Consider the following 92,477-nt stretch of genomic DNA (forward strand, 5'->3'; position numbering starts at 1 on the left):
AGGCAAAGACCTTCACCGCGGTCCTGGACAAGGCGCCCGCCGGCAGCGTGACCGTCACGCTTTCGGGCCTGGACGCGACCGAAGGCAGCCTGAGCGCGAGCACGCTGACGTTCACGACGGCGAACTGGAACACCGCGCAGACCGTCACGGTGACGGGCGCCGATGACAGCCTGATCGACGGCGACATCACGTACACGCTGACGGCCACGACGGGTGGTGACGCGACGTACGCGGGCACGAACGCGAAGAGCGCCACGATCAACGTCAAGAACGTCGACGACGATGTTTCGGGCATCACGCTCACGGGCGGGCCGACGCTGACGACGACGGAAGCGACGGGCACGGCGCAGACGAAGACGTTCACTGCCGTTCTGGACAAAGCGCCAGCGGGCAGCGTGACCGTCACACTTTCGGGCCTGGACGCGACCGAAGGCAGCCTGAACACGAGCACGCTGACGTTCACGACGGCGAACTGGAACACGGCGCAGACGGTCACGGTGACGGGTGTCGACGACAGCCTGATCGACGGCGACATCACGTACACGCTGACGGCCACGACGGGTGGCGACGCGACGTACGCAGGCGCGAACGCGAAGAGCGCGACGATCAATGTTCGCAACGTCGACGATGACGTCTCGGGCATCACGCTGAACGGCGGGCCGACGCTGACGACGACGGAAGCGACGGGTACGGGGCAGGCAAAGACCTTCACGGCCGTTCTGGACAAAGCGCCAGCGGGCAGCGTGACCGTCACGCTTTCGGGCCTGGACGCGACAGAAGGCAGCCTGAACACGAGCACGCTGACGTTCACGACGGCAAACTGGAACACCGCGCAGACGGTCACGGTGACGGGCGCCGACGACAGCCTGATCGACGGCGACATCACGTACACGCTGACGGCCACGACGGGTGGCGACGCGACGTACGCAGGCGCGAACGCGAAGAGCGCGACGATCAATGTTTGCAACGTCGACGATGACGTCTCGGGCATCACGCTGAACGGCGGGCCGACGCTGACGACGACGGAAGCGACGGGTACGGGGCAGGCAAAGACCTTCACGGCCGTTCTGGACAAAGCCCCCGCCGGAACCGTCACGGTCACGCTCACAGGACTTGATGCCACCGAAGGCACCCTGAGCGCGAGCACGCTGACGTTCACGACGGCAAACTGGAACACCGCGCAGACGGTCACGGTGACGGGCGCCGACGACAGCCTGATCGACGGCGACATCACGTACACGCTGACGGCCACGACGGGCGGCGATGCGACGTACGCAGGTGCGAACGCGAAGAGCGCGACGATCAACGTCAAGAACCTGGATGACGAAGTTGGCACCTTGACGGTCACGGGCAAGCCGGACGTCTCCGAAGGCACCGACTCGATCTACACCGTCACGCTGAGCAACGCGTCGGCGACGGCGACGACCGTCACGCTCACGCTGCGCGCGGGGGGCGACACGACGAGCGCGGGCGACCATAGCGCGACGATGACGGCGTACTACTACGTCGGGGCGACGCAGACGGCGCTGCCCATCACGGGCGGCACGATCAGCCTGCCGGCGGGCGAGACCGTCTTCTACGTGGCGGTACCCACCACGCAGGACAGCGTCTACGAAGGCGGCGAAACGCTCACGCTGGCGGCGGCCATCACGGGCTCGAACGCGAGCGGCACCGCCACCATCGTGGACGACGGCACGGGCAAGCGCTACGACCCCAAGGGCGACCCCGACCCGGGACCGGGAGGCGGCGCGGGCGACGACGACCGCCCGACCATCGCGGTATCGAGCCCGACCGTGACCGAAGGCGCGCAGGCCGAATTCACCGTCAGCCTCGACACGACATCCAGCACGGCGGTCAGCTTCACGCCCACGCTTGCCAGCGGCAGCGCCACCGTCGGCACCGACACATCGGCAGCGACCGCCCTGCAAGTCTCCACCGACGGCGGCACGGTGTGGGCAACGGTCACGGGCGCCGTATCGATCGCGGCCGGGCAAAGCTCGATCAAGCTGCGCGTGGCCACCACCGAAGACGCGGTCGTCGAATCCAGCGAGACCTTCACGCTATCGACGGGCGCCATCACGGGCACGGTGAAGAACCCGACGGGCGCGACAGGCACGGCCACCATCACGGACAACGACAGCGCGGGCCTCACCGTCACGGGCAAGCCGGACGTCTCCGAAGGCACCGACTCGATCTACACCGTCACGCTGAGCAACGCGTCGGCCACGGCGACGACCGTCACGCTCACGCTGCGTGCGGCGGGCGACACGACGAGCGCGGGCGACCATAGCGCGACGATGACGGCGTACTACTACGTCGGGGCGACGCAGACGGCGCTGCCCATCACGGGAGGCACGATCAGCCTGCCGGCGGGCGAGACGGTGTTCTACGTGGCGGTACCCACCACGCAGGACAGCGTCTACGAAGGCGGCGAGACGCTCACGCTGGCAGCGGCCATCACGGGCTCGAACGCGAGCGGCACGGCCACCGTCGTGGACGACGGCACGGGCAAGCGCTACGACCCCAAGGGCGAGCCCGACCCGGGACCTGGCGGCGGCGCGGGCGACGACGACCGCCCGACCCTCAGCGTCTCGAACACCACCATCGCGGAAGGCGCGACTGCGGAGTTCACCGTCAGCCTGGATCGCGCCTCGATCACGAATCTGAGCTTCACGCCCACGCTCGTGTCCGGCACGGCGAGCATCGGGACCGACACCGCGGCGTCCGGCGCGCTCGAAGCCTCCACCGACGGAGGTGGTACGTGGACCACCGTGGCGGGGGCGGTCACGCTGGCGGCGGGCCAGACCTCGCTGAAACTGCGCATCGCCACCATCGACGACTCGCAGGTGGAGAGCAGCGAGACGTTCCAGCTGGCCACGGGCGCCGTGACGGGCAGCCTGAAGAACGCGGGCGGCGCGAGCGGCACCGCGACCCTCGCGGACAACGAAACGGCCGGCATCGCGCTGGGCAAGACGAGCCTCGTCACCAGCGAGAACGTCACCGCCGACAGCTTCACGGTGAGGCTGAACACGCAGCCGGTGGATGCGGTGGTCGTCACCCTCACGGGGCTGGACGGCACCGAGGGCGAACTCTCGGCGAGCGCGCTCACGTTCACGGCAGCCGACTGGAACGTCACGCAGACCGTCACGGTCACGGGCGTGGACGACCTGCTGGTCGACGGCGACATCGGCTACACGCTGGTGGCCACCACGAGCGGAGACGGCGCGTACGCCGGGGCGAACACGCAAAGCGGCACGGTGTCGGTGGTCAACCAGGACAACGACAGCGCGGGCCTGCGCTTCACGGGCAGCAACCTCGTGACGGGCGAGAGCGGCAGCACGGCCAGCTTCAAGGTGCGGCTGGACGCGCAACCCACGGCAGACGTCTTCGTCACGCTCGGCGGGCTCGACACCACCGAGGGCAGCCTGTCGGCCGAGCGGCTGACCTTCACGGCGGCGAACTGGTCGAGCGACCAAACGGTGACGGTCAGCGGCGTGGACGACACGCTGGTGGACGGCGACATCGTCTACACGCTCACGGGCACCACCAGCGGGGACGGCAGCTTCGACGGGGCGAACGCGAAGACGGCGACGGTGCAGATCACCAACCAGGACGACGACACCGCCGGCCTGACCTTCGACACGCGCGACATCACCACGGGCGAGGACGGCAAGTCGGCCGCGTTCACGCTGCGGCTGAACACGAAGCCGGTGGCCGACGTGATCGTCACGCTCACGGGGCTGGACGACACGGAAGGCAGCCTGGAGCGCGACACGCTGACCTTCACCCCGGACAACTGGGACCAGGCGCAGTCCATCACGGTGAGCGGACTGGACGACACGCTGATCGACGGCAACATCGTCTACGGCATCACGGCCACGACGAGCGGCGACGCCTCGTACGACGGGGCCAACAGCAAGAGCGGCACGGTCACCGTGACCAACCAGGACGACGACAGCGTCGGGCTGGTCGTCACGGGCAAGTCGGACGTATCCGAGGGCAGCAACGCGCTCTACACGGTGACGCTGAACCAGCCGTCGACCTCGGCGGTGGTCGTGGGAATCTCGCTGTGGGCGCCGGGCGACACGGTCGACGCCAACGACTACGACATCAACTTCGCGGCGTACTACTACGCGGGCGGGATCAAGACGGCGCTGCCGGTGACGGCCAGCAGCGTCTCGATACCGGCGGGCATCACGAGCTTCTTCGTCTCGGTGCCGACGACGAACGACGATCCGAAGGTGCTGGAAGGCCGGGAGAAGCTCACGCTGACGGCGACGTACTCGTCCACGGTCACGGCGCGGGGAGCCTCGACGATCGTGGACAACGGCATCGGCCGGGTGTACGACGACCGCGGGCTGATCACGCCGGCCATCCCCGACGACGACACGCCGCCGCCGGCGCCGCCGCCGCCGCCGCCTCCGCCGCCGCCTCCTCCGCCGCCGCCGCCCATCAGCGCCGACCTCGACCCGGTCAGCGACGACGGCGCGCTGCCCGACGACAAGGTCACCAGCATCCTCGATCCGAAGTTCGAGGTGAGGGCTGCCGGCGTCATCGCGACCGGCGACACGGCGCGCCTGGTGAACGACCAGGGTCAGCAGATCGGCACGACCGGGGTGACGCCCGAGGACGTGAAGAAAGGCACGGTGAACATCCCGACCGTCGCGATCGACGACGGCGTGTACGTGTTCATGGCGGAGATCATCGCGCCCGACGGCAGCGTGAAGGGAAGAGCGCCGGTGAACGTGACGGTCATCACCGACCGCGACGGCGTCATGCCCTCCACGGAGAACGCGGCCAACGGAGGCGACTTCAACAAGGACGGCAAGCCCGACTGGGACCAGAACAACGTGGCGCAGCTGCCGGTCACGACACTGGAGGAGTTCAACAAGGCCAAGGACGCCTCGACCGAGTCGTTCGGCGCGATCCTTTCGGGAACGTTGACATCGCGCGACCCCGGCGGCCCCGTGTTGCTCGACGAAGGCGCGCAACTTCTCGACATCGTGCTCAAGGCATTGCCCGCGCCGCTGCCCCAGAACATCGTCGCGGCCACGCCCGTGTTCGATTTTTCCGTGACGTCGTGGCAAGGCGACACCACGTTCGCCCAGGCCGGGGTCGACGGGCTCGCCGACATGGACACGTCGCGCCCCGGCCTGCAGACGCGCATCGTGCTGGAGCTGCCGATGGGCGTGAACGCGGACAGCTACATGAAGTGGAATGCGTTGACCGAGAGCTGGTTCGACTACCTGGACGACCAGAATCTCGACACGCTCGACGACGGCGCGACCCTGCTCGACACCAACGGCGACGGCAAGGTCGACCGCGTGGTGATCACGTTCACCGACGGCGGCCCGGGCGACGACGATGGCATCGCGAACGGGACCATCGTGGATCCGGGCGTGCTGACGCTGCGCGAAGGCACGCCGGTGTGGAGCATCCGCCTCGCGAGCGGCGATCGCTACTACACGACGAACGCGACCGAGGCGGCTTCGGTCGCGCGCGGCACCGGCAACCTGTTCGAGGGCGTGCGCTTCGACTCGCTCGCGGCCGGCGACGGCGGCCAGCGCGTCTTCGCGAAGAACCAACCCTTCACCTCCGACTGGTTCTTCGGCGCCGAGGGCGTGCCCGACCCGTATGCGTGCTACGTGCTCATGCCGGATGCGGCCGGCTTCATGGCGGCACTGCCGGGGCAGGGCGTGGGCGACACGTTCCACCTGTACCTGAACACGGCCGGCATCACGCAGCTCATGACCGAGGCGGAAGCCGAGGTGTGGGGTCTGGAGGCGCAGGGCTACGCGAAGCTCGGCGCGCAGTTCCAGACGACGCGCACGACGGCCTTCGTCTTCGACGCGGAGGCGTACCTGATCGCCAACCAGGGCAACGCCGAAATCCAGGCGCTGGTGCGGCAGCTCGCGGGCACGTATGCCAGCAGCGTGGACGCCGGCTTCGTCGAGGCGGCGGAACAGGACTACCTCGCGCGCGTGGCGCTCACCGGCATCGCCCATGGCACCCAGGCCACGGCCGCCGAGCTCAATGCCGTGTTCGGCACCGCGTTCGTATGATTTTTCGTGTAATGATTTGAGCCACGACAACGACAAGGCAGACTTCCCGATGAAAAGCAAACTTCTCCTCGTCTCGCTGGCGCTCTGCGCTGCCCTACCGCTCGCGTCCCATGCGCAGCAGCGCCGCGCGGCGCCGGTGCCGCACTGGTATGCCGGCATCCACGGCGGCGTGAACGACGTCAAGGACTGGTCGGCGGACGTGAACTTCGGCGGACCCACGACGGCCGGCGAATTGCGCCTCGACCGCGGCCTGCACTTCGGCCTCATGGCCGGCCGCCGCACCGAGAATGCGCGCTTCGAGGTCGAGTACCAGCACGGTCGGATGGACATCGACCGCATGACGCTCGGCGGCTTCTCGCAGGCGGCCTCGGGCAAGGGCTCCTACGACGCGCTGACCGTCAACGCTTACCGCACGTTCGAGGTCGCGAACCGCACCACGGCCTACATCGGCGCGGGCATCGGCTGGGGCCGCGTGAAGCTGCCGACGCTGCCCACCATCTCGGGCTGCAACTGCTTTCGCGGCGTGAGCGACGACGGCCTCGTCTACCAGCTGCGCCTGGGCGCGGAATACGAGATCCAGAACAACCAGCACCTCCTCGCGCAGTACACCTTGCTGCACGTTCCGGGGCTGGGCTCCGGCGGCGCGCCGAGCGTCGAGTATTCGTCGAAGAACATCAACATCTTCAGCATCGGCTATCGCGCCGGTTTCTGACCTCTCCGGTCAGCCAAAGGATTAGCGCTGGTTTTCCGCAACGCGCGCGACAGCGCGTCGTTGCATTCCCTTGCATTCGGCGCGACCATGGCCCGGCGCGATCCTGCGCAACGAAGAGGGTTAGAGAAGTGAACAAGTTCCTGATGCTGCCGATGCTCGCGGCCGCCATGATTTCGAGCCATGCATTCGCCGGCGACGCCGACTTCACGCTGGTCAACCGCACCGGCTACGACATCCGCGAGGTCTACATCTCGCCGTCGAAGCGCAACAACTGGGGCAACGATCGCATGGGCGACGGCATCCTGGAGAAGGGCAAGAGCAAGCTCTTCCGCTTCTCCGACAAGGCCGCCTGCAAGCAGGACCTGATGGTCGTGTTCGACGACGACGGCTCCAAGGTGACCTGGGAAGAGTTCGACCTCTGCGACCTGAACAAGATCACGCTGAAGTACAACCGCTCCACGCGCGAAGTCTCGGCGGACACCGAGTAATCGACCCACCCCCGAAGCGCCTTGCGGCGCTCTCCCCCTCGAGGGGGCGCACCCAGCGGCCCGGCAGAGCCGGTTCCGCGGGTGCCTGCGAAGAGGGCCGCTTCAGGTGATCGAGATTTTGCGGGCGACGTCGAGCATGCGTGTGGACAGCACCGCGCCCAGCGCCATCGCCACGGTCAGCGCCGCCTGCGGATGCTTCTTGGAGATGTCTTCGAATCGGCTCGGCGTCAACTCCCACAGCACGCATGGCTTCACGGCCTGAACGGTCGCGCTGCGCTCGATGGTCGAGAAGAACGAGCCCTCGCCGACGATCGCGCCCGGACCCAGGATGGCCAGCTGCAGCTGGCCTTTTTCATGGCCGCGGTGAACCCGCAGCTGCCCGCTCTCCACGAAATAGATGCTGCGGTCGAGGGCGCCCTGCGCGATGAGGATGTGGCCGCGGTCGGCCTGGAGCGGGGTGAGATATTCGGCCAGGACGTCCCAGGTGGCGGCGTCGATGGCGCGGCCGAGCGTGTCGTCCATCGGATTGGATTCGACCGCTGCCTGCAAACGCGACAGATCGGCCTTCTTCGACTTCAAGAATCCAAGACTCATCGAACAACTCCTGCGAAGTGGGTCCGATCATACCTGCCGAGCTACGCGCTGCGACACAATGCCGGAGTATGAAAACACTGCTTCGCACGGGTTCCGGACGCACGCCGCTCGTGCTCGACTCGCCGCACAGCGGCGTGGACTATCCCGACGACTTCGGCCATGCCTGCGACCTCGCCGAGCTGCGGCGCGCGGAGGACACGCACGTCGAGAAGCTGTACGACTTCGCCGCCGGACTCGGCGTGGCCTGGGTCGAGGCGCTGTTTCCGCGCAGCTGGCTCGACGTCAACCGCGACACGAGCGAAATCGACGTCGACATGATCGAGGGTCCCTGGGACGGGCCGGTGCCGAGCGACGACGCGCTGCTTGCGAAGGTCCGCCTGGGCAAGGGCCTCGTCTGGCGCCTCACCGATGACGGCGTGCCCATCTACGACCGCAAGCTCGGGGCCGACGAAATCCGGCGGCGCATCGCGAGCGGCTGGACGCCCTATCACGACGCGGTGGCGAAGGCCGTCGACGAGGCGCATGCGCGCCATGGTTACAGCATTCACGTCAACTGCCACTCGATGCCTTCGTTCGCGGGCACCCATGCGACGGGCAATCCCGGCGTGGCGCATCCCGATTTCGTGATCGGCGACCGCGACGGGACGACAGCCGACCCGCGCCTGTCGCACCTGATCGGCGAGCATCTGCGCGCGCTAGGCTACGACGTCGCCTACAACGACCCGTACAAGGGCGTCGAGCTCGTGCGGCGCCACAGCGACCCGGCACGCGATCGGCACAGCATCCAGGTCGAGGTGAACCGCAAGCTGTACATGGACGAGAACTCGTTCGCGCTCCACGCGGGCGCGGACAAGCTCAAGCGCGATCTGCGCTCGCTCGTCGAATTGCTGTTGCGCACCGACCCGCGGCGCCTCGCCTGATGGTGCGCGGCGGTGCGCTGTCCTTCGTGCTCGTGGCCGGGCTTGCCACCGGCGCGTTCGCGCAGTCCGCCCTGCCGCCGGTGACGGTGAGCGCAACGCGCTCCGAGGCCGCGCCTTTCGACGTACCCGCTTCGGTGGACGTTGTCGACGGCGAGCGCCTTCGCGCGGGCGGGCGTGCGGAGGTGCAGCTGTCCGAATCGCTGGCGGTCGTGCCCGGCGTCGCCGCGCGCGACCGCCAGAACCTCGCGCAGGACCTGCAACTGTCCATCCGCGGCTTCGGCGCGCGCTCGACCTTCGGCGTGCGCGGCGTGCGGCTGTACGTCGACGGCATTCCCGCGACCCTGCCCGACGGGCAGGGTCAGCTCTCCCATTTCGACCTGTCGTCGGCAGGCCGCGTCGAAGTCCTGCGTGGCCCGTTCTCGGCGCTGTACGGCAACTCGTCGGGCGGCGTCGTGCAGGTGTTCACGGAAGAGGGCGCCGGCGCACCGCAGGCGACGACCAGCGTGGTCGCGGGCAGCGACGGGCTGCTCAGGCCCGCGGTGCGCGTGAGCGGCTCGAGCGGCGCCCTGGGCTACACCGTGAGTGCGAGCCGTTTCTCCACCGACGGCTGGCGCGAGCAGAGCGGCGCTTCGCGGGCGGTGGGCAATGCGCGTTTCGACTGGAAGCCGCGCGTGGACAGCGACTGGACGCTGGTTGCGAACGCAATGGACCTGCGGGCGGACGATCCGCTCGGTCTCTCTCGCGCGCAGTTCGACGTGCGGCCGCGCAGCGCGGATGCCGCGGCGCTTGCCTTCGACACGCGCAAGACGGTGCGCCAGGCCCAGCTCGGTCTCGTTCACGAATACCGCGTGTCGGCGCAGGACCGCTTCCGCGCGATGGTCTATGGCGGCGACCGCACGACCTGGCAATACCAGGCGATCCCGGCGACGGCGCAGGCGAGTCCGCTGCATGCCGGCGGAGTCATCGATCTGGGGCGGCACTATGCCGGATTCGATCTTCGCTGGACCTCGCGCGTGGAAGCCCCGGATCGTCATTCCCGCGAAGGCGGGAATCCAGGGCATGCCCGGGGTTCCTCGCTCGAGTGGGTCATCGGCCTGGCCCACGACCGCCTGTGGGAAACCCGGCGCGGATGGCAGAACTTCATCGGCCCGACGCTCGGCGTGCAGGGGGCGCTGCGCCGCGACGAGGACAACGAGGTCGCCAACCTCGATCCGTACGCGCAGCTCACGTGGAAGCCCGCGCCCGCGTGGACGCTGAACGTGGGCGTGCGCCGCAGCAGCGTTCGCTTTCGTTCGAGCGACCGGTACATTGCCGGGGCGAACGGCGACGACAGCGGCAGCGCGCGGTACGCGGCCACGCTCCCGGTGGTGGGCGCGATGTGGGCAATCTCGCCCCTGCTGCATGCCTACGCCTCGGCGGGCCGCGGATTCGAGACGCCGACGTTCAATGAGCTTTCCTACCGCCCCGACGGCCGGCCCGGACTCAATTTCTCCCTGGAACCCTCAAGCAGCCGCAACCTCGAAGCGGGCTTCAAGGGCCGCTCGCCGCGCGGCGCTCCGATGCGCGTCGAGTGGTCCGCGGCCGTCTTCGAGACGCGCACGAAAGACGAGCTCGTGACGCAGACCAACAGCGGCGGACGCAGCACTTTCCAGAACGCGGGCGAGACGCGGCGGCGCGGCATCGAGCTCGGCGCGGGCGTGAACCTCGCGTCGCACTGGCAGTTGCAGTTCGCTCAGACCTGGCTCGATGCGCGCTACCGCGAGGCCTTCCGCACGTGCGCGGCGACGCCGTGTACGACACCCACGGCGGTCATCCCCGCCGGAAATCGCATGCCCGGCATCGCGCGCTCGTTCACCGCCCTCGAAGCGAACTGGCTGCCGCCGCGAGGCTGGCGGGCGGGCGTCGAGCTGCGCGCATCGGGCAAGGTCTACGTGAACGATGCGAACAGCGACGCCGCGCCGTCTTACGTCACGCTCGCGGCGCACGCCGGCTACCGGTGGGACACACCGACGTGGAAGATCGAGGCGGCCCTGCGCGCGGACAACCTTGCGAACCGTCGCTACGCCGGCTCGATCATCGTGAACGAAGGCAATGCGCGGTTTTTCGAGCCGGCGCCGGGCCGGCAATACGGCGTCAAGGTTGTCGTTTCGCGGGCGCTTTGAAGGGAGCCGTCTTCACCCGCGCGAAAGCCGGCGCGCTCAGGGCCTGCCCAGCCGCTTGAGTGCCCGCGCCGCCTGGTCCACCAGCTGCGGGCCGCGGTAGATGAGGCCAGTGTAGATCTGCACGACGTCGGCGCCGGCCTGGATCTTGTCCACGGCGTCCTGCGCGCTCATCACGCCCCCCACGCCAATGATGGGAAAGCCCTTGCCGAGCGCCGCGCGCAGCTTCGCGATCACGCGGTTGCTCGCCTCCCGCACGGGCGCGCCGCTCAGGCCGCCCGCTTCCTCGGCATGCGGCAGCCCTTTGACGGCGTCGCGCGCGATCGTGGTGTTGGTGGCGATCACGCCGTCCATGCGGTAGCGGTGCAGCGCATTCGCGATGGCGTCGACCTGCGGTTCGTCGAGGTCCGGCGCGATCTTCACAAACAGGGGCACGCGCCGCCCGTGCCGCTGCGCCAGCGCCTCGCGCTGCGAGGCGAGCGTGGCCAGCAGGCCTCCGAGCGCTTCGTCGCTCTGCAGGCTGCGCAGGTTCTGCGTATTGGGGCTGGAGATGTTCACCGTCACGTAGTCGGCGTGCGGGTACACGGCTTCGAGGCCGATGCCGTAGTCGGTCACCGCCTGATCGATGGGCGTGGAGGCGTTCTTGCCGATGTTGAGCCCGAGCAATCGTCCGCGCGAGCGGAACGACGAGCGCTGCACGTTGGCGACGAAGGCGTCGAGCCCGTCATTGTTGAAGCCGAGGCGGTTGATGAGCGCATCGGCCTGCGGCAGGCGGAACATGCGCGGCTTGGGGTTGCCCGGTTGCGGCTTCGGCGTGACGGTGCCGACCTCGACGAAGCCGAAGCCCATGCCGCCCAGCGCATCGATGCAGCGCGCGTTCTTGTCGAGGCCCGCCGCGAGTCCGACGCGGTTGGGAAACCGCAGGCCCGCGAGCGTCACAGGGTCTTCGACGAACGCGTTGCAATACGCGAGTTGCAGGGGTGTGCCCTGCAGCCGCGCGAGCGAGGCCAGCGTGAGTTCGTGCGCGGTCTCGGGGTCGAGGCCGAACAGGAAGGGCCGCGCGAGGGAGTAGGGGAACAGGGACATCGGCTAGGATTGTCGCAAATGACACAGGACGAATTGAAGGCGCTCGTCGGCCGGGCCGCGCTGGCGTACGTGGTGCCCGGCGAGATCGTCGGCGTGGGCACGGGCTCCACCGTCAACAAGTTCATCGAGGCCCTCGCCTCGGTGAAGGACACCATCCCCGGCGCGGTGTCGAGCTCCACTGCGTCCACCGAGCGCCTGCAGGCGCTGGGCATCCGCGTGTTCGACTGCAACGAGGTCGGCGAACTCGCCGTCTACATCGACGGCGCCGACGAGATCGACCCCCGCGGCTGCATGATCAAGGGCGGGGGCGCGGCGCTCACGCGCGAGAAGATCGTGGCCGCGCAGTCGCGCCGCTTCGTCTGTATCGCCGACGAGTCCAAGCGCGTCGAGGTGCTGGGGGGCTTTCCGCTGCCGGTGGAGGTGATCCCGATGGCGACGCAGGCGATCGTGCGCAGGTTCGCCGCGCAGGGCGGCGAGGCGAAGGTCCGCCTGCGCGATGGCGCGCCGCTCGTCACCGACAACGGCCAGCACATCCTCGACGTCACGGGCCTTCGCATCGCCGATGCGGCGGGCTTCGAAGCCGAGGTGAATCAGTGGGCCGGCGTCGTCACGGTCGGCGTGTTCGCTCGTCAGAAAGCCGCGGTGTGCCTGCTTGGCACGTCGCGCGGCGTGGTCACTCTCGACTTCTAGCTAGAACCGTATCCCCGTCGGGTTGTCCGGGCCCGGTCCGGCGGGCGCCTGCACGGGCGCGGGCGGAGCGGCGACCTCGCTGGATGGCGGGGGCGCCACCGGGGGCTGCTGCACGGCGACGAGCGGCGCGGGCGGCGGGTTGCGATAGGAGGCCGGCAGGCGCGAGGTCTTCGGGTAGCCCGCGGCGTCCAGGAACTGCGTCCACTCGACTTCGGAAAAGCCCCGCAGTTGCTGGCTCCCGATCGTGAGGAAGGGCAGCGTCGGCGCGCCCGAGATGCGCTTGAGCGCTTCCAGGTCCTCGACCGAGACGATCGTGCGCTCGGCGTACGGAATGCCGCGGCCGGTCAGGAAGCCGCGGGCCGTGCTGCAGGGGGGGCAGGTGGCCGATGAGTACAGAACGACCGGATAGCGGGCCGCGACGGTGCGCACCTCGAACGGCAGCGCCGCGGTGGCGTCTTGGGCACCTGTTGCGGTGACGGGCGCGGTGACCGGCGCGGCCGTCGACTTCGCGTTCGAAGTCGAAGGTGGCGGGCGGTCCGAGAAAGTCACCTTGCCGTCGGGACCGACGATACGGAAGACCTGCTGGGCATCCGCGACGGTGCTCCACGCGGCGGCAATGCCGATCACGAGGGCCGCTGCGGGACGGGCGAATGTCATGATGGGATTCTCCGGCTGGTTCGCTTCGCGACGATTCATTGTCTAGGCCATGCCCTGGTGGCGCAACAGGGCGTCGAGCGAGGGCTCGCGTCCGCGGAAGGCCTTGAAGGACTCCAGCGCGGGACGGCTGCCCCCGGTCTCGAGGATGGCTTCGCGGTATTTTCGCCCCGTTTCCACACTGGGCGTGCCGTCTTCGCCCGACGTCTCCTCGAATGCCGCATAGGCATCGGCGGACAGGACCTCGGCCCATTTGTAGCTGTAGTAACCGGCTGCGTATCCGCCCGCGAAGATGTGACTGAACGTGTGCGCCATGCGGTTGAAGGCGGGCGGATGCAACACCGATACCTCGTCGCGCACGCTCGCGAGCAGCGGCATGATGTCGGCCTTCGGGTCGTGGTCGGTGTGGACCAGCATGTCGAAGAGCGCGAATTCGATCTGCCGCAGCGTGCCGAGCCCGCTCTGGAAATTCTTCGCGGCCAGCATCTTGTCGAACAGCTCGCGCGGCAGCGGCTCGCCGGTGTCGACGTGCGAGGTCATGTGCTTCAGCACGCCCCATTCCCAGCAGAAGTTCTCCATGAACTGGCTGGGCAGCTCCACGGCGTCCCACTCCACGCCGCTGATGCCCGAGACGTCGCGCTCGTCCACCTGCGTCAGCATATGGTGCAGGCCGTGGCCCGATTCGTGGAACAGGGTGATGACGTCGTCGTGCGTGAGCAGGGCGGGCTTGCCGTCGACGCCGTCCGCGAAGTTGCACACGAGATGCGCCACGGGCGTCTGCAGCCCGCCGCCGTCGGGGCGCGTCCAGCGTGCGCGCACGTCGTCCATCCACGCGCCGCCCCGCTTGCCCGTGCGGGAAGGCTGATCGAGGTAGAACTGCCCCACGAGCTGGCTGCCGCGTTCGATGCGGTAGAACTCCACGCCGGGGTTCCACACCGGCGCGTAGTCACGGCGGATCGACACTTCGAACAGCGTCTCGATGATCTTGAACAGGCCCGCGAGCACCTTCGGCGCGGTGAAGTACTGCTTGACCTCCAGTTCGCTGAAGGAATAGCGGTCCTCCTTGAGCTTCTCGGCCACGTAGGGCCAGTCCCAGGCCTGCGGATCGGCCATGCCCAGCTTCTGTTTCGCGAAGTCGCGCATGTCGGCGACGTCGCGTTCGGCGTATGGCCGCGCGCGCTTCGCGAGATCGCGCAGGAAGGTGACGACCTGCTGGGGCGACTGCGCCATCTTGGGCACGAGCGAGACTTCGGCGAAGTTCTTGTATCCGAGCAATTGCGACTCCTCGCGGCGCAGCGAGAGGATCTCGCCGATCAGCGCGGAGTTGTCGAATTTCGGGTCGCCCTGGTCGCTCGCGCGGGTGACGTAGGCGCGGTACAGGCGCTGCCGCAGCGCGCCGTTGCGGCCGAACTGCATGACGGGCAGGTAGCACGGCATCTTGAGCGTGAGCTTGTAGCCGTCCTTGCCCTCGGCCTCCGCAGCCGCGCGCGCCGTGTGCAGCACGTCGGCCGGCACGCCGTCGAGTTCGTCCTCGCGCGCGTAGTACGCATAGCTGTCGGTCGCGTCGAGCGCGTTTTCGCTGAACTTCTGGCTGAGTTCGGCCTGCCGCTCCTGGATCGCCGCGAAGCGCGCCTTGGCCGCGCCCGTGAGCTCCGCGCCCGACAGCACGAAGTTGCGGATGGCATTCTTGTGCGCCTGCTTCTGTGCGTCGGAAAGGGTCGCGGGGTCGATGGCCTTGTACTTCGCATAAAGGCGCTCGTCGGCGCCCAGGCGCGTCCAGAACTCGGTGACGCGGGGCAGCGCTTCGTTGTAGGCGGCGCGCAGTTCCGGGGTGTCCGCCACGGCGTTCAGGTGTCCCACCACGCCCCAGGCGCGGCCGAGCCGCTCGGTGGCGACGTCGAGCACGCGCGCGATGTCCTCCCAGCGCGCCGGGAAGTGCGGCTGCACGACGGTGTCGAGCGCCTGCTGCGCCTGTGCGAGCAGTTCGTCCATGGCGGGGCCGACGTGCTCGGGCGTGACCTTGTCGAAGAGGGGAAGGTCCTGGAAGTCGAGGAGGGGATTGCTCATCCCCGGCATTTTGCGGCAGGCGCCGCGGTTTCAACGTCCGCGGCGATTGACGATGCCCATCGCGGCGATCAGCGCGTCGCGCGCTCCGCCGCTTCCAGCGTATTGACGAGCAGCATCGCGCGCGTCATGGGCCCCACGCCGCCGGGCACGGGCGTGATCCAGCCCGCCACCTGCTTCACGCCGTCGAAATCGACGTCGCCGCAGAGCTTGCCTTCGTCGTTGCGGTTCATCCCGACGTCGATCACGACGGCGCCCGGCTTCACCATGTCGGCGGTGAGCACGTTGCGCTTGCCGACGGCGGCGACCACGACATCGGCCTGCAGCGTCAAGGCCTTCAGGTCGGCCGTGCGGCTGTGGCAGATGGTGACGGTGGCGTCGCGTCCGAGCAGCATCATGGCCATCGGCTTGCCGACGATGTTGCTGCGGCCGATGACCACCGCATGCTTGCCGCGCAGGTCGTAGCCGATGCTGTCGAGCATCTTCAGGCAGCCGTGCGGGGTGCAGGGCCAGAAACCGGGGCGACCCACCATGAGCGCGCCGGCACTCGACACGTGAAAGCCGTCGACGTCCTTCGCCGGCGAGATCGCCTCGATCACCTTCTGGCTGTCCATGTGACTGGGCAACGGCAACTGGACGAGGATGCCGTGGATGCCGTTGTCGACGTTGAGGGCGTGGATGCGCAGCAGGAGCTCGGCCTCGCTCATGTCGGCCGGGTAACGCTCGAGCGTCGCCCGCAGGCCGGTCTGCTCGCTGTCGGCCACCTTGTGCTTCACGTAGACCTGGCTGGCCGGATCTTCGCCGACGAGGACGATGGCGAGGTGGGGCTGGACGCCCTGCGCCCTCAGCTTCTCGCCGCGCGCGATCGCGCCTTCGCGCATGGACTTCGCGAGTGCGTTGCCGTCGATGAGTTGTGCGGTCATTCTCTTGCGGGTCTCAGCCTTTGGGCGCGTTCTGCCCCAGGGCGATCTTCAGCAAGTCGGCGACCGTGTTCGCGTTGAGCTTTTCCATGATGTTGGCGCGGTGCGCCTCCACCGTCTTGATGCTGATGCCCAGGTCGTCGGCGATCTGCTTGTTCAGGCGGCCGGCGACGATGCGCTCCAGGACCTGAGCTTCGCGCGAAGTGAGTTTCGAAAGCAGCGCGTCGCGGCTGGCCTGGCTCTGGTAGTCGGCGAAGGTGTCCTTCGCGCGCTCCAGCATGCGCTCGACAAGCGACACGAGCTCGTCTTCCTTGAAGGGCTTCTGGATGAAATCCATCGCGCCCTTCTTCATCGTGTTCACCGCCATGGGCACGTCGCCGTGGCCGGTGATGAAGACGATGGGCAGCGGCGACTTGCGCTCGACAAGGCGGTCCTGCAGTTCGAGCCCCGTCATGCCGCCCATGCGGATGTCCACGATCAGGCAGGCGACTTCGCGCGGGTCGTAGCGGGCAAGAAAGGACTCGGCGGAATCGAAGCAGCGGACGCGATAGTCCTTGCCCTCGAGCAGCCACTGCAGGGAGTCACGCACCGCCTCGTCGTCGTCGACGACGTAGACCGTGCCCTTCTTGGGAATCAAACTCATTCGATCACCTCCGCGCTGCGCGCTCCGGATTTCGCCTTGGGAGCGGCCCGGCGGTTCAAGCAACCACCCCAGCGTCCTTGCCCACTATGGAAGTGATAGCGCCGGAGACAGGTATCCAGAAGGAAAACCGGCAGCCCACCACTTCGCCCGCATTGTAGATGTTCTCCGCCTGCATCCTGCCGTGGTGCGACTCGACGATGGTGCGGCAGAGGTTGAGGCCGATGCCCATGCCCTCGACCTTCGTCGAGAAGAAGGCTTCGTACAGGCGGTCCATCACTTCCGGCGCGAGTCCCGAGCCCGAGTCGAGCACGGAGAACTCGACCACCGACTGCTCGTCGAGCTGCCGCGGGATCACCCGCAGCTCGACGCTGCGGCGGCTCACCGGCCGCTTCGCGTGTTCGATCGATTCGGCCGCGTTCTTCAGCAGGTTCACCAGCACCTGCTCGATCAGGATCGGATCGACCATCAGCTTGGGCAGCCGCGCCGCGACGTAATGCGACAGGCGCACGTTGCGGCGGCGCAGCTCGATCTCCGCGAGCTCCAGCGCCTCGTTGACCATCACGTTCACGTCCGACAGCGTGCGGTTGGGCTCGCTGCGCTTCACGAAGGACCGGATGCGCTGGATGATCTGCCCCGCGCGCTGCGCCTGCCGCGCCGTCTTGTCGAGCGCGGCCAGCACGTCGTCGTCGCTGATCTGGCGCGCCTTGATGCGCGAGACGAGGCCGTTGCAGTAGTTGGTGATCGCCGTCAGCGGCTGGTTCAGTTCGTGCGCGACGCTCGAGGCCATCTCGCCCATGGTCACCAGGCGGCTCGCCGACTGCGCGCGCTCGGCCTGCGCCGCCGACTGCTCCTCGGCATGGCGGCGCGGCGTGATGTCGGTGGCGATCACCATCTGCGCGAGGCGGCCGTCGACCCAGTTGAGGTAGCGCGACCGCACTTCGAGCCACTTGCCGAGCTCGGGGACGAAGATCTCGGCGTTCTCCGAAATCGCCGAGGTGAGCGGGCCGGTCGGCAGGCCCGCGAGCGCATCGACGTCGTCCAGCGCCGGCTCGCGCCGCTGCTCCGGCACGCCGGCCTGCGCCACCATCTGCAGATGCCCTTGCGCCTGCCCGCCGAACCAGAGGCGATACAGCTTGTTGGCGAACAGCAGTTCCTCGCTGCCCAGGGGCGCGACGGAGACCGAGGCGTCCAGCGCCTCCAGCACCGTGGTGAACCGCTCGTGCGACGCCTGCAACTGCTCGCGGATGCGGTTGGGCTCGGTGATGTCGGTCATCGACGTCATCCAGCCGCTCTGCTGGCCCTTGGCATCGATCAGCGGCGACACGTACAGGCGCGCATCGAACACCCCGCCCGCCTTGCGCTTCACGCGCACCTGGATGCCGCCGGGCGAGGCGCGACCGTGGATCTCGTCGTCCAGGCGCGCCGCCAGCAGTTCGCGGTCTTCCTCCGGCCAGTAGGGGAAGGGCGGCAGGCGGCCCACGAGTTCGCCTTCGCTCCAGCCCGTCATCTGGCAGAACGCGGCATTGACGTAGGTGATGCGGCCCTGCATGTCGAGCGCGCGCATGCCGGTCAGCATGGAATTTTCCATCGCGCGGCGAAACGTGGTCTCGGCCATCAGCTGCTGCTGCGCCTGCACGCGGCGGCGCGTGTGGCGCCAGTTGGCGATGAGCATCCAAGCCGTCATCGCCGACAGCGTGCCGACCAGCCAGAACAGGCCGCTGCCGATCACGCCCAGCCCGGTGCGATACGCCTGAGCGCGCAGGATGAGGCCGTTGCCCACGGGCGAGACGGGCACCTCGTATTCGTTCGGCTGCGACGCCCAGGGCAGCAGTTGCGTCGCGGGGTTGCGCGGCGGCACCGACGTGCCCGCGATGATGCGGTTCTTGCCGTCGAGCAGCGCCACCGCGTACTTCGCCGATACCTCCGAGGGCACGCCGTAGCGCATGAGGCCGTCGATGGAGAACTCGCCGAGGATCACGCCGCCGAAGCGGCCCTGCTCGGACAGCGGCACGTGCAGTTGCAGCAGCCCGGTGCCTTCCGCGCCCGCGGCCGGCTGCGAGTACACCGGCTGCTGCAGGTCGCGCGCGAGGCTGTACATGGCTTCGGTCTCGCCGGGACGCAAGGTCTCGCCCGCTACTCGCACCTGCTGGAGCGCGACGCTCGGGGCGGAATGGGTCGCCTTGAGCTTGCGGCGCTCGTCGATCCAGGTGAGCATCTGGAGCTCCGGATACTGCACGACCATCGACTCGGCGCGGCCGATGAACTCCTCGGGGTCGACCTCCTTGTTGGAGATATCGCGTGCGAGCCGCATCAGCTGCTCCTGCCGCTCCAGCACGCGCAGCCGCAGGCGCTGCTGCGCGTATTCGACGTCGCGCCGCACGGCCTCCTGTTCGCGGTCCATTTCCTCGAGCCGCAGGTACCAGAAGGCCGAGACGATGGCGGCGAGGAACAGGAGCACGGCCGCGAGCGGCGCGAGCATGGCGAATCGGTCCTGACGCGTCGGCGTCTGCCGGCGCCACCAGTGGCGCCAGAAACCCGGCGGAGGCGGGATCTCCAGCGGCGCCTGCTCCGAAGGGGAAACGGAATCTTGCATCTGCCCCGAGTGTAGGTGTGCCGTCATTCCCGCCTTCCCGGGAATGACATCCATTTGTCGCATTATGAAACGTCTACGCGCTATTTGAAATGTAAGCGAAACCGTGCGACACTTCGCCCGCTCACGGCCATCCCGTACTAAATTCACGACGCCCACCCAAGAGGAGACAAGCACATGTCAGCACAGCCCGACAACCTGTTCGGCTCGCCCGCGAACGATGCCGATTCGCAGGAAACCCGCGAATGGATCGACGCGCTCTCCGCCGTCATCGCCTCCGGTGGACGCGAGCGCGGCCACTTCCTGCTGGAGCAACTGCTCGAACAGGCGCGGCAGGAGGGCATCGACATGCCGTTCTCCGCGACGACGGGCTACGTGAACACGATCGAGCCGCAGGACGAGGAGCGGTGCCCCGGCAACCTCGAGATCGAGGAGCGCCTGCGCGCCTACATGCGCTGGAACGCGATGGCGATGGTGGTGAAGGCCAACCGCCTGCATCCCGAGGACGGCGGCGACCTCGGCGGCCACATCAGCTCGTTCGCCTCGGTGGCGAACATGTTCGGCGCGGGCTTCAACCACTTCTGGCATGCCGAGAGCGAGAACCACGGCGGCGACTGCCTCTACATCCAGGGCCACAGCTCGCCGGGCATCTACGCGCGCGCGTTCCTCGAAGGCCGCATCAGCGAAGAGCAGCTGCTCAATTTCCGCCAGGAAGTGGATGGCAAGGGCCTGTCGTCGTACCCGCACCCGAAGCTGATGCCCGAGTTCTGGCAGTTCCCCACGGTGTCGATGGGGCTCGGGCCGCTGATGGCGATCTATCAGGCGCGCTTCCTCAAGTACCTGCATGCGCGCGGCATCGCCAACACGGAAAACCGCAAGGTGTGGGTGTTCTGCGGCGACGGCGAGATGGACGAAGTGGAATCGCTCGGCGCCATCGGCGTGGCCGCGCGCGAGAAGCTCGACAACCTGATCTTCGTCGTCAACTGCAACCTGCAGCGCCTCGACGGACCGGTGCGCGGCAACGGCAAGATCATCCAGGAGCTCGAAGGCGAGTTCCGCGGCGCGGGCTGGAACGTCATCAAGCTGGTCTGGGGCTCGTACTGGGACCCGCTGCTCGCGCGCGACAAGGAGGGCATCCTGCGCAAGATCATGCTGGAGACGCTCGACGGCGACTACCAGGCCATGAAGGCGAACGACGGCGCCTTCGTGCGCAAGAACTTCTTCGGCCGCCATCCCAAGGCGCTCGAGATGGTGGCGAAGATGAGCGACGAGGACATCTGGCGCCTCAACCGCGGCGGCCACGACCCGCAGAAGGTGTACGCCGCGTATCACCGCGCCGTGAACCACAAGGGCCAGCCGACCGTGCTGCTGATCAAGACGGTCAAGGGCTTCGGCATGGGCAAGGCCGGCGAGGGCCGGAACATCGCGCACCAGGCCAAGAAGCTGGGCGACGACGACATCCGCACCTTCCGCGACCGCTTCAACATCCCGATCCCGGACGACAAGCTGGCCGAAGTGCCGTTCTACAAGCCCGAGGAGCACACGCCCGAGATGGAGTACCTGCACGCGCGCCGCAAGGCGCTCGGCGGCTACCTGCCCAAGCGCCGCGTGAAGGCCGACGAGCAGTTGAAGGTGCCCGGCCTCGAGGCGTTCAAGGCCGTGACCGACCCGACGGCCGAAGGGCGCGAGATCAGCACGACGCAGGCGTACGTGCGCTTCCTCACCGCGCTCTTGCGCGACAAGGAGCTTGGCCCGCGCACCGTGCCGATCCTCGTCGACGAGGCGCGCACTTTCGGCATGGAAGGGCTCTTCCGCCAGATCGGCATCTACAACCCCGAGGGGCAGAAGTACACCCCGCAGGACCGCGACCAGGTGTCCTATTACAAGGAAGACGTGGGCGGCCAGATCCTGCAGGAGGGCATCAACGAAGCGGGCGGCATGGCCAGCTGGATCGCGGCGGCGACGTCGTACTCGACGAGCAACCGCATCATGGTGCCGTTCTACATCTACTACTCGATGTTCGGCCTGCAGCGCGTGGGCGACCTCGTGTGGGCGGCGGGCGACATGCAGGCGCGCGGCTTCCTGCTCGGCGGCACCTCGGGCCGCACGACGCTCAACGGCGAAGGCCTGCAGCACGAGGACGGGCACAGCCACGTGCTCGCGGCCACGGTGCCCAACTGCGTGAGCTACGACCCGACCTACGCGCACGAGGTCGCGGTGATCATGCAGGACGGGCTGCGCCGCATGGTGGAGAAGCAGGAGAACGTCTTCTACTACATCACGCTGCTCAACGAGAACTACGCGATGCCGGGCCTGAAGCCGGGCACCGAGGCGGAGATCATCAAGGGCATGTACCTGCTGCAGGAGGGCGCGAAGCTCACCCCGCGCGTGCAGCTGCTGGGCTCGGGCACGATCCTGCGCGAATCCATCGCCGCGCAGGCGCTGCTCGAGAAGGACTGGGGCGTCGCCGCCAACGTGTGGAGCTGCCCGAGCTTCAACGAGCTCGCGCGCGACGGCCAGGACTGCGACCGCTGGAACCTGCTGCATCCGACCGAGACGCCGCGCGTGCCCTTCGTCGCGCAGCAGCTCGGCAAGCATGCCGGGCCGGTGATCGCGTCGACCGACTACATCAAGGCCTACACCGAGCAGATCCGACAATTCATGCCGAAGGGCCGCACGTACCGCGTGCTGGGCACGGACGGCTTCGGTCGCAGCGACTTCCGCAGCAAGCTGCGCGAGCACTTCGAGGTCAACCGCCACTACATCGTCGTGGCCGCGCTCAAGGCGCTGTCGGAAGAGGGCACCGTGCCGGCGTCGAAGGTGGCCGAGGCCATTGCGAAGTACGGCATCAAGGCCGACAAGATCAATCCGCTGTACGCATAACGACAACGCCGGAGCACAAGAAACATGGCACAGGTTGAAGTGAAGGTCCCCGACATCGGCGACTTCGAGAGCGTGGCCGTCATCGAGGTCCTGGTGAAGGTGGGCGACACGATCAAGCCCGAGCAGTCGCTGCTGACGGTGGAGAGCGACAAGGCGTCGATGGAGATCCCGTCGTCGATCGGCGGGGTGGTGAAGGAACTGAAGGTCAAGCTCGGCGACAAGGTGTCCGAGGGGACGGTGATCGCGGTGGTGGAGGCGGCGGAGGCGGCTGCAGCGGCTTCGCCGGCGCCTGCGTCCGCGCCTGCCGCATCGGCGCCACCGCCCGCAGCCGCGGCGCCTGCGCCGGCCGCATCCACGCCAGCCGCGTCCGGCGGCCCGGTCGAAGTCCGCGTCCCCGACATCGGCGACTTCAAGGACGTCGCGGTGATCGAACTCCTCGTGAAGCCGGGCGACACGGTCAAGGTGGAGCAGTCGCTCATCACCGTCGAGTCGGACAAGGCGTCGATGGAGATTCCGTCGTCGGCTGCGGGTACGCTGAAGGAGCTGAAGGTCAAGGTCGGCGACAAGGTGAATATCGGCGACCTGATCGCGATGGTCGAGGGCACGCAACAAAACCCGCCCCCGCTGGGGGAGGGCAGGGTGGGGGCGCAGAGCGCCACGTCGTCGGGCGCTTCGCCAACCGTGCCCCCACCCCAACCCTCCCCCAGCGGGGGAGGGGGCAATACCGAGCGCGTGCCACCCACGGCGGCACTCCCGCCGCACGAGCCCGCCATGCCTTCGGGGACGCTGCCCCACGCCTCCCCCTCCGTGCGCAAGTTCGCGCGCGAACTTGGCGTGCCGCTCGCGGAGCTCAAGGGTACCGGTCCCAAGGGCCGCATCACGCAGGAAGACGTGCAGGCCTTCACCAAGTCGGTGATGTCGGGCGACAAGCAGACCCAAGCCGCAGCGGCGAAAGCGCCCGCGGGTGGCGGTGGCGGCGACCTCGGCCTGCTGCCCTGGCCCAATGTCGATTTCAACAAGTTCGGCCCGACCGAGCGCAAGCCGCTGTCGCGCATCAAGAAGATCAGCGCGGCGAACCTCCACCGCAACTGGGTGATGATTCCGCACGTCACCAATCACGACGATTGCGACATCACCGAACTCGAAGCCTTCCGCGTGCTGCTCAACAAGGAAAACGAGAAGGCGGGCGTGAAGCTCACCATGCTCGGCTTCCTCATCAAGGCCAGCGTGGCGGCGCTGAAGAAGTTTCCCGAGTTCAACAGCTCGCTCGACGGCGACGAGCTCGTGCTCAAGAACTACTGGCACATCGGCTTCGCGGCCGACACGCCCAATGGGCTGGTGGTGCCGGTCATCCGCGACGCCGACAAGAAGGGCGTGCTGCAGATCAGCCAGGAAATGGCCGAGCTGGCGAAGAAGGCGCGCGACGGAAAACTCGGTCCGGCCGACATGACGGGTGCAACTTTCACAATTTCTTCACTCGGCGGAATAGGTGGAAGGTACTTCACCCCCATCATCAACGCGCCGGAAGTCGCTATCCTCGGTGTATGCAAAAGCCAGACCGAGCCGGTCTGGGACGGCAAGCAGTTCCAGCCCCGGCTGATGCTGCCGCTGTCGCTGTCGTGGGATCATCGCGTGATCGATGGGGCCTCGGCGGCCCGATTCAACGCGTACCTGGGACAGATCCTCACGGATTTCCGGCGGGTGCTTCTTTAAGAACTAGAAGTTTATGACGACAGTCGTGGTGGTGAAGAAGGCGGGGCAGATCGCGATTGCCGCCGATACCCTGGTGACATTCGGCGATACGCGCCTTGCCCACCGCTTCGAGAACAACGGCAAGATATTCAAGGTCGAGACCGAAGAGGGGCCGAGCTTCATCGGCATGGCGGGCACCGTCGCGCACTTCCCGGTGCTGCGCAAGGCCATGGGTTCCATGCCGCGCGAGATCCTCAAGCTCGGCAGCAAGGATGACGTGTTCGACACGTTCACCAAGCTGCACCCCTACCTCAAGGACAACTTCTTCCTGCAGACGAAGGAAGAGGACAGCGACCCGTACGAGTCGAGCCAGTTCAGCGTGGTCATCGCCAACGCGAGCGGCATCTACGGCCTGTACAGCTATCGCGAGGTTTTCGAGTTCAAGGAGTTCTGGGGGATCGGTTCCGGGCGTAGCTTTGCGCTCGGGGCGATGCATTCGACCTACGCCAAAGCGAAGACCGCCCGGGACGTGGCGGAAGCAGGGATCGCCGCAGGGTGCGAATTCGACCGCAATTCCGCGCTGCCGTTCGATATCCACACGATCAAAGCGAAAGAAAAACAATGAGTGCAACGACGGAAGTGAAAGTCCCCGACATCGGGGACTTCAAGGACGTGGCCGTGATCGAGGTGCTGGTGAAGGCCGGCGACACGATTCGGCCCGAGCAGTCGCTGGTGACGGTGGAGAGCGACAAGGCGTCGATGGAGATTCCTTCTTCCTCCGGCGGCGTGGTCAAGGAGGTCAGGGTCAAGGTCGGCGACAAGGTGAATGAAGGTTCGGTGTTGCTGGTGGTCGAGGGCGGCGCGACGAGCGCCGCTGCGCCTAAGGCCGCGCCCGCGCCCGCGCCCGCGCCGGCCGTGGCTTCGTCCTCGGCCCCTTCCGGCGACTACGACTGCGACATGCTCGTCCTTGGCGCCGGCCCCGGCGGCTACTCCGCCGCGTTCCGCGCCGCCGACCTCGGCATGAAGGTCATCCTCGTCGAGCGCTACGCCACGCTCGGCGGCGTCTGCCTCAACGTCGGCTGCATTCCGTCGAAGGCGCTGCTGCACGTCGCGGCCGTGATGGACGAAGTGAGCCACTTCGATGCGCTCGGCATTTCCTACGGCAAGCCCACCGTCGACGTCGACAAGCTCCGCGCGCACAAGAACAAGGTGGTCGGCAAGCTCACCGGCGGCCTGGCTGCAATGGCGAAGATGCGCAAGGTCACCATCGTGCGCGGGGTCGGCACCTTCGCCGATCCGCACACCGTCGAAGTCGAGGAGACGTCCGGCGCCGGGCAGGAGAAGACCGGCAAGAAGCAGTCGATCCGCTTTCGCAAGTGCATCATCGCCGCCGGTTCGCAGGCCGTGCGCCTGCCCTTCATGCCGGACGATCCGCGCGTCGTCGACTCCACCGGCGCGCTGGAACTGCAGGGCTCGCCGAAGCGCATGCTGATCCTCGGCGGCGGCATCATCGGGCTCGAGATGGGCACGGTCTATTCGACGCTCGGCGCGCGGCTCGACGTCGTCGAAATGCTCGACGGCCTCATGCAGGGCGCGGACCGCGACCTCGTCCGCGTGTGGCAGAAGATGAACGCGCCGCGCTTCGACAACATCATGCTGAAGACGAAGACCGTGGGCGCGGAAGCGACGAAGGACGGCGTTCTCGTGAGGTTCGAAGGCGAGCAGGCGCCGAAGGAGCCGCAGGTCTACGACCTCGTGCTGCAGGCCGTCGGCCGCAGCCCCAACGGCAGGAAGATCGGTGCCGAGAAGGCGGGTGTGACCGTGAGCGAACGCGGCTTCATCCCCGTCGACATCCAGATGCGCACGAACGTCCCGCACATCTTCGCCATCGGCGACATCGTGGGCCAGCCCATGCTCGCGCACAAGGCGGTGCACGAGGCGCACGTCGCGGCCGAGGCGGCCTTCGGCGAGAAGTCGACCTTCAATGCGCGCGTGATCCCGAGCGTGGCCTACACGGACCCGGAGGTCGCGTGGGTCGGGCTCACCGAGGACCAGGCGAAGGCCGAGGGCATCGCGGTCAAGAAGGGGCACTTCCCGTGGACCGCATCGGGCCGCGCCATCGCGAACACGCGCGACGAGGGCTTCACCAAGCTGCTGTTCGACGCGCAGACGCATCGCATTCTGGGCGGCGGCATCGTCGGCACGCATGCGGGCGACATGATCGGCGAGGTGGCGCTCGCCATCGAGATGGGCGCCGACGAGATCGACATCGGCAAGACGATCCACCCGCACCCGACGCTCGGCGAGAGCATCGGCATGGCCGCGGAGATCGCGCACGGCACCTGCACGGACGTGCCGCCGCCGCGGAAGTAGCGGCTTCATCCGACCGGACTGCGGTCGAAACCGAGTCGCTCGGCGATGCGGTTCGCGGTCCAGCCCGCACCTTGCAGCAACAGCCGCGTGCCGAGTCGGTCGATTTCTTCCGCGGTGAATGCCTCGATCGGGCCGAGCTGGCGATGGTCCAGCTGTACGGCCAGCACGGCACCGCCCCGACCGAGGGACTTCCACAATCGATGGGCCGCTTCGGACTGTCGTGGACCGCTGATCAGGCACAGGCCGCAGCGCAAGGCCCAGGAATACACCGCGGTGGCGAGCCCCTGTCGCTGGTAGGCCGTGCCATAGCGTGAGTGCGGGCTGCGCAGGAACCGGTGCCGCCGCACGCCCGGCTCGGAGGGCCGGTTGAACACCGTGCAGCCAGCGAGCGCTCGCCGCGTTGCGTCGAACGCATACACGGTCGTCTCGCCATCGTGGTCCCGCCGATAGAGCTGGATGCCCGGGCCGGCGGGCGGCGCGCCATCGATCGGGACGAGTGCGATTCGTCCCGATTCGTTCGCGCGGAGGCGCTCGTGCAGCGCGGCCAGCTCCGCATCCACGTCGCGGTGGGCGACCGACACGTCAATGCGCATGATGCACCCCTTTGCGCATCGGGTGGACACCCGGATCTGTTGCTTCGGCCCCTGCGAGGGGGATCACGAGGACGTCGCTGGTGGACCAGTTCAGCACGCGAGCCGCGACGCTGCCGCGCATGAAGTCCTCGAATGGGGACGCGGGACGCTTGCCGACAATGACCAGGTCCGCGCCCAGCTGCAGTTGATGCTCGGCAATCTGCTGGCCAGGATCGCCGCGACCGATCGACACCATCGGCCGGCCGGCGTGCCGGAACGACTCCACGAACTCGCCAAGGCGCCGCTCCGCCTGGCGGGTGCGGCGCTCGCGGAACTGCTGCACGGCCCACTCGGGCGCTTCTGCCGAGCGCAGCTTCGCTTCGTCGCGCGTGCCGAGCGCGTGAAAGAGAACAAGGGACGCGCTCGGCTCCACCCACGCCGCGATGTCCAGCGCGCGACCGGACGGCGGCTCGAGCTCGGTGGCGACCAGGATCCTGCTGTAGCGCTCCACAGGCCCGGCACGGACGACGAGTACCGGCGTGCGACAGGCGCGCAGCACGCGCAGCGTCGGCTGTCCATGCAGGAGTGCGGCGAGCGAGCGGATGCGGGTGTGCGCGACCACCACGAGGTCCGCGCCGCGCGCCTGCGCCGCAAGAGTCTCGTCGAAGGTGCGCGGTTTCGGCACGACCATGTTCACCGGGCGTTCGAGCGCTTCTTCGAGATGACGGGCTGCCAAGCGTGCACGCGCGAGCGTGGCCGGCAAAGGCGCGACCGCGTCGTCGCGCGGATGGTGCATGACGTGCAGCGCCGCCCGATGCATGCGCGCCAGCAACAGCGCGCGCGCGAGCGCCGTGTCGTCGGGCTGGGAGAAGTCGGCAAGGACGAGGAGGTTGGACAGGCGCGCCGCCACGGGCGCGGCGGGACCGTCCCGCTGTGCGAAATCGCGGTCGACGAGCTCTTGCCCGCCGATTCTGTTCGAGGCGTACATTGAAGCACTCCATTCGGTCGGGCCCGCTCGATGCGTGGCCCGCGACGCGCCGGATGGCCCGGCGGTGAATGGATGGCGCTGAAGGGGAAAAGGGGGCCGCCGGGCCTAGTGCTGCGCGGAGCTGCGCTGCGGTGTGGACCGTGCGAGGAGACGAACGCCGGCCGCCGCGCCCGAGCGCAAGGCGCGGGCAGCGAAGTTGTTGGCGTGGAGGTGACGGGCGGCCATGCGCGGAATTGTAGGCCGGACCTTGTCCTCGCCGCCCCTTCGCGTGCCATTCCGGCAAGGAACCTGGGGTCTTGCGTATGGACCACCGCCGCACGGCGGGCGCTATCTGCAGCGCGGCGGCAGCAGTTCGCGGGGCACGTCCGTCCGGTTGGTGCCCTGCGCCGTCATCTTCTCCGGCGGCGGCGCCATGCCGCACAGCCAAGTGACCGGAACGATTCGCGCGTCCTCGACCACGGCCGGGCGCAGCGTGAGCGTCTTGCCCTTGAGCGCGTTGTGAGCGCGATTGCCGAAGGCGATGTGGATCGCGCCGTTGTCGAGCGTCACCGAACTCACCACCTGGTTCACGATCTTGTCGGCGACCGGAAGGCCTGCAGCCGAGTTGTCCGCCGGCAGCGGCTGCCCCATGCGCCAGGCCAGCTCGACCGCTGGCTTCGCGAGTTCGGCCAGCGGCAGCGCCTCGTTGACCTGCTGGCGCACGACGCGGTCCCAGTAGGTCGGCAGCGCAATCAGCATGAGGATCGCCACCACGCCGATGGCCACCATCAGTTCGAGCAGCGTGAAGCCGCCCGCGGAGGAGTCTCGCATGCGGGCGATCTTAGTAGGTCATACCCAAGCGATCGAACGAGACATCCATCGGGTGTCCGGAGTGATCCTTTATCATCATTGGGCCTCCTGACGATCGAGCCCACCATGCGACCATCCATTGCCCTCGACCTGAGACGCGACGCCGTACGCGAAGCGGCGGCGCGGCACCGCGCCGCAAATCCGCGTGTGTTCGGTTCGGTGCTGCATGGAACCGACGAGGAGGGCAGCGATCTCGATTTGCTCGTGGACGTCCTTCCTGGCGCCACTTTGTTCGATCTGGGCGGACTGCAAGATGAACTCGAATCACTGCTCGGCGTCCACGTCGATGTGTTGACGCCCGCAGACTTGCCTACCCGGTTCAGGGAGAGGGTGGTGGCGGAGGCGAGGAGAGTGTGAGCGCCAACCGGTTGGTCGACTATCTCGATCATATGGAAAGGGCAGCGTCGGAGGCATGCTCTTTTGTTGCCGGGATGAGCAAGGATGAGTTTCTGCGGGACAGGCGCACGCAGCAGGCCGCGATCATGAACATGATCATCGTGGGCGAGGCTGCAACGAAAATTCTTGAACTTCACGCAGACTTCGCACAGGCGCATGCCGGCGTGCCGTGGCGGAGCATGCGCGGCATGCGCAACCGCATCGCGCATGGGTATTTCGACCTCAACCTCGATCTTGTTTGGGACACGTTGCAGGTGTCGCTTCCCCAGCTCTTGCAACAACTGATCGAAGTGCGGAATGACTCGGAGAGTCGATAGATGCGCGGTCGACGCTGGGCGTCCGTGGATCAGGGCCTGACTGCAGGCGCCTCGTACGCCATGCCCGCCGCACGCGACATCAGGTGGAGTTCGAGTTCCACCATTTCGACGCTTCCATGCGCGAGCGGCTCAGCCCGCACGCCTGTCATGCAGCCGCGCAGGCGGCGGCTGAGCGAGCCGAGCGCTTGCCACTCCAGCCTGTAGATCGGGTAGCCGGTCGCGTGCCCTTGAGGAATCACGCTGCCGGCGAGACGCAGGCCCGCGCGCTCGTCGTGGCATTGGGCACATGAGAGGTTCAACTGGCCGATACGCTGCGAGAAGAGGGCGGCGCCGCGTTCGCGATACGGCACGAGCCGGCGGTCGCGCGAGGGCGTGATCGGCAGGCCGCGCGACTGCATGGCGATGGCGGCTTCGAGCGACAGCAGTTCGTTGCTCTCCGCGGCCCACGGGCGCTGCTGCTGATGGCGCTCGCGGCAGAGGTTGACGCGGGTCGCGAGGTTCACGGGGCGGTGCGAGTGCGCGTCGTAGGCCGGATAACGACCCGCGACGCCGCGCATCGACTTCAGCTCGCCATGACACGACGAACACGCGCGTGCGTCCGGCGAAGAACGTGCCCATAGCTGCTCGCCTTCACGAACCCAGAGCATCGCAGGGTTGCCGGAGTCGTCCCGCTGCATCGCTTGCGTGCTCGCGCCCATGTCCTCGAATCCGGATCGTCGCGCGGCATTCGATGGATTCACGTCGGTCGAGGGCGCCGCGCAGCCGAGCGCGAGGGTGACGGACACGAGGGCAGTCACCCGCAAGGGTCTGGCGAAACGCGTGAGGCGCATGAGCTGCACGCGATCCCCGATGCGCAATGGCAATCGCCTCACGCCACGCTCAGCGTCACGCGCTCCACCTGCGCGAAGCCGTTGTCGCCCTGCCATTCGAATTCGAGCACGCCGCTGTCGACGGCCAGCGTCCAGAACGAGAGATAGGGGTTCGCCGACACCGCGGGGAACATCTCCGCCGCGAACACCAGCTCGCCGTTGTAGCGGCAGGTGAAGCGCCGCAGGATGTCGCGCGGCAGCACCCGGCCGTCCGCGCCGGGCCGGTAGCCGGTCTCCATCGGATGCTGGATCAGCGCGCGGATCTCCATCGGCTCGCCTCTTCGGGGCGAGGGCGGCACCGTGACGAGGGCGCGCGCCATCAGCTCTCGCCCTCGATGCATGCGGCGAGCACGACCACGACGTCGACCGTGTCGGACCAGAACGTGCCGTCGTTCATGCGTGCGATGGCCGCGAGCTTCTGGCTCGTGGCGAGCCGGATGCGCGTCGCCACCGCCGCCTTGCCGGCGCGCGGGCCGAGCGTGAAGCGGGCCACGTCGCGCTGCGGATTCTTCTCGTTGAACACTGCGATCGACACGACGTGATTGGCGGCCGTCATCGGGCTGTCGACCGCCACCGCGAGCGGCACGGTGTTGCCGTTGTCGACAAGGGGCGCGACGTCGAGCTTCAGGCGGCCGCGCTGCACGGGCTGGCCCTGCGTGAATTCGGCAATGGCTTCGGCCAGCTGGTTGCCTTGCGCCCACGTGGCGCCGACGCACAGCGCGGCAGGCAGGGCGATGACTTCGCGACGCTTCATTTCAGGGTGGACAAATAGGCGGCGACATCGTCGACCTGCTGGGGCGTGAGGATCGGCCGGCCGCGCCATTGTGCGCCGACGCGCTCGAAGCCATCGCTGCGGAGGTACGCCGGCATGATGCTGTCGCGCGGCGACTGCGCGATGCGCTGCCGCAGCATGTCGGTCGTGTAGCGGCTTCCCACGCCCGCGAGGTCCGGGCCGAGGTCACCCTGGAATCGCTCCTCGGGAATCGGCGCGCGATGGCACAGCAGGCACAGGCCCACCTGCCGGTTCGCGACGATGGCACGGCCGCGCACCGGGTCGCCTTCGGCCGCGGCCGGGACCGCGGCGAAAAGCGCCAGTACGAACCCCCACGCCCGAAGGTCACGCACGCTTCAGGCTGTGCTTGGACAAAGGCAGGTCGCGGATTCGCTTGCCCGTCGCCGCGAAGATCGCGTTCAGCACCGCCGGCGCCGCGACCGCGATGGTCGGCTCGCCCACGCCGCCCCAGAAGCCGCCGCTCGGCACGATCACCGTCTCGACCTTCGGCATGTGGCGCATGTGGACGACCGGGTAGGTGCTGAAGTTGTCCTGCTCCATGCGGCCGTCCTTCAGCGTGCATTCGCCGAAGAGCGCCGCGGACAGTCCGTAGGCGAACGAGCCCTCGACCTGCGCCTCGATCTGCTGCGGATTCACCGCGTGGCCGCAGTCCGTGGCGGCGACGATGCGATGCACCTTCAGTTCGCCCTCCGCATTCACCGACACCTCGGCGCAGGCCGCGACGTAGCTGCCGAAGCCCATCGTCTGCGCCAGGCCGCGAAACACCTTCTGCCCGTTCACGTCGGGCGCGGGGCGGTCCCAGCCCACCTTCTGCGCGACCGCGTTCAGCACCGCGAGGTGCTTCGGATGCTGCGCCATCAGCTTGCGCCGCAAGGCCAGCGGATCCTGCCGCGTCGCCGCCGCGATCTCGTCGATGAAGGACTCGAGGTAGATCGCGTTCTGGTTCAGGTTCACGCCGCGCCAGAAGCCCGGCGGCACCGGCGGATTGCGCATCGCATGGTCGATCAGCAGGTTCGGGAAGCTGTACCCGATGGACGCCTCCGGCCCCGGCGGATTGAGCCCCTGGAACACGACAGGGTCGAGCCCGTTGCGGATGTTTTGCGGAAACACGCCCGCGAGGATCGACTGCCCCGAGATCCGCATGTGCAGCGCGGTGACGTTGCCCTGCGCGTCGAGCCCCGCGCGCAGCTTGCACTGCGTGACGGGATGGAAGCGGCCGTGCAGCATGTCTTCCTCGCGGCTCCACAGCAGCTTGACCGGCACGCCCGGCATCTGCCTGGCGATGCTCACCGCCTGCGTCACCCAGTCATGCACCGCGCCGCGCCGGCCGAAGCCGCCGCCCAGGTGGATCTTGTAGACCTCGCATTGCGCGGGCGGCAGCCCGGCCGCTTCGGACGCGGCGGCGAGTGCCGCTTCGCCGTTCTGCGTCGGCGTCCACACCTCGCACCGCTGCGGCGTCCAGCGGGCCGTGGCGTTCATCGGCTCCATCGTCGCGTGGTTCTGGTGCGGATAGCCGTACACCGCCTCGATCACGCGCGCGGCGGAGGCCAGCGCGGCCTTCGCATCGCCGTTGCTGTTGCCGACGGCCGCTTCGGGCGCATCCAGCCCGGCACGGAGCACGGCCGCGACGGTCGCGCTCGACTCCTTCGCATTCGGTCCGTTGTCCCATTCGATGGGGAGCGCCTCGAGCGCGGTCTTCGCGCGCCACCATGTGTCCGCAACAACCGCCACCGCGCTGTCGCCGACTTGCACGACCTTCTTCACGCCGGGCCGGTTCTGGATCGCGGCCGCATTGAAGCTCTTCACCTTGCCGCCGAACACGGGGCAGTCCTTGATCGCGGCATTCAGCATGCCGGGCATCGTGAGGTCCGCGCCGAAGATCTGCCGGCCCGTCACCTTGTCGACGGTGTCGAGGCGCGCGACGCGCTTGCCCACGAGCTTCCAGTCCTTCGGATCCTTCAGCGCGACCTCGGCGGGCGGCGGCAGCTTCGCCGCGAGCGGCGCGAGCTTGCCGTACGACAGCGTGCGGTTCGTCGGCACGTGGGTGACGATGCCGTTGGCCGCGCGGCATTCGGCGGCGGGCACCTTCCATTCGTTGGCGGCCGCCTGCACGAGCATCGTCCGCGCGGTCGCGCCGCCCTTGCGAACGTAGTCGTGCGACTCGCGCACGCCGCGGCTGCCGCCGGTGGAGAAGTTGCCCCACACGCGCCGGCGCGCGAGGTTCTGCCCCGGCGTGGGGTACTCGGTCGTCACGCGCGACCAGTTGCATTCGAGTTCTTCCGCGACCAGCTGGGCAAGGCCGGTCAGCGTGCCCTGGCCCATCTCGGAGCGCGCGATGCGGATCACCACGGTCTCGTCGGGCTTGACGACGACCCAGGCGTTGAGCTCGGGCGCGGCCTCCTGTGCAAACGCCTCGCGCGAAAAGGGAATGTGGAAGCCGAGGACGAAACCCGCGGCGGCGGCGCCCTTCAGGACCTGCCGGCGATCGAGGGGAAGGACCGGGTTCATGTCACGCTCCCGTCCGTGTGCTGGATCGCCAGCCCCGCGCTTCGCAGTTCGCCGCGGGCCACGGCATGGATCGCCGCGCGGATGCGGTTGTAGGTCCCGCAGCGGCAGATGTTGCTCATGACGTCGTCGATGTCGGCGTCGGTGGGCCGCGGCTTGTCCTTGAGCAGGGCGACGGCCGCCATGATCTGGCCCGTCTGGCAATAGCCGCACTGCGGCACGTCGAGCGCGACCCAGGCGCGCTGCACGGGGTGCGAGCCGTCGCGCGACAGGCCTTCGATGGTGACGATCTTCTCGGTCTCGGCGACGGTGGAGACGGGGCGCACGCAGCTGCGCGTGGGCGTGCCGTCGACATGCACCGTGCAGGCGCCGCAGGCGGCGATGCCGCAGCCGTACTTCGCGCCGGTCAGGCCGAGCTGCTCGCGCAGCACCCACAGCAGCGGCGTGTCGGGTTCGGCTTCGAACTCGCGCACCGTGCCATTCACGTTCAGTTTCGCCATGGCGTGAACACCTCTCTTCGTTTCGCAAGCGCCCCGGCTCGCGGACGCGCGGATGTTAAGCCGCGGGTGGGCGGCTCGGCTCAGGGTAATCGAGGAGGTGGAGCCGCGCGGCGTCGCGCGCGGGACGCCCGCGTCAGTTCGACGTGCGGGCCGCCGTGTCGGCGCCCGCCGGCACCACGCGGCGCGCGCCGTCGAACCGGCGCGTCCAGTAGTCCACGCCCATGTCTTCGACGCGCACCTGCGCGCCGGGCTTGGGCGAATGGATGAACTTGCCTTCGCCGACGTAGATGCCGACGTGGCTGAAAGCGCGGCGCATCGTGTTGAAGAACACGAGGTCGCCGGGCTGGAGTTCGCGCTGGTCGATCTTCTGCGTGGCGGCGGCCTGTTCGTCGGCACGGCGCGGCAGAATGAGGCCGAGCGTCTGCTCGTACATCGCCTTCACGAAGCCGCTGCAGTCGAAGCCCGTGTCCGCCGTGTTCCCGCCGCGACGATAGGGCACGCCCAGGAATCCCATGGCGTTGAAGACGAGTTCGGAGGTGCGTTCGGCCACCGTGGCGCGCACCTGCTCGAGACGGTTGAGCAGGCCCTTGTCGGCGATGAAGCGGCCGATGTCGTCCTCGGCCGTGGCCGGCGGCGCGGCATGCGCGGCACTCATGAGGAAAACGAGGAGAACGCCAGTGTTGAGCCAACGCAGGGACATGGGGCCGGAGCTTAACGGGGCGCGACTGGAGAAGTCAAGCGAGGAAGCCGCCGTAAACTGTTGATTCGTAAAAGGGGGTCGAATGAAGCGTCACCAGCTCGTCAGTATTGCGGCCGGTTTTTCGATGATGGCCGCCGTGTCCTCGGCTTGCGCGGTCGAGGCCGAAACGGTCGTGTCCGGGCTCGAGAATCCCTGGGCCGTGGCCTTTCTCGGACCCGACCGTTTCCTCGTCACGGAGCGGCCGGGCCGCCTGCGCCTGGTCGCGGGCGGCAGGCTGGGTGCGCCGATCGCGGGCGTCCCCGAAGTCGCGGCACGAGGGCAAGGCGGCCTGCTCGACGTCGTGCTCGACAGCGGCTTCGCCTCGAATCGCACGCTCTATTTCTGCTTCTCCGAGCCGGGCGATGGGGGCAACAGCACTGCGATGGCGCGCGCGAAACTTTCGGCCGACGACACGCGCCTCGAAGACGTCCGCGTCATCTTTCGTCAGCGCCCGAAGGTCAACAGCACCTTTCACTTCGGCTGCCGCATCGTCGAGGCGCGCGACGGCAGGCTCTTCCTCACCCTCGGCGAGCGCAACTCGCGCAAGGACGACTCGCAGACCCTCGACAACCACCACGGCAAGGTCGTGCGGATCGAGAAGGACGGCTCGGTCCCGAAGGACAACCCCTTCGTGGGCCGCGCCGGCGCACTCCCCGAGACGTGGAGCTACGGTCACCGCAACATGCAGGGCGCGACGCTCTCGCCCGACGGCGTCGTGTGGACGCACGAACACGGCCCGCAGGGCGGCGACGAGATCAACCTGCCGCAGGCGGGCCGCAACTATGGCTGGCCTGTGGTCACCTTCGGCGAGAACTACGGCGGCGGCAGGATCGGCGAGGGGATCACGCAGCGCGCGGGCATGGAGCCGCCGCTGCACTACTGGGTTCCGTCCATCGCGCCCTCGGGCATGGCCTTCCTCACGAGCGACCGCTACGGCGCGGGGACGAAGGGCAATCTCTTCGTGGGCTCGCTCAAGTTCTCATACCTGGCGCGGCTGGAGCTCGCGAACGGCAAGGTCGTGCGCGAGCACAGATGGCTGGAAGGCGTGGGGCGCGTGCGCGACGTGCGGCAGGGGCCGGACGGCCTGCTGTATCTCGTGACCGACAGCAGGCAGGGTCGGCTGGTGCGCGTGAAGCCCTGAGAAGTCGCGAGGCGGGCATTCGGGGATTGACCGGCGCGCGCCGAGCGCTTAACTTTTGCGCGGGGAGCCCAAGCCGTATCGCTCTTGGATCGACCGGCTGAGGATACGACTGCGCAAAATTGGCGCAAAGGGGCAGTGGCGATGCGGTCCTTGTTTCGGCTCGCGGCGGCGCTCATGCTGGTTGCGATGGCTCAGATCGCGCAGGCGCAATATCCCTCGAAAGCGATTCGCATCGTCGTGCCGTTTCCGCCCGGCGGGTCGGCCGACGCGGCGGCGCGCGCACTGGCGCAGCAGATGTCGCTCGGGCTCGGCCAGCAGGTCCTGGTGGACAACCGGCCGGGCGCGGACGGCGTGATCGCGAGCGACCATGTGGCGAAGTCGGCCCCGGACGGCTACACCTTCCTGTTCGCCACATCGTCGGGCCTGAGTTTCGCGCCCTTCGCGCGCAAGTCGCTGCCCTACGACGTCCTGAACGACTTCACACCGGTGGGACGTATCGGAACCTTCGGCCTCTTCGTGTTCGTGCATGAGTCGGTCCCCGCGCGGACGCTCGCTGATCTCGTCGCGCTCGCGAAAGCGAAGCCGGGCGCCCTGAACTACGGCAGCGCGAACGCCACCAGCTTGCTCGCCACCATGCAGTTCAACAAGGCGTCCGGCCTCGACATGGCCCACGTCCCCTACAAGGGCGACGCCCAGCTCGTGACCGATCTCGTCGCGGGCCGGATCCAGCTGAGCTTCGCGGCCGGCGCCGTACTGCCGCACGCGAAGGACGGCAAGCTGCGCGTCCTCGCGACGCTACTGCCGGGTCGCAGTCCGCTCGTGCCCGAGGCGCCGACCTTCGCGGAAAGCGGGCTGCCCCGGGTGTCCGTGATGGCCTGGGCCGGCCTCTTCGGGCCGGCGAAATTGCCCCTGGAGGTTGTCGAGCGGGTCTCGCGCGAGCTTGCCGCGGCGCTCGGCCGTGCGGACCTGCGCGAGCAATTCGGCCGCCACGCGATCGACGTGACGACGTCCACGCCAGACGAGATGGGCCAAACCCTGCGGGAGCAGCTCGGCACCTGGCGCAATGCCGTCCAGGCCGCCGGCATCCAGCCGGACTGAGTGGAGGCGGTCGCAGTCGTGCGCCCCGACACGCCGGGCTCGGGGATGAGCGCCGCACTCATCGGCCGGGAGGCGGAGTCGCTGCGCCTGCGCGCGGCGCTCGCCGACGCCGCGGGCGGCGCCTGCCGCGTTGTCCTCGTCGCCGGCGATGCGGGCATCGGCAAGAGCGTGCTCGTGCGGCAGCTCGCGCCGTGGGCCCGGGCGTGCGGCGGGCGCTTCGTGCTTGGAAAGTTCGAGCAGCACAACGAGCGCGAAGCGGTGGCCATCCTTGACGCGCTCGGTACGCTCGGCGAACTTCTGCTCGATGCGGCCGACGCGGAGGAGCGCGACGAGTGGCGCGGTCGGCTCCTGCGCGTGCTCGGGGCCGAGGCGGGCCTCGCGCGCATACTTCCCGGGTTCGGCGCGTTGTTGTGCGACGTGCCTGACGCCCGGGCGGTCGATCCGTCGCACGTCGCCGCCCGGCTCGTCGGTCTGGTGATCGGCTTGCTGCGCGCCATCGCCTCGCCCGCGCACCCGCTCGTGTTTGCGCTCGACGACCTGCAGTGGAGCGGCTCGCTCGCCACGCGGCTGATCGACGCCGTGCTCGCCGCCGGGGACCTGCCGGGCCTGCTGCTGGTCGGTGCCGTGCGCGGCCACGCTGTCGCGGACGCGCACCCGATGGCCGGCGCGCTCGAGCGCTGGACCGCTGCGGGCAGCGGCGTCGAGACGATCGCGCTCGGGGGGCTGCCGCCCGAACAGGTGGCCCGGCTCGTTGCGCCGGTGCTTCGCATCGACGCGCGGTGTGCCTTGGCCGTCGCGCACGAGCTCGCACCGTTCGCAGCGGGCAACCCCTACGATTCGGCGGAAGCCGCGCAGGCCCTGCGCGGTCAGGACTTCGCCCCTGCGGTTCTGCGCGACGCGGCGGCGGTCCGGCGCTTCCTGGCCTCCACCACGGTCGACGGGATGGTGGCAGCGCGCCTCGCCATGCTGCCCCCGCCAGCGCGCGAGCTTCTGCAATCGCTCGCCTGCATCGGCACGCGCACCGCGCCGGATGTGGCGCGTGCCGCCGCCGGCCTGCCGCCGTCGGAATTCGACGCGATGCACGCAATGCTCGTCGCGGCCGGCTTCGTGCATACGGCAACGGAGGCGGGGACTGTGGCCGTGGTGCTGCGGCACGATCGCGTGCAGCGCGCCGCGTACGAGAGCATCCCGCCGCCTCGGCGGCCCGGCTTCCATCTCGCGCTGGCGCGGCGGCTGGCCGCGCGCGAGGACATGCAGGCGGTCGCGGCCGACCAGTACGTCGATGCGGCGCCGGCCGTCACGGACGCGGAAGAATGCCTGCGTGCGGCGCGGCTGCTGCGCATGGCCGCGGTCGCCGCGCGCCGCCTCGGCAACAGTCTCGCCGCGTGCCGCATGCTCGCTGCGGGCCTGCGCCTCGCGGGCGCCGCCCCCCAGGCGCGCGCGGAGCTCGCCCGCTGCGAAATCGAGTACCACCTCGCGCTGCAGGGTGTGGGCCGGCTGGAGGAGGCCGACGAGATGTACGCGCGCATCGAGCGTCGCGGCACGAATGCGCTCGCGCGCATCGATGCCGCCTGCGCGCAGGCCGACAGCCTCACCAACCGCGACCGCATGCACGAGGCGATCGCGCTTGGCCTCGATGTCCTTCGCGAGCTGGGCCTGTGCACGCCGCCGGACTTCGCGGCCGACGCCGGCTTTCCGGCTCGACTCGACGGCATGCGGCGCTGGATCGCCGGTTTCGACCTCGAGCGTGAGCGGGAGCGCGCCGAGGCCGCGGACCCGCGCGTAGTCGCCGCGGCCCGCATGATCGAGCGCCTCCTCATGGTCGCCGTGCTGAAGGACATTGATCTGCTGGCCTGGCTGATCTTCGAGAGCCAGCGGCTCTGGGAGGCCCACGGCCCCTGCGCGTCGCTGGCGGGCAGCCTCGGTCGCGCCGGCAGCGTCGCCATCGTCTTCAGCCGCGACTGGCAGACGGGCTACCGCGCGCTGCGCCAGGCGCTCGACCTGTGCGCAGCGCGCGGCTGGAGTGCCGAGGGCTCGCTGGTGCGCTACCTGTTCGTGCTGAGCGGCGTGCATTGGTTCGAGCCGCTCGAGCGGGCGGTCGCGGAGGCGGAACGGGCGCGCGAAGGCCTGCTGGCGGCGGGCGATCTTCGCAATGCGAGTTTCAGCCAGCGGCAGTCGGCCATCGGACTCCTCGAGTGCGGCCCCGACCTGCGGCGCTACGCCGCCGAAGTGGACGCCGCACTGACGCTTTCGGTGCGCGCCGGCAATGTGCAGGCCATCGCGCGCTGCGCCGCGGACCGCGCTCTGATCCGCGCCCTGACCGGCGAAGCCGGCCCTGCGGCGGCGCCGGCCGCACTGCGGCAGCCGCGGGACCCGGACGCGATCGCCTGGCTGAACCCCTACGAAGCGGCTCTGCGGGCCATCGCCTGCGCGATCTTCGGCGACGCGGCGGGGCTCTCGCGCCACGCGCCGATGCCCGACGAACGCCCGCCGCGCGGCCGGGGCTTCTATCCGCTCACCCTGTACCAGATGGCCTGGTCGCACTGGCTGGCGGGACTGGCGGCGGCCTGGGAGCTGCAGGACCCCGCACGTGGGCAGGACAGCGGCGCGGCCGCACTGGAGCGGCTGGATGCGTGCATCGAGTGGCTGCGCCAGCGCGCGGTCGACGCACCGCTGAACTTCCGGCACATGCACCGGCACCTGCGCGCCGAGCGTGCCTGGGCCGTCGGCGACCTGTCCGCCGCGGCGCGGGCGTTCGACGAGGCGCAGGCCGCGGTGGAGCTGACCACGCGCCCCTGGCACGAGGCGCTGATCACCGAGCGCTCGGCGCGCCTGCACCTGCGCGCGGGCTGGGCCCATTCCGGCGCGCAGCTGCTCGAAGATGCCTGCCGCCAGTACGCCGGCTGGGGGGCGGCGGCGAAAGTGGTACGGCTGCGGATCGCGAGCCACGGCGAGCTTGCCTCGGGGCGCGCGACGCGTGCCGAGCGGACGCCGCCCCCAGGCACGCCACCGCCCGTTGTCCTGTCCGCCGACATCGATGCGCTGGCCATCCTGCGCGCGGCGCAGATCTTCGGCGCGGAGCGCGCGGCGCCTCGCCTCGCCGCGCGCATCGAGGAGCTTCTATGCTGCATGGCCGGCGCCACCCGCGCCGTCCTGGCGCTGTGGGACGAGCCGCTGCGGGGCTGGGTTGACGGCGGTGACGTCCTGTTTGCCGCCGACCGCGTGCCGATGACGGCGTTGCGCTACGTGCGGCGAACGCGCGCGCCCCTGCGGGTGGACGACGCGCTGGCGGACGAGCGCTTTTCGCGCGAGCCCTGCCTGCGCGCGCACCGGCATTGCTCGATGCTGGTGCTCCCGCTGCCCGCCGGGGCCGAGCCGCGGGCCGTGCTGTACCTCGAACACGACGCCGTCCGCCATGCGTTCGGGACGCTTGCCCCCGAGGCGGTGACCACTCTGGCGGAACAGCTCGCGGTTTCGCTCGAGTCCGCGCGCCTGAACGCGCGCATGGAGCGCCAGGTGCGCGAGCAGACGGCGCTGCTGCGCCGGGCGCAGGCGCAGGAGCTCGACGATGCAAGGCGCGCGGGCATGGCGCAGATCGCGACGAACGTGCTGCACAACGTGGGCAACGTGCTCACGAGCGTGAACGTGTCGGCGCACGTTCTCGCCGATCGCGTGCGCGACTCACGCTCGGCACGCGTGGGCGATCTGTGCCGTCTGCTGGAAGCGGAACTGCCCGCGGGCGGCTTCTTCGCGCCCGGCGGCAAGGGCCGACTGCTGCCCAGCTACATGCGGCAGCTCGCTCAGGCCCTGCAGGAGGAGCGCGAAGGTCTGCTCGGCGAGCTCGCGGCGCTGGCGGGCCACGTGGAGCACATCCGCAACGTCGTTGCCATGCAGCAGTCCCACGCCGTGCGCGTGGCGGGCGGCGAGCGGCGGCCGCCGCCGGAACTCAAGGCTTGATCAGTCCCTTGCGCACGGCATAGCGCGTCAGGCTCGCGATGTCGCCGAGCTGCAGCCGCTCCATGATTCGCGCGCGATGCACGTCCACCGTCTTCGACGAGAGCCCGAGTTCGTACGCGATCTCCTTGGAGGCCTTGCCCTGCGCGATGAGCTTCAGGATCTCGACCTGCCGCTCGGTGAGCTCGTCGCTCGCCGTCGGCTCCGAGGGCTGCAGCAGGCGCTGCGCGATGGCCGGGCTGAAGTACGTGCCGGTCGCCATCACGCTGCGGATGGCCTGCTCCAGCTCGAAGGGCGGTGCGTCCTTCATCAGGTAGCCGCAGGCGCCGCTCGCGACGGCGCGCTTGACGAAGTCCACCGTGTCGTACATCGACAGCACGAGCATGCGAACGCCGGGGAAGCGCGCATGGATCTGCGTGATGGCGGTGATGCCGTCCATCACCGGCATCGAGATGTCGGTCATGACGACGTCGGGCTGGAGCGATTCGACGAGCTGCACGAGCTCCTGGCCGTTGCGGCCTTCGGCGATGACCTCGACGCCATCGACCATCTGCAGCAGCGCCTTGATGCCGGATCGCACGAGATCGTGATCGTCCGCCAGCACCACCCGCACGGCGCGCGGTTCGGTGGCCTTCATGTTCTCGTCCTCCTCTTCATTGTCTTGGGATCTCGCGCTACAGCACCGCGCGCAGGCAAACGCCCTGGCCGGGCCGCGTGCGGACCGTGAGGCGTCCTCCCGCGAGCTCGGTCCGCTCGATCATGCCGTAGAGGCCGACGTTGCGCTCGCTCGGCTGGCCGGTGAGCATTTCCTTCTTGTCGAATCCGACCCCGTCGTCGATCACCAGAAGGCCGATGCGGCCGTCGGGCAGGAATCGGAGGCGGATGGTGACGTGCGACGCCTTCGCATGGCGCAGCACGTTGTTCAGCGCCTCCTGCACCAGCCGCATGGCGACGGCGGCCGTCTCCGACGGCGGGCTCGGCTCCTCGCCGCGCGACGTCACGGAAAACGTGAGTCCCGCGGGCTCCGCGATTCGCTGCACCGCCGACTGCACGGCCGCGACGAGGCCGAGCAGGTCGAGCTGCGCCGGCCGCAGCGAGAACGACAGCGTTTTCAGCTGCTCGACCGCGGCATTGGCCATCTCCACCGCGGTGTCGTGGTACTTTCGCGCCGCATCGGCATCGCGCGCACGCTCGGCGGCGTGCAGGTGGATCACCACGCCGGTGAGCGTCTGGCCGAGCTGGTCGTGCAGTTCGCGCGAGATCAGCGAGCGTTCGCGTTCCTGCGCGGCCACCAGCCGCGACGAGAGTCGCTTGAGGCGCTTGTACGCCGAGTCGAGTTCGCGGTCGAGCCGCTCCTTCTCGGCGGCGCGCTGCCGGTCGCGCATCACGCGCTCGATGATCTGCGGCAGCGTCCCCATCTTGTCCTTGGTGACGTAATCCTTCGCGCCGCAACGCAGGACATGGACCGCCGCCTCCTCGCCGATGGCGCGCGTGACGACCACGAGCGGGACGGCGCTGCGCCGCGCGACGAGGATCTGCAGGGCCGCGTAGGGCGAGAAGCGCGGCATGTTGAAGTCGCACAGGATCGCGTCGAAATTGCCCTCGAGCGCCTCGGCGAAGCTCGTCGCGTCGTCCACGCGCGTGAGCTCGTAGGTGTGCGCGGGGTCGCCGCGCTCCAGGGCAAGGGACAGCAGCTCGACGTCGTCGGGGTTGTCCTCCACGCACAGGAGCCGGATCGTCGCGGGCTCGGGAGCAGAGCGGGGATCGGCCATGCCGTCGAGTTTAGTTTCAGCGGACTCCGCCGGGTTAAGCAAATCCCCGAAGGGCTTCGCCGCCAATGCCTATCATGCGCCGCGACGCGAATGGTCTGATTGCATCCACACCAGGAGCCGATCGTGAACCCCGCATTCGAACCGACCCGCCATCTCGACGACAACGCCGCGCCGCCCCAGGCCGGACCCATGCTGCGGCGCGCGGGGCGGTGGCTGCGCGCGCTGGCCGCGGTGGCGGCGCTCGCGGCGCTTGCCCTGGCGCTCGGCGCGGCCATGAGCGCGTCGCTGGCGGACGCCGAGGACGCCCTGGCGTGCGCGGCGCTGGCGCTGATCGCGCTGCACTTCAGCGGCAGGGCGCAGCGCCGGGTGATCGCGGAACACGGCGGCCTCGATGGCTCCACCGGCCTGTACAACCGCCGCGGCCTCGTCATTGCCGGGGACGAAGCCGTTGCGCGCGGCAAGGCGCGTCCGGCGTCCCTGGTGGTGCTCGACCTCAGCGACCTCGTCGAAGTGCCCGCCATCTACGGCCGGGAGATCGGCCACCGCGTGGTGAAGCGCGTCGTCGAGCGCGTCCAGGCCCTTGCCGGCCCCAACGGCCTCGCCGCCCGCACCGGAAAGGCCCAGTTCACCGTGATGCTGCCCGGAACGGACCTCGACAAGGCGGTCGAGCGCGTCCACCACGTGCTCGGCCGGCCCGGGCGCATCGAATTCGAGGCCGGCCATACCGAGATCATCCTCGTGCCCGTGGTTCAGGTCGAAGCGCTCGCGGCCGGGCAGGAATCCGTGGCCGACCTGCTGGGCAGGATGGAGCGCTTGGTCGCCTCGCATATTGCGCAGGAGCAGCGCCGCCGCGCCTGGCTCAAGCGCGAGCGCGAGCGGCATTCCCGGCCGTCGCCGCTGGGCGCCTGAGCACCCGGATTTCGCGGTTCACTAAGATGAGGGCTCCCACAAGGAGCCCTTTTCCGTGTTGCTCGACGATTCGCAATCCCAGCTCGTGCTGGTCGACTACCAGCGCAAGCTCATGCCCGCCATCCACGATGCGCAGGGCGTGCTCGCCAATGCGCTGCGCCTCGCGCGCGTGGCCCGCGCCCTCGAAGTGCCCGTGTTCACCACGGAAGAAAACCCGCAGGGCCTCGGCCCCACGGTCGAGGAACTTCGCCCCCACGCGGGCCGCATCGTCGCCAAGATGGACTTCAGCGGGGCCGACGTGCTGCTGCCCCACCTGCGTCCGGCCGCGAAATCGGGCGGCAATGCGCGCAGCCTGCCCAAGCACCTGCAGAAGCCGGCACAGCCCGCGGCCGAGCGCAACAGCATCGTGATCGCGGGTTGCGAGGCGCACGTCTGCATGATGCAGACGGCGTTGTCGCTGCTCGAGGACGAGTTCGAGGTCTGGGTCGTCACCGACGCGTGCAGCTCGCGCACCGAGCGCAACCGCGACGCCGCGTTCGACCGGCTCGCGGGCGCGGGCTGCGAACTGGTCACGACGGAGATGGTTGCCTTCGAATGGTTGGGAGGCGCGGACCATCCCCTGTTCAAGGACGTGCTGCAACTGGTGAAATAGAACAAGGAGATTCCCATGACGTTCGACGAATTCCAGCGCCGTTCCCTCGAGGACCGCGACGCCTTCTGGACTGAGCAATCCGCGCTCATCGACTGGCACGAGAAGCCGCGGCAGGTGTGCGACTTCAGCAAGCCGCCCTTCGCGAACTGGTTCGTGGGCGGAACGACCAACCTCTGCCACAACGCGGTCGACCGGCACCTCGCCACTCGCGGCGACCAGCGCGCGCTGATCTACGTCTCGACCGAAACCGACACCGAGCGGGTCTACACCTTCCGCGAACTCCATGCGGAGGTGCAGCGGACCGCGGCGATGCTGAAGTCGCTGGGCGTCGGCAAGGGCGACCGCGTCCTGCTCTACATGCCCATGATCCCCGAGGCCGCGTTCGCGATGCTGGCCTGCGCGCGCATCGGCGCGATCCATTCGGTGGTGTTCGGCGGCTTCGCGTCGGTGTCGCTGGCGACGCGCATCGAGGACGCCACGCCCAAGGTCATCTTCAGCGCCGACGCGGGCTCGCGCGCGGGCAAGGTCGTGCCCTACAAGCCGCTGCTCGACGAGGCGATCCGGCTGTCCGCGCACAAGCCCTCGGCCGTGGTCATGGTCGACCGCGGGCTGGCGCCGGCCGAGAAGGTCGCGGGCCGCGACCACGACTACGCCGCGCTGCGCACGAAGCAAATGGACGCGCAGGTGCCGTGCGAGTGGGTGGAGTCCACGCACCCGAGCTACATCCTCTACACGAGCGGCACGACGGGCCGGCCGAAGGGCGTGCAGCGCGACACGGGCGGCCAGGCCGTTGCGCTGGCCGCGAGCATGAAGCACATCTTCCTCGGCCAGCCGGGCGAGACCTATTTCTCCACCAGCGACATCGGCTGGGTCGTGGGGCACAGCTACATCGTCTACGGCCCGCTGATCGCCGGCATGGCCACGATCATGTACGAGGGCCTGCCCATCCGGCCCGACGCGGGCATCTGGTGGAGCCTGGTCGAGAAGTACAAGGTGACCTCGATGTTCAGCGCGCCGACGGCCGTGCGCGTGCTGAAGAAGCAGGACCCGGCCTTCCTCAAGAAGTACGACCTGTCGTCGCTTCGCGCCCTGTTCCTCGCGGGCGAGCCGCTCGACGAGCCGACGGCGCAGTGGATTTCCGAGGGCCTGGGCCGCCCCATCATCGACAACTACTGGCAGACCGAGACCGGCTGGCCCATGATCACGATCTGCAACGGCATCGAGCAGGCGCCGAGCAAGTTCGGCAGTCCCGGCAAGCCCGTCTACGGCTATGCGGTGAAGCTCTACGACGAGAACACCGGCGAGGAGCTGACCGGCTCGGGGCAGAAAGGCGTGGTGGGCATCGAAGGGCCGCTGCCGCCCGGCTGCATGCAGACGGTGTGGCGCGACGACGAGCGCTTCGTCAACACGTACTGGAAAAGCATCCCGAACCGACAGGTGTACAGCACCTTCGACTGGGGCATCCGCGACGCCGACGGCTACTTCTTCATCCTCGGCCGCACGGACGACGTGATCAACGTCGCCGGCCATCGGCTCGGCACGCGCGAGATCGAGGAGAGCATCTCGAGCCATCCCAACATCGCCGAAGTGGCGGTGGTGGGCGTTGCCGATGCGCTGAAGGGCCAGGTGGCGATGGCCTTCGCGGTCGCGAAGGACGCATCGATGCTCACCGACGAGGCCGCGAAGATGAAGCTCGAAGGCGAAGTGATGAAGGTTGTCGAGCAGCAGCTCGGCGCCGTGGCGCGCCCCTCGCGCGTGCGCTTCGTGACGGCGCTTCCGAAGACGCGCAGCGGCAAGATGCTGCGCCGCGCGATCCAGGCCGTGTGCGAGGGGCGCGACGCGGGCGACCTGACGACGATCGAGGATCCGTCCGCGCTGCAGCAGGTGAGGGACGCGGTCGCGCCTTAGGCGACCTCGCGCTCCGCACTCGCCTGCGCGTCTGCTTTGCTCCTGACCGGGCGGCAGCCGCGGACCGTATCCATCAGCCCCGGCACGTCCGCCGGCAACGCGTCCCCGCGCCACGCGACGTGGCCGTCGGGGCGCACGAGCACCAGCGCGCGCTCGTAGAGGCGGGCGATGCCGGCATCCGCGATGTCCACGACGCGCAGCGGCACGCCCCGTCCGGCGGCCGCATCCGACAGCGAATCCACTGTCTTCGCGGCGTCGAATCGCAGCAGCGTGAAGCCGTCGCCGAACAGGTCGAGCGTCGAGCGGCCGTCCGCGAGCCACGCATGCGGCGCGCGCGCGCCCGGCCACGAGGTCTGGACGTAGTGCATCGGTTCGTCGGGCGGCGGCTGCGTGCCGTCCGGCACGTTGATCGGCGAGTTCGCGTAGCGATACGCCATCGAGGTGCCCGCGATCTCCCACTCGGGCAGCAGCACTTCCTTGAACTTCGCGCCCACTTCGCGCCGCGTCGCCTCGCCTTCCGGCGTGTCGTCGAGGATGCGCGAGTAGTCGAGCTTGAGCAGCCACGGCCTGAAGAGTTCGGTGGCCGCGGTGACGAAGCGCTTTCCCACCGGGCGCCGCTCTGCATCGTAGGAGGCCAGCAGCTGTTCGCCGCCCCAGCCCCGCAGCACCGCCTCGAGTTTCCAGCCGAGGTCGAACACGTCGCCCAGACCCGTGTTCATGCCGAATCCGCCCGTGGGCGACATCGCATGCGCGGCGTCGCCGGCAAGAAAGATTCGGCCGTGGCGCAGCTGCGCCGCCACGACTTCCCGGCGCCGCCAGGGGGCGATCGCCTCGACCTCGTAAGGGATGTCCTTCGTGCCGAAGCAGCGCTCGACGATCGCACCGGTGTCGAGGTTCGGCAGGTCGAGCTTGTTCGCCGAGCCCGTGAGCGACAGGCGCCACTCCTCGCGGCCGTCCACCACGGTGAGGTTGCCCCACACGCCCTCGGTGCCGAACAGCATGTAGCGCTCGCCCGCGCCCATGCGGTGCTTCTCGTGCAGCTGCGGCGAACGCACCAGCAGGCTGACCGTGTAGTTGAGCACCGGCGTGCCGTCGAGCGCGATGCCCAGGGCGTTGCGAATGCCGCTGTCCACGCCGTCGCAGGCGACGAGGTATTTCGCGCGGATTTCCACGAGCCCGTCCGCGAGCGGCGCGGGGCCATGCTGCACCGTGGCGACCTTGTCGCCGGTGAAGTCGTTCTCGCGTTCCTGCTCGAGCAGCCGCACGTGCGCGACCACGCCGTCTTCCGCTTCCCAGAAGCGCTCCAGGCGGACGGGACGCAGGAACTCGACGTTGTCGAACTCGCGGGCGCGCGTTTCGAGCAGCGGATCGAACATCTTCTGCGGGCAGCGCTCGCGGTCCTGCGGCGAGAAGGGCGGCGCGCCGCGGCCGCCCAGCGGCTCGTAGGGTTCGCGCTCGAGTTCGTGGCCGGTCAGGCTCGTGCAGTAGACGATGTCCATGCGGTAGTCGCGCGGAAAGCCGGCGTTGTAGACGCGGTCGGCGATGCCCCAGCGGCGCGCGAACTCCATCGTGCGCCAGGTCAGGCCGGCCGCGCGCGGCAGGCGCGCCTCGCGCACCTGCTGGTCGATGATGGTGCAGCCGATGCCGCGCATGCCGAGGTCGATGGCCATGCCCAGGCCGACGGGGCCGGCGCCCACGATGAGGACGTTGGTGGTGAGAGTCTGTTGCATTGGGTGGGAACTTCAGCCGGCCTTCAGCCGGCCGTGACGACGTCGAGGTAGTTGGTGATGACGTGCCGCACGGCCGATTCCAGGTGCGACATCGGGCCGGGCTCGAAGAAGGGCGACTTCATCGCGAGCTGCAGCGAGGCGACCATCCCGGCATCCTCGCCCACGAGCTTGTGCAGGAAGGCCTTGTACACCTCGAGGTTCTTCGCGAACTCCGGGTCGTCGAAGGCGGCATGCGGGAACATCAGATAGATGTGCAGCTCGGTCGTCGTCGGCGACGTGGGCCACACGACCCAGTTGCGCAGGCTGTCCAGCCGCATCGAGAGGTTGACGTTCGGGAAGATGCCCGCGCGCGACGACGTGTCGTCGCTCATGCCCTCCAGCCACGGCAGCGTGGGGAACATCTGCTTGCCGCCGCTCGAATGCGGCCTGGCCTTCTGGTCGTACGCCCAGCCGCCGCGCGGCAGCAGGTCGCATTCGAACGAATCGCTCGTGCCGCCATAGCGCACCATCGAGCCGAAGGTGCCCTTGTGCAGGATCGGCACGTGGTACACGTCGACGAGGTTCTCGACGAGCAGCTTCCAGTTGCACGCGACCTCGATCACGAGCTTCTCGGCCAGGCGCGTCCGGCCGGTCTGGAACCACCAGAGCTTGTCGTCCTTCTCGTAGGGCGCGATGAATTCCTCGAAGGGCATCGCGGCGCGATTGAAGCTCACGAACACCCAGCCGCGCCAGGTGACGCACTGCATCGGCGGCATGCGGCTGCCCTGCATGTCGCACTCGCTGTGCTGCATGCGCGGCGCGACCTTGAGCTTGCCGCCGAGGTCGTAGCCCCAGGCGTGGTACGGGCAGCTGAAGCCCCGGGCGTTGCCGCGTCCTTCGGCCACCGCGACGCCGCGATGCAGGCACATGTTCACGAACGCGGCGACCTCGCCGCCGGGCTGGCGCACGACCGCGACCGGCTCGTCCACGACGCGCAGGGTGAGGTAGTCGCCGGGATTCGGGATCTCTTCCTCGCGCGCGACGCACAGCCAGGTGTCGAGGAAGATCTTCCGCTTCTCCACCGCGTGGATGTCGGCCGAGTGATAGAAGTCGCCGGGCAGATGCTTCGAGCGCGACAGCGGTTCGCGGGTCGAGGCGATCCTGTCGCGCAGGTCGAGGAAGTGGATGGGGACGGTCGCGTTCATCGTGGGTGAATGGAAAAAAAATTGGGGTTCGCCTCAATCGAGCTTGGCGCCCGACGCCTTGACCACCGTCGAATAGCGGTCGAGGTTGTGCTGCACGTTGCGCTGGTAGGCCTCGGAGGTGCTGCCGACCACTGCGCCGCCCATCGAATGGGTGACGCGTTCGGTGAGCGAGGGCGACTTGAGCACGGCCGCCACCGTGGCCTGCAGCTTCTCGATCACGTCGCGGGGCGTGCCGGCCGGCGCGAACACGCCGATCTCGGTGCTGTAGTCGTAGCCGGGCACCACTTCGGAGAGCGACGGCACGTCGGGCGATTGCGGCGCGCGTGTTCCGCCGCTCGACGCGAGCAGCTTCACGGTGCCGGCCTTCACGTGCGGCGCGATGGCCGACATCGAGGCGACGAGCACGTCGACGTCGCCGGCGAGGAAGCCCGCGATCGACTGGCCCGAGCCGCGATAGGGAATATGCACGACGTGCAGCCGCGCGGACTGCTTGAACGCCTCCATCGCGATGTGGTGCAGGCTGCCCACGCCGGCCGATCCGTAGCTCAGCTTGCCCGGGTTGCCGCGGGCGCGCGTCACCAGTTCGTTGATCGAATGGATGCCGGCGCTCGTCTTCACGGCGACGTACACCGGCATGCTCGCCATGAGCGTCACCGGCACGAGATCCTTCTTGGGGTCGAAGGACAGCTTGGGGATCAGGTAGGGCGTGATGACGTACTGCGTGTCCGTGACCAGCAGCGTGTGGCCGTCGGGCTGGGCGCGCGCGACCTGTTCGGCCGCGATGGTGCCGCCGCCGCCCGCGCGGTTGTCGACGACGACGGGCTGCTTGAACTCCGAGGCGAGCCGCTCCGACACGGCACGCGCGAGCGAATCGGTCGCCCCGCCGGCGGCGTACGCCACGACGAAGCGGATCGGCCGCTCGGGATAGGTGGCGTGAGCGGCGCCGAGCGCGCCCAGGCACAGAGCGATAGGAAGGCAGATTCGCAGCAGCAGACGCGTCGGCAGGCGCAGGGACATGAGAGGAACTCCTTGGAAAGGGACAGTGGCGAAATGCGCCGCGCCTCGAATGAACGTTCTGTTGTGTAGAACTTCATTCTGTGGAGCGGCACGTTGCGCTGTGAAGCACGATCCTTGCCAGGCGTGCCTTTCCATCGCCCTGCAGGCGTGGGATTCCAAGTTACGGCGGCGGGCCGCCGACGTAGGGGAGAGGTTTCCGGCTTAAGCCGGCGCGCGGGACGCGAGCGTCAAGTGGGCGACGACGCACGAAACCAGTGCGCTCCCCGCGATGCCGAGCAGCATGGGCACCGGCGCGCCGTTCGCGAACAGGCTGACCGTCCCCATGACCACGATGCCCACCGCGAAGTGCAGGGTGCCGGCGAGCGCCGACGCCGTGCCCGCGAGCGCGCCATGCCGGTCCATCGCCAGCACCATCGACGATGGAATCACGAGGCCCAGGAAGCCATAGCCGACGAACAGCGTTCCGAGCATGAGCCACATGTTGTCGGAGACGAGTGCATTGACCGCGAGGGCGCACAGCATGGCGGCCGCATAGACCGTGACGGCCACGCGCACCGTCGCCTTGAGTCCGAAGCGGCGTCCGAGTTTCGCGGTGAGCTGCGATGCGCCGATGAAGGACGCGGCATTGACGGCGAACGCGATGCTGTACTGCCGCGGCGTGAGGCCGTAGTGATTCACCAGCACGAAAGATGAGTTGGAGAGGTAGGCGAAGAAGCTCGAGACGCCGAAGCCGCCGATGAGCGCCAGGCCGAGGAAGTGCCGGTCCCGCAGCAGCAGGAGGTAGCCGCGTGCGGCCGCGCCGATGCTGCTGTCGGCGCGCTGCTCGGGCGAGCGCGTCTCGGGCAGGCTCTTCCACAACAGCCCCACGGCGAGCACGCCCGCCACCCCGACCGCCCAGAAGACGCTGCGCCAGCCGAAGCTGTCGATGAGGAAACTGCCCGACAGCGGCGCGAGGATCGGCGACACGCTGAACACGAGCATGAGCAGCGAGGTGAGCTTTGCGGCGTCGTTGCCCGTGTGCAGGTCGCGCACGACCGCGCGGGGAATGACCATGCCCGCGCAGGCGCCGAGCCCCTGGAAGAAGCGGAAGGCGATGAGCGTCTTCACGTCGGGCGCGAGCGCGCAGCCGATGCTGGCGAGGACGAAGAGCGAAAGCCCGAAGTAGAGCGGCCGCTTGCGGCCGAACATGTCGGAGAGCGGTCCGTAGACGATCTGTCCGCTGCCGAGCGCGACGAAGAACACGATGAGGCTCGCCTGCACCGCGCCGGGCGAGGCCGACAGCGTCGCGCCGATCGAGGGCAGCGCGGGCAGGTACATGTCGATGGCGAAGGGACCGACGGCGGAGAGCAGGCCCAGCACGAGGGCGTAGCCGAGGAAGGAAGAGGAACGCATCGGGGGCGATTGTCGCTTCGGCAGCGATACGCCGTATTCGATGGCACAATCGCGCCTGCAACCACCGCTCCTTCCAGCGCCAGTCGCATCCGCAATCGGTTCAGCCGTGACGCGGAAGGTTTTCCAACCAGCTTGAGCTCCCTGCAGGGGGGCGGAAAGTGCGAATTCATGAGTGAGACGACCAACGTCTACACCGCCGCCCGCGGCAACTCCTACCTCTTCGGCGGCAACGCGCCCTATGTCGAGGAGATGTACGAGAACTATCTCGCCAATCCCGGCAGCGTGCCCGACATGTGGCGCGAGTATTTCGACGCGCTTCAGCACGTACCTGCCGTCGACGGCAGCAACGCCAAGGACGTCCCGCACCTTCCCGTCGTCAACGCCTTTGCCGAGCGCGCGAAGCAGGGCGGCACCAAGGTCGTCGTGGCCGCCGGCGCGGACATGGAGCTCGCGCGCAAGCGCACGGCCATCCAGCAGCTCATCGCCGCCTACCGCAACGTCGGCTGCCGCTGGGCCGACCTCGACCCGCTCAAGCGCACCGAACGCGAGAACATTCCCGAGCTGGAGCCGTCGTTCTACGGCTTCACCGACGCCGACCAGGAAGCGCTGTTCAACACCAGCAACACCTTCTTCGGCAAGGAGACGATGTCGCTGCGCGAGCTGCAGAACGCGCTGCGCGAGACGTATTGCGGCACCATCGGCGCCGAGTACATGTACATCAGCGACCAGGGCAGGAAGCGCTGGTGGCAGCAGAAGCTCGAATCGATCCGCAGCAAGCCGATCTTCGATGCCGAAAAGAAGCGCCACATCCTCGACCGCGTGACCGCGGCCGAAGGCCTCGAGCGCTTCCTGCACACCAAGTACGTCGGCCAGAAGCGCTTCTCGCTCGAAGGCGGGGAGAGTTTCATCGCGTCGATGGACGAGTTGATCCAGCAGGCCGGCGCCCGGGGCGTGCAGGAAATCGTGATCGGCATGGCCCACCGCGGCCGCCTCAACGTGCTGGTCAACACGCTCGGCAAGATGCCCGGCGACCTGTTCGCCGAGTTCGAGCACACCGCGCCCGAGGACCTGCCGTCCGGCGACGTGAAGTATCACCAGGGCTTCAGCTCCGACGTGACCACGCCCGGCGGCCCGGTCCACCTCACGCTCGCCTTCAACCCCTCGCACCTCGAGATCGTGAACCCGGTCGTCGAAGGCTCCGTGCGCGCGCGCATGGACCGCCGCGCCGACCCGCAAGGCAAGCAGGTGCTGCCGGTGCAGGTCCACGGCGACGCCGCGTTCGCGGGGCAGGGCGTCGTGATGGAGACGCTGGCGCTGGCCGAGACGCGCGGCTACTTCACCGGCGGCACGGTCCACATCGTCATCAACAACCAGATCGGCTTCACCACCAGCGACCCGCGCGACGCGCGTTCCACGCTCTACTGCACCGACATCGTGAAGATGATCGAGGCGCCGGTGCTGCACGTGAACGGCGACGATCCCGAGGCCGTGGTGCTGGCGACCCAGCTCGCGCTCGAGTACCGCATGGAGTTCGCGAAGGACGTCGTCGTCGACATCGTGTGCTTCCGCAAGCTCGGCCACAACGAGCAGGACACGCCCTCGCTCACGCAGCCGCTCATGTACAAGAAGATCGCGGCCCACCCCGGCACGCGCCGCCTCTACGCCGACAAGCTCGCCGCCCAGAACATGGGCGAGACGCTGGGCGACGACATGGTCAAGGCCTATCGCGCCGCCATGGACGCGGGCAAGCACACGGTCGACCCGGTGTTGACCAACTTCAAGAGCAAGTACGCGGTCGACTGGACGCCCTTCCTCGGCAAGAAGTGGACCGACGCGGCCGACACCGCGATTCCGCTGGCCGAATGGAAGCGCCTGGCCGAGCGCATCACGACCGTGCCCGAGACGTTCACGGTGCATCCGCTCGTGAAGAACGTGCTCGAGGCGCGCGCGGCCATGGGCCGGGGCGACGCGAACGTCGACTGGGGCATGGGCGAGCACATGGCCTTCGCGTCGCTCGTGGCGAGCGGCTACGCGGTCCGCCTGTCCGGCGAGGATTGCGGCCGTGGCACCTTCACGCACCGCCACTCGGTGCTGCACGACCAGAACCGCGAGAAGTGGAGCGAAGGCTCGTACACGCCGCTGCAGCACGTGGCCGAGAACCAGGCGCCTTTCGTCGTGATCGACTCGATCCTGTCCGAGGAGGCCGTGCTCGGCTTCGAATACGGCTACGCGTCGAATGACCCGCACACGCTCGTGATCTGGGAGGCGCAGTTCGGCGACTTCGCCAACGGCGCGCAGGTCGTCATCGACCAGTTCATCGCCTCCGGCGAGGTGAAATGGGGCCGCGTCAACGGCATCACGCTCATGCTGCCGCACGGCTACGAGGGCCAGGGTCCGGAGCACAGCTCGGCGCGCCTCGAGCGCTTCATGCAGCTGTCGGCCGACACCAACATCCAGGTGTGCCAGCCGACGACGGCCAGCCAGATCTTCCACCTGCTTCGCCGCCAGATGATCCGGCCGCTGCGCAAGCCGCTGATCATCATGACGCCGAAGTCGCTGCTGCGTCACAAGGACGCGACCTCGCCGCTGTCCGAGTTCACCAAGGGCGCCTTCCAGACCGTCATCCCCGACCAGAAGGAACTCAAGGGCGACAAGGTCAAGCGCATCATCGTCTGCTCGGGCAAGGTGTATTACGACCTCGCGAACAAGCGGGAAGAGAAGGGTGCGGACGACGTCGCCATCCTGCGCGTGGAGCAGCTCTATCCGTTCCCGCACAAGGCCTTCGCCGCGGAGCTGAAGAAGTATCCGAACGCGAGCGACATCGTGTGGTGCCAGGACGAGCCGCAGAACCAGGGCGCATGGTTCTTCATCCAGCACAACATCCACGAGAACATGGCCGAGGGCCAGAAGCTCGGGTATGCGGGGCGCGCCGCGTCGGCGTCGCCGGCGGCGGGCTATTCCGACCTGCACAAGGAGCAGCAGAAGGCGCTGGTCGACGCGGCCTTCGCCAAGCTCAAGGGCTTCGTGCTGACGAAGTAAGGCGGCAGCGGGACGGACGGCCCGCGCGCGTGGGCACGTTCGCCCACGCGCTCACAAGAATCTCCAGGAACACATCAAATGGCTATCGTTGAAGTCAAGGTCCCGCAACTGTCCGAGTCCGTTGCGGAGGCCACCCTGCTCGCGTGGAAGAAGAAGGTCGGCGAACTCGTCGCGATCGACGAGATCCTGATCGACGTCGAGACCGACAAGGTCGTGCTCGAAGTGCCGGCGCCCGCGGGCGGCGTGCTGGCCGAGATCGTCGTCGGCGACGGCGGCACCGTCGTGGCGGGGCAGGTGCTCGCGAAGATCGACACCGAAGGCAAGGCCGCCGCGGCCGCGCCGGCGGCTGCCTCCGCATCCGCGCCGGCTGCGCCCGCTGCCTCGCCCGCGCAGTCGGGTGGCTCGAAAGGCGACATCGCCATGCCCGCCGCCGCGAAGATGATGGCGGACAACAATCTCGCTTCGGGCTCCGTGCCGGGCACCGGCCGCGACGGCCGCGTGACCAAGGGCGATGTGATCGGCGCGCTCGCGAGCGGCGCCAGGCCCGCGGTCGCGCCGCCGATGGCCGCGTCCGCCGCGCCGGCAGCCGCGCCGCGCCTCGCGCAGGTGGCCGCTCCCGTCGGCGCACCCGACCTCGGCGACCGCCCCGAGCAGCGCGTGCCCATGACGCGCCTGCGCGCGCGCATCGCCGAGCGCCTGCTGCAGTCGCAGTCGATGAACGCCATTCTCACCACGTTCAACGAAGTGAACATGGCTCCGGTGATGGAGATGCGCAAGCGCTTCCAGGACAAGTTCGAGAAGGAGCACGGCGTGAAGATCGGCTTCATGTCGTTCTTCGTGAAGGCCGCGGTCCACGCGCTCAAGAAGTACCCCGTGCTCAATGCCTCGGTCGACGGCAACGACATCGTCTACCACGGCTATTTCGACATCGGCATCGCCGTCGGTTCTCCGCGCGGCCTGGTCGTGCCGATCCTGCGCAACGCAGACCAGATGTCCTTCGCCGACATCGAGAAGAAGATCGCCGAGTTCGGCCAGAAGGCCAAGGACGGCAAGCTGGGCCTCGACGACCTCTCGGGCGGCACCTTCTCCATCTCCAACGGCGGCGTGTTCGGCTCGATGCTGTCGACGCCCATCATCAACCCGCCGCAGTCGGCGATCCTCGGCGTGCATGCGACGAAGGACCGCGCCGTGGTGGAGAACGGCCAGGTCGTGGTGCGGCCGATCAACTACCTCGCCATGAGCTACGACCACCGCATCATCGACGGCCGCGAAGCCGTGCTGGGGCTGGTGGCAATGAAGGAAGCGCTGGAAGATCCGGCCCGTCTCCTGTTCGATATCTGAGTTGAGAATGGAGCGGCTGAGGTTCATGTAGTACTTTTTAGCCACTCGGCAACGCGAGGACAGGCGACAGATTGAACTCGAATGGATCGCGCGTGCCGTTCAGGAGCCCGAGCGCGCCCAGGTTCAGTCGGACGGCCGCATCCGACTCTGGGTGCCCATCGCGGAGATGGAGGGGCGTTACCTGAGGGTGGTGCTACTCGAAGACGGGCAGACCGTCCACAATGCCTTTTTCGATCGGAGCTTCAGGAAATGAAAGTCAGGTACTTCCAGGAAACCGACACGCTTTACATCGAGTTCAAGAGCGCGACTGTCGCGGAGTCTCGTGACCTCGATGAAAACACCCTGCTGGAACTCGACGAGCAGGGGCACGTGGTGGCCATCACCATGGAGCACGCACGAGACCGAGCGGAAATCCCGGCGTTCTCGTACGAGCAGGTTAGGGCGGCCTAAGTCGGTAGAGGCATGGCGATGGAGCAGGTGGGCGCAGCCAAATGCGAGCAGGTTTTCCTGGAGAGCCTGTTGGCGAGCAACTACATGGCATTTCAGAAGGGAATGCTCTCGGTGGGGGCGCAGAGCATCCAGTGGTCGTCATTTAGCGATAGCAATCACTTGGTGAACAACTTCGTTGCCGGGGGAGGTAAACAGTTGCTCATCGGTATTGGCAAGTCGAGTCTCTTGGATAGAAGGCGAAAGCGTTCTCATGGAGACGACGAAATTTGGGCCCAAATCGAAGATGCCGCGTGCGAGGCCATGAGTTTTAAGGAGTGGGCAAGGAAGAACGAGAATCAGCCCGTCTTTAGAGAAGTGTTGGTGAGTTACTGTTCTCATTTGGAACGGTTTCTCAAGTCCGTTGGCGTGGTGTTCGACCTAGCTGGCTGCGGCAGTGCTCAAGAAAGCCTCAGACGTCAAATTTTTGTGCCGGGTCCCGAACTTCGTCGCAGTTCCGAACGGGTCGAAAGTGAATGGGGCAAACGACTTCCGCAGAATGAGAATCGAGCACAGCGCTTCTTTCAACAGTACTTGGCCCCCCGAAATCCTGACCCGGATACGTTTCCGCTTTCTCTCGTCGAAGAGTCTGCGTGGGCCACGTGTCATGCGACATTCAAGATCCGAAACGCCATTGTGCATTCGATGGCTCGACCCCACGAGCAAGTCGAACTGGGCGCGTCCACATTTCACCCCGGTTGGGACATCGAGCTGAAGGCAGACGACCTGCGTCTGGTTGCCGGTGCCTTTGCCTCGATCGCTTGGCCCTTCAGCCCGCTTTCAAGAATTCTTTGATCTGAAATTGATTCATGACAAATAAACAGTTTGACGTGGTGGTCGTGGGCGGCGGCCCGGGCGGCTACATTGCCGCGATCCGCGCGGCGCAGCTCGGCTTCAGCGCTGCCTGCATCGACGAGTGGAAGAACAAGGCGGGCGGCCCGGCGCCCGGCGGCACCTGCACGAACGTGGGCTGCATCCCGTCCAAGGCGCTGCTGCAGTCGTCCGAGAACTACGAGCATGCCTCGAAGCACTTCGCCGACCACGGCATCAACGTGACCGGGCTGTCGCTCGACGTCGCGAAGATGCTGGCCCGCAAGGACCAGGTGGTGAAGCAGAACAACGACGGCATCCTCTACCTGTTCAAGAAGAACAAGGTGGCGTTCTTCCACGGCCGCGGCTCCTTCGGCGGCAAGACCGACGCGGGCTACGAGATCAAGGTGGGCGACGAGACGCTGACGGCGAAGCACGTGATCGTGGCGACGGGCTCGAATGCGCGCGCGCTGCCGGGCACGCCCTTCGACGAACAGACCGTGTTGTCGAACGACGGTGCGCTGTCGGTGGCGAACGTGCCGAAGAAGCTGGGTCTCATCGGCTCCGGCGTCATCGGCCTGGAGATGGGCTCCGTGTGGCGCCGCCTCGGCGCGGAAGTGACGGTGCTCGAAGCGCTGCCCACCTTCCTCGGCGCCGTCGACGAGCAGATCGCGAAGGAAGCGCACAAGGCCTTCACGAAGCAGGGCCTGAAGATCGAGCTGGGCGTGAAGGTCGGCGAGATCAAGACCGGCAAATCGGGCGTGAGCGTGGCGTACACGAACGCGAAGGGCGAAGCCCAGAAGCTCGACGTCGACAAGCTGATCGTGTCGATCGGGCGCGTGCCCAACACCGTCGGCCTGAACGCCGATGCGGTCGGGCTGAAGCTCGACGAGCGCGGCGCCATCGTGGTCGACGACGAGTGCAGGACGAACCTGCCCAACGTGTGGGCGGTCGGGGACGTCGTGCGCGGCCCCATGCTCGCGCACAAGGCCGAGGAAGAGGGCGTTGCGGTGGCCGAGCGCATCGCGGGCCAGCACGGCCACGTCAACTTCAACACGATTCCGTGGGTGATCTACACGAGCCCCGAGATCGCGTGGGTCGGCCAGACCGAGCAGCAGTTGAAGGCCGCGAACGTGAAGTACAAGGCCGGCACCTTCCCCTTCATGGCGAACGGACGCGCGCGCGCGCTGGGCGACACGACGGGCATGGTGAAGTTCCTGGCGCATGCGGAGACGGACGAGATCCTTGGCGTCCATATCGTCGGGCCCATGGCGAGCGAGCTGATTTCCGAGGCGGTCGTGGCGATGGAGTTCCGTGCGTCGAGCGAGGACATCGCCCGCATCTGCCACGCGCATCCGTCACTGTCCGAAGCGACGAAGGAAGCCGCCCTGGCCGTCGACAAGCGCGCCCTGAATTTCTAGACCGTGTCAGTACGCGCGGTCTACGACGCCGAGCTCGCCGCGCGCGGCAACGAGAGCGACCCCGCCCAGCTTCGCGGGATCCGTGCGCTCGAGCGTTGCGCGCGCGAGTGGGGCGAGTTCAAGGAGCAGCGCTCCAACGTCTTCAAGAAGCTGCTGAACCGCCCCGCCATTCCGCGGGGCGTGTACATGTATGGCGGCGTCGGACGCGGCAAGAGCTTCCTCATGGACTGCTTTTTCCAGGCCGTGCCGATCCAGCGCAAGACGCGGCTGCATTTCCACGAGTTCATGCGCGAGGTGCACCGCGAGCTGGCCGAGCTGCAGGGCACGGTGAACCCGCTCGACGCGCTGGGCGCGCGCATGGCGAAGCGCTACCGCCTCATCTGCTTCGACGAGTTCCACGTCGCGGACATCACGGACGCGATGATCCTGCACCGCCTGCTCGATGCGCTGTTCGACAACGGCGTGGGCTTCGTCACCACCTCGAACTTCCTGCCGGACGACCTGTACCCCGACGGCCTGCATCGCGACCGCATCCTGCCCGCGATCTCGCTGCTGAAGGAGAAGCTGGAAGTGGTGAACGTCGACCACGGCGTCGACTACCGCCGCCGCACGATGCAGCAGCTGAAGCTGTACCACACGCCGCTGGGCGAAGAAGCCGACCGTGCGATGGACGAGGCGTTCACGCGCCTGGCCGAGACGCACGACGACGGGGAGACCGTGCTCCGGATCGAGCATCGGGAAATCCGCGCGCGGCGGAAGGCGGGCGGCGTGGTGTGGTTCGATTTCCGCACGCTATGCGGAGGGCCGCGCTCGCAGAACGACTATCTGGAGATCGCGACGCAGTTCCACACCGTGCTGCTGTCCGGCGTGCCCAGGATGTCGGTTCGCAATGCATCCGAGGCGCGGCGCTTCACCTGGCTCGTGGACGTGCTGTACGACCGGCGCGTGAAGCTGATCCTGTCGGCCGAAGTCGAGCCAGACGCGCTGTACACCGAGGGACCGCTCGCGCACGAGTTTCCGCGCACGGTGTCGCGGCTGAACGAGATGCAGTCGGCGGAGTTCCTGGCGCTGGCGCACCGGACGGTGGATACGCGGCTGACGTGAATCGGCGCTGGATGGCCAACTCGAGGTCACGATTCGTGATCTCGAGTTTGGGTGGCCACGGCGGGCGCCGTTCTCCGATCTATGCATTCACGGAGCTGGGCGTGGCCATGTGGTCTTCTGTCCTCGTACGATATCGGGGATGAAGTTCGTCCTTGTCGCCTTCGCTGCGGTTCATGCGGTGCTCGCCGTCGCCCAGCCCATTGACGCTCCTGCCGAACGTGCCCGCATCGCCCGCGAACGCACCGAGATCGCCGAGCGTTTCAAGGCCGAAGAAAAGGCCTGCTACGGCCGTTTCGGTGTCACCGACTGCATCGATGCCGCCAAGGCCCGGCGACGCACGACCCTCGCCGATCTGCGCCGGCAGGAGGTTGCGCTGAACGACGAAGAGCGCAAGGCCCGCACGGCCGAACGCCTGCGCGAGCTCGAGGCCAAGCGCGAGCGCGCGGAGAAGCCGCGCGACGCGGCCCCGCCGCGGCAGCCGCACGCGCCGCCCGAAGCGCGCCTGCGCGAACCGCGCGAGCCGCGCACGCCTTCCGCGCCGCCGCAACCCCGGCCGCGCGAGCCGCGCCATGCCGCATCCGCGCCCCGAGCGCCCACGGTGTCGCCGGCCGAAGCCGCGGACAACCGCAAGCGCTACGAACTCAGGCTTCAGGAAGCCGAGGCCCACCGCGAGCGCGCGCAGCGCCGCCTCGCGCAACGCAAGAAGCCCGCGGCTTCGGATCTGCCCCTGCCCGCGCGCTGAAGACAGGGGTCAGACCTGCGTCGCTTGCGAACGGCGCGTCCGGCCCCGACCATCTTCGCCATGTCCGCCCACTCCCTGCAAGACCTCGCCGCGCAGTTCTGCACATACACCGGCGTCGCCACGCCCCGGCTCGGCGCCGATGACGACGGCGTGATCGCTTTCTCGACCGTCATCGACGGCGTCGCCGTGACGGTGGCGAACGATCCTTTGCAGCGCGCGGGCGACATCCTGGTCTGCGTTTATTTCGGCGAGCTGCCCGCGGAACGCGAGGCGGATGTCATGCGCGGCCTGCTGCACGCCAACTTCCTCATGCAGGCGCCCGACGGCGCATCCTTCGGCGTCGACCCCGGCTCGCGCGAGGTCGTGCTCAAGTCGCTGCTTCCGATGGCCGAGATCACGGGCGAGTCGCTGCACGAAGGCATGCGCCGCGCGGTGGAGCTGGTGCGGCAGTGGCGCGCCGATCCCTTCCACGAGCCGGCCCGTGGCGAGGTCACTTCAGCGGACTACGCCTGACGCATGCAGCGGGGGCGGCGCGCCCTTCAGCGTGATGCGCTTCATGTCCTCACGGTCGCCCTCCCAGACGCAGGCATTTCGGCCTCCGAGGTCGAACACGATCCGGTCCGGACCGGCGTGGATCCCGACGATGTCGTTCGCGTCGGGATACCGGGGCACGTAGACGCCGGAACGATCCCAGCGCCCGCAGACAAGCGTGGCGCTTGCGCCCGTCGCGCGGTCGGTCCCGATCGCGCCCCATCCGAAATGCTGCGAGAAAAGGCAGTGGAATTCGAGGCCATCGACATCCCGGATCGGCCGGACCGGCTGGAGGCACAGCCCCTCCCCGCTGGGGGGCAGGCGATAGATGCGCCCATCGCCGAGCAGCAGGCGGAGCGAGTCCTCGTGCCGGTCCACCATCGCCCGGACCGGCGGCGCATTTCGCATCCGCCAGACCACGCCGGCATGTTCTCGCGGCTGGACCAGCGCGAGGTTGCCGTGCATATCGGCCAGCAGCAGGTTGTAGTCGCCCGCGGCGGCGATGTGGACCGGGCCCATGTCGCCGAGCTCGATGCGCTCGTCGCCGCGCGGCGAGGTGAGGCAGACGCCGTCGTTCGCCGTGACGGTTGCAGCCCAGTTGACGCCCACGGCCAGCTCCCGGACTTCGGAGGGGAACTCCAGCGCGCGAACGGTCAACGTCGAATCGCGCGCATCGTTGATCTCGCGCCGGAACGTCATGACCGTTCCGTCGTTCATGCGGGCGGCCACCAGCCTGCCTTCCGGGCGCCAGACGAAGTAATCGACGCCGTGGTGCCTGCGCGCCGGCTCCAGCCGGGCGAGATCGCGCAGGTCGGAGCGTCGCCAGGGCGTGCCCGATCCGTCGAACGCGATGGGTCGCAGCGCCGCGGGCCGGTTGGTCGCGCGCCGATGGGCCAGCGTGGCGCTGACGGTGGATGCGTCGAAGTCGAAGTGGTCGATGGTCCGTGCTCGCATGGCCTCGGCGGGACGAAACCGTTCGAGCGAGGCGTCGAGGTAGGCCACGGCATCGTCGGGCAGCCGCCTCGCGCCGGGCGGCTGCAGGACATCCCGAAAGGCCGAGCTCGTCCGCGTGAGCGCGGCCCGGTCGGCGTGGGAGAGAAAGCCGGCGGCGACGCGCACCGCGTCGCGATGGTCGGTGACGAGCTTGCGAAGGGGAAAGGGATCGGGGGAGAGGGGGTTGCGCATGCGCAGGGCGCGCGCAACGCGGGCGAGCGGCCCCGGGGAGGGTTTCACCCCCGGAACGTCGTCCGCCGACTTCACGTCGTCTTGGTCACTGCGCCGCTCCGCGGCCGACGCGCCGCACATCCAACGTCCCAGGCCCTGCATTCCCCACCTCCTGCCGAAGGTGCGATCTTGCGCGGACGCGGCGCCGAGCTCAACAGGCCAAGGTCTCGCCGCGCCGGCCCCCGGGACCTCTCAGGGCCTCAGCAGGTTCACGCGCGGCGGCGGTTCGGGCTCCAGCGGCTCCAGCTTCACGATGACCAGCGACAGGTTGTCGCCGCCGCCGCGCGCGCGGGAACGCGCCTTGTCGATGAGGAACTCGGTCGCCTCGCGGGGGGAGAGCGACGAGAGCACCGTGCCGAGCTCGCTCGGACTGAAGTAATGCCACACGCCATCGCTGCAGGCCATGAGCACGTCGCCGGGCCGCAGCTGATCGATGAAGTGCACTTCCATCGGCGGCTCTTCCTCTGCGCCCAGGCAGCCCATGAGGATGTTGGACTGCGGATGGACATTCGCCTCTTCCTCCGTGAGCTCGCCGCGGTTCACGAGCGTCTGCACGTACGAGTGGTCGAGCGTGCGCTTCACGAGCTTCGCGCCGTGGTAGTGGTAGATGCGCGAGTCGCCGGCGTGGATCCAGTGGCATTCGCCGTTGGGATTGATGAGGAAGGCCGCGAGCGTGCTGTGCGGCTCCTGCTCGGCCGAGATCGCGGTGAGCTTGATGACGAGGTGCGACTCCTGCACCACCTGCTTGAGCAGCGAGGGCGGGTCGTCGTGGTCGGGCGAATAGCGGTCGAACAGCTGCTTGGCGGTAAGCATGACCTGGTCCGACGCCTTGCGCCCGCCGCTGCGGCCGCCCATGCCGTCGGCCACGATGCCGAGCACGCAGCCGCTGATGCGCGGATGCGAGAGCAGGGCGATCTGGTCCTGCTGGTATTCGCGGTCACCCTTGTGGATGCCGGTCGAGGCGGTGAGGCGGTAGCCCTTGCTGGGAGTGGGGATGGCCATGGGTTCCGAAGCTCGCTCCCCGCGGAGCGCCTGCTCGATTATTGATTGGCAAAGACGTATTATCGGCAACTGTTCCTTGCGCGCGACGTCCCCTTTCGTGAATTCCAATCTGCACTCCCCGGAACGCCATCTCATCGAGCTCCGGATGGAACACGCGGACCTCGATGCGCTGATCGACCGCACGGCCGACGAGCAGCCGGTCGACGAGCTCATGATGCGCCGGCTGAAGAAGCGGCGCCTGGCGCTGCGCGACAAGATCTCGCGCCTCGAGCTCGCGCTCGACCCCAAGGAACCCGCTTGATCCCATGGTGAGCGACGGCAGCGACGACGGGCGGCGCCTGGGAGAGCTCGCGCGCGAGGCCTACGCGCCCGGCGGCGTGCTGTCGCGCGCGGCCGACGCTTTCCGGCCGCGCACGGGCCAGACCGACATGGCGGTCGCGGTCGCCCGCACCATCGAGAATGGCGGCGCGCTCGTCGTGGAAGCGGGCACCGGCGTCGGCAAGACCTTCTCGTATCTCGTGCCCGCGTTGCTGAGCGGCGAGCGCGTGCTGCTCTCCACGGCTACCAAGACCCTGCAGGATCAGCTCTTCGGCCGCGACCTGCCCCGGCTGGCCGAGGCGCTCGGCCTGCCCGTTCGCATGGCGCTGCTCAAGGGACGCGGCAGCTACCTGTGCCTGCACCGGCTCGACCTCGCCCGGCAGGGGGCGACGCTGCCCGACCGCTTCGCGTTGCGCACGCTCGCGAAGCTCGAGCAGTGGGCACAGGTCACGCGCACCGGCGACCTCGCCGAGATGCCGGGGCTCGACGAGCGCTCGCCCGTCATCCCGCTGGTCACATCCACGCGCGAGAACTGCCTCGGCGCGCAATGCCCGAAGTTCCGCGCCTGCCATGTCAACAGCGCCCGCCGCGAGGCGCTCGCTGCGGACGTGGTCGTGGTGAACCACCACCTGTTCTTCGCCGATCTCGCCGTGCGCGAATCGGGCATGGCCGAACTCCTGCCCACCGTTCGCGTGGCCGTGTTCGACGAGGCGCACCAGCTCAACGAAACGGGTGTGCAGTTCCTGGGGCATCAACTCGGCACGGGGCAGGTCATCGATTTCGCGCGCGACCTGCTCGGCGCGGGCCTGCAGCTCGCGCGCGGCCTGTGCGACTGGCAACAGCTCGCCGGAGGCTGCGAGCGCGCGGCACGCGATCTGCGGCTCGCCGCGGGGCGCGGACCCGGCGCGGGCCGGCTGCGCTGGACCGACGAGGCGCCCGAAGGCGCGAATCCCGACACCTGGGTCGCGGCGCTCGATGCACTGCGCGTCGCATGCGAAGCCGCGGCGGAGGCGCTGGCGACCGTCGACGAGATCGCGCCCGACTTCGCGCGCCTGCACGAGCGCGCGGCGGCGCTGATCGAGCGCGCGGACGCCTTCGCGCGGGAGCCGCGCGAGGGCTCGGTGCGCTGGGTCGATGCCGGCACGCACCTGCGGCTGGTGGAATCGCCGCTCGACATCGCGCAGGCCGTGCAGACGAAGCTGCTGAAGTCGGGCAGCGAGGAGGCGCAGCAGCGCAGCTGGATATTCACCTCGGCCACGCTCGGCGACGATGCGCGCCTGTCCTGGTTCACCGAACCCTGCGGACTGGGCGAGGCCGAGGTGCTGCGCGTCGAAAGCCCCTTCGACTATCCGGCGCAGGCTGCGTTTTACGTGCCGCGCACGATGCCCAAGCCCAGCGATCCCGGACACAGCGCGGCCGTGGCCGCGCTCGCGGCAGACGCGGTGCGCACGCTCGGCGGCCGCACGATGGTGCTCACGACGACGCTGCGCGCGCTGCGCGCCATCGGCGAGTCGCTGCAGCGCTCGCTCGAAGGAACGGCGAACGTCGAGGTACTGGTGCAGGGCCAGGCACCCAAGCGGATGCTGATCGACCGCTTCCGCGAAGGCGCGACCGAAGGCCGCGCGGGCTGCGTGCTCGTGGCTTCGGCGTCGTTCTGGGAGGGCGTGGACGTGCCGGGCGATTCGCTGCAGCTCGTCATCATCGACAAGCTGCCCTTCCCGCCGCCGAACGATCCGCTGGTCGAGGCGCGCTCGCAGCGTCTCGAAGCGCAGGGGCGCAGCCCCTTCAACGACTACTTCGTGCCGGAAGCGGCCGTCGCGCTGAAGCAGGGCGCGGGCCGCCTGATCCGGCGCGAGTCGGACCGCGGCGTGCTGGTGGTTTGCGACACGCGGCTGGTCTCGATGGGTTATGGCCGGCGACTGCAGTCCGCGCTGCCGCCGATGCGGCGGCTGACGACGCCGACGGAGTTTCAGGAGGCGCTGGACGAACTCACCAGAAGCGCCACCACGGATTCGTCGCCGACCTGACGCCGCCGCCTCCGAGGTAGTCGCTGCGGGGGTAGTTCTTCTCGAGCACGCGGCGGGTGTCGTCGCGCAGCTGCGCCATGCCGAGCGCGTCGTAGGAACGCATCATGATGCCCAGCGCCTCTTCGATCGCGGGCACGTCGCGGTACTCGGCCACCGCGGACTGCGCGCGGCCGATGGCCGCCACGTAGGCGCCGCGGCTGAAATAGAAGCGGGCGACATGGACCTCGTATTGCGCCAGCGAATTGACGATGTACGTCATGCGCGCGCGCGCATCGGGGGTGTAGCGCGAATCCGGGAATCGCGTCACGAGTTCGCGGAACGACTCGAACGATTCCTTGGCCGCCTTCTGGTCGCGCTCGGCGAGGTCCTGCTTCGCGATGAAGGACAGGATGCCCAGGTTGTCGTTGAAGTTGACGATGCCCTTCAGGTACAGCGCATAGTCGAGCGCGGGGCTCGCCGGGTGCAGCTTCATGAAGCGGTCGAGCGTGGCGAGCGCCTGTGCCTGCTCGTTGGCCTTGTAGTGCGCGTAGGCCTTCTCGAGCTGTGCCTGCTGCGCGAGCGGCGTGCCGGCCGCGCGGCCCTCGAGCCGCTCGAACAGCGTGACGGCCTTGTCGAACGCGCCGGCGTTGAGTTCGTCCTTCGCTTCCGCGTAGATGCGGTTGGGGCTCATGCGGCCGGTGCGGTCCTCGTCGGGCGTGGAGCTGCAGCCCGCGAGCACGACAACGGCCAGGGCCATCGCCGCGACGGATAATTTGCCCCGAACGCCCGGGTTGCCATTCACTCGCGCCGTCACTCGAATCCTTCCAGCCACTCCCGATTGAGGGCCGAATCATTATATCGACCGACCCCTCGCACGCCGGCTCCGACGCCGACCTCCAGGACGCCGCCGAAGAAGGCCCGGAGCCCGGCGCCGAGGCCGAGACGCGTCCGTTTTCCGTCGCGGCGTCGCATCACGGCCAGCGGCTCGACCGCGCGCTGGCCGAACTCCTGCCCGAGTTCTCGCGCAGCTTCCTGCAGCAGCTGATCGAATCGGGCGCGGTGCGCTTCGGCGGCCGCGCCGTGACGAAGTCCGCGCACAAGGTGAGGGCCGGCGACGCCGGCGAAGTGGAGCTGCGGCCGACGCCGCAGAGCCAGGCCTTCAAGCCGGAGCAGCTGGCGCTCGACGTGGTTTACGAGGACGCGCACCTGCTCGTGATCGACAAGCCCGTCGGCCTGGTCGTGCATCCCGCGCCCGGCAACTGGAGCGGCACGCTGCTCAATGGCCTGCTCGCGCGCGACCCGGGCGCCGCGCTGCTGCCCCGCGCCGGCATCGTGCATCGCCTCGACAAGGACACGAGCGGGCTGATGGTCGTCGCGCGCACGCGGGCCGCGATGGACCGGCTGGTCGCGATGATCGCTGCGCGCGAGGTGTCGCGGCAGTACCTGGCGCTCGCGCATCGTCCGTGGCAGGGCCCGGCGGTGCGCCGCGTCGACGCGGCGGTGGGGCGCGATCCCCGCAACCGGCTGCGCATGGCGGTGGTCGACCTCGAGCGCCATTCGGGCAAGGCCGCGGCGACCACGCTGGCGCTGCTGCAGGACGCGGCGCATGGATGCTGGGTGAAGGCGACGCTGCACACCGGGCGCACGCACCAGATCCGCGTCCACATGGCGCACATCGGGCATCCCCTGGTGGCCGATGAGCTCTACGGTGGCGCGCGCGCGGCGGGAATGACGCGGCAGGCGCTGCACGCCTGCACGCTCGCCTTCGCGCATCCGGTGTCGGGCGAGGCCCTGCGGTTCCATGCGCCTCCGCCCGCGGACCTGCGGGCCGCGCTCGCCGCGTGGAGCCTGCGCTACAATGAAATCGAATGGCTGACCGGCCATGCCCACGGAGCCTGAACAGGCTCCCGCCGCCTTGTGAGAAGGTGGCCTCGCGCGTTTTCCCTCGAAGAACAAGACCATGAATACGGCGGATGCCAGGCGCATCCTCGAAACCGCGTTGATCTGTTCGCACCAGCCGCTGCCGGTGCGGGAATTGCGCGTTCTCTTCGACGGCGAGCTCGGCGCCGACACCGTGAAGTCGCTGCTGGAGGAGTTGCGCGACGAATGGACGCAACGGGGCGTGGAGCTCGTGTGCGTCGCGAGTGGCTGGCGCTTCCAGAGCCGCCCCGAGATGCGCGAGTACCTCGACCGCCTGCACCCCGAAAAGCCCCCGCGCTACAGCCGCGCCACCCTCGAGACGCTGGCGATCATCGCCTATCGCCAGCCCGTGACGCGCGGCGACATGGAAGACATCCGCGGCGTCACCATCAACAGCCAGCTGCTCAAGCAGCTGGAGGACCGCGGCTGGGTCGAGGTGATCGGCCACCGCGAAGCCGTGGGCCGTCCCGCGCTGTACGCCACTACGCGCCAGTTCCTCGACGATCTCGGCCTCGAATCCCTCGACCAGTTGCCCGATCCGGGCACGCCGGCGCAGACCGGCATGCTGGCCGCGCTTGGCGAAGGCGGCGACGGGGACGAACTGGATCTCGCGTCGGAGGCGCAGGAAGTCTCGCCGCGAGACGAGGCCGAATCGCCGCCGCCGGACCCGCAGCCTTCCGGCGAATCTCCCCCGCAGGGAACCGAGCAAGATCGACAACCGTCTGCGGCACCCGCGCCGACGGATGAGCCGCCCGCGGACGATTCCGCGGAGGAGACACGCCCATGAACACCCCGAAGACCGGCGGCGGCGACGCCCTGCCGTCCGATGCCACGAACGCCGAAGCCATGAACGCCGGAGCCGGCGCAAAAGCCGAAGCGGATACCGAGGCCAGTTCCGACGCAAACGAAAACGCAAAGGCCGACGCCGCCGCCGATGCCGATGCCGACGCCGATGCCGGCGCCGACGCGACCAAGGGACGCAAGAAGTCTCGCGCGGCCGCAGACGAAGCCGCCGGGAGTCCCGACGCAGATCGCGACGAGGACGATGAAGATGAGGACGACGAGGACGACGAGGACGACGACGAAGACGAGATCGACCGCGAGCAGCGCCGCGCGCGCCGCGAAGCCGCGAAGCAGCCGCCCGTCCCGGCGGTCGCGCCCGAGGAGCGATTCGCCGACGTGATCTCCGGGCGCTTCGACGCCGAGGAGGAGACCGCCGAAGCCGGGCCGTCCAAGCGCGTGCTCTCGCCGCAGGCCGACACGCCGAAGCTGCACAAGGTGCTCGCGCAGGCCGGGCTCGGCTCTCGCCTCGAGATGGAGCAGCTCATCATGGAGGGTCGCATCTCGGTCAACAACGAGCCGGCCCACATCGGCCAGCGGATCCAGTTCGGCGACCAGATCAAGCTCAACGGCAAGCCCATCCGCGTGCGCATCGCGCCGCCGCCGCCGCGAGTGATCGCCTATCACAAGCCGGTGGGCGAAGTCGTGACGCACGACGATCCGCAGAACCGTCCGACGGTGTTCCGCAAGCTGCCGAAGCTGCAGCAGGGCAAGTGGCAGTCGGTCGGCCGCCTCGACCTCAACACCGAGGGCCTGCTGCTGTTCACGAGCTCCGGCGAGCTCGCCAACAAGCTCATGCACCCGCGCTTCGGGCTCGAGCGCGAGTATGCGGTGCGCGTGCTGGGCGCGCTCACCGCCGAGGAGCGCCAGCGCCTGCTCGACGGCGTTGCGCTCGACGACGGAAGAGCGCAGTTCGGCGCGATCGAGGAAGGCGGCGGCGAGGGCTCCAATGTCTGGTACCGCGTGACGATCAGTGAGGGCCGCAACCGTGAGGTGCGGCGCCTGTTCGAGGCCGTGGGCCGGGCCGTGAGCCGGCTCATCCGCATCCGCTATGGCGCGATGGTGCTGCCGCGCGGCCTGAAGCGCGGCGCGTGGCACGAACTCGACGAGCAGGACATCCGCTCGCTGACGCACGCCGCCGGCATGCAGCAGCAGCGCCGCGAAGGGGAAGGCGAAGGCGCGGGCGGCGGGCGCAACAAGCGCCGGCGCGGCGGGCGTGGCGGCGACGGTCCCCGTCCGCAGGGCGGCCCCGAACGCGCCGTCGGTCGCCGCCAGGGCGGCACCGGCGGCGGCCCGCGCGGCCAATACGGACCCCGCGGCGGAAAGCGCCGCAACGAGGGCGGTGACCCTGGGGCCGGCCAGGGCGGCGGGCAGGGCGGCAACCAGCGCCGCGACCAGGCCGACCGGGGCGGCAGCTCGCAGCCCGATCCGATGAAGACCTCGGTCGGCTACATCGGCGCCGACAGCTTCAACCGTCATCGCCAGGGCCAGGGACCGGGCCAGGGTGGCCCCGGCGGCCGGCGCGGAGGCGGTCCGCGCCGATCCGGCGGCGGGCGCTGAACGCGTGCAAACGCTAGAATTCGAGGCTTTGCCGAAACTTTCCGCTTCCGGCGAAACCCTATAAATCAAGATCAGGAATAGTCACATGGCCATCGAACGCACCCTATCCATCATCAAGCCCGACGCCGTGGCCAAGAACGTCATCGGCCAGATCTATGCGCGCTTCGAAGCCGCCGGCCTGAAGATCGTGGCCGCCCGCATGGCGCACCTGTCGCGCGGCGAAGCCGAGCAGTTCTACGCCGTCCACAAGGAGCGCCCGTTCTTCAAGGACCTCGTCGACTTCATGATCTCCGGCCCCGTGATGATCCAGGCGCTCGAGGGCGAAGGCGCGATCATGAAGAACCGCGACCTGATGGGCGCGACCGATCCGAAGAAGGCCGCCGCGGGCACCATCCGCGCCGATTTCGCCGACAGCATCGATGCGAACGCGGTGCATGGTTCGGACGCGGCCGAGACCGCCCAGGCGGAAGTCGCCTTCTTCTTTCCCGGCATGAACGTGTATTCGCGCTGATCGCATCCCGGCATGACATGACGGCCAATCTGCTCGACTACGACCTCGACGGACTGGCCGCCTTTTGCGAGACGCTGGGCGAGAAGCGTTTCCGCGCGACCCAGCTCTTCCGCTGGATTCACCAGCGCGGCGTGCGCGACTTCGACGACATGTCGGACCTCGCGAAGTCCCTGCGCGAAAAGCTGAAGGGCGTCGCCCACGTGGCCGCGCCCGCTGTCCTTTCCCAGCACGAATCCGCCGACGGCACGATCAAGTGGCTGTTCGACGTGGGCGGCGGCGACGCGATCGAGGCGGTGTTCATTCCCGAGGATGACCGGGGAACCCTCTGCGTCTCTTCGCAGGCCGGCTGCGCCGTCGGCTGCCGCTTCTGCTCCACCGGCCACCAGGGCTTTTCGCGCAACCTCTCCACGGGCGAGATCGTGGGCCAGCTCTGGTTCGCCGAGCATTTCCTGCGCCGGCACCTGAAAACCGACGAGCGCGTCATCTCCAACGTGGTGATGATGGGCATGGGCGAGCCGCTGCAGAACTATTCGGCGCTCGTTCCGGCATTGAAGACGATGCTCGACGACCACGGCTATGGCCTGTCCCGCCGGCGGGTGACGGTGTCGACCTCGGGCATGGTGAACTTCATGGACCGGCTGGGCGAGGACTGCCCGGTGGCGCTTGCCGTGTCGCTGCACGCGCCCAACGATCCGCTGCGCGACGACCTGGTGCCGCTCAATCGCAAGCATCCGCTGGCCGAGCTCATGGCCGCCTGCAAGCGATACCTCCAGCACGCGCCGCGCGACTTCGTCACGTTCGAGTACTGCATGCTCGACGGCGTGAACGACGGTGCCGAACATGCGCGGCAGCTCGTGGAACTCGTGCGCTCGCACGACGTCTCGTGCAAATTCAACCTGATCCCGTTCAACCCGTTTCCGCAGTCGGGCCTGGTGCGTTCGCCGCAACAGCGCGTGGCGGCTTTCGCGAAAACGCTCAACGATGCTGGTATCGTCACCACCGTGCGCAAGACCCGCGGCGACGACATCGACGCGGCATGCGGCCAGCTGGCCGGCGAAGTGCAGGACCGCACGAAGGTCGGCGCGCGCATCGCCCGCCAGCGCACCGTGGTGACGAAGCCGGTGAAATTCCTCCCCGGCGTCCAGGAGACGACAGGATCATCATGACGAGGGCCGTTGCGTTGGCGCTGGGGGTGGCATCCACCGGCGCGCTTCTTCTCGGGCTGGGCGCCTGCGCCACGCAGCCTACGGCGGCGCCGTCGGCGGCCGACTCCATCGTCACGCCGTCCGACGAGCCCGAGAACCGCCGCCGCGCGCGCATCCGCCTCGCCCTCGCCGTGAGCTACTTCGAGGAAGGCAAGACCGAGATCGCGCTCGACGAGCTGAAGCAGGTGGTCGCGATCGACCCCAGCCTGCCCGATGCTTTCGTGCTGCGCGGCCTGATCTACATGCGCCTGAACGACATGCGGCAGGGCGAGGAGAGCTTCCGCCGCGCGCTGCAGCTCAATCCGCGCGACTCCAACGCACATCACAACCTGGGCTGGCTGCAGTGCCAGCAGGGCCGCTACGACGAATCGATCCGCGAGTTCGACCGGGCGATGACCAATCCGCTCTACGCCGACAAGGCCAAGACGCTGATGGCGATGGGCGTGTGCCAGGCGCGTGCCGGCCGCAACGCGGAGGCCGAGCGCAGTCTGGCGCGTTCGTACGAGCTCGACGCCGGCAACCCCGTCACCGGCTACAACCTCGCGCGCTTGCTCTATTCGCGCGGCGACTTCGAGCGCGCGCGCTTCTACATCCGCCGGCTCAACAACAGCGAACTCGCCAATTCCGAGACGCTGTGGCTCGGCATCCGGGTGGAGCGTCGCCTGAACGACACCGTGGCCATGCAGCAGCTGGGGGACCAGCTGCGCCGGCGTTATCCGCAGTCGCGGGAACGCGCATCCTTCGATCGGGGGGCATTCGATGAGTGAGCCGATGCCGGGCGCCGAGTCCGTGCCGCAACCGGAATCGCCGCAGCCGCGCGGGCCGTCGGCGGGACAGATGCTGCGCGAAGCGCGCGAGGCCGCCGGCCTGCACGTCGCGACGCTCGCGGTGGCGCTGAAGGTGCCGGTGCGCAAGCTCGAAGCGCTCGAGGAAGACCGCTACGACCAGTTGCCTGACTCGGTGTTCGTGCGCGCGCTCGCCTCCAGCGTCTGCCGCACGCTCAAGATCGATCCGCAGCCCGTCCTGGAGCGGCTGCCGCAGAATGCGACGCCGCGCCTGGCGCGCCACGAAGACGGCATCAACGCGCCGTTCCGTCCGGCCGGCAACGCGCCGCGGCCGGGTCCGGTGAATCACGTGTCGCGTCCGGTCCTGCTGGTCGTCGCGGCCCTGCTCATCGGCGCCATCGTCCTGATCTTCCTGCCGGCGCGCGACGATCTGCAGCAGGTCGCGTCGCGCATCGCCGACCCCGTGATGCCGCCGCAGACGACCGCAAGTGCCACCATCGCCCCGGCGGAGCCGGTGGTGCCCGTCCCGGGGGCAACGGAGGCGGTGGCGGCGGCCGCGACTGCTGCCGTGGTCGCGGCCTCGGCCGTTCTCGCGCCGGCGGCATCGGCCCTCGCAGCTGCGATGCCGTCGCGTGCGGCGACCGCGGCATCCGCCTTGCCTGCCGCCGCAGTCGCCTCCCGTCCCGCATCCGCACTCGTCGCCGCGGCGCCGGGAAGTGCCGCCAGCGCCGCCGCCGCGCCCGCTGCCGGCATCGTGGTCTTCCGTGCCCGGGGCCCGTCGTGGATCAAGGTCGCCGATGCCAAGGGCACGACCGTGCTCCAGAAATTGCTCGGTGCCGGCGAGAGCGCGGGTGCGACGGGCACCTTGCCCCTGAATGTCACCGTGGGCAGCGCCGGGATGACCGACGTCCAGGTGCGCGGCCAAACGTTCGAGCTCGCGCCCGTCACGCGCGACAACGTCGCCCGTTTTGAAGTGAAGTGAAGAAGTGAGCGACCCGATTTCTCCCTGCCTGCCCATCGAGACAGCGCAACCCAAACCCCGCCGCAGCCGCCAGGCCACGGTGAAGTGGGGCAGCCGCGTCGTCACCGTCGGGGGCGACGCGCCGGTGCGCGTGCAATCGATGACGAACACCGACACGAAGGACGCGATCGGCACCGCGATCCAGGTGAAGGAACTCGCCATCGCCGGCTCCGAGCTCGTGCGTATCACGGTCGACACGCCCGAGGCCGCGCAGCAGGTGCCCTACATCCGCGAGCAGCTCGACCGCATGGGTATCGACGTGCCCCTCATCGGCGACTTCCACTACAACGGCCACCGGCTGTTGACCGACTACCCGGCCTGCGCCGAGGCGCTGTCGAAATACCGCATCAATCCCGGCAACGTGGGCAAGGGCGACAAGCACGACCGGCAGTTCGCGCAGATGATCGAAGCCGCTCTGCGCTCCGACAAGCCGGTGCGCATCGGCGTCAACTGGGGCAGCCTCGACCAGGAGCTGCTCGCGTCGCTGATGGACGAGAACGCGCGGCGCGCCGCGCCCTGGGACGCGAAGCAGGTGATGTACGAGGCGCTCGTCACCTCGGCGATCGAATCGGGCAACCAGGCCGTCGCGCTCGGCATGCGGGCCGAACAGGTCATCCTGAGCTGCAAGGTGAGCGGCGTGCAGGACCTCATCGCGTGCTACCGCGAACTCGCGCGCCGCTGCGACTATCCGCTGCACCTCGGCCTTACCGAGGCGGGCATGGGCACGAAGGGCACGGTTGCCTCGTCGGTCGCGCTCGGCATCCTCCTGCAAGAAGGCATCGGCGACACGATCCGCGTCTCGCTCACGCCCCAGCCCGGCGAGGCGCGCACCCAGGAAGTCGTGGTGTCCGCGGAGATCCTGCAGGCGCTGGGCCTGCGCTCGTTCGTGCCGAGCGTTACCGCCTGCCCCGGCTGCGGCCGCACGACGAGCACCACCTTCCAGGAGCTCGCCAAGCAGATCGACGACCACCTGCGCACGAACATGCCGCAGTGGCGCGCGAAATACCCCGGCGTCGAGAAGCTCAAGGTCGCGGTGATGGGCTGCATCGTCAACGGACCCGGCGAGAGCAAGCACGCCGACATCGGCATCAGCCTGCCCGGCACCGGGGAGGCGCCGGCCGCGCCGGTCTTCATCGACGGCGAGAAGGCCATGACGCTGCGCGGCGAGAACATCGTGGCCGAGTTCCACCGGATCGTCGAAAACTACATCGAAAAGCGGTTCGGCCAAAGCGTGCCCGAGCACGCCTGAACCCGCATGGCCGACAAACTGAGTGCCGTCAAAGGCATGAACGACATCCTGCCGGCGTCCGTGCCGCGCAAGGAAACGCTCCCCCGCAACTCCACCTGGCTCTGGTTCGACGAGGTCGTGCGCCGCGTGATGGCGCGCTACGGCTACCAGTACATCGTGACGCCGGTGGTCGAACCCACGCAGCTTTTCGTGCGGGGACTCGGCGAGGTGACCGACATCGTCGAGAAGGAGATGTACTCCTTCGTCGACTCCATGAACGGCGACGCGCTGACGCTGCGACCCGAGGCCACGGCCGGCATCGTGCGCGCGGTCGTCGAGCACAACGCGCTGTACAACGGCCCGCTGCGCGTGTGGACCGCCGGTCCGATGTTCCGCCACGAGCGGCCGCAGAAGGGGCGCTACCGGCAATTCCATCAGCTCGACGTCGAGGCGCTCGGCTTCGCGGGGCCGGACGTGGACGTGGAGCTGATCCTGATGGGCCGCGCGCTGTGGCACGAGCTCGGGCTTGTCGCCGGCGAGCACTACCGGCTCGAGATCAACACGCTCGGCGAACCCGAGGAACGGCGCGCCCATCGTGCGGCGCTGATCGAGCACCTGCAGAAGCACGAAGACCAGCTCGACGCCGAGGCGAAGCAGCGCCTGCACACCAATCCGCTGCGCATCCTCGACACGAAGAACGCCGCGATGCAGCCGGTCGTGGAGGCCGCGCCGAAGCTGATCGACTTCCTCGGCGCGCCATCGCGCGCGCATTTCGATGCGGTGTGCAATGCGCTCGAAGCGGCGGGCCAGCCCTACCGCGTCAATCCGCGTCTCGTGCGCGGCATGGACTACTACAACCGCACGGTGTTCGAGTGGGTGACCGACCACCTCGGCTCGCAGGGCACGATCTGCGGCGGCGGCCGCTACGACGGGCTCATCGAGCAGATGGGCGGCAAGTCCGCGCCGGCCATCGGCTTCGGCCTGGGCATCGAGCGCCTGCTTCTCCTGCTCGAGCAGATCGGCCTGCACGGCCCCGACAACGCGCCAGCCGCTTACTGCGTGCTCGCGGCGGACGACGCACTGCCGAAAGCCATGCCGGTGATCGAGGAACTTCGCCGACAGGGCGTCGCGGTCGTCATGCACGCGAGCGGCGGCTCGATGAAAAGCCAGCTGAAGAAGGCCGATGCGAGCGGCGCGCGCTGGGCGCTGATCTTCGGCGCCGACGAACTCGCGCAGGGCGCGGTCACCCTCAAGCCCTTGCGCGAAGCAGGCGGCACCCAGCAGCAGCGACCGCTGGCCGACGTGGCCGGATGGGCTCGCGAACTACAATCCCCGGCTTGATATGGCGCGACACCTCGACCTCGAAGAACAGGAACAGCTTGATGACCTCAAGCATTTCTGGAAGAACTACGGCAATCTCATCACCTGGCTGCTGATCGTCGGCTTCGGTGCGGTCGCCGCCTGGAACGGCTGGCAGTACTGGCAGCGGACGCAGGCGCTGCAGGCCTCGGTGCTCTACGAAGAGGTCGAGAAGTCGGCGCGCGACGGCGACGCCGACCGCATCGAACGTGTGTTCGGCGACATGCGCGACAAGTTCGGCCGCACGACCTATGCGCAGCAGTCCGCGCTGCTGGCCGCGAAGACCCTCGCCGACAAGGGCAGGACAGAGCCGGCGAAAGCGGCGCTCACGTGGCTCGCCGAGAAGGGCAAGGACGAGGGCTACCAGGCCGTCGCGCGCCTGCGCCTCGCGGGCATGCTCGCCGACGCCAAGGCCTACGACGAGGCGATGAAGCACCTGAACGCCGGCATGCCCGCGCAGTTCGAAGCGCTCGCCGCCGACCGCCGCGGCGACATCCTGCAGTTGCAGGGCAAGAAGGCCGAAGCGAAGGCCGAATACACCAAGGCCTACCAGGCGATCGACGAACGCGCGGAGTACCGGCAGCTGATCGCGGTGAAGCTCACGGCGCTGGGGGTCGATCCGCAATCGCTCAAGCCCGCGTCGTCCGCCGCGACCGCGCCCGCCGCCTCCGGAGCCGCCAAGCCATGAAGTCATTCCGTGCCGACACGGCGCCGCGCATCGCGCGAATCGTTGCCGTCCTGAGCGTGGCCGGCGCACTGTCCGCGTGCTCCGCGCTGCAGAGCCTGCCGCTGCCCGCCTTCCTCGGCGGCGGCGTCGAGAAGCCCAAGCCCGCCGAGCTCACCGCCAACCCCGCCACCTTCGGCGTGCGGCAGGCGTGGACGGCGCGCATCGGCGAACCCTCGCTTCCGCTCGTGGTCGCGGTGCAGGGCACGACCGTCTACGTGGCCGGCGGCAGCGAGGTCGCGGCCATCGATGCAGTCACGGGCCGCGACGTCTGGCGCGCCAGCGCGGGCGCGCCGGTCGCGGCCGGCGTCGGCAGCGACGGCACGGTCACGGCTGTGGTCACGCGCGCAAACGACGTCGTCGCCTTCGGCCAGGGCAAGGAAATCTGGCGGCAGAAGCTCCCCGCGCAGTCGTTCACCGCGCCGTTCGTGGCCGGTGGCCGCGTCTTCGTCCACGCCGCCGACCGCTCGGTCACGGCCCTGGACGGCAAGACCGGCCGGCGCCTGTGGACGCAGCAGCGCCCCGGCGAGGCGCTGGTGCTGCGCCAGGCGGGCGTGATGCTCGCCGTGGGCGACACGCTGCTGGTGGGGCAGGGCGGCCGCCTGACGGGCCTGAACCCGCAGAACGGCACCATTCGCTGGGACGCGCCGATCGCGACGCCGCGCGGACTGAACGACGTCGAACGCCTGGTCGACCTCGTCGGCCGCGTGAGCCGCGAAGGCGACGTCGTCTGCGCCCGTGCGTTCCAGGCCGCCGTGGGCTGCGTGAACGCGACGCGCGGCAACGTGCTGTGGACGCAGAAGTCGTCGGGCGCCGAGGGCGTGCACGGCGACGCCACCCATGTGTTCGGCACCGAATCCGACGGCAAGGTCGTCGCCTGGCGCCGCGAGAGCGGCGAGCGCGCCTGGAACAGCGAACTGCTCGCGTATCGTGGCCTGAGCGCGCCGCTGGTGCTGGGGCGCTCGGTGGTGGTCGGCGACAGCTTCGGCTTCGTCCATCTGCTGTCGCGCGAGAACGGTGCGCTGCTCAATCGCCTGTCGACGGATGGCACCGCGATCGCGGCGGCGCCCGTGGTGGCCGGGAACACGCTCGTCGTCGTCACTCGGACCGGCAATATCTACGGGTTCGTCCCCCAATAACCTGGAATCCCTGCCATGAAACCCGTCATGGCGCTCGTCGGCCGACCCAACGTCGGCAAATCGACGCTTTTCAACCGCCTCACCAAGTCGCGCGACGCCATCGTGGCCGACTTCGCGGGGCTGACGCGCGATCGCCACTACGGGAACGCGAAGCAGGGGCGCTACGAGTTCATCGTCATCGACACCGGCGGCTTCGAGCCGGACGCGGAGTCGGGCATCTACAAGGAGATGGCGAAGCAGACGCAGCAGGCGGTGGCCGAAGCCGACGTGGTCGTCTTCGTGCTCGATGCGCGCGCCGGCGTCTCGGCGCAGGACCACGACATCGCGAAGTACCTGCGCAAGCTGGGCAAGCCGACCGTGCTCGCGGCCAACAAGGCCGAAGGCATGCTCGAAGGCCCGCAGCTCGCCGAGTTCTACGAGCTGGGCCTGGGCGAGGTCCACGCCGTTTCCGCGGCCCACGGGCAGGGCATCCGCAGCCTGGTCGAGGTCGCGTTCGAACCCCTGAACCTGCCCGAGGACGACAACGCCGCCGAAGCCCAGGAAACCGGCATCCTCAAGCTGGCCGTGGCCGGCCGGCCGAACGTCGGCAAGTCGACCCTCATCAACACCTGGCTGGGCGAGGAGCGGCTGGTCGCCTTCGACCTGCCCGGCACGACGCGCGACGCGATCTCGGTGCCCTTCGAGCGCAACGGCCAGAAGTTCGAGCTGATCGACACGGCCGGGCTGCGCCGCAAGGGCAAGGTGTTCGAGGCCATCGAGAAGTTCTCGGTGGTCAAGACGCTGCAGGCCATCGAGTCGGCCAACGTGGTCCTGTTGCTGCTCGATGCCACGCAGGGGGTGACCGACCAGGACGCGCACATCGCAGGCTACATCCTGGAAAGCGGCCGCGCGGTCGTGCTGGCGCTCAACAAGTGGGACGCCGCAGACGACTACCAGCGCGAGCAGCTGCGCCGCCAGATCGAGTCGCGCCTCGCCTTCCTGAAATTCGCCGACATGCACTTCATCTCGGCGAAGAAGCGCCAGGGCATCGGTCCGCTCTGGGGCTCGATCATCCAGGCCTATAAGTCGGCCATGGTCAAGATGACCACGCCGGTGCTCACGCGCCTGCTGCTCGAGGCGGTGCAGTTCCAGCAGCCCAAGCGCTCCGGGATGTTCCGCCCCAAGCTGCGCTATGCGCACCAGGGCGGGATGAATCCGCCGGTGATCGTGGTCCACGGCAACTCGCTGGAGCACGTGACCGATGCGTACAAGCGCTTCCTCGAGGGGCGCTTCCGCAAGGAATTCAAGCTCGTGGGCACGCCCCTGCGCATCGAGATGAAGACCTCGAAGAATCCGTACGCGGACAAGGAATGATCGAGCGGGGGCTTGATTCCGCCCGAAGGGTCTCCAGATAGGTAGCAACCCGGTCAGCCGGACTGTTTACGCTGCCTCCTGCTGTGGTAATGTGCAGCTTCCGACAACAACACTCGAACACGGAGAATATCGTGAGCAATAAAGGGCAGCTGCTGCAAGACCCGTTCCTCAACACCCTGCGCCGCGAGCACGTGCCGGTGTCCATCTACCTGGTCAACGGCATCAAGCTGCAGGGGCAGATCGAGTCTTTCGACCAGTACGTGGTGCTGCTGCGGAACACCGTGACGCAGATGGTCTACAAGCACGCGATCTCCACCATCGTGCCCGGCCGCGCGGTGAACTTCCAGCCCGCCGAGGGTGGCGAAGGCGGCGCCAGCTGATTCGCTCGCGCCGCAAGCCCCGCCGGGCATCCTCGCCGTTCGCGCAAGCTTCCGCGCAATCCGCTGCGCATTTGTCCGGCCTTCCGCTTTGACACCCACCTCCGAACGTCCCACCGCGCCCGCCATCCTGGTCGGCGTGGATCTGGGCCTCCCTCATTTCGATGCCGAGCTCGAGGAGCTCGGCCTGCTCGCGCAGACCGCCGGGCTCGAGCCCGTGGCGCGCGTCACGGCCAAGCGACGCGCGCCGGACGCCGCGCTGTTCGTCGGCAAGGGCAAGGCCGACGAGATCAAGGCCCTCGCCGACCAGTGCGGCGCCAGCGAGATCCTGTTCGACCAGGCCCTGAGCCCGGCGCAGCAGCGCAACCTCGAACGCCACATGGAGCGGCCGGTGAACGACCGCACCCTCCTGATCCTGGAGATCTTCGCCCAGCGCGCGCGCAGCCACGAGGGCAAGCTGCAGGTCGAGCTCGCCCGGCTGCAGTACCTGAGCACGCGGCTGGTGCGGCGCTGGTCGCACCTGGAGCGCCAGCGCGGCGGCATCGGCGCGCGGGGCGGCCCGGGCGAGACGCAGATCGAACTCGACCGCCGGATGATCGGCGAGGCGATCAAGCGCACGCGCGAGCGGCTGGTGAAGGTGAAGAAGCAGCGCAACACGCAGCGCCGCCAGCGCGAGCGCCGCGACACCTTCAACATTTCGCTGGTCGGCTACACCAACGCCGGCAAGTCGACGCTGTTCAACGCGCTGGTCAAGGCGCGCTCGTATGCCGCCGACCAGCTGTTCGCCACCCTCGACACCACCACGCGCGAGCTCTACCTCGGCGAGGCCGGCCGTTCCGTGGCGCTGTCCGACACGGTGGGCTTCATCCGCGACCTGCCGCACAGCCTGATCGATGCGTTCCAGGCGACGCTGCACGAGGCGGCAGAGGCCGACTTGCTGCTGCACGTGGTGGACGCGGCGAATCCGCACCATCCCGAGCAGATCGAGGAAGTGCAGCGGGTGCTCGAAGAGATCGGGGCCGCCGACGTCCCGCAGCTGCTGGTGTTCAACAAGATCGATGCGCTGCCCGAAGGCCAGCGCCCGCGCAGACTCGTGGATACCATGGAGGTCGGTGGCCGGCAGGCGCCGCGTGTTTTCACGAGCGCGCAGTCGGGCCGGGGCCTGGCGGAGCTGCGCGGAGAGATCGCGCGCGTGCTGGCCGAGAGCCGGGACGCACGGGCGCCGCAGGCCAGCGACGCCCGGTTCGACGAAACGCCTTCCTGATTAGGCACAATGCGGCGCAGACCGAAAGAGAAAACGAACGAATGAATCCGCAATCGCGCAGCCTGTCGCCGGGCGGCCTCTGGGGCCGCGTGCGAGGCATGTTCAACCTGAACGACCCCCGCTGGGGCCGCGGCGGCGACGACAAGTCCGAGGGCAACCGCCCCCCGGACAATCGTCCCGAGAACCGCCCCGAAAGCCGGCCCGAGAACCGCCCCGAGGGCGGCAACAGAGGGCCCAACCAGGGTCCGCCCGATCTCGACGAGCTCTGGCGCGACTTCAATCGCAAGCTCGGCGGCCTCTTCGGCGGGCGCAAGCGTGGCGGCGACGGCGGCGGCTTCGGCGGCGGCAACAACGGCAATGGTGGCGGCGGCGGCGGTTTCCAGCCCGACATGAAGAGCGCCGGCGTGGGCGCGGGCCTCATCGCCGGCGTGGTCGTGCTGATCTGGCTGGGCACCGGCTTCTTCATCGTGCAGGAAGGCCAGCAGGCCGTCATCACGCAGTTCGGCAAATACAAAAGCACGGTCGGCGCGGGCTTCAACTGGCGCCTGCCGTACCCGATCCAGCGCCACGAGCTCGTCTACGTGACGCAGATCCGCTCGGTCGACGTCGGGCGCGACGCGGTGATCCGCGCGACGGGCCTGAAGGAGTCGGCCATGCTGACCGAAGACGAGAACATCGTCGAGATCAAGTTCGCCGTGCAGTACCGCCTGAACGACGCGCGCGCCTGGCTTTTCGAGAGCAAGAACCCGGCCGAGGCCGTGGTGCAGGCGGCCGAGACCTCCGTGCGCGAAGTCGTCGGCAAGATGAAGATGGACTCCGCGCTCGCCGAGGAGCGCGACCAGATTGGCCCGCGCGTGCGCACGCTGATGCAGACCATCCTCGACCGCTACAAGGTCGGCGTCGAAGTCGTGGGCATCAACCTGCAGCAAGGCGGCGTGCGTCCGCCCGAGCAGGTCCAGGCCGCGTTCGACGACGTGCTGAAGGCCGGGCAGGAGCGCGAGCGCATCAAGAACGACGCGCAGGCCTATGCCAACGACGTGATCCCGCGCGCGAAGGGCGCCGCCGCGCGCCTGACGCAGGAAGCCGAAGGCTACAAGGCGCGAATCGTGGCGCAGGCGCAGGGCGATTCGCAGCGCTTCAAGTCGATCCTCACCGAGTACCAGCGCGCGCCGCAGGTGACGCGCGACCGCATGTACATCGACACCATGCAGCAGATCTACGGCGGCGTGACCAAAGTCATGATCGACTCGCGCCAGGGCGGCAACATGCTGTACCTGCCGCTCGACCGCATCATGCAGCAGGTGGCGGCCGGCGGCGCCGCGACGCCCGAGCCGGCGGCGGCGGGCACGGTGCCCGCAGCGCCTCCGGCGGCCGGATCGGCTGCCGATTCCCGCACCCGCGACAACGCGCGCAGCCGCGAACGCGAAACAAGATAAGCACGGCCATGAACAGGATCGGTTTCATCGTCTCCTCGCTGCTGGTGGTGCTCGCGCTGCTCAGCTCCATGCTCTTCGTGGTCGACCAGCGCCAGTTCGGCATCGTCTACGCGCTCGGCCAGATCAAGGAAGTCATCACCGAGCCGGGGCTGCACTTCAAGATGCCGCCGCCGTTCCAGAACGTGACCTACATCGACAAGCGCCTGCTCACGCTCGACAGCGCCGATACCGAGCCGATGCTCACGGCCGAGAAGCAGCGGGTCGTGATCGACTGGTACGTGCGCTGGCGCATCACCGAGCCGTCGCAGTACATCCGCAACGTCGGCCTCGACGAAGCCGCGGGCGCCAACCAGCTCAACCGCGTGGTGCGCAACGCGTTCCAGGAAGAGATCAACCGCCGCACCGTGAGCGAGCTCCTTTCGGTCAAGCGCGAGCAGCTCATGAACGACGTGAAGCGCGAAGTGCTCGAGGCCGTGAAGGGCGCCAAGCCCTGGGGCGTTGACATCATCGACGTGCGGATCACGCGCGCCGACTACGTGGATGCGATCACCGAGTCGGTCTACCGCCGCATGGAAGCCGAGCGCAAGCGCGTGGCGAACGAGCTTCGCTCGACCGGCGGCGCCGAAGGCGAACGCATCCGCGCCGACGCGGAGCGGCAGCGCGAAGTGACGGTGGCCGAGGCGTATCGCGAGGCGCAGAAGATCAAGGGCGAGGGCGACGCGCAGGCCGCGGCGCTCTACGCCGAGGCCTTCGGCCGCGATCCGCAGTTCGCGCAGTTCCACCGCAGCCTCGAGGCGTACAAGTCGAGTTTCGGCAAGCGAAGCGACGTCGTCGTGATCGATCCGCAGAGCTCGGACTTCTTCCGCGCGTTCCGCAACGGCGGCAGCGGCGGCGCCGGCGGGGCTGCTGCAGCGCCCGCGGCCGGCCGGCGGTAGTGGTCCCGCAGGCGCGGCAGGCCCGGAGCGAGGCCCCGATTGGACAGCGACACGCTCTGGGCCGCATTGGCCCTGATGCTGGTGCTCGAAGGGCTCTTCCCCTTCATTTCGCCCGGCGGGTGGCGGCGTACCTTCGAGAAAATCCTGTCCTTGCGCGATGGCCAGTTGCGATTCTTCGCGCTCGTCAACATCGTGCTGGGCCTTGCGGTGCTGGCCGTGCTGGCCTTGTAAGAGCAAAGTCTTGAATCGTTTGGGACAATGGCGGGATGAGTGATTCCCCGAAAGTGGGCTTCGTGAGCCTGGGCTGCCCCAAGGCGCTGACCGATTCCGAACTGATCCTGACCCAGCTTTCCGCCGAGGGCTACCGCACCTCGAAGACCTTCGAGGGCGCAGATCTCGTCATCGTCAACACCTGCGGCTTCATCGACGACGCGGTGAAGGAGAGCCTCGACACGATCGGCGAGGCGCTGGCGGCCAATGGCAAGGTGATCGTCACCGGCTGCCTGGGCGCGCGCGCCGGCGAGGACAGCGACAACCTCGTGCGCGAGATCCATCCGTCCGTGCTCGCCGTCACCGGCCCGCACGCGACCCAGGAGGTCATGGACGCGGTGCATGCGCACCTGCCGAAGCCGCACGATCCCTTCCTCGACCTCGTGCCGGCCGCGGGCATCAAGCTCACGCCGAAGCACTACGCCTATCTGAAGATCAGCGAGGGCTGCAACCACCGCTGCACCTTCTGCATCATCCCGTCGATGCGCGGCGACCTCGTGTCGCGGCCGGTGGGCGACGTGCTGAAGGAGGCGAGGGCGCTCTTCGAAAGCGGCGTCAAGGAGTTGCTGGTGGTGAGCCAGGACACGTCCGCCTACGGCGTGGACGTGAAGTACCGCACCGGCTTCTTCGACGGGCGCCCCGTGAAGACGCGCATGCTCGATCTCGTGGCCGCGCTCGGCGAGCTCGCGAAGCCGCACGGCGCGTGGGTGCGGCTGCACTATGTGTACCCGTATCCGCACGTCGACGAAGTGATTCCGCTCATGGCCGAAGGGCTCGTGCTGCCGTATCTCGACGTGCCGTTCCAGCACAGCCATCCCGACGTGCTGCGCCGCATGAAGCGGCCGGCGAGCGGCGAGCGCAACCTGGAGCGCATCGCGCGCTGGCGCGAGCTGTGCCCGCAGCTCGTCGTGCGCAGCACGTTCATCGCCGGATTTCCCGGGGAGACCGAGGAGGAGTTCCGGCACCTGCTCGATTTCCTGGGGGAAGCGCAGATCGACCGGGCCGGCTGCTTCGCCTATAGCCCCGTCGAGGGCGCGGCGGCGAACGCGCTGCCGGGCGCCGTGCCGGCGGAAGTGCGCGAAGAGCGCAGGGCGCGTTTCATGGCCGTGGCCGAGGCCGTGTCGGCCGAGCGATTGAAGCGCCGCATCGGCGCGGACATGCAGGTGCTGGTGGATTCGGCGCCTGCGTCCGGCCGCAAGGGCGGCGTGGGTCGTTCCTATGCGGATGCGCCGGAGATCGACGGCACCGTGAAGCTGCTCGCGCCTCAGAAGTTGAGCAAGCAGTTGAAGGTGGGCGAGTTCACGCGCGCGCGCATCGTCGACACGCAGGGGCACGACCTTGTTGCCGTGCCCGTTTGAGGCTAGTTCAGAAACAACAAAGCCGGCGAATTCGCATTCACCGGCTTTATGATCATCACGTTTTGTGGTGCCCAGGAGAGGACTCGAACCTCCACGATGTTACTCGCTAGTACCTGAAACTAGTGCGTCTACCAATTCCGCCACCTGGGCATTTCAGGAAAAGAAGGATTCTATATCAAAAACATCGAACGATCGCAGGGCGCAACGCTCGACGAATTCGAGGGCGTCATCCAGGGCCATCGCGATGGCCATGGCTATGTGGTCCGCGACAGCGGCGAGCCCGACATCTACCTGCCTCCCAACGAAATGCGCGCGGTGCTGCACCGCGACCGCGTCAAGGCGCGGGTGGTCCGCTACGACCGCAAGGGGCGGCCCGAAGGCCGTGTCGTCGAGATCGTCGAGCGCCCGCCGCAACCCATCATCGGCCGCCTGCTGCACGAAAGCGGCGTGTGGCTCGTCGCGCCCGAGGACAAGCGCTACGGCCAGGACGTCCTGATCCCGAAGGGCGCGATCGCGCTCGCGAAGCCGGGCCAGGTGGTCGTGGTCGAACTCACCGAACCGCCGAGCCTCTACGGGCAGCCGGTGGGCCGCGTGAAGGAAGTGCTCGGGGAAATCGACGACCCCGGCATGGAGATCGAGATCGCGGTGCGCAAGTACGGCGTGCCCCACGAGTTCTCGGACGCGGGCATAGCGCTCGCCCGCTCCCTGCCGGACAAGGTGCGGCCGCAGGACAAGAAGCATCGCGTGGACCTCACCGATGTGCCGCTCGTCACCATCGACGGCGAGGACGCGCGCGATTTCGACGATGCGGTCTACTGCGAGCCCGCGAAGGTGGGCCGCGGCAAGGGTTGGCGGCTGCTCGTCGCGATCGCCGACGTGAGCCACTACGTGCAGACCGGCAGCGCCATCGACGTCGATGCCTACGATCGCGCGACGAGCGTGTACTTCCCGCGCCGCGTGATTCCGATGCTGCCGGAGAAGCTGTCGAACGGGCTGTGTTCGCTGAACCCCGAGGTCGAGCGCCTGTGCATGGTGTGCGACATGCTGGTCACGGCCAACGGCGAGGTCCACGCCTACCAGTTCTATCCGGCGGTGATGTGGAGCCATGCGCGCCTCACGTACACCGAGGTCGCGGCCATCCTCGCGAACACGCGCGGCGCCGAGGCGGCGAGGCGCGAGGCCGTGGTTCCGCATCTGCTGAATCTCCACGACGTCTACCGCGCGCTGCTGAAGGCGCGCAACACACGCGGCGCCATCGACTTCGAGACGACCGAGACGCAGATCGTCTGCGACGAGAACGGCCGCATCGAGCAGATCGTGCCGCGCACGCGCAACGATGCGCACCGGCTGATCGAAGAGGCGATGCTTGCGGCGAACGTGTGCTCGGCCGACTTCATCCTGCAGTCGGGCCAGCCCGGCCTGTTCCGCGTCCACGAAGGGCCGACGCCGGAGAAGAAGGAGATCCTGCGCGGCTACCTGAAGGCCATGGCCGTGGGCATGACGATCAGCGATGACCCGAAGCCGGCGGAGTTCCAGAAGATCGCCGAGGCGGTGAAGGACCGGCCCGATGCGCAGCAGATCAGCACGATGCTGCTGCGCTCGATGCAGCAGGCGATCTACACGCCGTTCAACAGCGGGCACTTCGGACTCGCTTACGAGGGCTACACGCACTTCACGAGCCCGATCCGGCGCTATCCCGATCTGCTGGTGCATCGCGTGATCAAGGCCATTCTCGGCGGCGAGCGCTACCAGCTCCCCGCGCTGCCCACGCCGGGCGAGGCGCACGAGAAGCTGGCGCGCCGGCTGGCGGCGCGCGTCGCGCCGCCCAGCCAGAAGCTGAAGAAGCCGCCCGCGCCGCCGAGCCGCGAGCTGCAGGCGTGGGAGGCCGCGGGCCTGCATTGCAGCGCGAACGAGCGGCGCGCCGACGAGGCGAGCCGCGACGTCGAGGCCTGGCTCAAGTGCAAGTACATGCGCGACCACCTCGGCGAGGAGTACTCCGGCACGGTCAGCGCGGCCACGAGCTTCGGCATCTTCGTGACGCTCGACCAGATGTACGTCGAGGGACTCGTCCACATCACCGAACTCGGCGGCGAGTACTTCAAGTTCGACGAGGCGCGGCAGGAGCTGCGCGGCGAGCGCACGGGCATCCGCTACGCGATCGGCACGCGCCTGCGCGTGCAGGTGAGCCGCGTCGACCTCGACGGCCGCCGCATCGACTTCCGCCTGGTGCGCGATGGCGACGAGGAGCTGGCGCAGCGGGCGCTGAAGGACAAGGGTGGGGCGCCGTCCCCGCGCGAAAAGCGCGAAGGACGTGAAGGGCGCGAAGCCGGCGAGGACCGCGATGGCCGGACGCGGGCGTCGCGCAAGGGCGCCACGCGCAAGTCGGCGGGCGGCGCGCACGCGCGCTCGCCGATCCAGGAGCTCAAGTCCGCCGTGAAGAAGGCCGCGTCCAAGGCCAAGCCCAAGGGCCGCAAGCCGCGGCGCTGAACATCGAACGGACGTCGACGAACGTCGGGAGTGGAGCAGGAGATGGCAACGAATTCGAATGAAGGCCGCGTCGCGATCGTCACCGGGGGCGGCACCGGCATCGGGCGCGCCTGCGCGCTTGCGCTGCTCGGCGCGGGCTGGCGCGTGGCGGTGGCGGGGCGGCGCATCGAGCCCTTGCAGGAGACCGCGCGCGAAGGCGGCGAACGCGGGCTCGCGGTGGCGACGGACGTGACGGATCCGGCGTCGGTCGAGGCGCTGTTCGGCTCGACGGTGAAGCAGTTCGGCCGCGTCGACCTGCTCTTCAACAATGCCGGCCTGAGCATCACGCAGCCCACCGAGGATTTCTCGATCGAGGACTGGAAGCGCGTGGTCGACACGAACCTCAATGGCATGTTCTATTGCCTGCGCCAGGCCTTCCGTGTCATGAAATCGCAGAGTCCGATGGGCGGCCGGATCATCAACAACGGCTCGATCTCGGCGCATGCGCCGAGGCCGAATTCGATCGCCTACACCGCGACGAAGCACGCGGTGACCGGCCTCACGAAGACGGCGGCGCTCGACGGGCGCAAGTACGACATCGCCGTGGGGCAGATCGACATCGGCAACGCCGTCACCGAACTCGCCGCGCGCATGGCCACGGGCGTGCCGCAGGCCAATGGAGAGATTCGCGCCGAGCCGATGATCGACGTGTCCATCGTCGGCCAGTCGGTGCTCTACATGGCGAGCCTGCCGCTCGAGGCGAACGTGCTCTTCCACACGGTGAAGGCGACGAAGATGCCGTTCGAGGGGCGGGGCTGAGTCGGTGAGGGGCACGGCGAGGCACGGACCTCGTCGCTGTGCCCTTACCCCCGTGCAAGTCCCGCGAGCTTCGAGGCGGTGAGGGCGCGATCGGCGGGCCACGCGTCGGCCGCCTGCCCGTGCAGGTAAACCGCTGCGGAGGCTGCCTCGAACGGTTCCGCACCCGACGCCAGCCGTGCCGCGATCATCCCGGCAAGCACGTCGCCGGTCCCCGCCGTCGCAAGCTTCGCATTGCCGGTCGGGTTGATCGACGACGTGCCCCGCGGCCTCGCGATCACGCTGCCCGACCCTTTCAACACGACGACACAACCGAATCGCCGCGCCAGTTCGCGTGCGCTCGACAAGCGATCCGCCTGCACGTCTTTCGTCGTGCGTGCGAGCAAGCGCGCGGCTTCCAGCGGGTGTGGCGTCAGCACGGTCGGCGCGCCACGTCTGCCGCGTGATTCCAGAAGGGTCTGGAGCTGTGGGTCGTTCGTCACCGCATTCAGGGCGTCCGCATCGAGAACGAGCGAGCAAGCCGACGACAACACACGCGGAAGTACGCCCCGCACGGCATCGCCGCCGCCGCAACCGCACGCCACCGCGAGCGTCTCCAAGGCGAGCGCTTCCGACGCGCGAAGCATCAGTTCCGGCTGCGTGAGGTCGACGGCGAGGCTGCCGCCATCGAGCAGGGCGACGAACACGCGGCCGGCGCCGGCATGCAGCGCAGCGCTGGCGGCGAGCAGGGGCGCGCCCGTCATGCCGGCGGCACCGCCGAGGATCGCGACGTCGCCGTAGCTGCCCTTGTGCGAGGCGTGTTCGCGTGGACGCGACTGCGGTGCGGGCGCGAGGAACGCGCTTGCGTCGCCCTGCGGCAGGGCGACGTCGAGCGAATCGAACCACAGCTCGCCGCATGCATCGCGGCCACGGCCGGTGAAGAGGCCGGGCTTGAGCGCGAGCAGGCAGAGCGTCCAGCGCGCGGCCACCGACTCGCCCATGCCGGTGTCTGCGGAAAGTCCGGACGGAATATCGACGGCGAGGACGGGCGCGGCGCCTTCGTTCAGGCGCTTGGCCGCTGCGAGCAAATCGCCTTCGAGCGGACGCGCCGAGCCGATGCCCAGCAGGGCGTCGATGGCGAGGTCGCAACTCGCAGGTGCTTCCTTCGCGATGCGTACGCCGGCTTCACGCGCACGGGCGAACGAGGCCGCCGCGTCCGGTGGCAGCCTGTCTTCGCGGCCCGTGCAGGTGACGATGCAGTCCTTGCCCCATCGTTGCAGGTTCATCGCCGCCTCGAATCCGTCGCCCCCGTTATTGCCGGGGCCGCAGGCGATCCATATCGTGCGCGCATGCGGCGCGACGGCAAGGGCGAGGCGTGCCACGGCGCGGCCGGCGCGTTGCATGAGGGTGTGCGCTTCGAGCGTGGCGGCGGCGGCATGCTCGATGCGGCGCACGGCCACGACGTCGAAGAGTGGCTGGGACGGCCCGGGTTCGATGCGATGCATCGGTGGATTTTCGTCGGTTCGGGCGGTCGACCGGAAGGGCGCCTCGCGCGCCCCTCTCTCCAACGCCTTACCCGAGAACGCGTTCGATCCCCAGGCCCTCGATGTCGATGGCCGGCGCACGCCCCGCCATCAGGTCCGCCACCACGCGCGCGCTTCCGCACGACAACGCCCAGCCGCTCGATCCATGCCCCAGGTTCACCCACACGCCGCGCAGGTGCGTGGCGCCGAGCACGGGCGGGCCGTCGGGCAGCATCGGCCGCGCGCCTTTCCATTCGGTGACGGCCGCGCCGGTGTTGGCGAGCTGCGCCGCGCCGGGAAACCAGTCGTGCAAGACCTTGTAGAGGGTCTGGATCGCGCCGGGCCGCTTCTCGTCGGGCGAGCCGCCGATCTCCGCGCTGCCCGCGACGCGCACGCGGTTGCCCAGGCGCGAGATCGCGACCTTGTAGCGCTCGTCCATCAGGCCGCTGCGCGGCGCGTTCAGGGGCTCGCGGATCGGCGCGCTGATCGAGTAGCCATGCACCGCGACGAGGGGCAGCCGCAGGCCGGCGGGGCGAAGCAGCAGCGAAGAATCGACGCCGCCGCACACGACGACCGCCTGGAAGCGCAGGGACTGCCGCGCTCCGCCGTCCTCGCTCACGCGAAGGAGGGTCGGCTCGCCCGCGTCGAGGGGCGCGACGTCCGCATTGAAGCGGAAACTCGCGCCGAGCGACTGAGCCTGGTTCTTCATCAGCAGCGCGAACTGCCGGCAATTGCCGACCTCGTCGTCGGGCAGATGCACGGCGCCTTCGAATGCCGTATCGGGATTCAGCGCAGGCTCGACGACGCGCGCCTGCGCGGCATCGACCTCGCGGAACGACACGCCCGCATCGCGCAGGACCTGGAGGCCCGGCTGCACCATCTTGCGATCGCGCTCCGTGCGCAGCAGCACCATGAAGCCCGGGCTGCGGTCGTATTCCAGCTGCAGATGCTCCGTCAGCGCGTGCAGCCGCGTGCGGCTGTAGAACGCGAGGCGTTGCAGGCGCGCGCGATTCGCGAGGTAGGTTTCGAGGCTGCACGCGCGGCGCCACTTCCACATCCACGTGAGTTCGTTCGCGCCGAGCGGCATGGCCACGCGAACCGGCGCGTGCCGGCTGAACAGCGAGCCGAGGACCTTGCCCGGCATTCCCGGCGCGGCCCAGGGGGTCACGTAGCCGGGAGCAACGACGCCCGCATTGGCGAAGCTGGTTTCGAGCGCGACGGCGCCTCGGCGCTCGAAGACGGTGACCTCGTGTCCGTCGGCGGCGAGTTCGTAGGCCGTGGTCACGCCGACGATGCCGGCGCCCACGATGGCGATTTTCATTCGGGGTTCAGGACGGCTTCGGCCCGCTCGGCAAGGTTCAGGAGGTTGTCGTCGCGCAGCGCGCCGTGCCAGAGCATGAGGCCGACAGGCAGTTCGCCGGCTACGTGGCAGGGAATCGAGATCGCGCAGCCGTCGAGCATGTTCACCACGCTCGTGTTGCGCAGGAGCAGGGCATTGACGCGGAAGAATTCGTCGTCGCGCTCCGCGCCGGGCGCGACCGAGGCGATGGTCGGCGCGACGATGGGAACGGTGGGCGACAGAACGGCGTCGAAGCGGTCGAGCGCGGCGCCGACCTCGGCCGTCCATGCATCGCGCGCGAGCGAGAGGTCGAGATACTCGTAGGCCTTCATCGACGCGCCCTTCTCGATGCGGGTGCGAACGCGCGGGTCGTAGGCCTCGCCTTGCGACTCGATCAGCTTGCGATGCCAGGCATAGCTTTCCGCCGCCGCGAAGCCGCCGGTGGACTGGATCGAGCCCAGGTCCCGGATCTGCGCGAGCGGAATTTCGACGATGCTCGCGCCCGCGTCGCGAAAGATCCCGACCGCGCGCTCGAAGGCTCGCGAGACCGCGGCGTCCATGCCGTCGAGCATCTGCGTCCCCGCGATGGCGAGCCGATACGACGACAGCGGCCGGTCGTCGCGCTTCACCGTGCGCGCGGAGAGGATTTCGTGCGCCAGGATCGCATCGCGCACCGAGCGCGTCATCGCGCACACCGTGTCGAGCGTGGGCGAAAGCGGCAGCGCGCCGTCGAGCGGCACGAGCCGCGCCGTCGACTTGAAGCCGACGATGCCGCACAGCGCCGCCGGGATGCGGATCGAGCCGCCGGTGTCCGAGCCCAGGCCGACGAACGCGGCGCCGGCCGCGACCGAGACCGCCGCGCCCGACGACGAGCCGCCGGGGATGCGGGGCGTCGCCGCGTCCGCCGGATTGGCGGGCGTGCCGAAATGCGGGTTGACGCCCACGCCCGAGAACGCGAACTCGGTCATGTTCGTGCGGCCGACGATGGCCGCGCCCGCGGCCCGCAGGCGCGTCACGGCGGTCGCGTGCGCGCGTGCCGGCGGCGCATCCTTCAGCACCACGGAACCGGCGGACGTGACGTCGCCTTCCATGTCGAACAGGTCCTTGACTGCGTATTCCACCCGATGACGGGCACGATTCCACGCTGATGGCGGGCGCTGTTCCAGCCGATGGCGGGCGGCGTTCCATGCGATCGCGGGCAGCGTTCCATGCTGATGGCGGGCACGATTC

The 92,477-nt window shown here is 68.6% G+C and carries 77 protein-coding genes and 1 tRNA gene; 48 read left to right on the forward strand and 30 right to left on the reverse strand.

Annotation, left to right across the window (positions count from 1 at the left end; all coding sequences use genetic code 11):
• The first annotated feature begins 47 nt into the window (after window positions 1-47).
• The 3 genes from AB7E83_RS13575 to AB7E83_RS13585 all read left to right on the forward strand — a co-directional run bounded on the left by AB7E83_RS13575 (window position 48) and on the right by AB7E83_RS13585 (window position 7,262).
• Entirely contained in the window at window positions 48-6,062 is a 6,015-nt protein-coding gene (locus tag AB7E83_RS13575; RefSeq protein ID WP_428570270.1) for a beta strand repeat-containing protein, read from the forward strand.
• A 49-nt stretch (window positions 6,063-6,111) separates the two neighbouring features.
• On the forward strand, window positions 6,112-6,774 hold the full coding sequence (locus tag AB7E83_RS13580; protein WP_428570272.1) for an outer membrane protein: 663 nt from the start codon (window positions 6,112-6,114) through the stop codon (window positions 6,772-6,774).
• A 128-nt stretch (window positions 6,775-6,902) separates the two neighbouring features.
• On the forward strand, window positions 6,903-7,262 hold the full coding sequence (locus AB7E83_RS13585) for a hypothetical protein (protein WP_428570274.1): 360 nt from the start codon (window positions 6,903-6,905) through the stop codon (window positions 7,260-7,262).
• A gap of 102 nt (window positions 7,263-7,364) precedes the next feature.
• Here AB7E83_RS13585 and AB7E83_RS13590 read toward each other — a convergent pair whose 3' ends face one another.
• Window positions 7,365-7,856, reverse strand: a complete 492-nt coding sequence (locus AB7E83_RS13590) for a Crp/Fnr family transcriptional regulator (RefSeq protein ID WP_428570276.1) — start codon at window positions 7,854-7,856, stop codon at window positions 7,365-7,367.
• A 68-nt stretch (window positions 7,857-7,924) separates the two neighbouring features.
• Between AB7E83_RS13590 and AB7E83_RS13595 the strand changes: the two genes are divergently transcribed.
• Window positions 7,925-8,776, forward strand: coding sequence for an N-formylglutamate amidohydrolase (locus AB7E83_RS13595; RefSeq protein WP_428570277.1), 852 nt, complete (start codon window positions 7,925-7,927; stop codon window positions 8,774-8,776).
• Window positions 8,776-10,938 (forward strand): TonB-dependent receptor domain-containing protein, encoded by a 2,163-nt coding sequence (locus AB7E83_RS13600; RefSeq protein ID WP_428570279.1) that lies wholly within the window; start codon window positions 8,776-8,778, stop codon window positions 10,936-10,938. The genes AB7E83_RS13595 and AB7E83_RS13600 overlap by 1 nt, the downstream gene beginning before the upstream one ends.
• Before the next feature lie 36 nt (window positions 10,939-10,974).
• On the opposite strand, the gene AB7E83_RS13605 is transcribed toward AB7E83_RS13600, so the two are convergent.
• On the reverse strand, window positions 10,975-12,021 hold the full coding sequence (locus tag AB7E83_RS13605) for a quinone-dependent dihydroorotate dehydrogenase (protein WP_428570281.1): 1,047 nt from the start codon (window positions 12,019-12,021) through the stop codon (window positions 10,975-10,977).
• 18 nt (window positions 12,022-12,039) lie between these two features.
• Here AB7E83_RS13605 and rpiA point away from each other — a divergent pair, with 18 nt between their 5' ends.
• Window positions 12,040-12,711, forward strand: a complete 672-nt coding sequence (rpiA, locus tag AB7E83_RS13610; protein WP_428570282.1) for a ribose-5-phosphate isomerase RpiA — start codon at window positions 12,040-12,042, stop codon at window positions 12,709-12,711.
• Here rpiA and AB7E83_RS13615 read toward each other — a convergent pair whose 3' ends face one another.
• From AB7E83_RS13615 to AB7E83_RS13635, 5 genes are all read right to left on the reverse strand, one after another.
• Entirely contained in the window at window positions 12,712-13,368 is a 657-nt protein-coding gene (locus AB7E83_RS13615; RefSeq protein WP_428570284.1) for a glutaredoxin domain-containing protein, read from the reverse strand. It abuts the gene before it with no gap.
• Window positions 13,369-13,410: 42 nt separating this feature from the next.
• Window positions 13,411-15,432 (reverse strand): M3 family metallopeptidase, encoded by a 2,022-nt coding sequence (locus AB7E83_RS13620; RefSeq protein ID WP_428570285.1) that lies wholly within the window; start codon window positions 15,430-15,432, stop codon window positions 13,411-13,413.
• Window positions 15,433-15,500: 68 nt separating this feature from the next.
• Window positions 15,501-16,352 carry a bifunctional methylenetetrahydrofolate dehydrogenase/methenyltetrahydrofolate cyclohydrolase gene (locus AB7E83_RS13625; RefSeq protein ID WP_428570286.1) on the reverse strand — a complete coding sequence of 284 codons (852 nt, stop codon included), beginning with the start codon at window positions 16,350-16,352 and terminating at the stop codon, window positions 15,501-15,503.
• A 13-nt stretch (window positions 16,353-16,365) separates the two neighbouring features.
• Window positions 16,366-16,992, reverse strand: coding sequence for a response regulator transcription factor (locus tag AB7E83_RS13630; RefSeq protein WP_428570288.1), 627 nt, complete (start codon window positions 16,990-16,992; stop codon window positions 16,366-16,368).
• Window positions 16,993-17,047: 55 nt separating this feature from the next.
• Window positions 17,048-19,585 (reverse strand): PAS domain-containing sensor histidine kinase, encoded by a 2,538-nt coding sequence (locus AB7E83_RS13635; protein WP_428570290.1) that lies wholly within the window; start codon window positions 19,583-19,585, stop codon window positions 17,048-17,050.
• A 174-nt stretch (window positions 19,586-19,759) separates the two neighbouring features.
• Here AB7E83_RS13635 and aceE point away from each other — a divergent pair, with 174 nt between their 5' ends.
• From aceE to lpdA (AB7E83_RS13655), 4 genes are read left to right on the forward strand one after another with little or no spacing between them, the layout of a single operon-like run.
• Window positions 19,760-22,465: a pyruvate dehydrogenase (acetyl-transferring), homodimeric type gene (gene aceE / locus AB7E83_RS13640; RefSeq protein WP_428570292.1), complete on the forward strand. Its 2,706-nt coding sequence runs from the start codon at window positions 19,760-19,762 to the stop codon at window positions 22,463-22,465.
• Window positions 22,466-22,489: 24 nt separating this feature from the next.
• Complete coding sequence (aceF, locus tag AB7E83_RS13645; RefSeq protein ID WP_428570294.1) at window positions 22,490-24,178, forward strand: dihydrolipoyllysine-residue acetyltransferase; 1,689 nt, start codon at window positions 22,490-22,492, stop codon at window positions 24,176-24,178.
• 13 nt (window positions 24,179-24,191) lie between these two features.
• A complete protein-coding gene (locus AB7E83_RS13650; RefSeq protein WP_428570296.1) occupies window positions 24,192-24,782 on the forward strand; it encodes an MFS transporter in 591 nt (196 codons plus the stop codon).
• Window positions 24,779-26,530 carry a dihydrolipoyl dehydrogenase gene (gene lpdA, locus AB7E83_RS13655; RefSeq protein ID WP_428570297.1) on the forward strand — a complete coding sequence of 584 codons (1,752 nt, stop codon included), beginning with the start codon at window positions 24,779-24,781 and terminating at the stop codon, window positions 26,528-26,530. Before AB7E83_RS13650 ends, lpdA (AB7E83_RS13655) begins: the two co-directional genes overlap by 4 nt.
• A gap of 5 nt (window positions 26,531-26,535) precedes the next feature.
• Here the strand turns inward: lpdA (AB7E83_RS13655) and AB7E83_RS13660 are convergent, their stop codons facing one another.
• The 3 genes from AB7E83_RS13660 to AB7E83_RS13670 form a co-directional block, all read right to left on the reverse strand.
• Window positions 26,536-27,123, reverse strand: a complete 588-nt coding sequence (locus AB7E83_RS13660; protein WP_428570299.1) for an N-acetyltransferase — start codon at window positions 27,121-27,123, stop codon at window positions 26,536-26,538.
• Window positions 27,113-28,012, reverse strand: coding sequence for a universal stress protein (locus tag AB7E83_RS13665; protein ID WP_428570301.1), 900 nt, complete (start codon window positions 28,010-28,012; stop codon window positions 27,113-27,115). The genes AB7E83_RS13660 and AB7E83_RS13665 overlap by 11 nt, the downstream gene beginning before the upstream one ends.
• A gap of 405 nt (window positions 28,013-28,417) precedes the next feature.
• Window positions 28,418-28,900 carry a pilin gene (locus AB7E83_RS13670; RefSeq protein ID WP_428570303.1) on the reverse strand — a complete coding sequence of 161 codons (483 nt, stop codon included), beginning with the start codon at window positions 28,898-28,900 and terminating at the stop codon, window positions 28,418-28,420.
• Between the two features lie 105 nt (window positions 28,901-29,005).
• Between AB7E83_RS13670 and AB7E83_RS13675 the strand changes: the two genes are divergently transcribed.
• Together AB7E83_RS13675 and AB7E83_RS13680 are read left to right on the forward strand one after the other, a co-directional pair.
• Window positions 29,006-29,296 carry a nucleotidyltransferase family protein gene (locus AB7E83_RS13675; RefSeq protein ID WP_428570403.1) on the forward strand — a complete coding sequence of 97 codons (291 nt, stop codon included), beginning with the start codon at window positions 29,006-29,008 and terminating at the stop codon, window positions 29,294-29,296.
• On the forward strand, window positions 29,293-29,652 hold the full coding sequence (locus tag AB7E83_RS13680) for a HepT-like ribonuclease domain-containing protein (protein WP_428570305.1): 360 nt from the start codon (window positions 29,293-29,295) through the stop codon (window positions 29,650-29,652). Before AB7E83_RS13675 ends, AB7E83_RS13680 begins: the two co-directional genes overlap by 4 nt.
• A 29-nt stretch (window positions 29,653-29,681) precedes the next feature.
• On the opposite strand, the gene soxA is transcribed toward AB7E83_RS13680, so the two are convergent.
• The 7 genes from soxA to AB7E83_RS13715 form a co-directional block, all read right to left on the reverse strand.
• Window positions 29,682-30,437, reverse strand: coding sequence for a sulfur oxidation c-type cytochrome SoxA (soxA, locus tag AB7E83_RS13685; RefSeq protein WP_428570307.1), 756 nt, complete (start codon window positions 30,435-30,437; stop codon window positions 29,682-29,684).
• 83 nt (window positions 30,438-30,520) lie between these two features.
• Window positions 30,521-30,841 (reverse strand): thiosulfate oxidation carrier complex protein SoxZ, encoded by a 321-nt coding sequence (locus tag AB7E83_RS13690; RefSeq protein ID WP_428570308.1) that lies wholly within the window; start codon window positions 30,839-30,841, stop codon window positions 30,521-30,523.
• Window positions 30,841-31,275 carry a SoxY-related AACIE arm protein gene (locus AB7E83_RS13695; RefSeq protein ID WP_428570310.1) on the reverse strand — a complete coding sequence of 145 codons (435 nt, stop codon included), beginning with the start codon at window positions 31,273-31,275 and terminating at the stop codon, window positions 30,841-30,843. Before AB7E83_RS13695 ends, AB7E83_RS13690 begins: the two co-directional genes overlap by 1 nt.
• Window positions 31,272-31,646 (reverse strand): sulfur oxidation c-type cytochrome SoxX, encoded by a 375-nt coding sequence (gene soxX, locus AB7E83_RS13700; RefSeq protein ID WP_428570311.1) that lies wholly within the window; start codon window positions 31,644-31,646, stop codon window positions 31,272-31,274. Before soxX ends, AB7E83_RS13695 begins: the two co-directional genes overlap by 4 nt.
• Window positions 31,639-33,822: a molybdopterin cofactor-binding domain-containing protein gene (locus tag AB7E83_RS13705; RefSeq protein ID WP_428570313.1), complete on the reverse strand. Its 2,184-nt coding sequence runs from the start codon at window positions 33,820-33,822 to the stop codon at window positions 31,639-31,641. The genes soxX and AB7E83_RS13705 overlap by 8 nt, the downstream gene beginning before the upstream one ends.
• Window positions 33,819-34,319 carry a (2Fe-2S)-binding protein gene (locus AB7E83_RS13710; protein WP_428570315.1) on the reverse strand — a complete coding sequence of 167 codons (501 nt, stop codon included), beginning with the start codon at window positions 34,317-34,319 and terminating at the stop codon, window positions 33,819-33,821. Before AB7E83_RS13710 ends, AB7E83_RS13705 begins: the two co-directional genes overlap by 4 nt.
• Before the next feature lie 133 nt (window positions 34,320-34,452).
• On the reverse strand, window positions 34,453-34,974 hold the full coding sequence (locus AB7E83_RS13715; RefSeq protein WP_428570317.1) for a C40 family peptidase: 522 nt from the start codon (window positions 34,972-34,974) through the stop codon (window positions 34,453-34,455).
• 169 nt (window positions 34,975-35,143) lie between these two features.
• Between AB7E83_RS13715 and AB7E83_RS13720 the strand changes: the two genes are divergently transcribed.
• The 3 genes from AB7E83_RS13720 (at window position 35,144) to AB7E83_RS13730 (ending at window position 41,254) form a co-directional block, all read left to right on the forward strand.
• A complete protein-coding gene (locus tag AB7E83_RS13720) occupies window positions 35,144-36,199 on the forward strand; it encodes a PQQ-dependent sugar dehydrogenase (protein WP_428570405.1) in 1,056 nt (351 codons plus the stop codon).
• Between the two features lie 141 nt (window positions 36,200-36,340).
• Entirely contained in the window at window positions 36,341-37,297 is a 957-nt protein-coding gene (locus AB7E83_RS13725) for a Bug family tripartite tricarboxylate transporter substrate binding protein (protein WP_428570319.1), read from the forward strand.
• Between the two features lie 45 nt (window positions 37,298-37,342).
• Window positions 37,343-41,254, forward strand: coding sequence for an AAA family ATPase (locus tag AB7E83_RS13730; RefSeq protein ID WP_428570320.1), 3,912 nt, complete (start codon window positions 37,343-37,345; stop codon window positions 41,252-41,254).
• On the opposite strand, the gene AB7E83_RS13735 is transcribed toward AB7E83_RS13730, so the two are convergent.
• On the reverse strand, window positions 41,244-41,888 hold the full coding sequence (locus AB7E83_RS13735; RefSeq protein WP_428570322.1) for a response regulator transcription factor: 645 nt from the start codon (window positions 41,886-41,888) through the stop codon (window positions 41,244-41,246). The two genes, AB7E83_RS13730 and AB7E83_RS13735, sit on opposite strands and share 11 nt — an antisense overlap.
• A gap of 37 nt (window positions 41,889-41,925) precedes the next feature.
• The gene (locus tag AB7E83_RS13740; RefSeq protein WP_428570324.1) at window positions 41,926-43,023 is read right to left on the reverse strand and encodes an ATP-binding response regulator; all 1,098 of its coding nucleotides are present in this window, start codon (window positions 43,021-43,023) and stop codon (window positions 41,926-41,928) included.
• Window positions 43,024-43,146: 123 nt separating this feature from the next.
• Here AB7E83_RS13740 and AB7E83_RS13745 point away from each other — a divergent pair, with 123 nt between their 5' ends.
• Genes AB7E83_RS13745 through AB7E83_RS13755 form a run of 3 tightly spaced genes read left to right on the forward strand, consistent with a single transcriptional unit; the run spans window position 43,147 to window position 46,492 of the window.
• Window positions 43,147-43,932 carry a diguanylate cyclase domain-containing protein gene (locus AB7E83_RS13745; protein WP_428570326.1) on the forward strand — a complete coding sequence of 262 codons (786 nt, stop codon included), beginning with the start codon at window positions 43,147-43,149 and terminating at the stop codon, window positions 43,930-43,932.
• Window positions 43,933-43,987: 55 nt separating this feature from the next.
• Complete coding sequence (locus AB7E83_RS13750) at window positions 43,988-44,584, forward strand: isochorismatase family protein (protein WP_428570328.1); 597 nt, start codon at window positions 43,988-43,990, stop codon at window positions 44,582-44,584.
• A 15-nt stretch (window positions 44,585-44,599) separates the two neighbouring features.
• Window positions 44,600-46,492, forward strand: a complete 1,893-nt coding sequence (locus tag AB7E83_RS13755; protein ID WP_428570330.1) for a propionate--CoA ligase — start codon at window positions 44,600-44,602, stop codon at window positions 46,490-46,492.
• On the opposite strand, the gene AB7E83_RS13760 is transcribed toward AB7E83_RS13755, so the two are convergent.
• The 4 genes from AB7E83_RS13760 to AB7E83_RS13775 all read right to left on the reverse strand — a co-directional run bounded on the left by AB7E83_RS13760 (window position 46,489) and on the right by AB7E83_RS13775 (window position 51,815).
• Window positions 46,489-48,222, reverse strand: a complete 1,734-nt coding sequence (locus AB7E83_RS13760; RefSeq protein WP_428570332.1) for an FAD-dependent monooxygenase — start codon at window positions 48,220-48,222, stop codon at window positions 46,489-46,491. The genes AB7E83_RS13755 and AB7E83_RS13760 overlap by 4 nt on opposite strands.
• A 23-nt stretch (window positions 48,223-48,245) precedes the next feature.
• Window positions 48,246-49,406 carry an aromatic ring-hydroxylating oxygenase subunit alpha gene (locus tag AB7E83_RS13765; RefSeq protein ID WP_428570334.1) on the reverse strand — a complete coding sequence of 387 codons (1,161 nt, stop codon included), beginning with the start codon at window positions 49,404-49,406 and terminating at the stop codon, window positions 48,246-48,248.
• 33 nt (window positions 49,407-49,439) lie between these two features.
• Complete coding sequence (locus AB7E83_RS13770) at window positions 49,440-50,423, reverse strand: Bug family tripartite tricarboxylate transporter substrate binding protein (protein WP_428570336.1); 984 nt, start codon at window positions 50,421-50,423, stop codon at window positions 49,440-49,442.
• A 201-nt stretch (window positions 50,424-50,624) separates the two neighbouring features.
• Entirely contained in the window at window positions 50,625-51,815 is a 1,191-nt protein-coding gene (locus AB7E83_RS13775) for a multidrug effflux MFS transporter (protein ID WP_428570338.1), read from the reverse strand.
• 168 nt (window positions 51,816-51,983) lie between these two features.
• Between AB7E83_RS13775 and AB7E83_RS13780 the strand changes: the two genes are divergently transcribed.
• The 8 genes from AB7E83_RS13780 to AB7E83_RS13815 all read left to right on the forward strand — a co-directional run bounded on the left by AB7E83_RS13780 (window position 51,984) and on the right by AB7E83_RS13815 (window position 61,271).
• Window positions 51,984-54,854, forward strand: a complete 2,871-nt coding sequence (locus tag AB7E83_RS13780) for a 2-oxoglutarate dehydrogenase E1 component (protein ID WP_428570340.1) — start codon at window positions 51,984-51,986, stop codon at window positions 54,852-54,854.
• A 78-nt stretch (window positions 54,855-54,932) separates the two neighbouring features.
• Window positions 54,933-56,195 (forward strand): 2-oxoglutarate dehydrogenase complex dihydrolipoyllysine-residue succinyltransferase, encoded by a 1,263-nt coding sequence (gene odhB, locus AB7E83_RS13785; RefSeq protein WP_428570342.1) that lies wholly within the window; start codon window positions 54,933-54,935, stop codon window positions 56,193-56,195.
• A 249-nt stretch (window positions 56,196-56,444) separates the two neighbouring features.
• Window positions 56,445-56,645 (forward strand): DUF2283 domain-containing protein, encoded by a 201-nt coding sequence (locus AB7E83_RS13790; protein WP_428570344.1) that lies wholly within the window; start codon window positions 56,445-56,447, stop codon window positions 56,643-56,645.
• A gap of 12 nt (window positions 56,646-56,657) precedes the next feature.
• Window positions 56,658-57,476 (forward strand): hypothetical protein, encoded by an 819-nt coding sequence (locus AB7E83_RS13795; RefSeq protein ID WP_428570345.1) that lies wholly within the window; start codon window positions 56,658-56,660, stop codon window positions 57,474-57,476.
• Window positions 57,477-57,490: 14 nt separating this feature from the next.
• Window positions 57,491-58,912, forward strand: a complete 1,422-nt coding sequence (lpdA, locus tag AB7E83_RS13800) for a dihydrolipoyl dehydrogenase (protein WP_428570347.1) — start codon at window positions 57,491-57,493, stop codon at window positions 58,910-58,912.
• A 3-nt stretch (window positions 58,913-58,915) separates the two neighbouring features.
• Window positions 58,916-60,016: a cell division protein ZapE gene (zapE, locus tag AB7E83_RS13805; RefSeq protein ID WP_428570349.1), complete on the forward strand. Its 1,101-nt coding sequence runs from the start codon at window positions 58,916-58,918 to the stop codon at window positions 60,014-60,016.
• A gap of 139 nt (window positions 60,017-60,155) precedes the next feature.
• Window positions 60,156-60,758 (forward strand): hypothetical protein, encoded by a 603-nt coding sequence (locus AB7E83_RS13810; RefSeq protein ID WP_428570351.1) that lies wholly within the window; start codon window positions 60,156-60,158, stop codon window positions 60,756-60,758.
• Window positions 60,759-60,818: 60 nt separating this feature from the next.
• Window positions 60,819-61,271 (forward strand): CesT family type III secretion system chaperone, encoded by a 453-nt coding sequence (locus AB7E83_RS13815; protein ID WP_428570353.1) that lies wholly within the window; start codon window positions 60,819-60,821, stop codon window positions 61,269-61,271.
• On the opposite strand, the gene AB7E83_RS13820 is transcribed toward AB7E83_RS13815, so the two are convergent.
• The gene (locus tag AB7E83_RS13820) at window positions 61,254-62,615 is read right to left on the reverse strand and encodes a hypothetical protein (RefSeq protein WP_428570355.1); all 1,362 of its coding nucleotides are present in this window, start codon (window positions 62,613-62,615) and stop codon (window positions 61,254-61,256) included. The genes AB7E83_RS13815 and AB7E83_RS13820 overlap by 18 nt on opposite strands.
• Window positions 62,616-62,705: 90 nt before the next feature.
• Window positions 62,706-63,515, reverse strand: coding sequence for a PP2C family protein-serine/threonine phosphatase (locus AB7E83_RS13825; protein WP_428570357.1), 810 nt, complete (start codon window positions 63,513-63,515; stop codon window positions 62,706-62,708).
• Between the two features lie 97 nt (window positions 63,516-63,612).
• Between AB7E83_RS13825 and AB7E83_RS13830 the strand changes: the two genes are divergently transcribed.
• Window positions 63,613-63,816: a YdcH family protein gene (locus AB7E83_RS13830; protein ID WP_428570359.1), complete on the forward strand. Its 204-nt coding sequence runs from the start codon at window positions 63,613-63,615 to the stop codon at window positions 63,814-63,816.
• Window positions 63,817-63,820: 4 nt separating this feature from the next.
• Window positions 63,821-65,860 carry an ATP-dependent DNA helicase gene (locus AB7E83_RS13835; protein WP_428570361.1) on the forward strand — a complete coding sequence of 680 codons (2,040 nt, stop codon included), beginning with the start codon at window positions 63,821-63,823 and terminating at the stop codon, window positions 65,858-65,860.
• Here AB7E83_RS13835 and AB7E83_RS13840 read toward each other — a convergent pair.
• The gene (locus AB7E83_RS13840) at window positions 65,823-66,596 is read right to left on the reverse strand and encodes an outer membrane protein assembly factor BamD (protein WP_428570363.1); all 774 of its coding nucleotides are present in this window, start codon (window positions 66,594-66,596) and stop codon (window positions 65,823-65,825) included. The genes AB7E83_RS13835 and AB7E83_RS13840 overlap by 38 nt on opposite strands.
• A 92-nt stretch (window positions 66,597-66,688) precedes the next feature.
• Here AB7E83_RS13840 and AB7E83_RS13845 point away from each other — a divergent pair, with 92 nt between their 5' ends.
• The 18 genes from AB7E83_RS13845 (at window position 66,689) to rimO (ending at window position 85,124) form a co-directional block, all read left to right on the forward strand.
• Window positions 66,689-67,738 carry an RluA family pseudouridine synthase gene (locus AB7E83_RS13845; RefSeq protein WP_428570406.1) on the forward strand — a complete coding sequence of 350 codons (1,050 nt, stop codon included), beginning with the start codon at window positions 66,689-66,691 and terminating at the stop codon, window positions 67,736-67,738.
• Window positions 67,739-67,799: 61 nt separating this feature from the next.
• The gene (scpB, locus tag AB7E83_RS13850; RefSeq protein ID WP_428570365.1) at window positions 67,800-68,546 is read left to right on the forward strand and encodes an SMC-Scp complex subunit ScpB; all 747 of its coding nucleotides are present in this window, start codon (window positions 67,800-67,802) and stop codon (window positions 68,544-68,546) included.
• Window positions 68,543-70,159: a pseudouridine synthase gene (locus tag AB7E83_RS13855; protein ID WP_428570366.1), complete on the forward strand. Its 1,617-nt coding sequence runs from the start codon at window positions 68,543-68,545 to the stop codon at window positions 70,157-70,159. The genes scpB and AB7E83_RS13855 overlap by 4 nt, the downstream gene beginning before the upstream one ends.
• 85 nt (window positions 70,160-70,244) lie before the next feature.
• Window positions 70,245-70,670, forward strand: a complete 426-nt coding sequence (gene ndk, locus AB7E83_RS13860) for a nucleoside-diphosphate kinase (protein WP_428570368.1) — start codon at window positions 70,245-70,247, stop codon at window positions 70,668-70,670.
• A 17-nt stretch (window positions 70,671-70,687) separates the two neighbouring features.
• The gene (gene rlmN, locus AB7E83_RS13865; protein ID WP_428570370.1) at window positions 70,688-71,836 is read left to right on the forward strand and encodes a 23S rRNA (adenine(2503)-C(2))-methyltransferase RlmN; all 1,149 of its coding nucleotides are present in this window, start codon (window positions 70,688-70,690) and stop codon (window positions 71,834-71,836) included.
• Window positions 71,833-72,642: a type IV pilus biogenesis/stability protein PilW gene (pilW, locus tag AB7E83_RS13870; protein ID WP_428570372.1), complete on the forward strand. Its 810-nt coding sequence runs from the start codon at window positions 71,833-71,835 to the stop codon at window positions 72,640-72,642. The genes rlmN and pilW overlap by 4 nt, the downstream gene beginning before the upstream one ends.
• Window positions 72,635-73,642 (forward strand): helix-turn-helix domain-containing protein, encoded by a 1,008-nt coding sequence (locus tag AB7E83_RS13875; RefSeq protein ID WP_428570374.1) that lies wholly within the window; start codon window positions 72,635-72,637, stop codon window positions 73,640-73,642. Before pilW ends, AB7E83_RS13875 begins: the two co-directional genes overlap by 8 nt.
• A gap of 4 nt (window positions 73,643-73,646) precedes the next feature.
• Entirely contained in the window at window positions 73,647-74,930 is a 1,284-nt protein-coding gene (gene ispG / locus AB7E83_RS13880; RefSeq protein ID WP_428570376.1) for a flavodoxin-dependent (E)-4-hydroxy-3-methylbut-2-enyl-diphosphate synthase, read from the forward strand.
• A gap of 6 nt (window positions 74,931-74,936) precedes the next feature.
• The gene (gene hisS, locus AB7E83_RS13885; RefSeq protein WP_428570378.1) at window positions 74,937-76,250 is read left to right on the forward strand and encodes a histidine--tRNA ligase; all 1,314 of its coding nucleotides are present in this window, start codon (window positions 74,937-74,939) and stop codon (window positions 76,248-76,250) included.
• Between the two features lies 1 nt (window position 76,251).
• Entirely contained in the window at window positions 76,252-76,956 is a 705-nt protein-coding gene (locus tag AB7E83_RS13890) for a YfgM family protein (RefSeq protein ID WP_428570380.1), read from the forward strand.
• Entirely contained in the window at window positions 76,953-78,131 is a 1,179-nt protein-coding gene (gene bamB, locus AB7E83_RS13895) for an outer membrane protein assembly factor BamB (RefSeq protein WP_428570382.1), read from the forward strand. The genes AB7E83_RS13890 and bamB overlap by 4 nt, the downstream gene beginning before the upstream one ends.
• Before the next feature lie 15 nt (window positions 78,132-78,146).
• The gene (der, locus tag AB7E83_RS13900) at window positions 78,147-79,484 is read left to right on the forward strand and encodes a ribosome biogenesis GTPase Der (protein WP_428570384.1); all 1,338 of its coding nucleotides are present in this window, start codon (window positions 78,147-78,149) and stop codon (window positions 79,482-79,484) included.
• Window positions 79,485-79,615: 131 nt separating this feature from the next.
• Window positions 79,616-79,864: an RNA chaperone Hfq gene (hfq, locus tag AB7E83_RS13905; protein ID WP_428570386.1), complete on the forward strand. Its 249-nt coding sequence runs from the start codon at window positions 79,616-79,618 to the stop codon at window positions 79,862-79,864.
• Between the two features lie 88 nt (window positions 79,865-79,952).
• Window positions 79,953-81,125, forward strand: a complete 1,173-nt coding sequence (gene hflX / locus AB7E83_RS13910) for a GTPase HflX (RefSeq protein ID WP_428570388.1) — start codon at window positions 79,953-79,955, stop codon at window positions 81,123-81,125.
• A gap of 41 nt (window positions 81,126-81,166) precedes the next feature.
• Window positions 81,167-82,561 (forward strand): FtsH protease activity modulator HflK, encoded by a 1,395-nt coding sequence (hflK, locus tag AB7E83_RS13915; RefSeq protein ID WP_428570390.1) that lies wholly within the window; start codon window positions 81,167-81,169, stop codon window positions 82,559-82,561.
• A gap of 8 nt (window positions 82,562-82,569) precedes the next feature.
• Window positions 82,570-83,496, forward strand: coding sequence for a protease modulator HflC (gene hflC, locus AB7E83_RS13920; protein WP_428570392.1), 927 nt, complete (start codon window positions 82,570-82,572; stop codon window positions 83,494-83,496).
• Window positions 83,497-83,535: 39 nt separating this feature from the next.
• Window positions 83,536-83,727: a DUF2065 domain-containing protein gene (locus AB7E83_RS13925; RefSeq protein WP_428570394.1), complete on the forward strand. Its 192-nt coding sequence runs from the start codon at window positions 83,536-83,538 to the stop codon at window positions 83,725-83,727.
• Window positions 83,728-83,762: 35 nt separating this feature from the next.
• Window positions 83,763-85,124, forward strand: coding sequence for a 30S ribosomal protein S12 methylthiotransferase RimO (rimO, locus tag AB7E83_RS13930; RefSeq protein ID WP_428570396.1), 1,362 nt, complete (start codon window positions 83,763-83,765; stop codon window positions 85,122-85,124).
• 65 nt (window positions 85,125-85,189) lie between these two features.
• Here rimO and AB7E83_RS13935 read toward each other — a convergent pair.
• Window positions 85,190-85,274: transfer RNA gene (locus tag AB7E83_RS13935), tRNA-Leu, on the reverse strand.
• Between the two features lie 78 nt (window positions 85,275-85,352).
• On the opposite strand from AB7E83_RS13935, the gene rnr reads away from it, so the two are divergent.
• A complete protein-coding gene (gene rnr / locus AB7E83_RS13940) occupies window positions 85,353-87,611 on the forward strand; it encodes a ribonuclease R (protein WP_428570408.1) in 2,259 nt (752 codons plus the stop codon).
• Window positions 87,612-87,653: 42 nt separating this feature from the next.
• Window positions 87,654-88,409: an SDR family oxidoreductase gene (locus AB7E83_RS13945; RefSeq protein ID WP_428570398.1), complete on the forward strand. Its 756-nt coding sequence runs from the start codon at window positions 87,654-87,656 to the stop codon at window positions 88,407-88,409.
• A gap of 44 nt (window positions 88,410-88,453) precedes the next feature.
• Here the strand turns inward: AB7E83_RS13945 and AB7E83_RS13950 are convergent, their stop codons facing one another.
• From AB7E83_RS13950 to AB7E83_RS13960, 3 genes are all read right to left on the reverse strand, one after another.
• A complete protein-coding gene (locus AB7E83_RS13950; RefSeq protein ID WP_428570399.1) occupies window positions 88,454-89,890 on the reverse strand; it encodes an NAD(P)H-hydrate dehydratase in 1,437 nt (478 codons plus the stop codon).
• Window positions 89,891-89,957: 67 nt separating this feature from the next.
• The gene (locus tag AB7E83_RS13955; protein WP_428570400.1) at window positions 89,958-91,229 is read right to left on the reverse strand and encodes a D-amino acid dehydrogenase; all 1,272 of its coding nucleotides are present in this window, start codon (window positions 91,227-91,229) and stop codon (window positions 89,958-89,960) included.
• Window positions 91,226-92,477, reverse strand: a 1,252-nt coding sequence (locus AB7E83_RS13960; protein WP_428570401.1) for an amidase, incomplete at its 5' end; no start/stop codon positions are given. The genes AB7E83_RS13955 and AB7E83_RS13960, both read right to left, overlap by 4 nt.

Origin of the sequence: Ramlibacter sp., assembly GCF_050250995.1 — a bacterium.
Lineage (GTDB): Bacteria > Pseudomonadota > Gammaproteobacteria > Burkholderiales > Burkholderiaceae_C > Ramlibacter.

What these genes read in the sequence shown, in the direction of transcription:
- AB7E83_RS13580 (WP_428570272.1), top strand. Translation starts at nt 6,112, where the DNA reads ATGAAAAGCAAACTTCTCCTCGTCTCGCTGGCGCTCTGCGCTGCCCTA.
- AB7E83_RS13590 (WP_428570276.1), bottom strand. Translation starts at nt 7,856, where the DNA reads ATGAGTCTTGGATTCTTGAAGTCGAAGAAGGCCGATCTGTCGCGTTTG.
- AB7E83_RS13595 (WP_428570277.1), top strand. Translation starts at nt 7,925, where the DNA reads ATGAAAACACTGCTTCGCACGGGTTCCGGACGCACGCCGCTCGTGCTC.
- AB7E83_RS13600 (WP_428570279.1), top strand. Translation starts at nt 8,776, where the DNA reads ATGGTGCGCGGCGGTGCGCTGTCCTTCGTGCTCGTGGCCGGGCTTGCC.
- AB7E83_RS13605 (WP_428570281.1), bottom strand. Translation starts at nt 12,021, where the DNA reads ATGTCCCTGTTCCCCTACTCCCTCGCGCGGCCCTTCCTGTTCGGCCTC.
- rpiA (WP_428570282.1), top strand. Translation starts at nt 12,040, where the DNA reads ATGACACAGGACGAATTGAAGGCGCTCGTCGGCCGGGCCGCGCTGGCG.
- AB7E83_RS13615 (WP_428570284.1), bottom strand. Translation starts at nt 13,368, where the DNA reads ATGACATTCGCCCGTCCCGCAGCGGCCCTCGTGATCGGCATTGCCGCC.
- AB7E83_RS13620 (WP_428570285.1), bottom strand. Translation starts at nt 15,432, where the DNA reads ATGAGCAATCCCCTCCTCGACTTCCAGGACCTTCCCCTCTTCGACAAG.
- AB7E83_RS13625 (WP_428570286.1), bottom strand. Translation starts at nt 16,352, where the DNA reads ATGACCGCACAACTCATCGACGGCAACGCACTCGCGAAGTCCATGCGC.
- AB7E83_RS13630 (WP_428570288.1), bottom strand. Translation starts at nt 16,992, where the DNA reads ATGAGTTTGATTCCCAAGAAGGGCACGGTCTACGTCGTCGACGACGAC.
- AB7E83_RS13635 (WP_428570290.1), bottom strand. Translation starts at nt 19,585, where the DNA reads ATGCAAGATTCCGTTTCCCCTTCGGAGCAGGCGCCGCTGGAGATCCCG.
- aceE (WP_428570292.1), top strand. Translation starts at nt 19,760, where the DNA reads ATGTCAGCACAGCCCGACAACCTGTTCGGCTCGCCCGCGAACGATGCC.
- aceF (WP_428570294.1), top strand. Translation starts at nt 22,490, where the DNA reads ATGGCACAGGTTGAAGTGAAGGTCCCCGACATCGGCGACTTCGAGAGC.
- AB7E83_RS13650 (WP_428570296.1), top strand. Translation starts at nt 24,192, where the DNA reads ATGACGACAGTCGTGGTGGTGAAGAAGGCGGGGCAGATCGCGATTGCC.
- lpdA (WP_428570297.1), top strand. Translation starts at nt 24,779, where the DNA reads ATGAGTGCAACGACGGAAGTGAAAGTCCCCGACATCGGGGACTTCAAG.
- AB7E83_RS13660 (WP_428570299.1), bottom strand. Translation starts at nt 27,123, where the DNA reads ATGCGCATTGACGTGTCGGTCGCCCACCGCGACGTGGATGCGGAGCTG.
- AB7E83_RS13670 (WP_428570303.1), bottom strand. Translation starts at nt 28,900, where the DNA reads ATGCGAGACTCCTCCGCGGGCGGCTTCACGCTGCTCGAACTGATGGTG.
- AB7E83_RS13675 (WP_428570403.1), top strand. Translation starts at nt 29,006, where the DNA reads ATGCGACCATCCATTGCCCTCGACCTGAGACGCGACGCCGTACGCGAA.
- AB7E83_RS13690 (WP_428570308.1), bottom strand. Translation starts at nt 30,841, where the DNA reads ATGGCGCGCGCCCTCGTCACGGTGCCGCCCTCGCCCCGAAGAGGCGAG.
- AB7E83_RS13695 (WP_428570310.1), bottom strand. Translation starts at nt 31,275, where the DNA reads ATGAAGCGTCGCGAAGTCATCGCCCTGCCTGCCGCGCTGTGCGTCGGC.
- AB7E83_RS13705 (WP_428570313.1), bottom strand. Translation starts at nt 33,822, where the DNA reads ATGAACCCGGTCCTTCCCCTCGATCGCCGGCAGGTCCTGAAGGGCGCC.
- AB7E83_RS13710 (WP_428570315.1), bottom strand. Translation starts at nt 34,319, where the DNA reads ATGGCGAAACTGAACGTGAATGGCACGGTGCGCGAGTTCGAAGCCGAA.
- AB7E83_RS13715 (WP_428570317.1), bottom strand. Translation starts at nt 34,974, where the DNA reads ATGAGTGCCGCGCATGCCGCGCCGCCGGCCACGGCCGAGGACGACATC.
- AB7E83_RS13720 (WP_428570405.1), top strand. Translation starts at nt 35,144, where the DNA reads ATGATGGCCGCCGTGTCCTCGGCTTGCGCGGTCGAGGCCGAAACGGTC.
- AB7E83_RS13725 (WP_428570319.1), top strand. Translation starts at nt 36,341, where the DNA reads ATGCGGTCCTTGTTTCGGCTCGCGGCGGCGCTCATGCTGGTTGCGATG.
- AB7E83_RS13730 (WP_428570320.1), top strand. Translation starts at nt 37,343, where the DNA reads ATGAGCGCCGCACTCATCGGCCGGGAGGCGGAGTCGCTGCGCCTGCGC.
- AB7E83_RS13735 (WP_428570322.1), bottom strand. Translation starts at nt 41,888, where the DNA reads ATGAAGGCCACCGAACCGCGCGCCGTGCGGGTGGTGCTGGCGGACGAT.
- AB7E83_RS13740 (WP_428570324.1), bottom strand. Translation starts at nt 43,023, where the DNA reads ATGGCCGATCCCCGCTCTGCTCCCGAGCCCGCGACGATCCGGCTCCTG.
- AB7E83_RS13755 (WP_428570330.1), top strand. Translation starts at nt 44,600, where the DNA reads ATGACGTTCGACGAATTCCAGCGCCGTTCCCTCGAGGACCGCGACGCC.
- AB7E83_RS13760 (WP_428570332.1), bottom strand. Translation starts at nt 48,222, where the DNA reads ATGCAACAGACTCTCACCACCAACGTCCTCATCGTGGGCGCCGGCCCC.
- AB7E83_RS13765 (WP_428570334.1), bottom strand. Translation starts at nt 49,406, where the DNA reads ATGAACGCGACCGTCCCCATCCACTTCCTCGACCTGCGCGACAGGATC.
- AB7E83_RS13770 (WP_428570336.1), bottom strand. Translation starts at nt 50,423, where the DNA reads ATGTCCCTGCGCCTGCCGACGCGTCTGCTGCTGCGAATCTGCCTTCCT.
- AB7E83_RS13775 (WP_428570338.1), bottom strand. Translation starts at nt 51,815, where the DNA reads ATGCGTTCCTCTTCCTTCCTCGGCTACGCCCTCGTGCTGGGCCTGCTC.
- AB7E83_RS13780 (WP_428570340.1), top strand. Translation starts at nt 51,984, where the DNA reads ATGAGTGAGACGACCAACGTCTACACCGCCGCCCGCGGCAACTCCTAC.
- odhB (WP_428570342.1), top strand. Translation starts at nt 54,933, where the DNA reads ATGGCTATCGTTGAAGTCAAGGTCCCGCAACTGTCCGAGTCCGTTGCG.
- AB7E83_RS13790 (WP_428570344.1), top strand. Translation starts at nt 56,445, where the DNA reads ATGAAAGTCAGGTACTTCCAGGAAACCGACACGCTTTACATCGAGTTC.
- AB7E83_RS13795 (WP_428570345.1), top strand. Translation starts at nt 56,658, where the DNA reads ATGGCGATGGAGCAGGTGGGCGCAGCCAAATGCGAGCAGGTTTTCCTG.
- lpdA (WP_428570347.1), top strand. Translation starts at nt 57,491, where the DNA reads ATGACAAATAAACAGTTTGACGTGGTGGTCGTGGGCGGCGGCCCGGGC.
- AB7E83_RS13810 (WP_428570351.1), top strand. Translation starts at nt 60,156, where the DNA reads ATGAAGTTCGTCCTTGTCGCCTTCGCTGCGGTTCATGCGGTGCTCGCC.
- AB7E83_RS13815 (WP_428570353.1), top strand. Translation starts at nt 60,819, where the DNA reads ATGTCCGCCCACTCCCTGCAAGACCTCGCCGCGCAGTTCTGCACATAC.
- AB7E83_RS13820 (WP_428570355.1), bottom strand. Translation starts at nt 62,615, where the DNA reads ATGCAGGGCCTGGGACGTTGGATGTGCGGCGCGTCGGCCGCGGAGCGG.
- AB7E83_RS13825 (WP_428570357.1), bottom strand. Translation starts at nt 63,515, where the DNA reads ATGGCCATCCCCACTCCCAGCAAGGGCTACCGCCTCACCGCCTCGACC.
- AB7E83_RS13835 (WP_428570361.1), top strand. Translation starts at nt 63,821, where the DNA reads ATGGTGAGCGACGGCAGCGACGACGGGCGGCGCCTGGGAGAGCTCGCG.
- AB7E83_RS13840 (WP_428570363.1), bottom strand. Translation starts at nt 66,596, where the DNA reads ATGGCCCTGGCCGTTGTCGTGCTCGCGGGCTGCAGCTCCACGCCCGAC.
- scpB (WP_428570365.1), top strand. Translation starts at nt 67,800, where the DNA reads ATGAATACGGCGGATGCCAGGCGCATCCTCGAAACCGCGTTGATCTGT.
- AB7E83_RS13855 (WP_428570366.1), top strand. Translation starts at nt 68,543, where the DNA reads ATGAACACCCCGAAGACCGGCGGCGGCGACGCCCTGCCGTCCGATGCC.
- ndk (WP_428570368.1), top strand. Translation starts at nt 70,245, where the DNA reads ATGGCCATCGAACGCACCCTATCCATCATCAAGCCCGACGCCGTGGCC.
- rlmN (WP_428570370.1), top strand. Translation starts at nt 70,688, where the DNA reads ATGACGGCCAATCTGCTCGACTACGACCTCGACGGACTGGCCGCCTTT.
- pilW (WP_428570372.1), top strand. Translation starts at nt 71,833, where the DNA reads ATGACGAGGGCCGTTGCGTTGGCGCTGGGGGTGGCATCCACCGGCGCG.
- AB7E83_RS13875 (WP_428570374.1), top strand. Translation starts at nt 72,635, where the DNA reads ATGAGTGAGCCGATGCCGGGCGCCGAGTCCGTGCCGCAACCGGAATCG.
- hisS (WP_428570378.1), top strand. Translation starts at nt 74,937, where the DNA reads ATGGCCGACAAACTGAGTGCCGTCAAAGGCATGAACGACATCCTGCCG.
- AB7E83_RS13890 (WP_428570380.1), top strand. Translation starts at nt 76,252, where the DNA reads ATGGCGCGACACCTCGACCTCGAAGAACAGGAACAGCTTGATGACCTC.
- bamB (WP_428570382.1), top strand. Translation starts at nt 76,953, where the DNA reads ATGAAGTCATTCCGTGCCGACACGGCGCCGCGCATCGCGCGAATCGTT.
- der (WP_428570384.1), top strand. Translation starts at nt 78,147, where the DNA reads ATGAAACCCGTCATGGCGCTCGTCGGCCGACCCAACGTCGGCAAATCG.
- hflK (WP_428570390.1), top strand. Translation starts at nt 81,167, where the DNA reads ATGAATCCGCAATCGCGCAGCCTGTCGCCGGGCGGCCTCTGGGGCCGC.
- hflC (WP_428570392.1), top strand. Translation starts at nt 82,570, where the DNA reads ATGAACAGGATCGGTTTCATCGTCTCCTCGCTGCTGGTGGTGCTCGCG.
- rimO (WP_428570396.1), top strand. Translation starts at nt 83,763, where the DNA reads ATGAGTGATTCCCCGAAAGTGGGCTTCGTGAGCCTGGGCTGCCCCAAG.
- AB7E83_RS13945 (WP_428570398.1), top strand. Translation starts at nt 87,654, where the DNA reads ATGGCAACGAATTCGAATGAAGGCCGCGTCGCGATCGTCACCGGGGGC.
- AB7E83_RS13950 (WP_428570399.1), bottom strand. Translation starts at nt 89,890, where the DNA reads ATGCATCGCATCGAACCCGGGCCGTCCCAGCCACTCTTCGACGTCGTG.
- AB7E83_RS13955 (WP_428570400.1), bottom strand. Translation starts at nt 91,229, where the DNA reads ATGAAAATCGCCATCGTGGGCGCCGGCATCGTCGGCGTGACCACGGCC.